General features: G+C 72.0%; 90 protein-coding genes, 1 tRNA gene, 1 other RNA gene and 1 pseudogene (2 of these 93 cut by a window edge). 42 read left to right on the forward strand and 51 right to left on the reverse strand.

Annotated features, from left to right (window positions below):
• Positions 1 to 652, forward strand: partial view of a LysR family transcriptional regulator gene (locus FF100_RS18330; RefSeq protein WP_139037127.1) — the 3' portion only. Its footprint begins 278 nt before the window's first position; 652 of the gene's 930 nt are visible here — the last part of the coding sequence; its start codon lies off the left edge, out of view; its stop codon occupies positions 650 to 652.
• Positions 653 to 679: 27 nt separating this feature from the next.
• Here the strand turns inward: FF100_RS18330 and FF100_RS18335 are convergent, their stop codons facing one another.
• From FF100_RS18335 to FF100_RS18355, 5 genes are read right to left on the reverse strand one after another with little or no spacing between them, the layout of a single operon-like run.
• The gene (locus FF100_RS18335; RefSeq protein ID WP_139037128.1) at positions 680 to 1705 is read right to left on the reverse strand and encodes an ABC transporter substrate-binding protein; all 1026 of its coding nucleotides are present in this window, start codon (positions 1703 to 1705) and stop codon (positions 680 to 682) included.
• Positions 1706 to 1715: 10 nt separating this feature from the next.
• Positions 1716 to 2522, reverse strand: a complete 807-nt coding sequence (locus tag FF100_RS18340; protein ID WP_139037129.1) for an ABC transporter permease — start codon at positions 2520 to 2522, stop codon at positions 1716 to 1718.
• Positions 2522 to 3307, reverse strand: a complete 786-nt coding sequence (locus FF100_RS18345; RefSeq protein ID WP_139037130.1) for an ABC transporter ATP-binding protein — start codon at positions 3305 to 3307, stop codon at positions 2522 to 2524. Before FF100_RS18345 ends, FF100_RS18340 begins: the two co-directional genes overlap by 1 nt.
• Positions 3304 to 3687: a cupin domain-containing protein gene (locus tag FF100_RS18350; protein WP_139037131.1), complete on the reverse strand. Its 384-nt coding sequence runs from the start codon at positions 3685 to 3687 to the stop codon at positions 3304 to 3306. The genes FF100_RS18345 and FF100_RS18350 overlap by 4 nt, the downstream gene beginning before the upstream one ends.
• The gene (locus FF100_RS18355; protein WP_139037132.1) at positions 3677 to 5050 is read right to left on the reverse strand and encodes an MmgE/PrpD family protein; all 1374 of its coding nucleotides are present in this window, start codon (positions 5048 to 5050) and stop codon (positions 3677 to 3679) included. The genes FF100_RS18350 and FF100_RS18355 overlap by 11 nt, the downstream gene beginning before the upstream one ends.
• A gap of 222 nt (positions 5051 to 5272) precedes the next feature.
• Here FF100_RS18355 and FF100_RS18360 point away from each other — a divergent pair, with 222 nt between their 5' ends.
• Positions 5273 to 6325: an AbrB family transcriptional regulator gene (locus FF100_RS18360; RefSeq protein WP_171070235.1), complete on the forward strand. Its 1053-nt coding sequence runs from the start codon at positions 5273 to 5275 to the stop codon at positions 6323 to 6325.
• 438 nt (positions 6326 to 6763) lie between these two features.
• Here the strand turns inward: FF100_RS18360 and FF100_RS18365 are convergent, their stop codons facing one another.
• The 7 genes from FF100_RS18365 to FF100_RS18395 form a co-directional block, all read right to left on the reverse strand.
• Positions 6764 to 7171, reverse strand: coding sequence for a Zn-ribbon domain-containing OB-fold protein (locus FF100_RS18365; RefSeq protein ID WP_139037134.1), 408 nt, complete (start codon positions 7169 to 7171; stop codon positions 6764 to 6766).
• A gap of 3 nt (positions 7172 to 7174) precedes the next feature.
• Positions 7175 to 8341, reverse strand: a complete 1167-nt coding sequence (locus FF100_RS18370; protein ID WP_139037135.1) for a thiolase domain-containing protein — start codon at positions 8339 to 8341, stop codon at positions 7175 to 7177.
• 2 nt (positions 8342 to 8343) lie between these two features.
• Positions 8344 to 9252, reverse strand: coding sequence for an SDR family NAD(P)-dependent oxidoreductase (locus tag FF100_RS18375; RefSeq protein WP_246102154.1), 909 nt, complete (start codon positions 9250 to 9252; stop codon positions 8344 to 8346).
• Positions 9253 to 9337: 85 nt separating this feature from the next.
• Complete coding sequence (locus tag FF100_RS18380) at positions 9338 to 10117, reverse strand: enoyl-CoA hydratase-related protein (RefSeq protein ID WP_139037137.1); 780 nt, start codon at positions 10115 to 10117, stop codon at positions 9338 to 9340.
• Entirely contained in the window at positions 10117 to 11640 is a 1524-nt protein-coding gene (locus tag FF100_RS18385) for an acetyl-CoA acetyltransferase (RefSeq protein ID WP_139037138.1), read from the reverse strand. The genes FF100_RS18380 and FF100_RS18385 overlap by 1 nt, the downstream gene beginning before the upstream one ends.
• On the reverse strand, positions 11637 to 13778 hold the full coding sequence (locus FF100_RS18390; RefSeq protein WP_139037139.1) for an acetate--CoA ligase family protein: 2142 nt from the start codon (positions 13776 to 13778) through the stop codon (positions 11637 to 11639). Before FF100_RS18390 ends, FF100_RS18385 begins: the two co-directional genes overlap by 4 nt.
• Positions 13765 to 14949: an ABC transporter substrate-binding protein gene (locus FF100_RS18395; protein ID WP_139037140.1), complete on the reverse strand. Its 1185-nt coding sequence runs from the start codon at positions 14947 to 14949 to the stop codon at positions 13765 to 13767. The genes FF100_RS18390 and FF100_RS18395 overlap by 14 nt, the downstream gene beginning before the upstream one ends.
• 314 nt (positions 14950 to 15263) lie before the next feature.
• Between FF100_RS18395 and FF100_RS18400 the strand changes: the two genes are divergently transcribed.
• The 5 genes from FF100_RS18400 (at position 15264) to FF100_RS18420 (ending at position 20604) form a co-directional block, all read left to right on the forward strand.
• The gene (locus tag FF100_RS18400) at positions 15264 to 16094 is read left to right on the forward strand and encodes an IclR family transcriptional regulator (protein ID WP_139037141.1); all 831 of its coding nucleotides are present in this window, start codon (positions 15264 to 15266) and stop codon (positions 16092 to 16094) included.
• Complete coding sequence (locus FF100_RS18405; RefSeq protein WP_139037142.1) at positions 16091 to 16954, forward strand: FAS1-like dehydratase domain-containing protein; 864 nt, start codon at positions 16091 to 16093, stop codon at positions 16952 to 16954. The genes FF100_RS18400 and FF100_RS18405 overlap by 4 nt, the downstream gene beginning before the upstream one ends.
• Positions 16951 to 18198, forward strand: coding sequence for a CaiB/BaiF CoA transferase family protein (locus tag FF100_RS18410; protein ID WP_139037143.1), 1248 nt, complete (start codon positions 16951 to 16953; stop codon positions 18196 to 18198). The genes FF100_RS18405 and FF100_RS18410 overlap by 4 nt, the downstream gene beginning before the upstream one ends.
• A gap of 64 nt (positions 18199 to 18262) precedes the next feature.
• Complete coding sequence (locus FF100_RS18415; RefSeq protein WP_139037144.1) at positions 18263 to 19486, forward strand: ABC transporter substrate-binding protein; 1224 nt, start codon at positions 18263 to 18265, stop codon at positions 19484 to 19486.
• 56 nt (positions 19487 to 19542) lie between these two features.
• Positions 19543 to 20604, forward strand: coding sequence for an alcohol dehydrogenase (locus tag FF100_RS18420; protein WP_139037145.1), 1062 nt, complete (start codon positions 19543 to 19545; stop codon positions 20602 to 20604).
• A gap of 33 nt (positions 20605 to 20637) precedes the next feature.
• Here FF100_RS18420 and FF100_RS18425 read toward each other — a convergent pair whose 3' ends face one another.
• On the reverse strand, positions 20638 to 21426 hold the full coding sequence (locus tag FF100_RS18425; protein WP_171070236.1) for an IclR family transcriptional regulator domain-containing protein: 789 nt from the start codon (positions 21424 to 21426) through the stop codon (positions 20638 to 20640).
• A gap of 189 nt (positions 21427 to 21615) precedes the next feature.
• Between FF100_RS18425 and FF100_RS18430 the strand changes: the two genes are divergently transcribed.
• The 5 genes from FF100_RS18430 to FF100_RS18450 all read left to right on the forward strand — a co-directional run bounded on the left by FF100_RS18430 (position 21616) and on the right by FF100_RS18450 (position 26856).
• Positions 21616 to 22842, forward strand: a complete 1227-nt coding sequence (locus FF100_RS18430) for a CaiB/BaiF CoA transferase family protein (protein ID WP_171070237.1) — start codon at positions 21616 to 21618, stop codon at positions 22840 to 22842.
• Between the two features lie 116 nt (positions 22843 to 22958).
• Complete coding sequence (locus FF100_RS18435) at positions 22959 to 23744, forward strand: enoyl-CoA hydratase/isomerase family protein (protein WP_139037147.1); 786 nt, start codon at positions 22959 to 22961, stop codon at positions 23742 to 23744.
• A 1-nt stretch (position 23745) separates the two neighbouring features.
• Positions 23746 to 24822 carry an acyl-CoA dehydrogenase family protein gene (locus FF100_RS18440; RefSeq protein WP_139037148.1) on the forward strand — a complete coding sequence of 359 codons (1077 nt, stop codon included), beginning with the start codon at positions 23746 to 23748 and terminating at the stop codon, positions 24820 to 24822.
• 11 nt (positions 24823 to 24833) lie between these two features.
• Entirely contained in the window at positions 24834 to 25985 is a 1152-nt protein-coding gene (locus FF100_RS18445; RefSeq protein WP_139037149.1) for an acyl-CoA dehydrogenase family protein, read from the forward strand.
• Between the two features lie 13 nt (positions 25986 to 25998).
• Complete coding sequence (locus FF100_RS18450) at positions 25999 to 26856, forward strand: enoyl-CoA hydratase-related protein (RefSeq protein WP_205824955.1); 858 nt, start codon at positions 25999 to 26001, stop codon at positions 26854 to 26856.
• Between the two features lie 1338 nt (positions 26857 to 28194).
• Here FF100_RS18450 and FF100_RS18455 read toward each other — a convergent pair.
• From FF100_RS18455 to FF100_RS18465, 3 genes are all read right to left on the reverse strand, one after another.
• Positions 28195 to 28268 (reverse strand) — tRNA-Gly (locus FF100_RS18455).
• A gap of 86 nt (positions 28269 to 28354) precedes the next feature.
• Complete coding sequence (locus tag FF100_RS18460) at positions 28355 to 29875, reverse strand: M48 family metalloprotease (protein WP_139037150.1); 1521 nt, start codon at positions 29873 to 29875, stop codon at positions 28355 to 28357.
• A gap of 5 nt (positions 29876 to 29880) precedes the next feature.
• Positions 29881 to 30678: a thermonuclease family protein gene (locus tag FF100_RS18465; RefSeq protein WP_171070238.1), complete on the reverse strand. Its 798-nt coding sequence runs from the start codon at positions 30676 to 30678 to the stop codon at positions 29881 to 29883.
• Between the two features lie 744 nt (positions 30679 to 31422).
• Between FF100_RS18465 and FF100_RS18470 the strand changes: the two genes are divergently transcribed.
• Positions 31423 to 31656 carry a hypothetical protein gene (locus tag FF100_RS18470; protein ID WP_139037151.1) on the forward strand — a complete coding sequence of 78 codons (234 nt, stop codon included), beginning with the start codon at positions 31423 to 31425 and terminating at the stop codon, positions 31654 to 31656.
• A 415-nt stretch (positions 31657 to 32071) separates the two neighbouring features.
• Here the strand turns inward: FF100_RS18470 and FF100_RS18475 are convergent, their stop codons facing one another.
• From FF100_RS18475 to FF100_RS38380, 3 genes and pseudogenes are all read right to left on the reverse strand, one after another.
• Complete coding sequence (locus tag FF100_RS18475; protein ID WP_139037152.1) at positions 32072 to 32452, reverse strand: hypothetical protein; 381 nt, start codon at positions 32450 to 32452, stop codon at positions 32072 to 32074.
• Between the two features lie 628 nt (positions 32453 to 33080).
• Positions 33081 to 33389, reverse strand: a pseudogene (locus FF100_RS38650) (hemerythrin domain-containing protein); the annotation flags it as partial.
• Between the two features lie 353 nt (positions 33390 to 33742).
• Positions 33743 to 33868 (reverse strand): hypothetical protein, encoded by a 126-nt coding sequence (locus tag FF100_RS38380; protein ID WP_281287299.1) that lies wholly within the window; start codon positions 33866 to 33868, stop codon positions 33743 to 33745.
• Positions 33869 to 34298: 430 nt separating this feature from the next.
• On the opposite strand from FF100_RS38380, the gene FF100_RS37150 reads away from it, so the two are divergent.
• The 7 genes from FF100_RS37150 to FF100_RS18510 all read left to right on the forward strand — a co-directional run bounded on the left by FF100_RS37150 (position 34299) and on the right by FF100_RS18510 (position 40372).
• Positions 34299 to 34559 carry a hypothetical protein gene (locus tag FF100_RS37150; protein ID WP_171070239.1) on the forward strand — a complete coding sequence of 87 codons (261 nt, stop codon included), beginning with the start codon at positions 34299 to 34301 and terminating at the stop codon, positions 34557 to 34559.
• 119 nt (positions 34560 to 34678) lie between these two features.
• A complete protein-coding gene (locus tag FF100_RS37155; RefSeq protein ID WP_171070240.1) occupies positions 34679 to 34921 on the forward strand; it encodes a DUF6894 family protein in 243 nt (80 codons plus the stop codon).
• 604 nt (positions 34922 to 35525) lie between these two features.
• The gene (locus FF100_RS18490) at positions 35526 to 35975 is read left to right on the forward strand and encodes a helix-turn-helix domain-containing protein (RefSeq protein WP_139037155.1); all 450 of its coding nucleotides are present in this window, start codon (positions 35526 to 35528) and stop codon (positions 35973 to 35975) included.
• A gap of 100 nt (positions 35976 to 36075) precedes the next feature.
• Entirely contained in the window at positions 36076 to 37254 is a 1179-nt protein-coding gene (metK, locus tag FF100_RS18495; RefSeq protein WP_139037156.1) for a methionine adenosyltransferase, read from the forward strand.
• Between the two features lie 55 nt (positions 37255 to 37309).
• A complete protein-coding gene (trmB, locus tag FF100_RS18500) occupies positions 37310 to 38011 on the forward strand; it encodes a tRNA (guanine(46)-N(7))-methyltransferase TrmB (RefSeq protein WP_139037157.1) in 702 nt (233 codons plus the stop codon).
• Positions 38008 to 38391, forward strand: coding sequence for a hypothetical protein (locus FF100_RS18505; RefSeq protein WP_139037158.1), 384 nt, complete (start codon positions 38008 to 38010; stop codon positions 38389 to 38391). The genes trmB and FF100_RS18505 overlap by 4 nt, the downstream gene beginning before the upstream one ends.
• Before the next feature lie 196 nt (positions 38392 to 38587).
• The gene (locus FF100_RS18510) at positions 38588 to 40372 is read left to right on the forward strand and encodes a sensor histidine kinase (protein WP_139037159.1); all 1785 of its coding nucleotides are present in this window, start codon (positions 38588 to 38590) and stop codon (positions 40370 to 40372) included.
• Between the two features lie 15 nt (positions 40373 to 40387).
• On the opposite strand, the gene FF100_RS18515 is transcribed toward FF100_RS18510, so the two are convergent.
• Positions 40388 to 41350 (reverse strand): hypothetical protein, encoded by a 963-nt coding sequence (locus FF100_RS18515; RefSeq protein WP_171070241.1) that lies wholly within the window; start codon positions 41348 to 41350, stop codon positions 40388 to 40390.
• A 300-nt stretch (positions 41351 to 41650) separates the two neighbouring features.
• Between FF100_RS18515 and FF100_RS18520 the strand changes: the two genes are divergently transcribed.
• Positions 41651 to 42250 carry a superoxide dismutase gene (locus tag FF100_RS18520; RefSeq protein WP_048429540.1) on the forward strand — a complete coding sequence of 200 codons (600 nt, stop codon included), beginning with the start codon at positions 41651 to 41653 and terminating at the stop codon, positions 42248 to 42250.
• 200 nt (positions 42251 to 42450) lie between these two features.
• Here FF100_RS18520 and FF100_RS18525 read toward each other — a convergent pair whose 3' ends face one another.
• Positions 42451 to 43311 carry a ChbG/HpnK family deacetylase gene (locus FF100_RS18525; protein ID WP_139037160.1) on the reverse strand — a complete coding sequence of 287 codons (861 nt, stop codon included), beginning with the start codon at positions 43309 to 43311 and terminating at the stop codon, positions 42451 to 42453.
• Between the two features lie 102 nt (positions 43312 to 43413).
• On the opposite strand from FF100_RS18525, the gene FF100_RS18530 reads away from it, so the two are divergent.
• From FF100_RS18530 to FF100_RS18540, 3 genes are all read left to right on the forward strand, one after another.
• A complete protein-coding gene (locus tag FF100_RS18530; RefSeq protein ID WP_139037161.1) occupies positions 43414 to 44439 on the forward strand; it encodes a glycosyltransferase family 2 protein in 1026 nt (341 codons plus the stop codon).
• A gap of 72 nt (positions 44440 to 44511) precedes the next feature.
• Positions 44512 to 46041, forward strand: coding sequence for a murein biosynthesis integral membrane protein MurJ (gene murJ / locus FF100_RS18535; RefSeq protein WP_139037162.1), 1530 nt, complete (start codon positions 44512 to 44514; stop codon positions 46039 to 46041).
• Positions 46042 to 46229: 188 nt separating this feature from the next.
• A complete protein-coding gene (locus tag FF100_RS18540) occupies positions 46230 to 46907 on the forward strand; it encodes a haloacid dehalogenase type II (RefSeq protein ID WP_139037163.1) in 678 nt (225 codons plus the stop codon).
• 63 nt (positions 46908 to 46970) lie between these two features.
• On the opposite strand, the gene tcuC is transcribed toward FF100_RS18540, so the two are convergent.
• Positions 46971 to 48290: an MFS transporter gene (gene tcuC, locus FF100_RS18545; protein WP_139037164.1), complete on the reverse strand. Its 1320-nt coding sequence runs from the start codon at positions 48288 to 48290 to the stop codon at positions 46971 to 46973.
• 189 nt (positions 48291 to 48479) lie between these two features.
• On the opposite strand from tcuC, the gene FF100_RS18550 reads away from it, so the two are divergent.
• Both FF100_RS18550 and FF100_RS18555 read left to right on the forward strand, forming a co-directional pair.
• Positions 48480 to 49283 carry a molybdate ABC transporter substrate-binding protein gene (locus FF100_RS18550; RefSeq protein WP_139037165.1) on the forward strand — a complete coding sequence of 268 codons (804 nt, stop codon included), beginning with the start codon at positions 48480 to 48482 and terminating at the stop codon, positions 49281 to 49283.
• 133 nt (positions 49284 to 49416) lie between these two features.
• Positions 49417 to 49611: a hypothetical protein gene (locus FF100_RS18555; protein WP_139037166.1), complete on the forward strand. Its 195-nt coding sequence runs from the start codon at positions 49417 to 49419 to the stop codon at positions 49609 to 49611.
• 106 nt (positions 49612 to 49717) lie between these two features.
• Here the strand turns inward: FF100_RS18555 and FF100_RS18560 are convergent, their stop codons facing one another.
• Entirely contained in the window at positions 49718 to 50062 is a 345-nt protein-coding gene (locus FF100_RS18560) for a hypothetical protein (protein WP_139037167.1), read from the reverse strand.
• A gap of 549 nt (positions 50063 to 50611) precedes the next feature.
• On the opposite strand from FF100_RS18560, the gene FF100_RS18565 reads away from it, so the two are divergent.
• From FF100_RS18565 to FF100_RS18575, 3 genes are all read left to right on the forward strand, one after another.
• On the forward strand, positions 50612 to 51958 hold the full coding sequence (locus FF100_RS18565) for a TAXI family TRAP transporter solute-binding subunit (protein WP_139037168.1): 1347 nt from the start codon (positions 50612 to 50614) through the stop codon (positions 51956 to 51958).
• A gap of 156 nt (positions 51959 to 52114) precedes the next feature.
• Positions 52115 to 53941: a translational GTPase TypA gene (typA, locus tag FF100_RS18570; protein WP_139037169.1), complete on the forward strand. Its 1827-nt coding sequence runs from the start codon at positions 52115 to 52117 to the stop codon at positions 53939 to 53941.
• 157 nt (positions 53942 to 54098) lie between these two features.
• Positions 54099 to 55535: a phospholipase D-like domain-containing protein gene (locus tag FF100_RS18575; RefSeq protein WP_171070242.1), complete on the forward strand. Its 1437-nt coding sequence runs from the start codon at positions 54099 to 54101 to the stop codon at positions 55533 to 55535.
• On the opposite strand, the gene FF100_RS18580 is transcribed toward FF100_RS18575, so the two are convergent.
• From FF100_RS18580 to rnpB, 9 genes are all read right to left on the reverse strand, one after another.
• Positions 55468 to 56283, reverse strand: a complete 816-nt coding sequence (locus FF100_RS18580; protein ID WP_139037171.1) for an endonuclease/exonuclease/phosphatase family protein — start codon at positions 56281 to 56283, stop codon at positions 55468 to 55470. The genes FF100_RS18575 and FF100_RS18580 overlap by 68 nt on opposite strands.
• A gap of 105 nt (positions 56284 to 56388) precedes the next feature.
• Positions 56389 to 57792 (reverse strand): UDP-N-acetylmuramoyl-L-alanine--D-glutamate ligase, encoded by a 1404-nt coding sequence (gene murD, locus FF100_RS18585; protein WP_139037172.1) that lies wholly within the window; start codon positions 57790 to 57792, stop codon positions 56389 to 56391.
• Between the two features lie 252 nt (positions 57793 to 58044).
• On the reverse strand, positions 58045 to 59130 hold the full coding sequence (gene mraY / locus FF100_RS18590) for a phospho-N-acetylmuramoyl-pentapeptide-transferase (RefSeq protein ID WP_139037173.1): 1086 nt from the start codon (positions 59128 to 59130) through the stop codon (positions 58045 to 58047).
• Between the two features lie 81 nt (positions 59131 to 59211).
• Positions 59212 to 60672 (reverse strand): UDP-N-acetylmuramoylalanyl-D-glutamyl-2,6-diaminopimelate--D-alanyl-D-alanine ligase, encoded by a 1461-nt coding sequence (locus FF100_RS18595; RefSeq protein WP_139037174.1) that lies wholly within the window; start codon positions 60670 to 60672, stop codon positions 59212 to 59214.
• Entirely contained in the window at positions 60669 to 62126 is a 1458-nt protein-coding gene (locus tag FF100_RS18600; RefSeq protein ID WP_139037175.1) for a UDP-N-acetylmuramoyl-L-alanyl-D-glutamate--2,6-diaminopimelate ligase, read from the reverse strand. Before FF100_RS18600 ends, FF100_RS18595 begins: the two co-directional genes overlap by 4 nt.
• Positions 62123 to 63853 carry a peptidoglycan D,D-transpeptidase FtsI family protein gene (locus tag FF100_RS18605; RefSeq protein ID WP_139037285.1) on the reverse strand — a complete coding sequence of 577 codons (1731 nt, stop codon included), beginning with the start codon at positions 63851 to 63853 and terminating at the stop codon, positions 62123 to 62125. The genes FF100_RS18600 and FF100_RS18605 overlap by 4 nt, the downstream gene beginning before the upstream one ends.
• Before the next feature lie 122 nt (positions 63854 to 63975).
• Entirely contained in the window at positions 63976 to 64425 is a 450-nt protein-coding gene (ftsL, locus tag FF100_RS18610) for a cell division protein FtsL (RefSeq protein WP_139037176.1), read from the reverse strand.
• The gene (gene rsmH, locus FF100_RS18615) at positions 64422 to 65441 is read right to left on the reverse strand and encodes a 16S rRNA (cytosine(1402)-N(4))-methyltransferase RsmH (protein WP_139037177.1); all 1020 of its coding nucleotides are present in this window, start codon (positions 65439 to 65441) and stop codon (positions 64422 to 64424) included. Before rsmH ends, ftsL begins: the two co-directional genes overlap by 4 nt.
• A 515-nt stretch (positions 65442 to 65956) precedes the next feature.
• An RNA gene (gene rnpB, locus FF100_RS18620) (RNase P RNA component class A) lies at positions 65957 to 66388 on the reverse strand.
• A gap of 166 nt (positions 66389 to 66554) precedes the next feature.
• On the opposite strand from rnpB, the gene FF100_RS37165 reads away from it, so the two are divergent.
• Positions 66555 to 66725: a hypothetical protein gene (locus FF100_RS37165; RefSeq protein WP_171070243.1), complete on the forward strand. Its 171-nt coding sequence runs from the start codon at positions 66555 to 66557 to the stop codon at positions 66723 to 66725.
• Between the two features lie 45 nt (positions 66726 to 66770).
• Here FF100_RS37165 and gloA read toward each other — a convergent pair whose 3' ends face one another.
• A complete protein-coding gene (gene gloA, locus FF100_RS18625; RefSeq protein WP_139037178.1) occupies positions 66771 to 67211 on the reverse strand; it encodes a lactoylglutathione lyase in 441 nt (146 codons plus the stop codon).
• A 169-nt stretch (positions 67212 to 67380) separates the two neighbouring features.
• Between gloA and pepN the strand changes: the two genes are divergently transcribed.
• A complete protein-coding gene (gene pepN / locus FF100_RS18630; protein ID WP_139037179.1) occupies positions 67381 to 70083 on the forward strand; it encodes an aminopeptidase N in 2703 nt (900 codons plus the stop codon).
• A 211-nt stretch (positions 70084 to 70294) separates the two neighbouring features.
• The gene (locus FF100_RS18635) at positions 70295 to 72637 is read left to right on the forward strand and encodes a PAS domain-containing sensor histidine kinase (protein ID WP_139037180.1); all 2343 of its coding nucleotides are present in this window, start codon (positions 70295 to 70297) and stop codon (positions 72635 to 72637) included.
• A 243-nt stretch (positions 72638 to 72880) separates the two neighbouring features.
• Here FF100_RS18635 and FF100_RS18640 read toward each other — a convergent pair whose 3' ends face one another.
• The 7 genes from FF100_RS18640 to FF100_RS18670 form a co-directional block, all read right to left on the reverse strand.
• Entirely contained in the window at positions 72881 to 74470 is a 1590-nt protein-coding gene (locus FF100_RS18640) for a methyl-accepting chemotaxis protein (protein WP_139037286.1), read from the reverse strand.
• Positions 74471 to 75082: 612 nt separating this feature from the next.
• Positions 75083 to 78013, reverse strand: coding sequence for a bifunctional [glutamine synthetase] adenylyltransferase/[glutamine synthetase]-adenylyl-L-tyrosine phosphorylase (locus FF100_RS18645; RefSeq protein ID WP_139037181.1), 2931 nt, complete (start codon positions 78011 to 78013; stop codon positions 75083 to 75085).
• The gene (locus FF100_RS18650) at positions 78010 to 79434 is read right to left on the reverse strand and encodes a sensor histidine kinase (RefSeq protein ID WP_246102170.1); all 1425 of its coding nucleotides are present in this window, start codon (positions 79432 to 79434) and stop codon (positions 78010 to 78012) included. The genes FF100_RS18645 and FF100_RS18650 overlap by 4 nt, the downstream gene beginning before the upstream one ends.
• Before the next feature lie 77 nt (positions 79435 to 79511).
• Positions 79512 to 80201: a response regulator transcription factor gene (locus FF100_RS18655; RefSeq protein ID WP_139037183.1), complete on the reverse strand. Its 690-nt coding sequence runs from the start codon at positions 80199 to 80201 to the stop codon at positions 79512 to 79514.
• A gap of 435 nt (positions 80202 to 80636) precedes the next feature.
• Entirely contained in the window at positions 80637 to 81380 is a 744-nt protein-coding gene (locus FF100_RS18660; RefSeq protein ID WP_139037184.1) for a YoaK family protein, read from the reverse strand.
• A gap of 165 nt (positions 81381 to 81545) precedes the next feature.
• A complete protein-coding gene (locus FF100_RS18665) occupies positions 81546 to 81917 on the reverse strand; it encodes a response regulator (protein ID WP_139037185.1) in 372 nt (123 codons plus the stop codon).
• Positions 81918 to 82055: 138 nt separating this feature from the next.
• The gene (locus tag FF100_RS18670; protein WP_139037186.1) at positions 82056 to 82667 is read right to left on the reverse strand and encodes a pyridoxamine 5'-phosphate oxidase family protein; all 612 of its coding nucleotides are present in this window, start codon (positions 82665 to 82667) and stop codon (positions 82056 to 82058) included.
• A gap of 112 nt (positions 82668 to 82779) precedes the next feature.
• Between FF100_RS18670 and FF100_RS18675 the strand changes: the two genes are divergently transcribed.
• Together FF100_RS18675 and FF100_RS18680 are read left to right on the forward strand one after the other, a co-directional pair.
• Entirely contained in the window at positions 82780 to 83625 is an 846-nt protein-coding gene (locus tag FF100_RS18675) for a thioredoxin domain-containing protein (protein ID WP_246102156.1), read from the forward strand.
• A 112-nt stretch (positions 83626 to 83737) separates the two neighbouring features.
• Entirely contained in the window at positions 83738 to 84571 is an 834-nt protein-coding gene (locus FF100_RS18680) for a beta-keto acid cleavage family enzyme (protein WP_139037187.1), read from the forward strand.
• 150 nt (positions 84572 to 84721) lie between these two features.
• Here the strand turns inward: FF100_RS18680 and FF100_RS18685 are convergent, their stop codons facing one another.
• The 3 genes from FF100_RS18685 to FF100_RS18695 form a co-directional block, all read right to left on the reverse strand.
• Positions 84722 to 85852, reverse strand: a complete 1131-nt coding sequence (locus tag FF100_RS18685) for a lytic transglycosylase domain-containing protein (protein WP_139037188.1) — start codon at positions 85850 to 85852, stop codon at positions 84722 to 84724.
• Positions 85853 to 86087: 235 nt separating this feature from the next.
• On the reverse strand, positions 86088 to 87455 hold the full coding sequence (locus FF100_RS18690) for a DUF5666 domain-containing protein (RefSeq protein WP_210241276.1): 1368 nt from the start codon (positions 87453 to 87455) through the stop codon (positions 86088 to 86090).
• Positions 87452 to 88357, reverse strand: a complete 906-nt coding sequence (locus FF100_RS18695; protein ID WP_246102157.1) for a DUF6502 family protein — start codon at positions 88355 to 88357, stop codon at positions 87452 to 87454. Before FF100_RS18695 ends, FF100_RS18690 begins: the two co-directional genes overlap by 4 nt.
• Positions 88358 to 88519: 162 nt before the next feature.
• Between FF100_RS18695 and FF100_RS18700 the strand changes: the two genes are divergently transcribed.
• The 3 genes from FF100_RS18700 (at position 88520) to FF100_RS18710 (ending at position 89843) form a co-directional block, all read left to right on the forward strand.
• The gene (locus FF100_RS18700; protein WP_139037189.1) at positions 88520 to 88723 is read left to right on the forward strand and encodes a hypothetical protein; all 204 of its coding nucleotides are present in this window, start codon (positions 88520 to 88522) and stop codon (positions 88721 to 88723) included.
• Positions 88724 to 88740: 17 nt separating this feature from the next.
• The gene (locus FF100_RS18705) at positions 88741 to 88956 is read left to right on the forward strand and encodes a hypothetical protein (RefSeq protein ID WP_139037190.1); all 216 of its coding nucleotides are present in this window, start codon (positions 88741 to 88743) and stop codon (positions 88954 to 88956) included.
• A 107-nt stretch (positions 88957 to 89063) separates the two neighbouring features.
• Complete coding sequence (locus FF100_RS18710; protein WP_139037191.1) at positions 89064 to 89843, forward strand: outer membrane protein; 780 nt, start codon at positions 89064 to 89066, stop codon at positions 89841 to 89843.
• 664 nt (positions 89844 to 90507) lie between these two features.
• On the opposite strand, the gene FF100_RS18715 is transcribed toward FF100_RS18710, so the two are convergent.
• From FF100_RS18715 to FF100_RS18725, 3 genes are all read right to left on the reverse strand, one after another.
• Positions 90508 to 94443 (reverse strand): ATP-binding protein, encoded by a 3936-nt coding sequence (locus FF100_RS18715; RefSeq protein WP_205824958.1) that lies wholly within the window; start codon positions 94441 to 94443, stop codon positions 90508 to 90510.
• A gap of 108 nt (positions 94444 to 94551) precedes the next feature.
• The gene (locus tag FF100_RS18720; RefSeq protein WP_246102158.1) at positions 94552 to 96900 is read right to left on the reverse strand and encodes a hybrid sensor histidine kinase/response regulator; all 2349 of its coding nucleotides are present in this window, start codon (positions 96898 to 96900) and stop codon (positions 94552 to 94554) included.
• Positions 96901 to 97106: 206 nt separating this feature from the next.
• The gene (locus FF100_RS18725; RefSeq protein WP_139037193.1) at positions 97107 to 98627 is read right to left on the reverse strand and encodes a GGDEF domain-containing protein; all 1521 of its coding nucleotides are present in this window, start codon (positions 98625 to 98627) and stop codon (positions 97107 to 97109) included.
• A 325-nt stretch (positions 98628 to 98952) separates the two neighbouring features.
• On the opposite strand from FF100_RS18725, the gene FF100_RS18730 reads away from it, so the two are divergent.
• The gene (locus FF100_RS18730; protein WP_091885023.1) at positions 98953 to 99198 is read left to right on the forward strand and encodes a hypothetical protein; all 246 of its coding nucleotides are present in this window, start codon (positions 98953 to 98955) and stop codon (positions 99196 to 99198) included.
• 193 nt (positions 99199 to 99391) lie between these two features.
• On the opposite strand, the gene FF100_RS18735 is transcribed toward FF100_RS18730, so the two are convergent.
• Positions 99392 to 101854 (reverse strand): hybrid sensor histidine kinase/response regulator, encoded by a 2463-nt coding sequence (locus FF100_RS18735; protein WP_139037194.1) that lies wholly within the window; start codon positions 101852 to 101854, stop codon positions 99392 to 99394.
• Positions 101855 to 102191: 337 nt separating this feature from the next.
• Here FF100_RS18735 and FF100_RS18740 point away from each other — a divergent pair, with 337 nt between their 5' ends.
• The 3 genes from FF100_RS18740 (at position 102192) to FF100_RS18750 (ending at position 109510) form a co-directional block, all read left to right on the forward strand.
• On the forward strand, positions 102192 to 103367 hold the full coding sequence (locus FF100_RS18740) for a YihY/virulence factor BrkB family protein (protein ID WP_139037195.1): 1176 nt from the start codon (positions 102192 to 102194) through the stop codon (positions 103365 to 103367).
• Between the two features lie 158 nt (positions 103368 to 103525).
• On the forward strand, positions 103526 to 107497 hold the full coding sequence (locus FF100_RS18745) for a PAS domain S-box protein (protein WP_246102159.1): 3972 nt from the start codon (positions 103526 to 103528) through the stop codon (positions 107495 to 107497).
• Positions 107498 to 107764: 267 nt separating this feature from the next.
• On the forward strand, positions 107765 to 109510 hold the full coding sequence (locus FF100_RS18750) for a sensor histidine kinase (RefSeq protein ID WP_246102160.1): 1746 nt from the start codon (positions 107765 to 107767) through the stop codon (positions 109508 to 109510).
• A gap of 199 nt (positions 109511 to 109709) precedes the next feature.
• Here FF100_RS18750 and FF100_RS18755 read toward each other — a convergent pair whose 3' ends face one another.
• The 4 genes from FF100_RS18755 to FF100_RS18765 all read right to left on the reverse strand — a co-directional run bounded on the left by FF100_RS18755 (position 109710) and on the right by FF100_RS18765 (position 114878).
• The gene (locus FF100_RS18755; protein ID WP_139037197.1) at positions 109710 to 111935 is read right to left on the reverse strand and encodes a CHASE3 domain-containing protein; all 2226 of its coding nucleotides are present in this window, start codon (positions 111933 to 111935) and stop codon (positions 109710 to 109712) included.
• 152 nt (positions 111936 to 112087) lie between these two features.
• Positions 112088 to 113923, reverse strand: coding sequence for a cation:proton antiporter (locus FF100_RS18760; protein ID WP_139037198.1), 1836 nt, complete (start codon positions 113921 to 113923; stop codon positions 112088 to 112090).
• 274 nt (positions 113924 to 114197) lie between these two features.
• Positions 114198 to 114335 (reverse strand): hypothetical protein, encoded by a 138-nt coding sequence (locus tag FF100_RS37170; protein ID WP_171070245.1) that lies wholly within the window; start codon positions 114333 to 114335, stop codon positions 114198 to 114200.
• A 72-nt stretch (positions 114336 to 114407) separates the two neighbouring features.
• Positions 114408 to 114878, reverse strand: a complete 471-nt coding sequence (locus FF100_RS18765; protein ID WP_139037199.1) for a DUF3597 domain-containing protein — start codon at positions 114876 to 114878, stop codon at positions 114408 to 114410.
• A 254-nt stretch (positions 114879 to 115132) separates the two neighbouring features.
• Between FF100_RS18765 and FF100_RS18770 the strand changes: the two genes are divergently transcribed.
• Positions 115133 to 115343, forward strand: the 5' portion of a protein-coding gene (locus FF100_RS18770) for an HWE histidine kinase domain-containing protein (protein ID WP_246102161.1). Its footprint extends 806 nt past the window's final position; only the first 211 of its 1017 coding nucleotides appear in the window; its start codon is at positions 115133 to 115135; its stop codon lies off the right edge, out of view.

Below are 115343 nucleotides of genomic sequence, written 5' to 3' on the forward strand. Positions count from 1 at the left end.
GTCGCTCGGGGTGCTGCCCTCGCTCAGCACGGCCCTGCTGGAGCCCCTGGTGGTGCGGCTGCATGAGCGCCATCCCGGCATCCGCCTGAACGTCCGCGAGGCGATGAGCGGCACGATGATGAACCTCCTCCAGGACGGCAAGGTCGACATCGCGGTCGTCTACGAGGGCCGGATGCCGAGCTCGATCGTCGCCGAACACCTGCTCGCCGACGCGGTCTGCCTGGTGCGCCGACCGCGACAGGATGGCATCGCATCGGTCTCGGGCGCGATGCTGGAGCGCCTGCCGCTCGTCATGCCGTGCCGCAACCACGGCATCCGGCAGCTCGCCGAAACGCAGCTGACCGCCCGCAACCTGCGTCTCGACGTCCGCTTCGAGATCGACTCGGTCCCGACGATGAAGCGCCTCGTCGCGACGACCGACCTCGCGACGCTCCTCACCTACGGTGCGGTCGCCGAGGAGGTCCGCACCGGCGAGCTCGAGGCGCTGCCGCTCGTCGAACCGGCACTCGAGCGCCGCCTGGCGCTGGCCACCTCCGGCGTGCGGATCGATGCGGCGAACCGCATCGTCGTGCGGGCGGTGCAGTCGGTCGTGCACGAGATCGCGCAGAGCCAGCACTGGACGGCGCCGGCGCGGTTCGCCCGCGCCTTCTGAGGCGCGGCGGGCGCCGGTGCGTCGGCCTCAATTGCCCAGCGCCACCGCCGCCGGCCGGACCTCCCGCATCAGCTCCGGCATGATCATCTCCGCCGGCTGCACGGGTTTGGTCAGCTTGCCGGCGCCCTTGAGGTGATCGATGGCGACCGCGATGTTGGCGAGCGTGCCGCCCGACAGGTTCATCGTGTAGTCGACCTTGGGCATCAGCTCGCCGACGAGCGCGGGCGGCTGCTTGAGGAACTTCGCCACCATCGCGACGGAAGCCCCCGGGTCGGCCTTGATGCGGTCCGCCGCCTCGACCAGCGAGGTGACGAAGCGGCGCGAGGCGTCCGGGTTCTTGGTCGCCCAGCCGCGGTTCATGTAGACGAAGTTGCGGACGTTGATGATGCCCTCGTTGGTCAGCAGGACCTTCGCGCCCTTGACGGCGCCGATGGCGCGCGTCGGCCAGGGCTCCCAGACCGCGAAGGCGTCGATGTTGCCGCGCTCGAGCGCCGCCACCATCTCGGGCGCCTCGACGTTGACGACCCGGTAATCGGCCGGGTCGAGCCCCTTGGCCTTGATCGCCGCGAGCCAGAAGGTCTCGCTGCCGGTGCCCCGCGCGATGCCGATCGTCTTGCCCTTCAGGGCCGCCAGGTCCGGGACCGCGGCAGAGCCGACGATCGAGATCCAGCGCTTCAGCTCGGTGCCGTCCGCCACCACCACGACGTTGTCGTCGACCGCGTGGGCCGAGACGCCCGCCTGCTCGGCCCCGTACGCGGCATTGATCTGGTTGCCGATCAGGAACGCGACCATGGCCGATCCCGACGGGCCGGTATTGACCTGCACGTCGAGCCCGTTGCGGCTGAAGATGCCGGCCTCCTTCGCCACGTAGAACGGTGCGAAGGACGGGTCGACGCCGGTCGCGATCGTCATCTTCGCGGGGGCCTGCTGCGCGCGGGCCGCGCCCGCCGCGAGCAGGGCCGGCGCGATCAGGATCGACACCGACGCGATCAGCGTCGACACCGACGCGATCAGCGTCGGCACGAGGGCGGCCCGGCGGATCGGTCTCTTCATGGCTCGTCCCCTACATCACGGGTGAGAAGCGCCGGGCGAAGCGCAGGATGGCCCAGCGGAACAGGCGGTCGGCCGAGAAGCCGAGGAAGCCGAGGCAGATCAGCGCGACGAAGATGTCGTCGACCAGCATGAACAGCCGGGCATCCCACAGCATCTTGCCGAGGCCGTCATTGGCGGCGACGAGCTCGGCCGCGACGATCGTCGTGAAGGAATTCGCCATCGCGATCCGCATCCCCGTCAGCACGTAGGGGGTCGCGGCCGGCAGGAGCACGTGGACGAACAGCTGCGGCCGCGTCGCGCCGAGGCAGAGCGCCGCCCGCACCTTGTTGCGGTTGATGCTCGCCACCCCCGCCGCCGTGTTGATGATGACGATGAACACGGTGGTGTAGGCGATGAGGAAGATCTTCGAGCTCTCGCCGATGCCGAACCAGATCACCGCGACGGTGATCAAGGCCGTCGCCGGGATGAAGCGCAGGAACTCGGTATAGGGCTCGAGGACGCGCCGGGCCGGCGCCACGGCGCCGAGGACGAAGCCGATCACCACCCCGCAGGCCGAGCCGATCGCGAAGCCGGCGAGGATCCGGCCGAGGCTGACCGAGACGTTGTCGAGGAGCGAGCCGTCGCGGGCGAGCTCGATTCCCCGGGCGAGCACGCGCAGGGGCGGCGGGAACAGCGCCGAGCCGACGAGGTAGACGGACGCGAGGTGCCAGAGCACGAACAGGCTGGCGAAGCCCGCGAGGGTGGCGGCGGCGCCCGTAAGCGTGCTCCTCCAGGCGGAAACGGCGGCGGGCGCGGCGCGCAAGGCCAGGGTCGCCATCAATGGGCCTGCAGGGCGGCGAGGGTGACCTCGTCGCTCAGGAGCGCGTGGACCCGGCGGTAGACCGCCATGAAGCGCTCGCTCGTGCGCACCCGGTCCTCCGGGGCGAGATCGACGTCGATGACCGCCTTGAGCGTGGAGGCGGGGCCGGCCCGCATCACGCCGATGCGGGTGGCGAGGGTCACGGCCTCGTCGATGTCGTGGGTGATGAACAGCACGCAGTTGCGCGTCGCCTGCCAGATCCGCAGGAGCTCGGCCTGGAGCGTCGTGCGGGTCTGGGCGTCGAGGGCGCCGAAGGGCTCGTCCATCAGCAGGATGTCGGGATCGTTGGCGAGCGCACGGGCGATCTGGATGCGCTGCTGCATGCCGCCCGAGAGCTCGCTCGGATACTTGCCGCCCTGCTGGGCGAGCCCGACGAGCGACAGGTAGTGGTTCGCCCGCTCGCGGCGTTCCGCCGCCGGCAGGCCGCTGAGCCGGGGGCCCAGTGCGATGTTCTCGAGCGCGGTGAGCCAGTCGTAGAGGGAATCGTTGCCCTGGAAGACGACGCCGCGGTCCCGACCCGGGCCGCGCACCGGCCGGCCCCGCACGGTCATGGTGCCGCCGGACGGGTGCTCGAACCCCGCCAGCATGTTGAGCACCGTGGTCTTGCCGCAGCCGCTGGTGCCGAGGAGGCAGAAGAACTCGCCCGCCGCGAGATCGAGGTCGAAGCCGCGGATCGCCGTGTAGGGCCGCCCGCTGCGGCTCGCATACGTCTTCTCGACGTCGCGGAACGCCACCAGGCTCATGCCGCGTCTCCCGAATAGTACTGGACTTCGAGGAACAGGCAGCCGGCCTCCGACCGGAACGGGCCGTGCGGCGTGCCGGGCGGGCGGCAGGCGTAGCTCGCGGGCCCGAACGTCTCCATGGTGGTCCCGTCCTCGCCGACGCCGATCGCGAGGCGGCCGTCGAGGATGTAGACCTCCTCCCAGTAATCGTGGACGAAGCGAGCCGGGACCGTCTGGCCGGGCGGGAAGCGGATGAGCCGCGTGCGGCAGCCGACCTTGGCGTCCTCGTCGAGCCAGTTCGACAGCATCTTCTGTTGCAGGCCGGGGGCGCCGCCCGGCACCGGCTCCCAGCCCGAGTCGAGGCCGACGGCGTGGAGGTCCCGGCGAAGGTCAGGCTGCATGATCGATCCGTCCATCGTTCGAGGGTAAGTCGTCGGCCCGAAGGGCCCGTCCGAAGGCGCGGACGGGCAGGCCGCCCGGCAAGGCCGCCGCCGCCGCGACGGCGCCCCCGGCCGCCTCCGGCGTGAGCGCCCCCGAGAGGAGGCCCCTCGCCTTCTCGCGGATCTCGTCGGCGCTCATCGGGTTCTCGGGGTCGCCCCTGGCGCTCTCGACCGCGGCCGTGAGCACGGTGCCGTCGGCCCGGGTGATCGCGAGCCCGGCACTGAACCGGCCCGGATAGCGCGCGGTCCGATCCGGATCCTCGGCGAGCGCCACGCGGTGGCGCAAGGCGCCGAGGTGCGGGCAGGCCAGCGCCTCCGGCGCGCTGTGGGCCAGCGTCACCGGCCCGTCGAGGAGGGCCGCCGCCACGCAGTGCTGCAGGCTGAAGCGGGCCTCGTGCGGCGTCGTCGGGTCCGGCCGGTCGGCGAAGGCGAGGGCGTCGCGATAGGTCGCGACCCGGACCGCCGCGATCTCCCCCGGGGCCACCCGGTCGCGCAAAGCCAAGGCCGCCTCGATCGCCGGATGGACGTGCCGGCAAGCCGGCCAGGGCTTGAACGAGACCTCGTGGATCAGCCACGGCCCGACCGGCGCGGTGATGGCTTCGGGACGCGGCGTCGGGCAGGTCGCCGCGAAGAAGCCGAGCGCGCCCTCCAGGATCCGGTGCGGCCCCCGGGCCCCTGCCCCGGCGTAGCGCGCCGCCATCACCCCGGCCTGGGCCGCGTGGGCGGTGGCGAGCTGCTTGGACGCGGTCGGCTCCTCGCGGCACTGCCACAGGCCGGAGGCCATCATGCCGGCGTGTCCCAGCGCGTCGACGACCCGCTCCGGCGCGAGGCCGAGGAGCCGGGCGATCGCGGCGGCCGTGCCGAAGGTGCCGCAGGTCGCGGTGGTGTACCAGAGCCGGTAATGGCCGGTGCCGGCGGCGAGCCCGAGCCGGATCGCCACCTCGTAGCCGGTGATCACGGCGTCGAGCAGGGCCTCGCCCGGCAGGTCGGCGGCTTCGGCGACCGCGAGGCAGGCCGGGACGATCGTGTCGCCCGGATGCACGATCGCCCCGCGATGCACGTCGTCCATCTCCAGAACGTTGCCGAGGCCGGCATTGACCAGCACCGCCGCCGTCGCGTCGGCGCTGCCGCCCGCCACGAGCGAGCAGGGTCCCGCCCGCCCGCCCTCCGCCAGCGCCGGCAGGAAGGCCGCGACGGGCTCGCGCGCGCCGGCCGCCGCGCAGGCCGCCCAGTCGAGCACGTGCAGGCTCGCCCGCTCGCGGTCCGCCGCCGCGATCGGCCGCGACAGGCTCGCGACGAGGTGCTCCGTCAGGCTTCCGGCCATGCTCGCTCGCGTCGCTCGATGAAGTCGTGCCGTCAGTCAGCGACACATCGCCGGATCAGGCAAGATCTCGGACGCTGTCGAAACCAGAACAGCAGATATCCCAAATCGCTATAGGGCCCGGGCGGCGGCAGCCGGTTATGGACGCGGGACACTGGGCGAGCCCGCGAGCGGTCCGCATGACCGTCGAAGCGCCGCAGGGGCCGTCGAATGCCGGAGACCATCATGTCGATGCCTGCCGGGGCCACGCGCGCAGCCGCCACCTTCGCCATCGGGATCGCGGGGGGCGCCCTGTTCCACCTCGCCGGAATCCCCCTCGCCTGGATGCTGGGGGCGCTGGTGGCGGTGGCCCTGGCGGGCCTCGCCTGGTGCCCGACCGGCGTGCCGTCGCAGAGCCGGCAGTTCGGCCAGATCATCGCCGGCACGGCGCTCGGCCTCGCCTTCACGCCGGCCTTCGTCGCCGGGCTCCTGCACAGCCTGGGCCTGATGGCGGCGGCGGCCCTTCTGTCGATCGGCGCGGGAATCGGCGTCTCGGTCCTCGTCGCCCGGCTCGCCGGCATCGACCGGACGACCGCCTACTTCGCCAGCCTGCCGGGCGGCGTCGCCGAGATGGCGGTGCTCGCCGACCGCTTCGGCGGCGACACGGCGCTGGTCGCGCTGTCGCAATCCTTCCGGATCGTCGTGGTGGTGCTGACGGTCCCGGTGGCGATCTCGTGGCTCGGCCGGCCCGGGACCTTCGACGCCGCGCTCCATCAAGGCGAGAGCAGCCTGCCCGTGCTCTGCGCCATGCTGGCCGCCGGCAGCGCGCTGGCCGCCGCGCTCGGTCGCCTCAAGGTCACGAACAACTGGCTCCTCGGGGGCCTCCTGATCGGGGCCGGTACGGCGTTCCTTGAGGTGCCGCGGGCCGGGGTGCCGTTCCCGGCCCTGGGGCTGAGCCAGCTCCTGATCGGCTGCGCCCTCGGCACCCGCATCACCCGCAAATCGGTCTCGACGGCACGGCGCTTCCTGCCGGTGGCGATCGGCGGCACCCTCACCCTGCTCGTCTGGACCGTTCTCCTGTCGCTCGCTCTCAGCCAGGTGTCGTCGATCGGCTTCGAGGCCCTGGTGCTCGGCACCGCGCCGGGCGGCGCTGCGGAGACCGGCCTCACGGCACGCGCGCTGCACCTCAATGTCGGCGACGTCACCGCCTTCCACCTCGTGCGGATCCTGTTCATCGTGCTCTTGAGCGCGCCGCTCTACCGGCTCGCCGTCCGGCGCGGGCAGGATCGTCCCCGGTGATGTGCGGGAGCGACAGCCGCTGCTGCGCCCCCTCCCGTCCGGGCGGCGGCGCCGCGGAACTGGCCGGGCTTCGCGCCAGGAGCTGACCGTCCGTGCCGCACGACGTGCAACGGCGCCGTTCAGGATGTCGTCGATTGCCGCCGGCCCGGGGGTCCGGCGCGGATGGTTCCGCCGGTTGCCCCGGTGGAGCCGAGCAATGTGCGGTAAAGGTCATCGTGCTCGGCACAGCCTCCAGCAGGCCGATGCCGAGCCGCCGGTACAGGGCGACCGGGGGCGACGGCCTGCGGCCCACGGCCGACGGAGGCGGTGGTCAAGAACGGCCGTCGGGCGTGAGCCAGCGCGATCGCAGTCTCACCCGCGGCTCGCCCACTCACCGCCGCCGGCTCGATCGCCCGCCGGTAGCCGTGGGCAGCGCTCGCGACGGGAGACGAACCGGAATCAGCCCCCCGCGGCAGGCCGGAAGCACGGGACGGGCATCCCGTTCTGCGAGCGCTCGAACACCAGGGTCACGGCCTGACCGATCGCCAGGGAACTTGCATCGCAGGAGACGAGGCTCGTGAGCATGATCGGCCCCTCCTCAAGGGCAACATACGCCAATGCGCGCGGGGGAGCCTCGCGGGCGAGCACCGTGTAGCTGTACACCGTGCCACGCCCGGAGGCCTCCTCCCAGCCGGTCTCGCCGAGGCAGAAGGGGCAGCGTGCGCGCGGATACCAGTGCGCCTTGCCGCAAGCGAGGCAGCGTCGCAGCAGAAAGCGGCCCTCGCGCGCCGCCGCCACGAAGGCGGCGCTCTCCGGGCTCTCGGGCGGATCCGGCCAGAGCCCGTCGCGGCTGTCGATCCTCACCATCGCTCACTCCCTCCCGAGCACCAGGGTCGCGGCGCCGTGGCGGCTGCCGAGCAGCCCACCGATCCCGGTCGCGACGGCGAGGTCGCAATTGCCGACCTGCACGGCCGGATGCGCCTCGCCGCGCAACTGGCGCACCGCCTCGATCACCTTGGTCATCCCGCCCCGATTGGCCGGGTGGTTGTTGCACAGCCCGCCTCCGTCGGTGTTGAACGGCAGCCGCCCGCTCCCCGCGATGAGGTTGCCGTCGGCGACGAAGCGGCCGCCCTGCCCCTTCTCGCAGAAGCCCAGATCTTCGAGCTGCATCAGCACCGTGATGGTGAAGCTGTCGTAGATCGAGGCGTACTTGATGTCGGCAGGCGTCACTCCCGCCTCGGCGAAGGCGGCCGGACCGGAGCGGCGCGCCGCCGACCACGTCAGGTCGACCTCGCCGCCGCGCTGCCCCTTGGCGGCCTCTCCCGCGCCCATGACCCGCACCAGCGGGCGTTTCAGGCTGCGGGCGATCTCGGGCCGCACCACCACCAGGGCGCCGCCGCCGTCGCTGACCACGCAGCAATCGAGGCGGTGGAGCGGATCGGCGATGACCGGCGAGGCCAGCACGTCGTCCACGCTCACCACGTCGCGCAGCATGGCGTGCGGGTTGTGCTGGGCGTGGTGCGAGGCCGCGACCTTGATCCAGGCGAGCTGCTCGGGCGTGGTGCCGAACTCGTGCATGTGTCGGCGGGCGCAGAGCGCGTAGAGGTTCACCGTGGTCGGGCCGAAGGGCGCCTCCCAGGGGCTGTCGGGTGCGTCCGCGATGACGGGCCGCGCCGCCGTGCCGGAGTGACCGGCGCTGCGCGGCCGTCCCGCCAGCGTGATCAGGGCGACGTTGCAGTGGCCCATGGCGATCGCCTGGGCGGCGTGCGCCACGTGGGCGAGATAGGAGGCGCCGCCCAGATCGGTGCTGTCGAGGTGGCGCAGGTCGAGGTTGAGGTAATCGGCCATCGCCAGCGGGCCGAGGCCGGGCGCGTCCCCGGCGCAGAAGTAGCCGTCGACGTCGTCCTTGGTGAGCCCCGCGTCGGTGAGTGCGCCGACGGCGACCTCCGCGTGGAGCTGGGCCACGGACTTGTCCGGGGCCTTGCGGGTCGGGTGCTCGTAGGCCCCGGCGATGTAGGCGCGTCCGTTGATGCTCATGGTCAGACCGGGTCCCAGGAGAACACGTCGGGGCTGCGGTCGAGGGGTGCGAGGTGACCGCGCAGGGCCGGCAGGGCGTGCTCGGCGATCGTCTCCGGCGTCCAGCCCTCGGCCCGGTGCACGCCGCGCACCGGGCGTGGGTGGTTGAAGACGAACAGTTCGTTGTGCCGGGAGGCGAAGATCTGTCCGGTGATGTCCCGCGCCGCCTCGGAGGCGAGGAAGACCGCGAGCGGCGCGTTCTTCTCCGGTCCCATCGCCTGGAGCTTGGCGACCCGGGCCTTCTGCTCGTCCGTCCCGGCGGGGATCGCGCTCGTCATCCGGCTCCAGGCGAAGGGAGCGATGCAGTTCGAGCGCACGCCGAAGCGTCCCATGTCGAGGGCGATCGACTTCGACAGGGCGGCGATGCCGAGCTTGGCCGCCGCGTAGTTCGCCTGGCCGGTATTGCCGATCAGCCCGGAGGTCGAGGTCATGTGGACGTAGGCGCCGGATTCCTGGCGCCGGAAATGCTCGGCCGCCGCCCGCGCGACGAAGAAGCTACCGTTGAGGTGGACGTTGATCACCGAGAGCCATTCCTCCGGCGACATCTTGTGGAAGATCTGGTCGCGCAGGATCCCGGCGTTGTTCACCACGACGTCGATGCGCCCGAAGGCGTCGAGGGCGGTGGCGACGATGCGCTGGGCCGCCGCCCACTCCGCCACCGTCTCGGTGCTGAGGACGGCCTCGCCCCCGCGCTGCTCGATGATCCGGCAGGTCTGCTCGCCGGGCGTGGCGGAGGTCTCGCCGAGCCCGCTCAGGCTCGCCCCGACGTCGTTGACGATCACCCGGGCGCCGGCGAGCGCCATGGCCAGCGCGATCTCCCGCCCGATGCCGCCGCCCGCCCCGGTGACGAGCGCGACCTTTCCCTCCAGCATCCCCATCGGGTTCCTCCCTGCCCTGGAGCATTTTCCGACGAAGTGGATACCGGTTCGTCAAAGAAAATGCGGCAAAATCAAAGACCTAGCGCCCCGTCCAGCGCGGCGGGCGCTTCTCCACGAAGGCCCGGGGTCCCTCGCGGTAATCCTCGGATTGCTGGATCCGCGCGCGCGCCGCGGCGCTCGCCGCCCTCAGCACGGCCTCGTCCGCGTCGGAGGCGAGGCGGGCGACCGCGAGGCTCTCCCGCACCGCGAGCGGCGCATTCGCGGCAATGGCCAGCGCCAGCGCGACCGCCTCCTCCCGCGCCCGGCCCTCTGGCACCACCCGGCTGACGAGGCCGAGCGCGTGGGCACGCGGCGCGTCGAGGGTGGCACCGGTCAGGATCATCTCCAGGGCGACGGCGCGCGGGAGCGCCCGCGGCAGCCGGTAGAGGCCGCCCGCCGCCGCGATCAGCCCGCGCCGCACCTCCGGCAGGCCGAGGCCGCTCCCCTCAGCCGCGACGATCAGGTCGCAGGCCAGGGCGATCTCGCAGCCCCCCGCGAGGGCCGGGCCGTCCAAAGCGGCGATCCAGGGCTTTGCCCGCCGGGCATGCACGAAGCCGGCAAAGCCGCCCTCCGGCGTCCAGAGGTCGTCCGCCCGCCCCGCCGCCACGACCTTGAGGTCGGCGCCGGCGCAGAAGACCCCGCAGGGCGCGCCGGCGAGCACCACCGCGCGGATCGCCGCGTCGGCCTCCATGCGGGCCAGGGCCGAGGCGAGGCCGCGGGCCAGGGCCGGATCGACGGCGTTGCGGGCCCGCGGCCGGTTCAGGGTGACGACCGCGACGTGATCGCCGACGCGCTCGGTCAGGACGGGGGCCTCATCCATCAGGCGATCCTCCACTCGGCGAGTCCGTCCGGCGCCGGGCGCAGCGTTCCGGCGAGGCCGACGGGGGAGCGGTCGAGGTCGGTGAGCGCCGCGAGCGTGGCGTGATCGGCGGCCGGCACCCGCGCCAGGAGCCGCGCGCCGCCCTGGCGCAGCACCACCACCCCCTTCTGGGGGGCGCCCTCGCGGTCGAACAGCACGGTGTGGGTCTCGATCACCGCACGACCCGCCTGCGTCTCGGCGATTGGCGGGACGGCACCGCGTCGCCGATCCGCCTCGCCCTGGACGGAAGCGGGCTCGATGCAGGCGGGCAGCGGTCGGCTCGCGAGCACGAGGGCGTGGTGCTTGGTGACGAACTCGCCCTGGCCGTAGAGCAGCCCGGCCCCGCCCGGCGCCTCGCGCAGGAGACGGACCATCGCGCAGGCCGCATGCGCCATGTAGCCGTTGAGCGGTGCGCCGAAGAAGGTCAGCCCGCCCGCGACGGTCGGCACGGTCTCCGGCGGCAGGCCGAGAGTGCGCCGCGCCATCTTGGGCACGCAGGGGAAGCAGCTGTAGAGTTCGATCGCCGCGAGGTCCGCGGGCGCGAGGCCGGCCCGGCCGAGCGCCCCGGCAAGCACCGCATCCTGGGCCGGGGCGTGGTCGAAGGCGTCGCGGGCGAGCCAGTCCCGCGGCTCGCTCGCCGCGGCGCCGGGACCGATATGGATCAGGCGGTGCTCGGGCAGACCGGCCGCGCGGGCGCGGGCGAGACTCGCGACGATCACGGCCGCGCCCTGGTTCACCACCGGGTTCGCCACCATCAGCTTTTGGTACGGCCAGGCGATCGGCCGGTTGCCGGGCGAGGATTCGGCGATCTCCTCCGGGGCGGTCGGGCGGCGCAGCCAGGCGCTGGGGTTCCGGGCCGCGACCCGGGACATCGCGGCCCACAGGGCGGCGGATTCTGCGCGCCCCTCCCGCGGGGTCTGGCCCCAGGCGGCCTGGCAGGCGGTCTCGTAGAGCGGGTAGACGAAGACCGGCTGCGACAGGCCGTGGCGCAGGGCCTGGGGGTGCAGGTAGTCGCGCACCCGCGGGTTGGTCCAGGCCGGGTCCGGCGGGGTCCAGGGCGGGAGAGCGTCGCGGTCGGGCCGGAGGCCGGTGCGGCGCGCGGCGGCGGCGCTGTGCTCCGCTTCGCCGCTGCAGAACGCCGCGACCTCGGCCTCACCCCGGGCGATCCGCTGCGCGGCCTCGTGCAGGAAGCGCACGGGGGTCTCGCCGCCGACCGGGCCGTAGGCGAGGCGGGTGGGGCGGTGGCCGATCAGGTCGGCGACGCGGCCCGGCAGGTCGGCGTAGGGCCAGGACACCGCGTTGACCACGTCGAGGGAAGCGAGGCGCCCGAGGAAGCGGCCGCCCGCATCCGCATCGGCGCGGCGCAGGGCCTCCGCCATCAGGGCGGCGGGCTCGGGACCGAGCGGCCCCCGGCCCGGCGCGTCCGGCCGGTCCGCGACCTCCCCGATGCCGACGATGACCGGGATGCGCGCGGGGTCGCTCACGGCGCGGCTCCGATCTCGATCACCGCGTCGGCCGCGTAGGCGCCGTCCGGCAGCGCGAGGACCGGGTTGAGGTCGATCGCGGCCAGGTCCGGCCCGGCCTGCACGGCGAGGACCGAGAGCCGCGCCAGCATCCGGGCCAGCGCCGCCACGTCGCAGGGCGGGCGGCCGCGGGCCCCCAGCAGCAGCGGCGCCGCCCGGATCGAGCGGATCATCGCCTCGGCCACGTCCTCGCCGAAGGGGCAGCGCCGGAACACCACGTCGCGCATCACCTCGACGAAGACGCCGCCGAGGCCGACCATCGCCACGGGGCCGAAGACCGGGTCGCGCTGGATGCCCATGATGCATTCGACCGCGCCCTTGATCTGGCGCGCCACCAGCACGCCCTCGATCCGGGCCGACGGAGCATGGCGGGCGGCGCGCTCCAGGAGCGTGGCGTAGCCGCTCCGGACCGCCCCGGCATCGGCGACGTCGAGGAGCACGCCGCCGATCTCGGTCTTGTGCAGGATGTCCGGCGACAGGATCTTCATCACCACCGGGAATCCGAGGGCCTCGGCCGCCGCGACCGCCGCCTCGGCGTCGGGGCACGCCGCCTCCGGCACCGTCGCGATGCCGGCCGCCGCGAGGAGGCGCTTGGCCTCCGCCTCGCTCGGCGTCGTCTCCGGCAGCGCGACCGCCGCCATCGTCCCTGGCGCGGCGGGCTCGGCTTCCGAAAAGCTCGCGCCGAGGCGGCCCATCGCGTCGAGGGCGACCACCGCCCGGGCCGGGTCCTCGTAGAGCAGGTAGCCGTCGGCCTCGTATTCGCGGTTTCGCTCCTCAGAGGCGAGGACCGACAGGGCGTAGAGCCGGTCCGGATGGCGCGCCTTGACGGCGTTGAGCTGGGCGCGGATCGCCGGCGCCATGCTGGGGGCGCCGCCGATCTGGGTGAAGAAGGCCAGAATGGACGAGTAGCCACCCTCGGCGATCATCGATTCGGTGAAGCGGCCGATCAGCGACAGGTCGTTGAAGGCCTGGGCGGTGCAATCGACCGGGTTGCGCGGCGAGGCGATCGGCAGGATCGCCTTGAGACGCGCCTGCGCGTCCTCCGGCATCGGCGGCATCGGCAGGCCCACACCCTCGGCGGCATCCGAGATCAGCACGCCGGCTCCGCCCGAGATGGTGATGACCCCCAGCGTGTTCGGGACCGGGTAGATCCGCCGCGTCGCCGCATAGGCGATGTCGATCAGCTCCTCCGTCGAGCGGGCCCGGATCGCGCCGTGCTCGGCCACAACCGCGGAGAAAATCGCGTCGTTGCCGGCGATCGAGGCGGTGTGCGACTGCGCCGCCGCGCTGCCGACCGCGCTGCGGCCGACCTTCATCAGGATGACGGGCTTTCGCGCCCGCCGCGCGTCGGCGAGCGCGGCGGCGAAGGCCGGCCCGTCCTGCACGCCCTCGACGTAGGCCATGATGACATCGAGGCCGTCGTCCCGGGTCATCCAGCCGATCGCGTCGGCGACCGACAGGTCGGCCTCGTTGCCGGTGGTGATCAGCATCCCGGTGCCGATGCCCCGGGCCCGGCAGGCGGCGAAGAGGTGCGTCCCGTAGGCCCCCGACTGGCTGGCGATGCCGATCCGCCCCGGCAGCGGCAGGCCGCCCTCGAGCGAGGCGGTGAAGATCGGGTAGAAGCCGGCGGCCGCGTTGAACAGGCCGAGGCAGTTGGGGCCGAGCAGCCGCATCCCGTGCCGCCGCGCCGCCGCGAGGAGGGCTTCCTGCGCCGCCACCTCCCCGACCTCGGCGTAGCCCGCCGTGAACATCACGGCGAAGCGCGTGCCGCGTGCGCCGAGCTCCTCCACCGCCTGGAGCGCCGCCGCGCCCGGCACCGCCACCACGGCGACGTCCGGCACCTGCGGCAGGGCCGCGACGGACGGGTAGCTGGCGAGCCCCTGCACCTCGGCGCGGTTGGGGTTCACCGGCAGGATCGCGCCCTGGAAGCCGGCGCGCAGCATGTAGGCGATCGGCCGGCCGCCGATGCGGGTCGGGTCGGCGGACGCGCCGATGATCGCGACCGCACCGGGCCGGACCAGGGGAGCCAAGTCGGCAGTCTTCACGTCGGCAGTCTTCACGCCGGTACTCTTCACGTCGGCGGGCTCAGTTCTGGACATGGGGGCATCCGCCTTCGCTGAGCGGCCGGAACGCCTCGTCGCCCGGGACCGTGGCGACGAGTTCGTAGAGGTCCCACTTGCCCTTCGACTGGGACGGCTTCTTGAAGCGCATCAGGTACATGTCGTGGACCATGCGGCCGTCGGCCCGGACCTTGCCGCCCTGCGCGAAGAAGTCGTTGACCGGCATCGCGCGCATCTTCGCCATGACGGCGGCCGACTCGGTGGTGCCGGCGGCCTGCACCGCCTTGAGGTAATGGGTGAGCGCCGAGGTCACGCCGGCCTGGTAGGCGGTCGGCATCGCCTTGCGGCGGGCGTAGAACCGCTCGGCATAGGCCCGGGTCTCCGGCGTGCGGTCCCAGTAGAAGCTGTCGGTGAACAGCGCGCCCTGCACCACCTCGAGGCCGAGGGAGGCGGAATCGGTCAGCGTCACCTGCAAGGCCGCCATGATCTTGTCCGACTGGGACAGACCGAATTCATGCGCCTGCTTGATCGCGTTGGCGAAGTCGCTGCCCGCATTGGCAAGGGCGATCACCTGCGCGGGCGAGGCCTGCGCCTGAAGCAGGAAGGACGAGAAGTCGGGATTGCTGAACGGGTGGCGGACCTTGCCGACGATCTTGCCACCCGCGGCCTCGACCGCCCGGGTCGCGTCGCGCTCCAGCGCGTGGCCGAAGGCGTAATCGGCGGTGAGGAAGTACCAGGCCTTCGCCCCGCGGGCGACCAGCGCCTTGGCGGTGGAATTCGACGAGGCGTAGGTGTCGTAGGTCCACTGCACGCTGGTCGGCGAGCACGACTTGCCGGTGAGATCGGACGAACCGGCACCCGAGATCAGGAAGATCCTGTTGCGCTCGCGGGTCACCGCCTGGACCGCCAGGGCGACCGCGGAGTTCACGCCCTCCGCCACCACGTCGACGCCCTTCGTGTCGATCCAGTTGCGCACGATGGTGGAGGCGATGTCGGGCTTGTTCTGGTGGTCGGCCGAGATGATCTCGATGCGCTTACCCAGCACCGTCGGGCCGAAATCCTCGACCGCGATCTGGGCGGCGGCGACCGAGCCCTCGCCGTTGCCCTCGCTGTACTGGCCGCTCATGTCGGTGATGATGCCGATCCGCAGCACGTCGGTGTCGGCACGGGCCGCGGTGGCGGCGCCGAGGCCGGCCAGCACGGGCAGCATCCAGCTCAGGATGAGACGGGGGACGACGATCGATCGTCGCGTCCGCCCCTCCCCTGTTCCGAGCGCATGCGGCGCCGGCGCAAAGCGCCCCGGAAACCAGCCCAACCGAGTGCCGATGAGCAACCGCCCGGTGCGCCGCGAGGCGCACCCCCACCGCATGCCTGCCATCTCGTTCCCTCCCGCCGCATCCGGGCCCGTTTGACCGGACCCTTGCGAACTGCCGCTTTTATTTCACCGGCTGAATGCTATTGTGATCCGTAAACGCTCTGCAGTGCAAGGGGCGAGATCGGGACGAGACGCGAGGATGGGCTAAGATGAGCCAGGCCGGGGAGGGAGCGGCGGTGATGGAGGTCGGCCGCGAGGTAGGGGCGGTGACCCAGGCCGTGGCGATCCTGCGGGCGGTCGCAACCGCCCGCGAGGCGCTCGGGGTCACGGCGATCGCCCGCGCCGCGGGGGTGAGCCCCTCCACCACGCTCAACATCCTGCGCACGCTGGTGGGCGAGGGGTTCGTCACGGTGGCGCTGGACACCAAGACCTACCGCCTCGGGCTGGGTCTCCTCGAAGTGGCACGCCCGCTTCTCAACCGCTCGGACCTCGAACTGCTTCAGCCCGGGCTGCAGCAGATCGCGACGGAGTTCGAGGCGACGGCGAGCGTCTGGCAGGTCGCCCCGGACGACAAGGCGCTGCTCCTCGGGCGCATCGTGCCGGCGAACGGCATTCACATCGAGTTCCGGCTCGCCACCCGCATCCCGGCCTATGCGGGGGCGATCGGCCGGGCGGTGGCGGCGGCCGGTCACACGCCGCGCGCCAGCATCCAGGCGCGCTACGGGGCGATCCGCTGGCACGTGCCGGTCCCCTTCGAGACCTTCCTGGAGGATGTCGAGGCGTGCGCGGCGCGCGGCTACGCCGTCGATATCGGGCGGCTGATCCGGGGCGTGACCTCGGTCGCCTCCGCGCTCTGCGACGGCGCCGGACGCCCGCGCCTCGTGGTGGCGGCGCACCTGTTCCAGGGCCAGCTCGGCGGAGAAGGGCTCGACGGCCTGGGCCACGCCCTCGCGGCGCTGGTGCGCGATGCGCAGCCCGCCCTGTTCGGCACCACGCGCGCCCCCGCCGCCGAGGCGCCGCGCCGCAGGAGCGCGCGATGAGCGCGACCGGAACCGCCTCCGCGCCGCCCGAGGCGTGGACGGACGACATCGCCACGCCGGGCTTGCTGCGCCGGATGGCGGCCCTGCTCGGCCGGGACTGGCGAACCGGCGCGCAGGGCACCGTGATCCCCCGTGGCTGGCATGTCGGCCTGTTTCCCACCGCCCTGCCGCAAGCGGAATTGCGGCCGGATGGCTATGCCGGGCCTGGCATCGCGCTGCCGGATCTCGGTCTGCCCCGGGTGATGCTGGGCGGACGACGCGCCACCTACGCGGGCGACATCCCGCTCGGCGCGACGGTGCGGCGGCATACCACGATCGAGCGCGTGGCGGAGAAGACCGGCCGCAGCGGCCGGATCGCGGTGGTGACGGTGTGCAGCACCCTCGCCATCGACGGTGAGACCGTGGTGACCGAGCACGAGAATTACGTGCTGCGCGAGGCGGCCACCACCACGCCCGACGCCACCGCGCCCGCGCCCGCACCCGCGCAGGCTCGGCCCGCACAGATCGCGCGCACGCTCACGCCGGACGAGACGCTGTTGTTCCGGTTCTGCGCCGTCACCTACAACGCTCACCGCATTCACTACGACGCGCCCTACGCGACCGGTCGCGAGGGCTATCCGGCCCTGGTGGTCAATGGCCCCCTGACCGCCCTCCTCGCCCTGGAGCTCGCCCGGGAGGCCGCCGGCCGGGAACCGGCCGCCTTCGGCTATCGCCTGCTGCACCCGCTCTCTTGCGGGCGCCCGATGCACCTGAAGGCGCGCGAGGAGGCGGGCGAAGAGGGGGGCGAAGAGCTGGGCACATGGCGGGTCTGGGCCGAGGACGATGCCGGGCGGGTCGCCCTCGACGCCACCTTCCGATGAGCGCGCCAGCCCCCTCCCCCTGCCCCTCGCCCGCCCCCCGGCCGCTCGCCGGCATCCGGGTCGTCGATCTCACGAGCGTGGTGGTCGGCCCGGCCTGCACCTTGCGGCTGGCCGATTTCGGCGCGGAGGTGATCAAGGTCGAGCCGCCCGCCGGCGACGTATTGCGCTCACTAGGCGGTCCGTCGCCGGGCGGCCGCCACGCCGGCTCCTACCTGCACCTGAACCGGGGCAAGCAGGCGCTCGGCCTCGACCTCAAGACGCCCGCCGCGCGGGCGGTGCTGGAGCGGCTGATCGCGTCGAGCGACGTCGTCGTCGCCAACATGCGCCCGGAGGCGCTGGCCCGGCTCGGCCTCGACGCGGACAGCCTGCGGGACAGGCAACCGCGCCTCGTCCACTGTACGATCACGGGCTTCGGCCCCGGCGGGCCCTACCGGGGCCGCCCGGCCTATGACAGCGTGGTCCAGGGCGTGTCCGGCATCGCCGGGCTGGCGGAGCGCCGCGACGGCCGCCCGCACTACGTGCCGCTGCTCCTCGCGGACCACGTCACCGGCGAGATCGCCGCCTCGGCGATCCTGGCCGCCCTCCTCGCCCGGGAACGCACCGGGCTCGGCGCGACGCTCGAGGTGCCGATGCACGAGACCATGGCGGCCTTCGTGCTGCAGGAGCATCTCGGCCCCCGCAGCTTCGACCCGCCGCTCGGGCCGGCGGGCGATGCCCGCGTGCTCAACCCGGACAACCGGCCCCTCGCCACGGCGGATGGCTGGATCAGCCTGACGGCCAACACCGACGCGCAGGTGCACGCCTTCCTGCGGGCGGTCGAGCGCGCGGACCTGATCGACGAGCCGCGGCTGCGCACCGTCGCCGACCGGTTCCGGCACGTCGACCTGTGGTTTCGCGTCCGCGCGGAGGCATTGGCGAGCCGGACCACCGCGGCGTGGCTCGCGATCTTCGCCGCGGCGGACGTCCCGGCGATGCCGTGCCACACCCTCGAGACCCTGGAGCGGGACCCGCACCTCGCCGCCGTCGGGCTGCTCGGCACGGACCTGCACCCGACCGAGGGCCGGGTTCGCACCATCCGGCCGACGATCCTGCAGGACGGCGCGCCGGCCCCCGCCGGACGCCCGGCCCCACCGCCCGGCTTCGATACCCGGACCGTGCTGCGCGGCCTCGGCCTCGACGAGGCCGAGTGCGACGCGCTGATCGCGTCCGGCGCCGCCTTCGCGCCCGGCGCCGACACGGGCTGAAGGACGCTCCGGCCCGACGGCGAAGACGCCGCGGGCCGCCCCATCGCACCAGGGAGGAGATGGAATGGCAAAGCAGGGAACCGGAGCCCGGGGATGGTCCGGGCGTGTCGCGGCGGCGTGGCTCGCGGCCTGCCTCGGTCTGCCGGCGGCGCATGCTGCCGACGAGGGGCCGGTCCGCATCGGGGTCCTCGTCGACCTCGAAGGCACCTACGCGGATATCGGCGGCCTTGGCGCCGTCGAGGCCGTGCGGATGGCGGTCGAGGATGCGGGCGGCAGCGTGCTCGGCAAGCCGATCGAGGTCGTCTCGGCGGGCGGGCAGAACAAGGCCGACGTCGCCGCCAACATCGCCCGGCAGTGGTACGACTCGGGCGTCGACGTGATCACCGACCTGCCCTCCTCCGCCATGGCCCTCGCGGTCATCAACCTCGCCAACGAGAAGAAGAAGCTCGCCCTCGTCACCAGCGCCGGGTCGTCCGACATCACCGGCAGGTTCTGCTCGCCCTACGCGGCGCACTGGACCTGGGACACCTACGCCATGGCCAAGGGCACCGGCGCCGGCGTGGTCAAGCAGGGCGGCACCGACTGGTACTTCCTCACCGCCGACTACGTGTTCGGGCAGGCGCTCGAGCGGGACACCGCCGCGGTGGTCAAGGCGAATGGCGGGCGCGTCCTCGGCGCGGTCCGCCATCCTCTCAACACGCAGGATTTCTCGTCCTTCCTGCTCCAGGCACAGAGTTCGAAGGCCAAGATCCTCGGCCTCGCCAACGGCGGCACCGACACCATCAACGCGATCAAGCAGGCGCGGGAATTCGGCCTCACCGACAGCATGCAGCTGGTGGCGCTCATCGCCTTCCTCAGCGACGTCCACTCCCTCGGCCTGACGGTGGCGCAGGGCCTCCTGCTGACGGAGGCCTTCTACTGGGACCAGGACGAGGAGACCCGGGCGTGGTCGCGCCGGTTCTTCGCGCGCATGAAGCGCATGCCGAGCATGACCCAGGCCGGCGCCTATAGCGGCACGCTCCATTACCTGAAGGCAGTGAAGGCGGTCGGCAGCAAGAACCCCGAGGCGGTGATGGCGCAGATGCGTCGCACGCCGATCAACGACTTCATGACCCGTGACGGCGTGCTGCGGCCGGACGGGCGGGTGGTTCGGGACATGTACCTGTTCCAGGCCAAGACCCCGGCGGAATCGACCGGCGAGTGGGACCTCTACAAGCTCGTGCGCCGCATCCCGGGCAACGAGGCGTTCCGCCCGCTCGGCGAGGGCGGCTGCCCGCTGGTGCCATGACGCACCCTGCCCGTCACGAGCCCGCCCTCGACCATCCTGCCCCCGGAGCTTGTTCCATGAGACGCTACGCCGTCACCGAGTTCAGCCGCCCGCTCTGTAGGGTGGTGGAGGAGGATCCCGTCCCGCAGGGCACCGAGGTGGTGCTCGACCTGCAGCGCTGCGGCGTCTGCCACACCGACCTCCACCTGCGGGAGGGCCATTACGACCTCGGCGGCGGCAAACGCCTGAGCCTCGCCGAGCGCGGGGTCGGGCTGCCGGTCACCCTCGGACACGAGATCCTCGGGCGCATCGCGGCCGTGGGGCCTGAGGCGGGCGAGATCGCCGGCTCGATCGGCCGCAGCGTGCTCGCCTATCCGTGGATCGGCTGCGGCGCCTGCCATCGCTGCCTGTCCGGCGAGGAGAATCTCTGCGCGGCGGGGCGCTGCCTCGGCGTGCACCGGCCCGGGGGCTACGCCGAGAAGGTGGTCGTGCCCCATCCCCGCTACCTGATCGATGGGGAAGGCCTCGACCCCTCGGCAGCCGCGACGCTCGCCTGCTCGGGCCTCACCGCCTACTCGGCCCTGCGCAAGATCGGGGGCGACCCGGCCCGGGACTGGCTCCTGCTGGTCGGGGCGGGCGGCCTCGGGCAGAGCGCGCTGCGCCTCGCGCGGGCCCTCGGCCATGCCCGCGTCGCGGTCGCCGACACGGCGCCGGCCAAGCGCGAGCGGGCCCTCGCGCTCGGCGCCGACCGGGTGCTCGATCCGGCCGATCCGGGCGCCCGGGCGGAGCTCCTGGCCCTCGAGACCGGGCTCGCGGCGGCGATCGACTTCGTCGGCACCACCGAGACGGCGCGCTTCGCCCTCGACGGCCTGCGGCGCGGCGGCCACTACGTCGTGGTCGGCATGTTCGGCGGCGAGGTCACCCTCTCGCTGCCGCTCCTGCCGCTCCGCGCCCTCACGCTCACGGGCTCGTATGTCGGCAATCTCGGCGAGTTGCGTGACCTCGTCGATCTCGTGCGCCGGCACGGCTTGACCCTCGTCGAGACCGAGACGGTGCCCCTCGACCAGGCGGAGGCGGCGATGCGGCGGCTCGAAGCCGGCGCGGTCGCCGGACGGATCGTCCTGTCGCACCGGGCGTGAGCCCCGCTCCCGCCGGACGTCGCACCCCGACCGTCACCCGCCGCGCATCGTCGAGAGCGCGGCGGCGATCTCGGCCGCCGCCGCCCGCAAGGGGGCGACGAAGCGGGCGACCACGTCGGCCTCGTCGAGGGCGTGGCGCAGGTACATGAGGTTGAGGCTCCCGACCGCGACCCCGCCGATCAGCACCGGCACGCCGATCGCCGAGGCGACGCCGTTGTAGGACGTGCGCGAGTAGTCCGGGTTCATGCTGGCGTATCCGTTCGCCCGCACCGTCGCGAGCTGCCCCTCGAGCCTCTCGGGATCGTGGACGACGGCATTCCACGGGTCGTCCGACGCGGCGAGCGCGGAGAGCGCCCGGGCGCGGGTCGTCGGGTCGCAGAACGCCAGGAAGGCCATGCCGAGGGACGTGCCGAGCAGCGGCGCCCGGTAGCCGGGCCGGCGGTTGAAGTGCAGCCCCCCCTCGCCGCGGCTGGTGCGCGCCACCACCATCGCGTCGCCGTCGAAGACCGAGACGTCGGAGGGCCATTGCAGCGCAGTGTGCAGCCGCGCGAGGATCGGGGCGGCGGCGAGCGCCATCTCCTCGTGCTTCCGGTAGCCGCTGCTGAGTTCGAGCGTGCGCCCGGTGGTGACGTAGACCGGCCGCGACGGGTGGCGCGCCACCAGCCCGGCATGGATCAGCGTCTCGAGCATCCTGACGATCGTCGGCCGGTTGAGCCCGGTCTCGCGGAAGAGATCGCCGACGCTCGCCTCCTTGAGACGGTTGAGCGCGAACAGGACCTCCAGCACCCGCAGGGCCGCGGTGACGGGCTCGAAGGACGGCATAGAAACTCTCTCGGTCGACGCATCGGGAATCGACGTCGGCATTGCATCCGCCGCCGATCGGTCTAAGCTGTTTTGAACAAGCATTTCAACTGATGAAATGAACAAGAACGGGACCGGAGGAACGCGGCTTTGGCGGGCGCGGATCAGACGCGAGCGGCGGCAGGACCGGAGGCGGCGCCTCCGAGCGCCGTGCCGGGCCCGTTGCAGGGACTGACAGTCCTCGACCTCTCCCGCGTGCTCGCAGGGCCCTGGGCCTCGCAGATTCTCGGCGACCTCGGGGCCGAGGTCTGGAAGATCGAGCGGCCTGAGACGGGCGACGACACACGGCTGTGGGGCCCGCCCTTCGTGCAGGGGCCGGACGGACCGTCGGACGCCGCCTACTATCTCTGTGCCAACCGCAACAAGCGCAGCGTCGCCATCGATTTCGGCACGCCCGAGGGCGCCGCCCTGGTGCGGCGGCTGGCCGAGCGGGCCGACATCGTGGTCGAGAACTTCAAGACCGGGGCGCTCGCCCGCTACGGCCTCGATTATGCCTCGCTGTCGGCGGTCAATCCCGGCGTGATCTACTGCTCGGTGACCGGGTTCGGCCAGACCGGCCCCTACGCCGCACGGGGCGGCTACGACTTTCTCATCCAGGGCATGAGCGGCCTGATGAGCGTCACCGGCCGCCCCGACGACGAGCCCGGCGCCGGTCCGATCAAGGTCGGGCTGCCGGTGAGCGACCTCTTCACCGGCCTCTACGCCGCGACCTCGATCCTCGCGGCGCTCCACCACCGGACCGCCACCGGCGAGGGCCAGCACATCGATTGCGCCCTCCTCGACAGCCAGGTCGCGGTGCTGGTCAACCAGGGCATGAACCATATCGTCGGCGGCCTGACCCCCGGCCGGCTCGGCAATTCGCACCCGAACGTGGTGCCCTATCGCGAGTTCCAGACGGCGGACGGCCACGTGCTCGTCGCCTGCGGCAATGACGGGCAGTTCCGCAGCCTGTGCGCGCTCCTGAACCTGCCCGAACTCGCGGCCGATCCGCGCTTTCGCGACAATGTCGGACGCCTGCGCGACCGGAAGGAGCTCGAGGCGAGCCTGGGCGCCGCGATCCGCCCATGGACCTCCGCCGACGTCTTCGCCGCCATGGAGGCGGGCGGGGTGCCCGGCGGTCCCATCAACCGTATCGACCAGATCCTCGCCGACCCGCAGGTCGCGGCCCGCGGCCTGCTCAAGCGGATGGAGCGCTCGGACGGCACGCCCGTCACGGTGATCGGCTATCCGAGCCAGCTGTCGCGCACCCCCGCCACCTACCGGATCGCCCCGCAGACCCTCGGCGAGGCCACCGCCGACGTGCTGGCCTCGCTCGGAATCGACGAGGCGGAGCGTGCGGCGCTGCGGGAGAAGGGGATCATCCGTGACGGACGCTGATCCCCTCGGAGATCTGGCGCGACGGCGCGTTCCCGGCAGCCCGTCCCAGAGGGTGACATCGTGGTGATCGACAACGGGCGCGCCGTGTTCGCGGGCGCCGAGAACGGAGTGGCGCGATGAGCGGGACATCCCTGTCCGACGAGGCCGTGCTCCTTGAGCGCCGTGACGGCGCGGTCGCGATCCTGACGCTCAACGAGCCGGGGAAGCGCAATGCCCTGACGCCGGCGATCCGGGTGGCGCTCGCCGAGGCGATCGACCGCATCGAGCGCGACGCCGCCATCCGGGCGGTCGTGATCACCGGCGGGCCGCAGGTGTTCAGCGCCGGCGGCGACCTCACGGCGATGAAGGCCGACGGGCTCGCCGGCGGGCGCGACCGCTTCCGGCTGCTCCACGCCATTGTCCGGGCGATCGTGAAGTCGGGCAAGCCCTACCTCGCCGCCGTCGAGGGCTGGGCCGCCGGCGCCGGCTTCAGCGTCGCGCTCCTGTGCGACACGATCGTGGCCGCCGAGGGCGCGCGCTTCGTCGCCTCGTTCCCGAAGGTCGGGCTCGTCGCCGATGCCGGCCTGCTCCACACCCTGCCGGCCCGGGTCGGCCAGGGCCGTGCCCGCCAGATCCTGCTCCAGGCGAACCCCATCGGCGCCCGCACCGGCTTCGAGATCGGCCTCGTCGACGAAGTCGTGCCGGACGGGACCGCGCTCGATCGGGCGGTCGCGCTCGCCCGCGCCTATGACGGGCTGGCACCGCTCCCGACCGCGATGGCCAAGGAGTGGCTGGCCCGCGGGATCGACGAGGTCCTCGACTGGGAGCGCAGCGCCCAGGCCGCCCTGTTCCAGACCGCCGACCACCACGAGGGCAAGACTGCGTTCCTGGAGAAGCGCCGGCCCGCCTTCCAGGGACGCTGACATGATGGATTCTCCCTCCGGGTTCCAGGCGGACGAGGCCGGCGCGATGCTGCGCGAGACCGCCGACCGCCTGCTCGCCGACCGCCTCACCCCGCAGGCCCGCGCTCAGGCGGCCGAGGGCGAATGGCCCGACGACGTGTGGGCGGCCCTCGACGAGGTCGGCCTGCCGGCCGCGATCCTGCCGGAGGAGGCCGGCGGCTTCGGGGTGCCGGTCGCCGACGCCCTGTCGTTGCTGACGGTCGCGGGACGCCACGCCCTGCCGCTGCCGCTGGCCGACACGATGCTCGCCGGCCTCCTTCTGGCTCGCGCCGGGATCCAGGTTCCGGCCGGGCCCCTCGCTGTCGCGCAAGGGTCGGATGTCAGGCTCGATCGCGCCGGCCGCGCGACCGGCCAGGCCTGGGGCGTGCCGTGGGGCCGGCACGCCCGGGCGGTCGTGGTCCTGGCGGACAGCCCCGGCGGGCCGGTCCTGATCGCTCTGCCGCAGGCCGCGCTCACGGTCGAGCCGGGCACCGACATCGCCGGCGATCCGAGCGATGCCGTGCGCTTCGAGGCCGTGTCTGCCGAGGGCGCCCCGGCTCCCTTCGGTGCAGCCGACCTGCGGGCCGCGGGCGCCGCCACCCGCGCCCTGATGATCGCCGGCGCGCTCGGTGCCGTCGGCACCATGACGGTGGGTTATGCCGGTGAGCGCCGGCAGTTCGGCCGCGCCATCGGCCAGTTCCAGGCGGTGCAGCAGAGCCTCGCCGTTCTCGCTGGTCAGGCGGCCTCGGCCGCCGCCGCGGCCGACCTGGCGGCGGAGGCGGTGGCGGCCTGGGCGGCATCGCCGGGGCCGGGGCTGCTGCCGGCGGTCGCCGCCGCCAAGATCCGCACCGGCGAGGCGGCGGGCCAGGCGGTGGCCATCGCCCATCAGGTCCACGGCGCGATCGGCTTCACGGAGGAGCACCGGCTGCACCACTACACCGGTCGCCTCCGGGCCTGGCGCGACGCGTTCGGGCGCGAGTCCGAGTGGGCGCAGGTGCTCGGCCGCCACCTGATCGCCGCCGGCCCCGAAGGGCTGTGGCCCGCGATCACGGCCGTCTGAGGATGATTGCCATGTCGCGTTTCACCTTTCCGCCGCCGCCCCCGTCCCCCGAGGCGGACATCCTCCGGGCCGAGATCCGGGCCTTCCTGGCGAACGAGCTGAACCATCGCGCGCCACTCGACCGGGCGCAGAGCTGGAACGGCCTCGATCCCGCCTTCTCGCGCAAGCTCGGGCAGCGGGGCTGGCTCGGGCTCACGTGGCCGAAGGCCTATGGCGGGCAGGAGCGCTCAGGCCTCGAGCGCTACGTGCTGCTCGAGGAACTGCTCGCCGCCGGGGCGCCGGTGGGGGCGCACTGGATCGCCGAGCGCCAGAGCGGCCCGAGCCTGCTCCGTTACGGCACCGAGGCGCAAAAAAGCGCGATCCTGCCCCGGATCGCCGCCGGCGAATGCTTCTTCTGCATCGGCATGAGCGAGCCGGATTCCGGCTCGGACCTCGCCTCGGTCCGCACCAAGGCGGTGCGCGACGGCGATGGCTGGCGGGTCAACGGCACCAAGCTGTGGACCACCAACGCCACCCACTGCCACTTCATGATCCTGTTCTGCCGCACCGGGCCACCCGACCGCGAGCACCGGCATGCCGGCACGAGCCAGTTCATCGTCGATTTGAGCCTGCCCGGGATCACCATCCGGCCGGTCCGCAACCTTCTCGGCGAGCATCACTTCAACGAGGTGGTGTTCGAGGACGCGACGCTGCCCGAGGACGCGCTCCTCGGGCGCGAAGGCGAGGGCTGGGCCCAGGTCACCGGCGAGCTCGCCTACGAGCGCAGCGGGCCGGAGCGCTTCCTGTCGTCGTTCTGGCTCCTCGTCGAGCTGGTGCGGGCCTTGCAGCCGGCGGCCGATGCGCGGGCCGAGATCGCGCTGGGCCGGCTGGGCGCGCAGCTCATCACACTGCGACGGATGTCGCGCTCGGTCGCGGGCCTGCTCCAGGCCGGCGCCGATCCGGCGCTGGAGGCCGCGATGGTCAAGGATCTCGGCGCCCTCGTCGAGCAGGAGATCCCCGAGATCGCCCGCGACCTCCTGGCCGAAGGTCCGCCGACGCTGCAGAGCCGGACCTTCGCGCAGGTGCTGGCCTACACGGCGCTGCACGCGCCGTCCTTCTCGTTGCGCGGCGGCACCCGCGAGATCCTGCGCGGCATCATCGCCCGCGGCCTCGGGCTCAGATGATCGGAGACCAACCATGACCGACGCGGTGCTCTACGAGCAGGAGGGCGGGATCGTCACCCTGACGCTCAACCGGCCGGAGACGCGCAACCCGATCTCCGAGCGCGACGTGGTCGACGGCCTCGTCGCAGCGCTCGGTCGGGTCGGCGCCGACCCCTCCGTGCGGGTGGCGATCCTGACGGGGGCCGGCTCGGCCTTCTCGTCGGGCGGGGACCTGCGGGCGATGCAGGACGCGCTGGAGGAGCGCGCCCAGGATCCCAGTTCCACCGTGGCCTACTACACGCAGGGCATCCAGCGCATCCCGCTCGCCTTCGAGGCCCTCGACGTGCCGGTGATCGCCGCCGTCAACGGCCCGGCGATCGGCGCGGGCACCGACCTCGCCTGCATGTGCGACCTGCGCATCGCCGCCGATACGGCGCGCTTCGCCGAGAGCTTCGTCAAGATCGGCATCATTCCGGGTGACGGCGGCGCCTGGCTGCTGCCGCGGGTCGTCGGCTGGTCGAAGGCCTGCGAGATGGCGCTCACCGGCGACCTCGTCTCGGCCGAGGAGGCTCTGGCCTGCGGGCTCGTCTCGCAGGTGGTGCCGGCGGGCGAGCTGAGGGCGGCTCGCCGAGCGGATCGCCGTCAACCCGCCCCAGGCGGTCCGGGCGACGAAGCGCCTGCTGCGCGAGGGACGTTTCGCGACCCTTCCCTCGCTCCTGCAGCTCTCGGCCGCGGCGCAGGCGATCGCGCATACCACCGCAGAGCACCGGGAGGCGCTCGCCCGGGCACTCGCGCGGACGTCGACGCGGTAGTGCATCCTCCTGCCGCGCTGTTCGCTCTCTTTCCCGGATCTTGTTCCGCTATCGCCAGAGTCGTCCGGGAAAGAGCGTGACTCACAAGGCGGCTTCAGGTCGTGAGGTGCAACCGCATCGGTGTGCTGTGCATGGTGATCGCAACGATATCGTCTCGCGCTGTCGGTCGGAAGCAGAACCGGCCGTGACCGACCTGCTCTCGCATGGCAGGGCCCTGCGCTCCGCTTCACCTCCGGAACTGACTGCCGATGATCGATCTCGCCGTGCGCGCCATGCCGGACACATCATACCGTCGCGCCTTCGCTTCGAGGTGTCGATGCGAAGGCAGCCGGCGCATCAGCGTCGACGCCCGTTCGGGCTCAGCCAGCGCCTTGGAACGAGTTCGTTCGAAGGTACTACGGTATCAATCCTGACATTCCGATGATTTTCATCAAGCACAGGCGCCACCGACGACCACGAAAAACCCATGCGACGCCGGTTCCCGCATCGCGACGCGATCAATCAGAAGCCGTATGACATCTACCCTCCTCCCACCGACGCATCTCGACTTGCCCAGAACGTGACTGCCGCTCACAAGTCCGCTTCTCCTATCGAGCAGACGTCTGGGTTGGCGGGCCGGAAGGTCTGCACAGGGTCAGCAGCCCTGCAAGGACCCGGTTTCGCCCATGTAGGCAGCGACGGCTTGGGTTAGGATCCCGCGGAAATCCCAGCGCGGCTCGTAGTGCGTCTCCTCGACGATGAGGGCGAGTACCTCCAGGCGCTCGCGGAGAGCCTGCGCGCAAGGACGGGCGGCTGCCCGAGCTTGAGCGTCACCCACGCGACGTCGGGCTCCCGCATGGCCGCGGCCACGCCCCCCCTTGGTAGATTCCCGAAGCGGTCGCGCAGGGCCGCCGGTCCCGGCACGAGGGGGCCGAGCCGCGTCGCGCTCGTGTCCCCGGCGCGCCGGGTGCCGCTGGTGACTTCGACGTCGAGGTAGGCAGCCGCCTCGTCCGTGACGAACACCAGCGCGGAGGGCGTCCCCCCGTCCGAGCGGCGGGTGGCCTTGAACATGCGGACGCTGCCGGGGACGAAGGGCACAGGCTCATCGAGGGCGCCCGGCATGGAGGCCACGAGGGCGCGCTGAGCCGCCTCGGCGGCCGCAGTGAGGACCCCGATCGTGCCGTCCGTGAAGCGGGTGGCTGGCTCAGGCCATGGTGCGTTTCCGTTTGAGGTGGGGCATGGCGAGCGATTCCCGATGAGGGCGCAGGATTCGCGATCGCCGACACGCGCGCAAGGGGTGATTCGGGGCTTGGTTAGGGCTTCCCTGGCCCCGGATACAACGCCCTGGAGGGGTCATCCGTTGTATCCCTGCCCGTGCCGAGCCTCACCCCAACGTGACGGCATGCCCGTAAGTCATTGTCGGGTCACAGGAAAGGGAGTGGAGCGGGTGAAGGGAATCGAACCCTCGTATTCAGCTTGGAAGGCTGCTGCTCTACCATTGAGCTACACCCGCGGCCGCCGTCCAGATAGCATGGCCGGTCGGGGTTGAGAAGCGGGGCGGTCCGGAGAATTCCACCCGGCCGGCCCTCGCCTCCTCCCCTACTCGACGACCAGCTTGTAGGGCAGGCCGGCGCGCACCGGCACGCCCTTGTCGAGGCCGTTGAGGACCTGGAAGCGCTCGAGCGGCCGGTCGACGGCCGTCATGCGGTGGGCCAGGCTCTCGGCGGTGTCGCCGGGGGCGGCCGTCACGACCTGGATGCGCAGGGGCTTGAGGCTGCGGGCCTCCTCCTGCGTCACCAGGGCGACGCTCGACAGCCAGCGGCCGAAGGCGGGCTCTGGATCGGTCGTGCCCTTGGCCGCCATGATCATCCGGAAGGTGTTGGTCCCGACCCTGACGGCGGCGAGGCGGAAGAACCACTCCTTGCCCTTCGAGACCGCCGTGACCGCCGGGAAGCCGTTCAGCATCCGGTTCTCGAAGCTGCCGGTCTCGATCGCGTCGTTCCAGGTCGCCTTCAGCACCTCCTCGAGACCCTGGCCGGCATTGGTCTCGACTGCATCGAACAGCAGGCGGCGGCTGCCATCCGGAGTGGTGCCGAGCACCGCCCGGGCGGTGTTGTCGAGCCCGAAGCCCTCCGGCGCCTCGAAGGCGACGCCGAGGCGCGGATGGATGAAGCGGCGGCCGCGAATCAGCCCGTCGGCGGGGTTGTCGCCATAGGCGATGCCGTCGATCGCCGCGAGGTAGCGGGTGCGGTCGTCGGTGCCGAGGCCGGGAGCGCCGATGCGGCGGGCGGCCTGCGTCACCTGGGTGATGCGCTCCGGCGTGCTCGGGTGGGTCGCCAGCATGTCGGGCTCGGCATTCAGCCCGGACCCGGCCCGCAGAGCGGTGGTGCGGTTGAGCGCGGTGAGGAAGCGGGCGGCGCCGAACGGGTCGTAGCCGGCCCGCGCCAGGGTGCGCACCCCGGTCTGATCGGCCTCGAATTCCTGCGTGCGCGAGAACCGGGCGAGGACGAAGCGGGATTGGTCCTGCAGCAGGGCGCCGGTCGCCGGGTCGTTGAGGACGTCGGCCACAACCTTGCTGACGAGCTCGGAGCGAAGCGCCATCTCGGTCCGCGCGCTGGCATGACGCAAGGTCACGTGGGCGATCTCGTGCGCGAGCACCGCGGCGAGCTCCGACGTGTCGTCGGCGAGCGCCAGGAGGCCGCGGGTGACGTAGATCCGGCCGGTCGGCAGCGCGAAGGCGTTCACCACCGGCGAATCGAGCAGGGTCACCGCATAGGTCTCGTCCGGCCGCTCGGTCGCCTTGACCAGGCGGTCGGTCACGTCGCTGACCAGGCGGAAGGCCGCCGGCGCCCTGTACTCACCGCCGAACGAGGCCACGAGCTTGGCGTGATCGGCGTCGTTGGCCGGCCGGTCGCGCCCGGTGGTGCGCGGCGCCTCCGGCGGCACGACGGCCGCCACCGGCGCCAGCGCGCCGGTCTGGTCGGCGGTGCAGGCGGCGACGAGCAGGCTCAAGCCCGCCGCGGACAGCAGAGAGAAGGCCGCCGCAGGCCATACGACCGCGGCAGGCAAGAGGGCCGCCGCGCGGCCGGCAGGCTGAGTTCGCGTGAAAGGCCACCCCATCGCGTTCAGCGCCGCTGCGCCTGCTCCTCGTCCAGCATCTCGATCATCTCGGCCGCGCCGACATCCAGGGTCGGCCCGCGCCACAGCTCGACGATGCCGCGAGCCCGCACGCGCCGCCCCCGAAGCGCGACACCAGAGAAACCACGTTCAAGCATGATCCGCCAAGTGCGTTTCGACACCGTGACCGTAACACCTTCCGCGCCGAAAGGGGCGAAGTTCAGATAGGTGCGGCGCTCGCGCTCGCCGACGCTGCGCACCCGCCCTTCCACCACCGCGAAGCGCCCCCGAAGCGCGGCGAGCCGCGCGACCTCCTCCGTCGGCACCGGCGAGGCCCCGGCCCAGATTCCGCGCCCGGCGCGGCGCGCCGCCTCCTCCAGCGCCAGCAGCCCCGGCCGGCACAGGCTGTCGCTCTCCCCGGCATCGACCACGACGAGCCCGGCCGCGACGAGCCCGCCGGCGAGGTCCAGCGGCTCGCTCTCCTGCGTCGCGGCATCCAGGGTGATTCGGCCCCAGCGGTCCGGCTCCGGTGCCTCGCGGGTGGCGAGCGCCCGCCCGGCGAGGGCCATGAGCCAGGTCCGCGCGGCGTCCGCCGCCACCGGATCGTCGGGCCAGCGCAGGCCGTCGAGCCGGGCCCGCCGCCCGGAGGCGAGGACCAGCTCACCCCGTGCAGCAACCGCGTCGAGCCGGTCCCGGCCGGCGACGCGGCCGCGGCAGGCCGGCGGCTCGCGGCCGCGCGGGCTCGCCGCCTCCGCCGCGCCGGCGAGGAGCGCGAGGCCGAGCCCCGCCGCCAATCGTCCCCTCACGCGCCCTCCTTCAAGACGTTCGACGCGAGGTTGGCGGAAGCGGGCCGAGATGGTAAGAGGCTCGCCGTGGGTCTCCGTAGCTCAGCTGGACAGAGCACAGGTTTCCTAAACCGAATTGGGCGTCGCGCCGGGAAACCGCGCGGCGGATCCGCTCAAAGTCGGGGAAAGCGTCGAGCCGACAGGTCTCACGCCGATCCCGAGCCAAGCCCGGTCGCCAGGCCGGGAAGGTGTAGAGACTAGACGGGCGGCACCTAAGGGCCTTCTGAAGGCTACGGTGAAGGGATAGTCCAGACCACGAACGCCTCGCGGCGGCGGCGAAAGCCGAAGTGGTATGAAACCTGGGGTCGCAGGTTCGAGCCCTGCCGGGGACGCCACACTCGTCCGACGATCGTGCCGGGAGCGATCCGCGGCGCGGCGGACGCCGTGACGAACATTTCTCTCGCACGGATCGGATTCGCATCGTCGTGTCCTCGGGGCGCTTCTCCCAGCGTGCTGCGCCCCGAACATGGAGCCGGTCGGCGCCCGGGACGGGATTGCGCGGATCGTAGGCCTGGCGACCGGACCAGCCTCTCACCCTCCCGTCATGCACAAGTCGATCGCCCTCTCCGAAGCGATCACGCCACACGCCGGCCAGCCCGGCGCGACCTCGACGACAAGACCGATCGAGGCGTGTCATATGTGAAGGCAAGGACGGCCCGCGTCACATCACTCTCTCTTCCCTGCCGGCAGAGGAAGATTGCACGGGTGAACCACGTCCCCGCGACGGACAGGAAGCAGCAAAAGGCCCGCGCAACCTTGCAGCGAGTCGCCGACGCGCTCGGCTATTCGCCCGACATGCTCATCGAGTCGGCGCACGCGCCGGGCTTTCCGGACGAGATCGGCGAGTTGCTGCGCCTGTGGGCGAGGATCGGGGATCCGGCCGGGCGGCGCCGCGCCCTCGCGGCGATCCGGGCCCTCGCCGAGGCGGACGAGCCGTGACGAAGCCCGGCGCGAATCCTGTCCAACGGAGTGGAGACCGGTTCGTCGACGGCCCAACGGCCGCATCGGAGGCCGCGGGCACCGTCCCGCCCTCGACGCCGGCGCCCGGCGAAGCATCCACAGGCGATTCGGCTTGCCCGTGGCCTTTGAACCTCACTCCCGCCTTGATTGCGGTGCTGTCTGCCCGGCGACACGGTCGCGACGCGGCCCGACGCCCTTCCAGCGAGGCAGTACCATGCGGTTCATCGGCATCTTCGGGGCGCTCCTCTCGGTCGCCCTCGTCCTCACGCTCGGCGCCCTGTTCACCCTCGTGACGGCACCGTTCCGCGCCGCGCTGGCGCTCCGGCGGGCCTGAGCCCCCCGGCCATGCGACGCAGACCCGAGGCGCGAGCCGGCGCCTCGGAGAGACGACCGCTTACACGACAGCCCTGACGAACCAGACCGCCGCGGACAGGCCGATGCCCGCGGCGCCGATGAAGCCGATATAGAGGGCGAGCGTCGGGTCGGCGCGGTCATGCGCGATGCCCGGCTTGCGCGGGGAGAGGCGCCACCGCTCCTTGATCTCGGCGAGCCGGGCCCTGGCGATGTCCTTCGGCGACAACGCGTTGCCCCCGGCCTCCTCGCAGGTCCCGAGCATCGCCATGCCGGGATCGAACACCTCGACCTTGTCGCCGCTGCGGCCGGAATCGATGTCGCCCTTCAGCATCGCCGTGTTGGGCATCGGGGCGTCGATGGGGGCCGGGGTGCTGGCGCGCTGCGCCGACAGGTGGGGCGGAACGTCGGTCTCGTAGCTCATGATGCGGCTCTCGGTCTCGACGCGGCTCTCGCCGCTTGTGTGTCAGGGCGATCGGCAGGCAGGCGATCCTCCAAGATGACGCGCCGCACGACCCGAAGTTCGGCGCGGCCGGCGCCCTGCGGCACGACGCCTCCTACCGGGTGATCCGGCTCGGCGAGATCGGGTCGCTCGCCGGGAACGTCTCCTCGACCGCCTCATCCAGCAGACGCTCCTGCCGGGCGCGCAGATCCTCGCCGGGTCTCCGCTCGCCGGGTGCCGCCGCGGCGGCGAGGTCCGCCCGGGGCTGGCCGCGGCGAAGGCCATCCTCCTCGCCTCGGCCGCGCGTCGAGGGTTTCGGCGCAGGCGTCTGCGTGAGCTTGGGTTTGGGCGCACCCCGCCACTGGCCGAGGCGCCAGGCCAGCAGGGCCGCACCGGCCGCCGCCAGGCCCAGGCTCGCCGCGAGGGCGAGACCGCCCGACCCTGCCGCCGCCTGCGGCCGGCGCGACCCCGACTGGAGCACGCGGCTGCGCGCCCGGACAAACGCCGTCCCCGCCGCACGGATCTCGTCCTCCGAGAGGAGCCGGCGGGCCAGCGGCAGGAGTTCGTGGCCGTGCCGGTGGAGATGCCGGTCGACCCCGTAGGTCATGTCCTCGAAGGCGTTGAGCCAGCCGGAGGCGGGCGCGTGACGGCCCCGGGCGAGGGAATCGAGCTGCGCCATGACCTGCCGGTGCTCGCGCCGCAGGTCGTCGACCATCGCGCGCGCCTCGCCGCGCCGGTCGAGCATCGTCAACAGGCCGGCATCGACCGCAACGGCATGGGCGTGAAGCTCGTCGAGAAGATCGGCCAGCAATCTCTCCCGGCTCCGAACGACCCCCGGACCGTTGAGTGCGTTCGGGATCTCGCGGATGAGCTGTGCGATGTTCGCGTGATCGCGGTCGATCAATCGCCAGATGTCCATGCGTCGTCTGTCCCGTTGCTGTGCTTCATTGATGCCAGCCAACTCCGAAAGCCTTGACCCGTTCCCGTTTCCGACGCACCTGCCCGAGATCGGGCGCGCCGCCGGCAGGGGACGTCATGCCTCGCCGGTCCCACGCCTCATCGGACTTGGACATGGATTCCTCCGGCACCCTGGAGGTGGCGCCGCGGTCCGGCGCGACCGCGGCTCCGGGCGGCAGCGGCCCGATGGCGGTGGGATCGGTCGCGGGCAGGGTCGCGGGCTTTTGGCGGGCCGGGGATCCGCGGATGAGGCTTCGTGCGTCGCGGGACGTCGTCATCTGCGCCGCAGGCAGGTCGCGAAGGGAGCCGTCCGGATCACCGGGGGCCGACCAGGACCGCGTAGGCGATCAGGGCGATCACCAGCGCGATGAGCACCACGCCCAGCAGGGCGGGCCGCAGGCGGTTGGTGGTACGTTCGGGCTTGTGGCTCGGTGGGGCCATGACGGCGCTCCGTGACAACTCTCCATGGATCGTCACCGCCCAACGCCTCATACTCCCTATGAGTCCTTCCGGCCCATGTGTTCTTGGAACCCATGAGGTCTCGCTCCCGACGATGATCGTCGCGGGTTCTGGCGAGGGATCCGGCGATGGCTCGGGCGGGTTGGAACGATGCGCTGCAACACGAGTTGTTGCAATGCAGCATCGCGGCTCGGTCGCCGTGCTGCAGCCCTCCTAGGGCGTTTCCTCCCTGACTGAAGCCGCCCGCGAGGGCGGCTTCCTTTTGCTTCGGGGAAGGTTCCTGCGTCAGGTTCCGTGGGTCTCCACTGTCCCTCTGCGAGATTCGCAGTGTCCCCCCTCGCGTTTTCGCGCTATGGGCTGCGATGCTCGGCCGGTTACGGTCGGACCTCTCACGACGATCGATCCCGACATCATGGCGCAAGACGGAACCCCACTTCAGGTCGGCCTGGAGGAAGTCGCGCCGGGCGAATTCATCATCTCGGTCGTCTGGCGCGAGAAGACGCTCGGCTCGCTGTATCTCCGGGGCGACCGCGACGAGGCGGCCGCCTTCCTCGACGTCGCCCGCCAGCGCATCGTGGTCGCGATCACCGGCGACGTGCCGGACGACGTCGACGGGCAGGTGCAGCGCGAGCTGATCGATCTCAGCCGCAACCTCCATCGGCCAGGGGGCTGATCGCGGCGCAGCGCGTCCCCCAGCGTCGGACCGGCGCCGACGCGGTCACCGGCCCGCGAGGGAACCTTTGCGCGAGCGGCCGGTCATTCACCCGGTCCCGATCCCGGAAAGATGACGCAATGCCCCGCTACTACATCGACACGTTCGATGGCACCGCAACCCTCGACGACGTGGGCACCGAACTCGCCGACCTGAACGCCGCGCGCGACCATGTTCGGCATGTCCTTACAAAAATGATGCGCGAGGAAGCCGGTGGCGACGGACGGGCCCGTTGCCGCGCCCAGGTGCGCGATACCTCCGGGCGGCGCGTACTAGAAGCGTCTCTCGTCCTGACCCTCGATCCCGGGACGACGCGCCCCTGATCCCGGTCGGCCTCACCGGCCGCTGCGCGCCGGCCGCGCCCTTTCGGTTCCGCAGCCTCGCGTCGCGGGCCCCGCCGATCACGCCGCCGACCGGTGCGGCTGCAAGGGGCTCGCCGAGGACGCACACGGTGCCGAGGGTGGCGGCTATTCCAGATCGCCGCGGCGGCGCTGCGGCCGCGCCCGGCTCCCCTCGCCTCTCACGGTCACGCCGGCGCTCGCGGTCGCCGATCCCGGCGATCGTGCACGCGATCGCCCCGGCCGTCGCGTCGCCGGATGCGCCGGATCCGGCGAGCGGCGCCAGGGCGGCGCCGAGCCGCAGGCCGATATCGGCAGTCGAGAGCAACGGCCCATCCTCCTCCTTCGCCGCGGCAGGCAGAGGGGCCGCGGCGATCAGCCGGCCTCATCCCGCCCCCTCGCGGCACCGCGTTCACGCGGGGTGAAGGCCGGCCTCCCGGTCCGATGTCCGCGCCGTCATCCGCTATGCCGAATGAAGCGTTCGCTCAAACCGCGGGCATTTACGCGATTGCAACCGTTGGGAATCAACAATCAACCCGTCGTCTTCCATGCCGCGACGCGACGCGCGGGCAGCCCTGCGAGCCGAGAGATGGCCGGGAAACCTGCTGACCACCGCGACGTCCATATCGGCGGCGTCATCGAGGAACGGCGCCTGCGCGCCGGCCTCAGCCGCGAGGCCCTGGCCGGCCCGCTCGAGGTGTCGCTGTCCCAGCTCGGCAAATACCTGAAGGGTGCCAACCGCCTGAGTGCCACCGACCTCGACACGCTGGCGCGGGTGCTCGGCGTGCCCGTGAGCTTCTTCTTCGACGGCATGCCGGGACGCGATTCGTCTCAGCCCGGCCTCAGCGACCGGCCGCAGGCGCAGCTCGAGACGCTGGCGGGCTGGACCGGCTTCGCCGAGGCGGTGGCGCGCGCCGCCGACGCCCATCTCGACCAGGACCGCCGACAGGCGCTGAGCAGCCTGGTGCGGGCCGTCGACCATGCGCTCTCTGGGCAACAAGCGTTCGATAAAGCGAACAACTCCGGTCCGTCGGATTGACGTTCGGGATTCCGGCTGCCAGAACCGCCCACAATCGAAGTGTCGGGCTCGAATCGGTCAACGCGCCGCTCCCGACGTGACCCTGGGGGCTTCGCGAATCATGCCGCGTTCAAACTACCTGTTCACCAGCGAGTCGGTCTCCGAGGGCCATCCGGACAAGGTCTGCGACCGGATCTCCGACACCGTGGTCGATGCCTACCTGGCGGTGATGCCGGAAGCCCGTCTCGGCGTCGAGACCCTGGCGACCACCAACCGCATCGTCATCGCCGGCGAGGTGCGCGGCCCCGACTCGGTCACCTTCAAGGATCTGGAGGAACTGACCCGCGAAGCCGTCAAGGACATCGGCTACGAGCAGAGCGGCTTCCACTGGAAGAACAACGACGTCGCCATCCACCTGCACGCCCAGTCGGCCGACATCGCCGTCGGCGTCGACGCCGCGGGCAACAAGGACGAGGGCGCGGGCGACCAGGGCATCATGTTCGGCTACGCGTCCGACGAGACGCCCGCCCTGATGCCGGCGCCGATCTACTACGCCCACAAGATCCTCAAGGATCTGGCCGATGCCCGCAAGGGCAAGCAGGGCGCGGCGGCCAAGCTCGGGCCGGACGCCAAGAGCCAGGTCACCGTCCGCTACGCCGACGGCCGGCCGGTGGCGGCGACCCAGATCGTGCTCTCGACCCAGCACCTCGACGAGTCGCTCGACTCGGCGGCCGTGCGCGAGATCGTCGAGCCCTACATCCGGGCCGCCCTGCCCGAGAGCTGGGTGACCGACGAGACGGTGTGGCACGTCAACCCGACCGGCAAGTTCGTGATCGGCGGCCCCGACGGCGATTGCGGCCTCACCGGCCGCAAGATCATCGTCGATACCTACGGCGGCGCGGCGCCCCACGGCGGCGGCGCCTTCTCGGGCAAGGACCCGACCAAGGTCGACCGCTCGGCGGCCTACGCGGCCCGCTACCTCGCCAAGAACGTCGTCGCCGCAGGCCTCGCCCGCAAGGCCACGATCCAGCTCGCCTATGCCATCGGCGTCGCCAAGCCGCTGTCGATCTACGTCGACCTGCACGGCACCGGCGAGGTCGACGAGGCGAAGCTCGAGGCGGTCCTGGGCCAGCTCGTCGACCTGTCGCCCCGCGGCATCCGCACCCATCTCGGCCTCAACAAGCCGATCTACGCCCGCACCTCGGCCTACGGCCATTTCGGCCGCGAGCCGGATGCCGATGGCGGCTTCTCGTGGGAGCGCACCGACCTCGTCGGCCAGCTCAAGAGCGCCCTGGCCTGATCCGGCGCCCCGGTGCTAACGGGGCGTCTCCACGCCCCTTCGGCACTGGGACACCATGGACGACCACGACACCGACGCGAGCCCTGAGCGGGCCCGCGCCTTTTACGGCCGGCGCAAGGGCAAGCGCCTGCGCCCCGGCCAGGAGGAGCGGCTCGCCGACCTGCTGCCGCGCCTGCGCCTGCCCGAGACCGGCCGCCTCGACCCTGCCGCCCTGTTTCCCCGCCCGGTCGCCGCGACCTGGCTCGAGATCGGCTTCGGCGGCGGCGAGCACCTGGCGGCCCAGGCCCGGCTCAACCCCGAGACCGGGATCATCGGCTGCGAGCCCTTCGTCAACGGCGTGGTCAAGCTGCTGCGCACCGTCGACGACGAGGAGATCGACACCGTCCGGTTCTGGGACCGCGACGCGATGGAGCTGCTGCCGCGCCTGCCCGATGCCAGCATCGGCCGCGTGTTCCTGCTCTACCCCGATCCGTGGCCGAAGCGCCGGCAGCGCAAGCGCCGCTTCGTCTCGGACGACTCGTTGAGCGAGATCGCCCGGGTGCTTCAGCCCGGCGGCGAGTTCCGCTTCGCCTCCGACATCGACGATTACGTCGGCTGGACCCTGGTCCGCGCCGCCCGCTGCCCCGCCCTGCGCTGGACGGCAGCCCGCGCCGCCGACTGGACCACGCCCTGGCCGGAATGGCCCGGCACGCGCTACGAGGCCAAGACCACGGCGGAGGGGCGACGGCCCACCTACCTGACCTTCCGGCGGGTGTGAGCGCAGGGGGTCGGGACGCCGGCTCCTGTCGCGTCATCCGGGCCCGTGCTCGACTCGGGCCCATCACCACCCTCGTCTTCGACACCCCGGAACGCGCCCGCACCCCGAGGGAGCGGGCGCGCCTCGCCGCAGAGCAGGCGGAGGGGACGGTCCGAGGTGTTCGCGGCGTCGGCCCAGGGCGGCCTGCCGATCCGCGGAGCCGCGCAGGCTCGATCAAGGCGGAGTTCGCGGGGCTCCGGTCGGAGATCGCCGCCTTCCAGGTCGAGACGCGCGACGAGCTCGCGGCCGTCCGCGCGGAGAGGAAGCTCCTCGCGCAGCGGATGACGATCGAGCGCGGCGCCATCCTGATCGCGGCGATCCGCCAGATGCCGGTCCGCTGACGGCCCGGGGCGTGTCCCCGCGCACCGCGTCCCGAGCCCCGGCAGGCGACCTTATCATCGCGACCTTGCCGCCGAACGCGCGGAAGGGCATGGTTTTTCCCCGGCAGAGCAGCCAAGCCGGGCGGCGCCCGTCGGTGGGAGACAGGACTCGCGCCTTCCGCCGATCCGCCCGCCGATCACCAGGATTGAGCCGCATTTGGACCAGAGGCCCGACGCCGCCCCCGACCTGCCGGACGATCCCCTCTCCCGCTTCGCCTTCGAGGGCGCGCCGGTCGCCCTCGCTTGCCTGACCGGGGCGGACCGGCGCATCGCCGCCGCCAACCCGGCGCTCGGCGCCCTCCTGGGCCTCGCGCCCGAGGCGCTGGTCGGGCGCCCCCTCGCCGATCTCGACCATCCGCACGGACGCGAGAGCGGCCCGGACCTCGCGGGCGAGGCGTACTGGCGTCGGGCCGACGGGTCGCCGCTCCGGGTGCGGCTCCGGACCGGGCCGGAGCGGGACGGCCTGCGGGTCGTCGCGGTCGAGCCGGAGGTTGACGGGGCCGCGGCCGCCCGGGCGGAGCATACCCACCTCGCCCTCGCCTCGGCCGGCCTCGGCGAATGGAGCTGGAACCCGGCCGACGGCCGCGTGGCCCTGTCCGACCGGGCCGCCGCGATCCTGGGCCATCCGGCCGGCGCGACCCCGGCCTGGGCCGATCTCCGGGACGCGGTCGGGCGCGACGACCTCGAGCGGTTGCGGGCGACCGTGCAGGACGCCGTCGCCAAGGGTCTCCCCTACGCCGTCGAGATGCGGTTCCGCCGGTCCTCGGACGGCCAGGAGGCCTGGATCTCCGCCCGGGGCCAGGCGTTGCGCGCCCCCGACGGGACGCTCACCGGCATGATCGGCGTGCTCCAGGACGTCACCGCCCGCGAGGAATCCCGCCGCGCCCTGCACGACCGCGAGCAACGCCTGCGGGTGGCGACCACGGTGGCGGCCCTCGGCATCTTCGAGTGGCACGTGCTCGACGACCAGTCGCTCTGGGAGAACGAGCGCATGTGGGAGATCTTCGACCGGCGGCCGCAGGACGGCACCATCAGCATGCGCGAGTTCTTCCGCCGCGTGGTCCACCCGGAGGACAAGGCGGGGTTCCGGGCGGCCGTGGCCGCGGCGCTCCACAGCGACGGGGTGCTGCACGCGACGGCACGCATCCGCCGCGCCGGCGACGGGATGGCGGCGCAGGACTGGCGCACGATCGAGATGGCCGGGCGCTTCGAGCGCGACGGGGCGGCGGGCCTGCCGCGGCGGCTGATCGGCGTCGTCGCCGACATCACCGACCGGCGGCTCGCCGAGGAGCGCCAATCGCTGCTGATCCGCGAGCTGCATCACCGGGTGAAGAACACGCTGGCGACGGTGCAGGCCATCGTCGGCTCGACGGCCAGGACCGCGTCGAGCATCGAGAGCTTCTACGAGGCCTTCGTCGGCCGCATCATGTCGCTCGCCCACACCCATTCGGTGCTGACCGAGGACGTGTGGCAGACCGCCTCCCTGCGCAGCCTGCTGGAGAACGAGCTGCGCCCCTATGCCGACGGCACGATGCAAGCCGGGAGCGGCGGGCGGATCGAGCTCGACGGGCCGGCGGTCGACCTGCCCTCCGAGATCGCGGTACCGATCGGGATGGCGATCCACGAGCTGACCACCAACGCCGCCAAGTACGGCGCGCTGTCGAACCGCAGCGGCCGGGTGCGGATCCGCTGGAGCGTCGAGACACGGGTCGAGACAGAGGCGGACCGGCCGCGCCTGCGCTTCCATTGGCAGGAATCCGGCGGTCCCCCGGTGGCGCCGCCGACCCGCCAGGGCTTCGGCTCGCGCCTGCTGCAACGGGTGCTGACGACCCAGGTCCAGGCCGAGGTCGCCACCGACTACGCCCCCGACGGCCTGACGCTCACCATGCTGGCGCCGCTGCCGGCCCGCAACGCCGCGCTCAACCCACTGGCGACGCTGTGAGCGGCGGCTGACCCGTCAGGCGGAGCGGGCCGCCCCCTCGCCGCCGGCGCTGCGGAACGCCTTCAGCTCCTCGATCGACGCGAAGTGGAAGCGCCCGGCCGGCGTCTCGGCGTCGATCGTGCCGTCGGCATACATCGTGTAGGTGTTGCCGCCGGAATCGTAGGTGCCAATCACCGTCTTGCCCGGCGGCTCGTCGGGGAGGAACTCCTCCTCCGCCGGAGGGGGCGGGGGAGCGGGGTCCGCCGGCGGCGGGGGCGGCGGGGGCGGCTCCGCGGCCTGGAGGACGTGCGGCGGCGGGGACGCCGGCTCGTCATGCGACGCGCCCATCTCGAACCGGGGCTCCTCCACGGGAGGATAGGGCTCGCGATGCGCAAGGTCGTGCGGCGCAAGCTCTGGATGCGCGAGCTCTCGGGGCGTCATCGCACCATGCGTCGGTTCCGGCGGCTCCGCCGGCGGGTCGGTGTCCTCGGCCCGGGTCAGGCGCAGCTCGCTCGCCGCGAGGCCGACCGCCAGACCGGCGCCGGCCGCCAGCGCCGCCCCGCCGTCGTGGCCCGTCGGCTCGGCCGGGCGCGGCTCGGGCGCGGGCGGGGTCACGGCCGGGAACGGGATCGGCGGCAGAACCGGCGGCAGGGCCGGCTCGCCGCGCAAGGCCCGGATCGGCGCGGCGCCGGTCTCCGATGCCGCAGGCGCCGTGAAAGCCGGGACCGGCGCGGCGCGCTCGGGGATGGGATGCTCGGGGATCGGGCGCGCGGGGACAGGATGGTCGGCGCCCCGTCCGGCCAGGGCGCGCTCGATGCGCCCGAGCCGCGCCACCACGGCGGTGATCCCGAGCAGCACGGCGCCGGCGCTCGCCCCGACGGTGCCGGCGATCACCATGGTCCAGCCGACCTCGAGCCGCACGAACGGAATGCCCTGCACCATCGCGGCGAGACCGCCGATCAGCATCAGGAGGGCGAGCACGAACAACGCAACGATCATCGGACTCTCGGGCTTGCGGCCGGAATTGCACCGCGTGGCGGACGGTTCGGGCACGGCTGGGACAGCCGAACGGGCGGTCCGGGGCCGCCGCCCCGCCCGCCCGTGACGGCCCAGACTTAACGAGGCCGGCCGCTTTTGCAAAATCGCCGCGCTCGACCGGCGACCAAAGTCCGGGATCCAGGCATCCGGAAGGGTCGGCGGCGTTGCCGCCGGCCCGGGGCCGACTTAGGTAGACGCGGGTGCCGCGGCGGTGCCCGTCAGGAACTGCCGCGTCGAACCCATGCGATCCGGAGACACGCCATGGCCTTCACGCTGCCCGAACTCCCCTACGCCTACGACGCGCTGCAGCCCTACATGTCGAAGGAGACCCTGGAGTTCCACCACGACAAGCACCACAAGGCGTATGTCGACACCGGCAACAAGCTCCTCGAGGGTTCCGAACTCGCCGGCAAGAGCGTCGAGGAGGTGGTGAAGGCCTCCTACGGCCAGAACCAGCCGCTGTTCAACAACGCCGGCCAGCACTACAACCACATCCACTTCTGGCAGTGGATGAAGCCGAACGGCGGCGGCGCGATCCCGGGGGCGCTCGAAAAGAAGATCGCCGAGGACCTCGGCGGCACCGACAAGTTCAAGGCCGATTTCATCCAGGCCGGCGTATCGCAGTTCGGCTCCGGCTGGGCCTGGCTCGCCGTCAAGAACGGCAAGCTCGAGATCATGAAGACCCCGAACGGCGAGAACCCGCTGGTCCACGGCGCCAAGCCGATCCTCGGCGTCGACGTGTGGGAGCACTCCTACTACATCGACTACCGCAACCGTCGTCCCGACTACCTCAAGGCGTTCATCGAGAACCTGGTGAACTGGGAGCACGTCGAGAAGATGTACGGCGAGGCGATCGCCTGATCGGCGCCGGATAGCGGCCCATCGAGAGCCCCCTCCCCGCCCGGGCGAGGGGGTTTTCTCGTTGAATGGCCCGGTTCTTGGCGCGCATGCGTGACGCGGCCGGAGGATCCGCCACGCTCTTGCTCATTCCGGGGCCGCGCAGCGGAGCCCGGAACGACCCCGTGAGGTCGGAGCGCGGGCGCATGTCCTTGTCGCCCCGATCAGGCAGACTGCTCCCGCGGTGCAAGGGGCCTCGGCACGAGCCGGATCCCCTCCCGCTCCAAGAACGCCGCGAAGCGGTCCGATCCGAGATAGGCGCGTTCCAGCGGCCGGCTCGCGACCACCGGGTCGAGGGCGCGCAACGCCTCATCGATCTCGCCCGGATGGCACATCACCAGGGGCGCCGGCCCCAGCGCCTGGAGGCTCCGCTCGAAGGCGTCCGCAAACCCCTCCCCGTCCGCGAAATCCGAGAAGCCGGAGAAACCCCGGTTGGTGGAGAAGCCCGCCCGCTCGGCCGCCCGCCGGAAGCCGAGCCCCAGACCCGCCACGACGGCCGCCTTGCGCCCCTGCGGTCGGGCCCGGATCGCGCGCAGGCGGTCGCCCGGATCGCGCAGCCAGCCCCGCCAGCCCCGGGCCGAGAGCGCCGCGAGCAGCGCCCCCCGCACCCCGGGCAGGACATGGACGTGCTGGTGCCCGTCGACGAAATCTGGCAGCCGGCCCATCGCCGCCGCGAAGGCGTCGAGCTGGCGCTCGATCTCGGGACGGATCTCCGCGGCGGACAGGCGCCCCGTCAGGCTGAGCGACAGGAGCCGTCCGAGGGGCGGCAGGCGCCCGTCCGGCGCGAGGCGCGGCAGGGGGCCGAGGGCTTCGCCCGTCGTCAGGGTGAGGTGGAGGCCCAGGCCCACCGTGCCGCGGAGTTCCCGCAGGGCCGGCGCCGCCGCCGTGAAGGCCGGGATGTTGGTCATCGACCCGGTGGCTGATATGCGCTGCCTGTGCGCCAGGTCGAGGATGCCCCGGCTGACGCCCGGGCTCAGGCCGTAATCGTCGGCGCAGAGCACGACCGGGCGCCGTTCAGGAAGCATCGCGTATCTCGCGCTTAGAGCCGCCGGTGAGCGCACCGGCCTCGACGACCGCCCCCGCCGGCTCCCCGCCGGCGCCAGACACCGAAAACGAGGGACAGCGCCGTGGAGCTGTTCAGACACCCCGAACCGGTCGACCTGAGCGTCGTCATACCGGTCTTCAACGAGAGCGCCAACGTCGCCCCGCTGCTGGCGCGGCTGATCCCGGTGCTGGAGCGCCTGACCCCGGCCTGGGAGGTGGTGTTCGTCGACGACGGCAGCCACGACGACACCGCCGCGGTGGTGGCCGCCCAGCACGCCGCCGAGCCCCGCATCGGCGCGGTCTCGTTCAGCCGCAACTTCGGCAAGGAGATCGCCATCGCGGCCGGGCTCGACCATGCCGAGGGCCGCGCCGTCGTCCTCATGGATGCCGACCTGCAGCACCCGCCCGAGCTGATCGCGACCTTCTGGGAGCGCTGGCGCGAGGGCAACGTGATGGTCTACGCCCAGCGCACCGACCGCGACGACGAGAGCGCGATGCGGCGCGGCTTCGCCCGGCTGTTCTACCGCCTGTTCGCCCGCTTCGGCGAGATGCCGCTGCCCGAGGGGGCCGGCGATTTCCGCCTGATCGACCGCAAGGGCGTCGAGGTCCTGCGCTCGCTGCCCGAGCGCGCCCGGTTCTCGAAGGGCCTGTATTCCTGGATCGGCTTCCGCTCGGTCGGCGTGCCCTACCAGGTCGAGGAGCGCCAGCACGGCAGCTCGAAATGGAGCTTCCGCAAGCTGTTCCGCTTCGCCTTCGACGGCATCACCTCGTTCTCGACCGTGCCGCTGCGGGTCTGGACCTATCTCGGCGGCGCCATCGCCGGCATCGCCTTCCTGACCGCGCTCTACTTCATCGCCGACACGCTTTTGCGCGGCCCCGACGTGCCGGGCTACGCCTCGCTGATCGTCTCGGTGATGTTCTTCTCCGGCGTGCAGCTGATGTCGCTCGGCATCATCGGCGAGTATATCGGCCGCATCTTCGCCGAGGTGAAGCGCCGGCCGCTCTACGTCGTCGCCGAGCGGATCGGCCCGGCGGCGGCGGGCCACGACCGCCTGGTGCGGGACGACCGGCGCAGCGAGCGGCGTGCGCGCTATTCCGGCGCCGCGTGACGGCGCGATTCGGCGCCGCGTGAGGCTTGTGCATCCCGCTCACGGCCTCACGCCTGTGCTATCGACGGCGCCATGATTCGCAGCATCCTCTCGGTCGGCGGCTGGACGCTGGTCTCCCGCGCCACCGGCTTCCTGCGCGACGTGGTCATGGCCGCCGTGATGGGCGCCGGCCCGATCGCCGACGCCTTCGTGGTGGCCTTCCGGCTGCCGAACCACTTCCGCGCCATCTTCGGCGAGGGCGCGTTCAACGTCGCCTTCGTGCCGACCTACGCCTCCCTCGACGGCGGCGGCGAGGCCGGTGCGGCCCGGGCCTTCGCCGACCGGGTCTTCACCCTGATGCTGCTGGTGCAGGTGGCGCTGCTGGCAGTGGCCCTGCCGCTGATGCCGCTGATCGTGCGGGCGCTCGCCCCCGGCTTCGCCGACGAGCCGGAGAAATTCGCGCTCGCCGTGGCCCTGACCCGCATCACCTTCCCGTACCTGCTGTTCATCACCCAGGTGACGCTGCTGTCGGGCATCCTCAACGCCCGGCGGCGCTTCGCGGCCGCCGCCGCCGCCCCCGTCCTCCTCAACGTCTCGCTGCTGGCCGCGCTCGCCCTGGCGTTCCTGTTCCCGAATGCCGGATACGCCGCCGCCTGGGGCGTCGCGGTCTCCGGCGTGCTGCAATTCCTCCTGGTCTGGGCCGATGCCCGCCGGGCCGGCCTCGCGCCATCGCTGGTGCGCCCGACCCTGAACGATGCCGGCATGCGCCGGTTCTTCCGGATGCTCGGGCCGGCGGTGATCGGCTCGGCCGGCGTGCAGATCGCGATGTTCGCCGACACGATCATCGCGTCGTTCCTGCCGACCGGCGCGGTCTCGGCGCTCTACTACGCCGACCGGCTCTACCAGCTGCCCTTCGGGGTCATCGGCATCGCCGCCGGCACCGTCCTGCTGCCGGAGATGAGCCGGCGCATCGCCGCGAACGACGCCGACGGGGCCCACGCGGCGCAGAACCGCGCCACCGGCTTCTCGCTCGCCCTGTCGGCGCCGTTCGCGGTCGCCTTCCTGCTGGTGCCGGACCTGATCATGACGGCCCTGTTCCAGCGCGGCGCCTTCGACGCCGAGGCGGCGGCGCGCTCCGGCGCGGTGCTGGCGGCCTACGGCCTGGCGCTGCCGGCGGCGGTGCTGATCCGCAGCATCGTGGCAAGCTTCTACGCCCGCCACGACACCCGCACGCCGGTGGTCGCCTCGCTCACCGCGGTCGCGGTCAATGTCGGGCTCAAGGTCGTGCTCACCGGCCCGCTCGGGGTGATGGGTCTCGCGCTCGCCACCGCCGCCGGGGTCTGGGTCAACGTGCTGATCCTGTTCTGCCTCGCCTATGGCCGCGGCTGGACCGCGCCGAGCCGCACCCTGATCGTCACCGCCGGCGGGGTGCTCGCCGCCTGCTGCGTGCTCGCCGCCTGCACGCTCGGCGGCCTGCCGCTGATCGAGCGCCTGATGCCGTCCCTGCCACGGTTCCGCGAGCTCGCGGTGCTGACGGCGCTGGGGGTGGCCGGGCTCGTCGCCTATGCGGCGACGCTCTTGGTGGCGTTGCGGCTGTTCGGGGTGCGGCTGCGGCGGGTGTGACGCCAGTCCGGGTCCCTCGACAATCCTGACACCCTCCGGGTCGTCCTGGGGCCACGGCAGCGGAGCCCCGGGATCACGCAGGGAACGGCAGGTCTGCCCAGGCAAGTCCGAACAGGGTCCGATTCTGAAGCCGGGGCGCCCCTCATGCGTTAACGGGTCCGATCCGCCCACGACGCACGAGGCCCCGCATGCCCCTCCCCGCCCCGCTCGACCGCGCCGACGCCGTCGTCTTCGATGCCTACGGCACCTTGCTGGACGTCCATTCCGCCGTGCAGCGCCATGCCGGCGCGGTCGGCCCGGAGGCTCAAGGCCTCTCCGACACCTGGCGGCAGAAGCAGCTCGAATATTCCTGGGTGCTGGCGCTCGCCGGCCGCTACGCGCCGTTCTGGACGCTGACCGAGCGCGCCCTCGATTTCGCCCTCGCCAAGCATCCGAAGGTCGACCCGGGCGTGCGGGCGGACCTGCTCGAGGCCTACAAGGCCCTCGACGCCTATGAGGAGGTGCCTGCCACGCTGCGGCACCTGCGCGGCGCCGGCCTCAAGACCGCGATCCTGTCGAACGGCGACACCGCGATGCTCGACGCGGCGGTGACGGCGGCGGATCTCGGCGGCCTTCTCGACGCGGTGCTGTCGGTCGATCCCGCCGGCACCTTCAAGACCGCGCCCGCCGCCTACGACCTGGCGCCGGCGCGCCTCGGCGTCGCGCGGGAGCGGATCGTGTTCCTGTCCTCGAACCGCTGGGACATCGCCGGGGCGGCGGCCTATGGCTTCACCCCGGTCTGGGTCAACCGGACGGGCCAGCCCGACGAGTACCCGGACCTCGCCCCGGTCCGGGTGATCCGCTCCCTCGACGGGCTCCTGGCCTGAAAGGCTCCTGGCCCCTGAAAGGCAGCTGGCCTGTGAGGCACCTGGCCTAAAGGCCCGAGCCCCTTACTCGCCCGCCACGGGGCGGGCGCTGCCGGGAACCCCGGCCGTCGCCGCCGCGCCGCGACGGTAGATCAGCAGGGTCGCGACGAGGCCGCAGGCGCCGGCAAACGCCATCCACAGGCCCGGCGCCGCCTTGTTGCCGAGCGCCTCGATCAGCCAGGTCGAGACGACCGGGGTGAAGCCGCCAAACAACGCGGTGGCGAGCGAGTAGGCGAGCGAGAAGCCGGTGGTGCGGACGTTGGCCGGGACGATCTCGGTCAGCGCCACCACCATCGCGCCGTTGTAGCTGCCGTACAGGAAGGACAGCCACAGCAGCGTGATCAGCATGTTGGTGAACGAGATGTTGGAGGTGAGCCAGGCCAGCGCCGGATAGGCGGTGAGCAGGGTGAGCGCCGAGAAGGCCAGCAGGATCGGCTTGCGGCCGATCTTGTCCGAGAGCGCGCCCATCACCGGCAGCCAGAACAGGTTCGACAGGGCGGTGAGGAAGGTGACGATCAGGCTGTCGGTCTCGGACAGCTTCAGCACGCTCTTGCCGAAGGTCGGGGTATAGACCGTGATGGTGTAGAACGACACCGTGGTCATCACCACCAAGAGCATGCCGAGGAGCACGATCTTCCAGTTCTCGCCGAGCGACTTGAACACCTCGGGCAGCGACGGGCGGTGCTTGCGGTGCAGGAATTCCTGGGTCTCCTCCAGCGAGCGCCGGATGTAGAACAGGAACGGGACGATCAGGCAGCCGATGAAGAACGGGATGCGCCAGCCCCACTCGGACATCTGGGCCGGCATCAGGGCGCGGCTCAAGCCGAAGCCGATCAGCGCCGCCACCATCACGGCGACCTGCTGGCTGCCGGACTGCCAGGAGACGTAGAAGCCCTTGCGGCCGGGCGTCGCCATCTCGGCGAGGTAGACCGACACGCCGCCGAGCTCGACGCCGGCCGAGAAACCCTGGAGCAGGCGGCCGATCAGCACCAGGAACGGCGCCGCGAGGCCGATGGTCTGGTAGGACGGCACGAAGGCGATCAGCACCGTGCCGGCGGCCATGATGCCGAGGGTCACGATGAGGCCCTGGCGCCGGCCGATCCGGTCGACATAGGCGCCGAGGAAGATCGCCCCGAGGGGACGCATCAGGAAGCCGGCGCCGAACGCCATGAACGTGAACATCAGCGAGGCGAACTCGTTCTCGGCCGGGAAGAAGGCCTTCGAGATGTGGCTCGCGTAGATGCCGAACAGGAAGAAGTCGAACATTTCCAGGAAGTTGCCGCTCGTGACGCGCAACACCGTGGCGACCTTCGACCCCTGCGGACCATGGACCGGACCTGCCATGCTCATTCCCCTGCCTTGGGCTCCCTCGACTGGGCTCTCTCTACAGCCATCCCCGACACGTTTGATACAGAAATTTCATCCCGCCGGAATCAGTGGAGGTTGCCAGGGAGTCGATTTACCAACAGGGAGGTGCCGAGAAGGAGCACCCCGACAGTCTCTCCGGGAGGAAGCATGATCAAGCCAGGTCCCATGACGACATCGCGCGCCGATGGCGGTCGCCGCCGCCTCACCCGGATCGCCGCCGGCCTGCTGGCGGGGCTCGTTCTCGCCGCCCCGGCCCGGGCCGCCGAGGTTCGGGTGATGATCTCCGGCGGCTTCACCGCCGCCTATCAGGCCCTGGTGCCGGGCTTCGAGGCGAAGACCGGCGACAAGGTTGAGACCGCCTACGGCCCGTCGATGGGCACGGCGCCGGAGGCGATCCCCGTGCGCCTCGCCCGCGGCGAGCCGGCCGACGTGGTGATCATGGTCGGCTACGCCCTCGACGCCCTCGACACGGCGGGCAAGATCGAGCCGGGCACCAAAGTGGCCCTGGCCGATTCCCGCATCGCGCTGGCGGTGAAGGCCGGGGCCAAGGTGCCGGAGATCGGCACCCTCGACACCTTCAAGACGGCGCTGCTCGGCGCCACCTCGATCGCCTATTCGGACAGCGCCAGCGGCGTCTACATCGAGAAGGAGATGTACAAGACGCTCGGTCTCGAGGCGGAGCTGGCGCGAAAGAGCAAGATGATCGTCGCCGAGCGCGTCGGCAACGTCGTCGCCCGCGGCGACGCCGAGTTCGGCTTCCAGCAGATCGCCGAGCTGAAGCCGGTCAAGGGCATCACCATCGTCGGGCCGATCCCGCCGGAGGTGCAGAAGGTGACGGTGTTCTCCGCCGGCATCCCGAAGGGCGCCAAGCACCCGGAGGCGGCCCGCGCGCTCATCGCCTGGCTCTCCTCCCCCGAGCACGCCGCGACGGTCGCCGAGACCGGCCTCGATCCGATCAAGGCGCGCTAACTCCCGATTCACGACGAGGACAATCCGAACGATCGGATTCACCGCCTCTTCACGCCGTCCGGCGCCTGATGGGTCCCACACAACAGGTCTCGCGCCGCCCGAGAGGGTGGCACAAGCGGGCGGGGACGGCATCATGGAACAGGGTCGGACGCCCGGAGCGGCGGCGCGCATGAACGCGCCGCTGCTCCGGCAGGAGAATCACGCGCATCAGCGTTACCTCGCAGCCCCCGGCTACCATCCCGGAGCGCGGGTGATCGCGGCCCTGGGGCCGGCGCTCGGCACGGCGATCGTCGCGGTGGTCGCGCTGGGATGGCGGATGTCGCTCTAAGCAGACTTGCGTTGGGCAGACTTGCGTTGGCGTGCCGCACAGGGACACGGCGGAGGCTGGTGCGGAGCCGATGGTCCGGGATCACGGATCCCGAACGCAACCCCGGTCAGCGGCGGCCCGATCGGCGACAGAGGCCGCTCGCAGCCGTCACGGCGGGTCGGCGCGGAAGCGGTCCGACCGCCCGGGAACGGAGTTCCGCTCGACGCCTCGCCTTCCGGGCGACGGCCTTCATCGTGGGCACGAGGAAATTCAAGAGCACGACGTTGATCAGGATCGCGCACGCCAGGACGAAAATCGGCGTTTCGATCACGATCGCGATGGCCAGCCGGATCGATGCCTCGATCATCGTCCCCGCATGCGCCAGCACATGGTACGACCTCACGGCAAGGTACGACACCGCGGCGGCTTTCGTGATGGTCTCCCGGACCGGAAATGCACTGCCCGCGCTCACTGCATGCTCCCCCTCGTAGCTCTCTCGGACAAGGAGCGGGACGTCCGGTCCCGGCACCATGCTCTCCCTGGCTCGCAATCTAGCCGGGTCGTTCCGCAGTTGTGATCCCTCAATTTAGGGGAAACACTACGTAAGCAGCAAGAGATTTCGGAAGCGTCCGGCGCTCGATCGGCCGCACGGCGATATCGTCATGAATTTTTCCAATCCGTTTCTGCGATGTAAGGACCGCGATTCGCCCCGTCCGCCGCAGAATGATTGAGATATAACAGAACATCTGTGCAGATCGCGCCAGACGCCAGCCGCATTCTCCGGCGGCGCGCCGGAACCGTGCTCGTTCCCACGTCCGGGCCTCGTCCCCTGCGCGGCCCGATGTGCTGGACATCTCCCTTTCCGAGGCGATCGCGTCACGCGATCCGCAGTGCCGGATCCACGCGCACGGCCCAAGCCCCTTCGCCGGCGCATGGCGCCCTGCCGCGGCCCCGGCGGCGATCGCCCGCGCCAATCGGCCGGATTGCCGGACCGTGCGTCCACGCCCACTCTGCCGCCGTCATGCGGCGCCACCTTCCCCTCGTCCTCGCGGCCCTCCTCGCCCTCGTGGCGACGGCGCTGCTCGCCTATCAGTGGCTCGGGCAGCCGACGACGCTGCGCGTGGCCGTCGGGCCAGCGGGGGGCGAGGATGCACGCCTGGTCGCGGCGGTGGCGCAGAGCCTCGCCCGCAGCCACGAGGAGGTGCGCCTGCGCCCCGTGGCGACGAGCGGCGTCGCCGAGAGCGCCGCGGCGGCCGAGCAGGCCAAGGCCGACCTCGCGGTGGTACGCTCCGATGTCGGCATCCCGGCGAGCACCCAGACGGTGGCGATCCTTCACCGCGACGCGGTGCTGCTGCTGGCGACCGACCCCGCCCTTGCCGCGGTACCGGACCTGCGGGGGAAGCGGATCGGGATCGTGCGCAACCCGGCCGGCAACGCCCGGCTGCTCGCCAGCATCCTGGAGCATTACGACGTCCCGGCCGAGGCCGTCACGACCGTGCCCCTCGGCGACGGGCGCGAGGCCGGCGAGGCCCTGCGGGCGGGCCGGGTCGACGCCGTGATGGTGGTGAGCCCGCTCACCGGCCGCACCGCCGGCGACGTGGTGGCGAGCATCGCGAAGGCCGGCGGCACCCCGAGCTTCATCCCGATCGGCGAGGCGGCGGTGCTGGCGCGGCGCTGGCCGGCGCTGGAGAGCCTCGAGGTCGCCCGCGGCACCTTCGGCGGCACCCCACCGCGCCCGGCCGAGACCGTGACCACGGTCGGGGTCAGCCACCGGCTGGTCGCGCAGGCGCGCCTGCCCGACTCGACCGTCTCGGAGCTGACGCGGCTGCTCTTCGTCAACCGGCCCGGCCTCGCCGTCGAGGTGCCGCTCGCCAACCAGATCGAGGCGCCCGACACCTCGAAGAGCGCGTCGCTGCCGGTGCATCCCGGGGCGCAGGCCTATTACGAGGGCGAGGTCGAGAGCTTCTTCGAGCGCTACGGCGACTGGTTCTACCTTCTGGTGATGTGCGTCTCGATCCTCGGCTCGGCCGCCGCCACCCTGGTGTCGCGCGCGGCTAACCGGTCGCGGGCCCGCGACATGGCGCTGCTGCGCCAGCTGCTCGCCATCGTGCGGGCGAGCCGCGACGTCGAGGACGAGCTGGAGCTCGCCGATCTCGAGCGGCAGGCCGACGAGATCCTGGCCGCGGCGCTCGCCCGGGCCGGGACGGGGGCCATCGACAATGCCGGCGTCGCGGCCTTCACCCTCGGCCTCGACCAGGCGCGGCGGGCGATCGCGGAGCGCCGGGGTCTCCTGGTCGAGCGGCAGGCGTTGCTCGACCGCCAGGGCCTCGATCGCGAGCCGGATCCACTCTCCGCCGCGGCGGAGTGACGCGGTCCGGGACGCGAGGCCGCTTGCCGAGGGGGCCTCTTGCGAACCGGCCTCACACCTTATATTGCGACGCAACAGTTTTCCCCCGGCTCGATGCGTCCGGCTGCCATCCTGGCGGCCCGCGGCGTGCCGGGCTTTGTTTGCTTCGGATATCCCATGAAGCTGCGCAATATCGCCATCATCGCCCACGTCGACCACGGCAAGACGACCCTCGTCGACAAGCTGCTCCAGCAATCCGGCTCGTTCCGCGAGAACCAGCGGGTCGAGGAGCGCGCGATGGACTCGAACGACCTCGAGAAGGAGCGCGGCATCACCATCCTGGCCAAGGCCACCTCGGTGGTCTGGAAGGACACCCGCATCAACATCGTCGACACCCCCGGCCACGCCGATTTCGGCGGCGAGGTCGAGCGCATCCTCTCGATGGTCGACGGCGTGATCGTGCTCGTCGACGCCGCCGAGGGCCCGATGCCGCAGACCAAGTTCGTGGTCTCGAAGGCGCTCAAGATCGGCCTGCGCCCGATCGTGGCGGTCAACAAGGTCGACCGGCCCGACGCCCGCATCACCGAGGTGGTGAACGAGGTGTTCGACCTGTTCGCGGCGCTCGACGCCACCGACGAGCAGCTCGACTTCCCGATCCTGTACGGGTCGGGCCGCAACGGCTGGATGGCGACCTCGCCGGAGGGCGACCAGTCCGACGGCCTCGCCCCCCTGTTCGACCTCGTGCTCGAGCACGTGCCCCAGGCCAAGACCGAGGACGGCCCGTTCCGGATGCTCGGCACGCTCCTCGAGGCCAACCCGTTCCTCGGCCGCATCATCACCGGCCGCATCGCCTCCGGCACGGTGAAGCCGAACCAGCAGATCAAGGTCCTCGACCGCGAGGGCAAGGTCGTGGAGACCGGCCGCGTCTCGAAGATCCTGGCCTTCCGCGGCCTGGAGCGCCAGCCGATCGAGGTCGGCGAGGCGGGCGACATCGTGTCGATCGCCGGTCTGGTGAAGGGCACCGTCGCCGACACCTTCTGCGACCCGCAGGTCGAGACCCCGATCCAGGCCCAGCCGATCGACCCGCCGACCGTGACGATGTCGTTCATCGTCAACGACAGCCCGCTCGCCGGCACCGAGGGCGACAAGGTCACGAGCCGCATGATCCGCGACCGCCTGTTCAAGGAGGCCGAGGGCAACGTCACGCTCAAGATCGAGGAAGCCGCCGACAAGGACTCGTTCTACGTCTCCGGCCGCGGTGAGCTGCAGCTCGCCATCCTGATCGAGACCATGCGCCGCGAGGGCTTCGAGATCGCGGTGTCGCGGCCCCGCGTCGTGTTCGAGAAGGACGAGGCCGGCGAGACGATGGAGCCGGTCGAGGAGGTCGTGATCGACGTCGACGAGGAGTATTCCGGCGTCGTCGTCCAGAAGATGTCGGAGCGCAAGGCCGACATGATCGAGATGCGCCCGTCGGGCGGCAACCGCCTGCGCCTGGTGTTCCATGCTCCGACCCGCGGCCTGATCGGCTACCAGGGCGAGCTGATGACCGACACCCGCGGCACCGCGATCATGAACCGGCTGTTCAAGGCCTACGAGCCCTACAAGGGCGAGATCGCCGGCCGCCGCAACGGCGTGCTGATGTCCAACGACCAGGGCGAGGCCGTGGCCTACGCGCTGTGGAACCTCGAGGATCGCGGCCCGATGATGATCGAGCCGGGCTGGAAGGTCTACCAGGGCATGATCATCGGCGAGCACAACCGCGAGAACGACCTCGAGGTGAACGTGCTCAAGGGCAAGAAGCTCACCAACATCCGCACCACCTCGAAGGACGAGGCGGTCCGCCTGACCCCGCCGATCCGCATGACCCTCGAGCGCTCGCTCGCCTGGATCCAGGACGACGAGCTGGTCGAGGTGACCCCGAAGTCGATCCGCCTGCGCAAGGCCGTGCTCGACCCGAACGACCGCAAGCGGGCGGAGCGGGCCAAGGAAGCCCTGAGCGCCTGATCGGCCGTAGGACGGTCTGACGTGTCATCCCTCGCCCCTTCGGGGCGGGGGATTTTTTATGGCGGTCGTGGACGGCGGGCGGCCCGAGTGGATTCCCGGTCCGTCCTCCCGTATCCCCGCCGTGAGGGCGGCGCGGGCGCGGCCGCAGGAGACCCGTGTGGAACACGAGATCTACCGCTGGATCGGAATCCTGACCTCGATCCGGTCGGACGTGCTGGCGCCTTTGGGGCTCGCGCTCGCGCTCATCGTCACCGTGCACGTGCTGATGAACAAGCGCGAGGTCGGCGCCGCGATCGGCTGGATCGGCCTGGCCTGGCTCTCGCCGCTGCTCGGCAGCACGCTCTACGTGATGTTCGGCATCAACCGGGTGAGCCGGCGCGCCCGCCGCCTGCCGGTGCTGCCGGGACCGCGGCCCGGGGCGCCGCCGCCGCCGGTGGCCGAGGTGCCCGGCGCGTTCCAGCCCCTGAAGCAGGCGGTCGAGCGGATCAGCGGCCTGCCGCTCGTCGCCGGCAACCGCATCGAGCGCTACCGCCATGGCGACGAGGCCTATCCGGCGATGCTGGCGGCGATCGGCGAGGCGCAGACCAGCGTCGCCCTGTCGAGCTACATCATGCGCGACGACGACAGCGGCCAGGCCTTCGCGGCGGCGCTTCGCGCCGCGCAGGCCCGGGGCGTCGCGGTCTGCGTGCTGATCGACGGCATCGGCAGCGGCTACTTCTTCCCGGCGATGTACCGGCGCCTGCGGCGCCTCGGGATCCCCGCCGGCCTGTTCATGCACTCGGCGCTGCCGTGGCGGATGCCGTTCCTGAACCTGCGCACCCACAAGAAGCTGCTCCTGATCGACGGCCGGACCGGCTTCGTCGGCGGGGTCAACATCGCCGACGAGAACGTCATGGCGAAGAACCCGCCCGAGCCGGTGCGCGACAGCCATTTCCGCATCGACGGCCCGGTGGTCGGCCAGCTCGCCCAGGCGTTCTGGCGCGACTGGGCGTTCGTGAAGGCCGAGGACCTGGAGGGACCGGCCTGGTTCCCGGAGATCCCGCCGGCCGGCGCCTCGCTCGCGCGGGTCGTCACCTCGGGGCCGGACGCCGACATCGAGAAGATCGAGTTCGTGGTGCTGGAGGCGGTCGCGACCGCCCGGCGCTCGGTGCGCTTCGCCACGCCCTACTTCCTGCCGAGCGAGATGCTGCTGACGGCGCTCGGCCTCGCGGCGATGCGGGGCGTCACCGTCGACGTCATCATCCCGCAGGCGAGCAACCACCGGGTGGTCGACTGGGCGACCCGGGCCCATGTCGGGCCGCTGCTGGAGGCGGGCGTCAGGATCTGGCTCGACCGGCCGCCCTTCGACCACTCGAAGCTGATGGTGGTCGACGACGCCTGGTGCTTCGTCGGCAGCGCCAACTGGGACAGCCGCAGCTTCCGGCTCAACTTCGAGCTCAACGTCGAGGTCTACGATCCCGACTTCGCGGCCGATCTCGACGGGCTGATGCGGGCCAAGATGGAGCAGCCCTTGACGATGGCCGACCTCAACTCTCGCGGGATGGCCGTGCGCCTGCGCGACGCCGGCGTGCGATTGCTGCTGCCATATCTTTGAGCGGCACCCGCTTGCGGAGATCCTCGGCCCGGTCGCGGAACGCCTCGATCCGGTTCCGCAGGGCCTCGCGCCGGGGCTCGCGGTGGCCGGGCTCGAGATGGACGACGATCGGCCGGTGGTCGGAGGCGCCCCGCGGCAGCACCGCCTGGCCGCGGCAGGTCAGCCCCCGCACCAGGCAGCGGTCGAGCCGCAGGGGCACGAGCTCGACCATGGCGTGGGTCGGGTGGCGCGGGCCGACGTCCTGGAAGCCGGGCAGCAGGGCCGGCCCGACGATGTTGTAGTCGCCGAGCACCGCGGCCCGTACCGGCAGGTGCTGGGCGATGCGGCGCAGCTGGCGCCGGTTCAGCACCTGCCCGTGCGACAGGTGGACGTTGGCGACCCCGAAGGCGCCGAGATCGACGATCTGGCACACCCGGTCGATCAGGGCGCCGGAGGGCAGGGTGATGACCCGGGGCGGGGTCGCCCACGGGGTCGGGCTCCACATCGCCAGGCCGTGGATGCGCTTGGGCAGCGGCGCCCAGGCGTAGTGCCCCCCGGCGCGGGCCTGAAGCTCGGTGATGTCGACGGTCGCCTCCTGCATCAGCAGCAGGTCGGGCTTCTCCTGCGCGATCAGCGCCTCGAGGGCGTCGACGGTCGCGCCGGTCCGCCGCAGCAGGTTCCAGCTGATGATCTTGCGCGGGCCGGCGCGATGCGGGGCGGGCGCGGCGGCCGGGGCGTCGGCGGGCAGGAGGTGTTGGGGGGGCTGCATGGCACCGCTGGGGAAGCGCATGATTGGGCCGGTACGATGGCGCGGGACGCCTCGGGCCGTTGCGGGACGCGGCATACGCCGATTTGCCCCATCGGCGATAGGGCGTCAGGCGCCGGGCGGCCGCAATCCGGGCAGTGCTTGGACCAATGTCCGGAACTGGTCGCCGCGATCCTCGAAGCTGCGGAACTGGTCGTAAGACGCACAGGCCGGCGAGAGCAGCACCACCGGATCGGCCTTGGCATCCGTCGCCGCCGCCGCGGCGGCCTCCGCGACGGCGGCGGCCAGCGTTCCGCAGCGGCTGAACGGCACATGCCCGTCGAGGGCGGCGGCGAAGTCCTCGGTCGCGGCGCCGATCAGGTAGGCGTGGGCGACGCGGGGGAAGTACGGCGCGAGGCTCGCGATCCCGCCCTCCTTCGGCTTGCCGCCGAGGATCCAGTGCACGTGCTGGAAGGCCGAGAGCGCCTTCTCGGTCGAATCGGCGTTGGTGGCCTTCGAATCGTTGATGAACAGGACGGGGCCGCGGCGCCCGACCTCCTCCATCCGGTGCGGCAGGCCCGGGAAGCTCGCGAGGGCCGCCGCGAAGGCGTCGGGCGAGACGCCGAGTGCGCTCGCGACCGCGTAGGCGATGGCCGCGTTCTGCCAGTTATGGGCACCGCGCAGGGACCCGATGCCGAAGAGGTCCGCCACCGGCTCAGGCGGCGCGCGCCGCCCGTCGATCACGACGCCGTTGCGGGCGAGGATGCCCGGCCCCTCCCCCGCCTCGCCGCCATGACCTCGGGAGACGTGGACCCGGGTCAGCGGCCCCGCGCGGCGATCCGCGATCGCCCGGCAGAATTCGTCGTCCACGCCGACGATCGCGTGGGCGGCACCGGTCACCAGCCGCTCCTTGATGGCGGCGTAATGCGCCATGTCGCCGTGGCGGTCGAGGTGGTCGGGGGTGAGGTTGAGAAGCACGCCGAGGGTGGGGCTAAGCGACGGCGTCAGGTCGATCTGGAACGAGGACAGCTCGATCACGTGGACCCGGTCGGGCGAAGGCGGCGCCAGCGACAGGATCGCCGTGCCGATATTGCCGCCCATCTGCACGTCGCGGCCGGCGCTCGCCAGGACGTGGGCGATCAGCGCCGTGGTGGTCGACTTGCCGTTGGTGCCGGTGATGGCGACGAAGGGCGCATCGGGGCTGGTCGCGGCCCGTTCGCGGCAGAACAGCTCGATGTCGCCGATCACCGGCACGTCGGCGCCCCTCGCGAGGTCCACGGTCCAGTGCGGCGCCGGATGGGTGAGCGGCACGCCGGGGGCGAGGATCAGGGCGGCGAAGTCGTTCCACTCGGCTTGGCGCAGGTCGCCGGTCTCGATGCCCTGCTGGCGCGCCGCCTCCATCCGCGCCGGGTTGTCGTCGCAGGCGATCACCCGGGCGCCGCCGGCCTTGAGGCTGAGCGCGGTGGCGAGACCCGAGCCGCCGAGACCGAACAGGGCGACCGTCCGGTCGGCGAAGGTGGTGGAGGGTGTCATGCGGTGTCCGCCGGGTCCATTGGAATGGCGCGGGATCCCTTCTCCCGAGTGGGAGACGGGTAGGGGTGAGGGTGACACGCTTCAGTGTAAAGCTGTGCCCGTCGTGCTGGCAGCGTAACGCTCAGAGCTAGACTCAGAGCCGTAGCACCCTCACCCCTGACCCCTCTCCCACACGGGCGAGGGGGACGTGCCTTCCTTTCAAGCGTTGGCGGAGATTGCAATATCTGAACCGCGAATGAGGGCGTTGCTCCCCTACCGCAGCTTCAGCGTCGCCAGCCCGAGCAGCGCCAGCACCACCGCGATGATCCAGAACCGGATCACCACCTGCGGCTCCTTCCAGCCCTTCTGCTCGAAATGGTGGTGGATCGGCGCCATGCGGAAGACGCGCTTGCCGGTGAGCTTGAACGAGGCGACCTGGATGATGACCGACAGGATCTCCAGCACGAACAGGCCGCCGACGATGCCGAGCACGATCTCGTGCTTGGTCGCCACCGCCACGGTGCCGAGCAGCCCGCCGAGCGCCAGGGAGCCGGTATCGCCCATGAAGATCTGGGCCGGCGGCGCGTTGAACCACAGGAAGCCGAGGCCCGCCCCAATCAGGGCGCCGCAGACCACCGCCAGTTCGCCGGTGCCCGGGACGTAGTTCACCTGCAGGTACGAGGCGTAGATCACGTTGCCGACGAGGTAGGCGATGATCCCGAAGGTCGCCGCCGCGATCATCACCGGCACGATGGCCAGCCCGTCGAGGCCGTCGGTGATGTTGACCGCGTTGCCCGCGCCGACGATCACGAAGCCCGCGAAGGCGACGTAGAACAGGCCGAGATTGATGATCGCGTCCTTGAAGACCGGGAAGGCGAGCCGGTAGGCGAGGCCCGGCGCGGAGTATTCCGCCACCGCGACGCAGGCCGCGATCGCGATCAGCGCTTCGAGACCGAGGCGGAACTTGCCCGAGAAGCCCTTGTGGCTCTGCTTCGTGACCTTCAGGTAATCGTCGTAGAAGCCGATCGCGCCGAAGCCCAGCGTCACCATCATGACGATCCAGACGTAGTGGTTGCGCGGGTTGGCCCAGAGGATCACCGCCACCATCACGCCGGCCAGGATCATCAGCCCGCCCATGGTCGGCGTGCCGCGCTTGGTCAGCAGGTGCGATTGCGGCCCGTCCTCGCGGATCGGCTGGCCCTTGCCCTGGCGCAGGCGCAGGAGCGAGATGATCCACGGCCCGAACCAGAACACGAAGAAGCCCGCCGTGAACAGCGCGCCTCCGGTCCGGAAGGTGATGTAGCGGAAGACGTTGAGCGGCGAGAACACGCCGCTCAGCTCGGAGAGGAGGTAGAGCATCCCGGGGGCATCCGATCGTGGGCGAGCGGCGGCGCCGGGCTCACACCCGCGCCAGCGCGTCAGAAGTCCTTCGAAGGTGGCTCAGCCGGAGCGGCCGACGGCGAGATCCTGCTCCGCGCCGACCCCGTAGCGGGCTTTGAGCGCCTCGACAATCCGGCCCATGCGGGTGCTGTTCGAGCCCTTGACCATCACGGCGTCGCCGGGGCGCAGGGCCTCGATCACCGGATCGACCAGCTCGGCGGAGCTTTGCCGGGCGCCGGCGCGGCGGGAGGCGGGCAGCGCCTCGAACAGTTCCTGCATCAGGGGGCCGGCGGTGAAGACGAGGTCGATCCCGTGCTCCTCGACGGCCTCGGCCAGCCCGCGGTGCAGGGCGGGCGCGTCGGCGCCGAGCTCCATCATGTCGCCGAGAACGGCGATGCGCCGACCGGCGGTCTCGACGCCGGCCAGCGTGCTGAGCGCCGCCCGCACCGAGGCCGGGTTGGCGTTGTAGCTCTCGTCGACGAGGAGCGCTTCGCCGCCCGCGACCGGGAGGACGTGGCGGGCGCCGCGGCCGGCCGGCGGGCGCAGCTGCGCCAGCGACAGGGCGGCGAGCGCGAGGTCGGCGCCGAGCGCCTGCACGGCGGCGATGACGGCGAGCGAATTCAGCGCCGTGTGCCGGCCCGGCGTGCCGAGCTGGTAGGTGACGGGCAGACCCATCGCCCGCACGTCGACGATCGACAGGTCCGGGCGCATCACGATGCGCTCGGCCCGCACGTCGGCCTCGCGGTGCTCGCCGAAGCTCACCACCCGGCCGGCGTTGGAGGCGAGGGCGTGGGCCTTCAGCCGCTCGAAATTCGGGTTGTCGCGGTTGATGATCGCGACGCCGCCGGGCTCCAGGCCGCAGAAGATCTCGCCCTTGGCGTCGGCGATGCCCGACAGCGAGCGGAAATGCTCGATATGGACCGGCTCGACCGTGGTGACGATCGCGATCTCGGGCCGCACCAGGCGGGTCAGGGGGGCGATCTCGCCGGCATGGTTCATGCCGACCTCGAACACCCCGAACGCGCTCGACGCCGGCATCCGGCCGAGCGTCAGGGGCACGCCCCAGTGGTTGTTGTAGGAGGCGACCGAGGCGTGGGTGGTGCCTTGCGCGGCGAGCACGTGGCGCAGGGCCTCCTTGGTACCGGTCTTGCCGACCGAGCCGGTGACGGCGAGCACCCGCGCAGCCGTTCGCGCCCGGGCCGCGACCGCGAGGCCGCGCATCGCCGCCAGGACCCCGTCATCGTCACGGGAGGGAACTGCGATCAGCGGTCCGGCCTCGCCGAGGTCGGCGGCGCGCTCCTCGGCCACCACCGCGGCGCCGGCGCCGCGGGCGAGCGCGTCGCGCACGAAGTCGTGGCCGTCGCGGGCCTCGCCCTTGATGGCGAAGAACAGGTCCCCGACCTTCAGGGTGCGGGTATCGATCGAGAGGCCGGACAGGGCCTGGGGAGCGGACGCATCCGCGGCGGCGCGGCCGCCCATGGCGGCGGCGGCGGCGTCCAGGGTCCAGAGGGGCTCGGTCATGCGCGGGTCTCCTCGATCGCGCTCAGGACCGCGTCGCGGTCGGAAAAGGGCAGCGTCCGGTCGCCGATGATCTGGCCCGTTTCATGACCTTTGCCAGCGACCAGCAGCACGTCGCCGGCGCGCAGGTCTCGCACCGCGGCCCAGATCGCCTCCGCGCGGTCGCCGATCTCCTCGGCGCCCGGTGCCGCCGCCAGGATCGCCGCGCGGATCGTCGCGGGGTCCTCGCTGCGGGGATTGTCGTCGGTGACGATGACCCGGTCGGCCTTGTCGGTGGCGATGCGGCCCATCAGCGGGCGCTTAGCCCTGTCGCGGTCGCCGCCGCAGCCGACGACGCAGACGAGCCGCCCGGTGGTGAAGGCACGCAGCGCGTCGAGGACATTGGCGAGCGCGTCGGGCTTGTGGGCATAGTCGACGATGCAGAGCGCGTCGCGCACGGTGCCGACCCGCTCCAGCCGACCCGGCACCCCGGCGAGATGCGAAAGCGCCGCGATCACCTCCGCCTCGCGCACGGCCCCGGCCGGGGTCGCGAGCACCAACCCGGCGGCGACGAGGGCGTTCTCGACCTGGAACGCCCCGACGAGGGGGAGATCGACGGTGTGGGTCACCCCCGCGACCGCGATCGCGAGGCGCTGGGCGAAGCCCTCGGTGCGGGCGGAGACGAGGCGGATCCCCTCCCCGGCCCGGCCGGTGGTGACGAGCCGCAGGCCGCGTTCCCGCACGGCCGCGATCACCGCCCCGCTCCGCGGACCGTCGGCATTGACGACCGCGGTGCCGTCCGCCCGCAGCAGGGTCGTGAACAGCCGGAGCTTGGCCTGGAGATAGGCTTCCGGCGTGAGGTGGTAGTCGAGGTGGTCGTGGCCGAGATTGGTGAAGCCGGCGGCCGTCAGGCGGACCCCATCGAGGCGGCTCTGCTCGATCCCGTGCGAGGAGGCTTCCATCGCGAGTTCGGTGACGCCGTCGGCGCTCAGCCGGTCGAGGGTCCGGTGCAGGGTGATCGGGTCGGGGGTGGTGAGCGAGCCGTAGGCGGCGCCGGACGTGGTGATCACCCCGAGCGTCCCGAGGCTCGCCGCCTCCCGGCCGAGGCGGCCGAAGATCTGGCGCACGAAATCGGCGACCGAGCTCTTGCCGCTGGTGCCGGTGACCGCGACGACGGTCTCGGGCTGGCGCGGATGCAGCCGGGCCGAGGCCGAGGCCAGAGCCGCGCGGGCATCGGGCACGGAGAGGTAGGCGACGCCCTCCGGCAGATCGGCCGGGCGCTCGCCCTGCGCCACCATCGCGACAGCGCCGGCCGCTGCCGCCTTGGCGGCGAAGAGCCGGCCGTCGGCCGCCGTGCCGGGCACCGCCAGGAACACGAAGCCGGGCGCGACCTTGCGGCTGTCGGCGGTGAGGCCGGTGACGGAAAGACCGGCCGCTTGGCCGGCCTCCGGGAACAGATCGCCGAGGGTGAGGCTCATCGTCCGTCCAGCTGGTTCACGTGATAGGCGCCGAGCTTGACCATCAGCGGGAACGGCTTCGCCGGCGGCTCGAATTGCGGCGGCAGGCCGAGGATCGGGGCGACCCGGGCGATCACCCGGCCGGTGACGACGCCCGAGTTCCAGGCCGCCGTCGCATAGGTGCCGGATTCCGCCGCCACCGCCTGCGGTTCGTCCATGATGGTGACGAACAGATACTTGGGCTTGTCCATCGGCGCGGCGGCCATGAAGGTCGTGAACAGCCGGTTCTTGACGTAGCGGCCGCGGATCACCTTCTCGGCGGTGCCGGTCTTGCCGCCGACGTAGTAGTACGGAATCGCCGCCTTCTTGGCCGATCCCTCGGTGGCGTTGAGGCGCATGATGAAGCGCATCGCCTCGCTGGTCTGGGGCGAGAGCACCTGCGTCGCCTTCTCGCGCGCCTCGGCCTCGCTGCGCTTGAGGAAGGTCGGCGTCATCAGGAAGCCGCCATTGGCGATCGCCGCCACCGCCGCCGAGGCCTGGAGCGGCGCCACCGCGAGGCCGTGGCCGAACGCGATGGTGATGGTGTTGATCTCGGTCCAGCGCGGCGGGATGATCGGTTCGGCGCTCTCCGGCAATTCGGTGCGCAGGCGGTCGAGCAGGCCCATCTTCTTCAGGAAGGCCTTGTGGCCGGGCACGCCGATGCCGAGCGCCATCTTGGCTGAGCCGATGTTGGAGGAGTGGGTGAACACCTCCGGCATCGTGATGACCCGGTTGGTGCCGTGATACTCGTGGATCTTCTGCCGGCCCCAATGCAGCACGCCGCCGCGGGTGTCGAAGGTCGAGTTGACGGTGAACTTGCCGGAATCGAGCGCCATGGCGAGGGTCATCGCCTTGAAGGTCGAGCCCATCTCGTAGACGCCGACATTCATCCGGTTGATCCGGTCGGGGTCCAGCGCGTCCTTCGGCTCGTTCGGGTCGAAATCCGGCAGGGAGGCGAGCGCGATCACCTCGCCGGTGGTCACGTCGAGGATCAGGCCGGCCGCCGCCTTGGCGCGGTAATGCTCCATGCCCCAGGCCAGCTCGTCGCGCACCGCGTGCTGGGCGCGCAGGTCGATCGATAGCTGGACCGGCGCCATGTCGGCCGACTTCTCGACGAAGCCGAGGCTGGTGAGGTCGCGCAGGCCCTGGCGGTCGATGTACTTCTCGATGCCGGCGATGCCGACATTGTCGAGGTTGGTCACGCCGAGGATGTGGGCGGCCGCCGTGCCGTTCGGATAGACCCGCTTGTGGTCGGGCAGGAAGCCGACGCCCGGGATGCCGAGGCGGTGCACCTCGACCTGCTGGCGCGGGGTGATCTCGCGCTTGACCCAGACGAAGCCCTTCTTCGACGACAGCTTCTCGCGCAGGTCGCGGGCGTTGATCTCCGGCAGGACGGCGGTGAGCAGCTCGACCGCCTCGTCCTTGTCGTAGATGTTCTTCGGCTCGGCGAAGACCGAGACCGTGCGGATGTCGGTCGCCAGGATCTCGCCGTTGCGGTCGATGATGTCGGGCCGCACCTGGGTCGTGCCGCCGGCCTCGGCCCGGCGCGCCGAGGCGGTGACCGGGTCGTCGGGGAACAGCGCGAAGCTGACGAGGCGGCCCATCAGGGTCAGGAACACCGCGCCGAAGACGAGGCTGACGAGCCCGACGCGGGCGGCGCTGCGCTCGACCGAGAGGCGGAACATCGCCGTGACGCCGCTGCGCAGCATCGCCGCGATGTCGCGCCGCGGCTGGGCCGGGGCGGTCTCCTGGCCATCCCCGCTGGCCCCGGCGCCGGGCTGGGTCGGCGGGGCGTCGTGATCCTGGAAGTCCTGGTCCTGGCTCACGGCGCCTACCTCTTGGCGGTCGGGGTGCGGGTGGAGGTGGAGCCGGTGGTGCGGGGCTCCTCGGATCGGCCGGTGGTCGCGGCCGCGGTCGTGGCGGCCGGGCGCTGCTCCTTGGCCGGGGTCGCGGTGGCGCCGAGGCCGAGCGCCTCGAGCTTGCGGGCGATCTCGTCGCCGCGGTCGGCCTTGGCCGGCAGGTCGGCCAGCCGTCCGAGATGGCTCGTGCCGATCGGCTCGAGCGTGAGGTACTTGTCGACCGCGCCCTGGAGCCGGTCGGGTCGGGTCAGCAGCTGCCACTCCGCGCGCAGCACCGCGATCGCGTCGCGCTCCTTGCGCAGGCGGGTCTTCAGCTTGGCGACCTGCTCGGCCTGGTAGAGCGTGTCGTACTTGATCGAGTAGGCGTAGATGGCCGAGGCGATCAGCCCGGCGATCGCCGCGAGGTGCAGGAGGCGGATCACCGGCGCCCTCCCCTTGTCTGGGTCTCGGGCAGGGAGGCCAGGGCCTCCAGCACCGTCAGCGGCGGCGGTGCCGGCGCCTCGGTGCGCTCGCCGGCCCGCAGCTTGGCCGAGCGGGCGCGGGGATTGGCGTAGGCTTCGGCCTCGCCGGCGGCGACCGGGCCCTTGGTGGCGAGGGTGAAGCTGCGGGGAGCCGGCTGCGAGGCCATCGGCAGGTGGCGCGAGGCCGCCACCGCCCGGCCGCTGCGGGCCGAGAAGAACTGCTTCACGATGCGGTCCTCGAGCGAGTGGAAGGTCACCACCGCGAGGCGCCCGCCCGGACGCAGGGTGCGCTCGGCGGCGTGGAGCGCCCGCTGCAACTCCCCGAGCTCGTCGTTCACCGCGATGCGGAGGGCCTGGAAGGTCCGGGTCGCCGGGTGGATGCCGCTGCCGGGCTCCGCCCGCACGACGCCGGCGACGATCTCCGCCAAGGCCGCCGTGGTCTCGATGCGGCCGCGCCGGCGTGCCTCGATCAGCGCGCGGGCGACAGCCCGGGCCCGGCGCTCCTCGCCGTAATGGTAGATCACGTCGGCGAGCGCGGCCTCGGAGGCGTCGTTGACGAGATCGGCGGCGCTCTCGCCGGCCCGTTCCATCCGCATGTCGAGGGGGCCGTCGAACCGGAACGAGAAGCCGCGCTCCGCCTGGTCGAGCTGCATCGACGACACGCCGATATCGAGGACGACGCCGTCGGCTTGCGCGAAGCCGTGGTCGCGGGCGATCGCGTCGAGGTCGCCGAAGCGGCCCTGGACCAGCACGAGGCGCCCGGCCTCCCGCTCGACCAGCGCCTGGCCGGCGGCGATCGCCGTCGGGTCGCGGTCGATGGCGAGCACGCGGTTGCCCGGATTTGCCGCCAGGATCGCCTTGGTGTAGCCGCCGGCTCCGAAGGTGCCGTCGATCACCGCCGCCGGAGCCTCGCCGGGGCGAAGGGCCTGCAGGACCTCGGCGAGCAGGACCGGGATGTGGGGGGCGGCCTCGGTCACGACAGGCACCCCGACACGGACTTGCACCCCGACACGAACTTGCACCCCGACAAGGACTTGGCCGCGCGGCCCGGCGAGACGGCGGCAACGCTCGCGCGGCGGGCGCGCAGTGACGCGTGACGATCCATGGTGCTCCGCTGTCCGCACGAGCCGGGCCGAGGCCGGCCGGGATCGGCGCCAGGGCGCCGCGATGCCCACGCCAGGCATCGACGCGCGACCATCACGCCTGCTCTCGCGGGCTGCGGCCGCCGATGCTGGAATCGCCGTGGACGGGATGGCTCGGGGTATCATGGGGCTCTGGGGTCGTCAACGCGAGGGCACACGCGGCGGGCAGCACCCGTCCGTGTGGCATCAGAGACCAGCAAGGTTAACGAAGGCTTGTGCCGTGCACGGGCGCCATCGAAAAGTCGAGGCGGGCGCGGCTGTTCGGCCGCGGGCGCAGGCTCACCATGGCCGTTGCCTCGCGCCCGCGCCGACTCAGCTGGGCGTGCTCTCACGCCCCGTCATCGGAATTGGGTATCAGCCGGCCTGTAAGCCGGGTTCTGTATGGCCCGAGGGATCCGCGAGGATCCCCCTGACGTGGCGGCCATTCCTCTGGGACGGCCGTTGCCGGCCGCCTCGAGCAACCAACCCGGGCGACGGGCCTGAAGAAGCCCTGCGCGATCGCTCGCGCGTGCCGCCCCTATTCGGTTTTGCTCCCGGTGGGGTTTGCCGTGCCGTCCGCGTTGCCGCGTCCGCGGTGCGCTCTTACCGCACCCTTTCACCCTGGCCGGCACGGGTCCGCGAGGACCCGCCCGGTGGTCTGCTCTCTGTGGCACTGTCCCTGGGGTCGCCCCCGCCGGACGTTATCCGGCACCGTCTCTTCATGGAGCCCGGACTTTCCTCCCCGATCCCGCGAAAGCAGGCGAACCCGCTGACGGGACCGGAGCGGCCGCCCGGCCGGCTGACGGCGCCGATGTGCGACGCCCGGGGCAGCACGTCAAGGCGGGTGCTTCCACAGGGTGCGTCCGGCGCGCGTCGCGACGACCGGGTTGCCCGGCCACAGATACTCCCTACCTGCACACGTCCAAGGCCGCCGCGAGGCGCGGCCGCGACGAACAGGAGGCGACCCGGATGAGCGAGACCATCGAGGCGGGCTGGACCCTGGAGACCGTGCAGCAGCTCAAGGCCATGGCGCAGGAGGGCATCCCGCCCTCGGTGATGAGCCTGAAGCTCAAGCGCCCGGTCACGGCGATCCACGCCAAGCTCGCCGAGCTCGGCATCACGCCGGCGGCCGGGGCATAACGATCATGACAGGGGCGGGCCTGGATCGGGCCCGCCCGCCGGTCGCTACCAGCTGCCGGTGTTCTGCATCGAGGCCCAGGGCTCCTGCGGCGGCTTGGGCCCGCCCTTCTGCAGGATCTCGATCGAGATGCCGTCCGGCGAGCGCACGAAGGCCATGTGGCCGTCCCGCGGCGGGCGGTTGATCGTCACGCCGGCCTCCTGCAGCTTCTGGCAGGTCGCGTAGATGTCGTCGACCTGATACGCCAGGTGGCCGAAGTTGCGCCCGCCGGTATACTCCTCCGGATCCCAGTTGTAGGTCAGCTCGAGCAGCGGCGACTTGGTGTCCTTGGCCCGCGCGGCGTCGCCCGGGGCGGCCAGGAACACCAGGGTGAAGCGGCCCTTCTCGCTCTCGGTGCGGCGCACCTCCTGGAGCCCGAACTTGTTGCAGTAGAAGTCGAGCGCCCGGTCGAGATCGGCGACGCGGACCATCGTGTGCAGGTATTCCATGGCACTCCATCCTTGCGTGTCGGGGCGCGCGTGTCGGGCGCCGGATCCGGCGTCGTAGCTAGGGCGCGGCCCGACCGGCGGGGAGCCCCGATCCCGCGTTGCGCTGGGGCCGGCGACGGTGCAAAGGCTCGAAGGCCCCGCCGCCCGCGCGACCGCCGAGGACCCCGCCATGCCGTCGATCGTTCGTCTCGCCGATTACCGCCCGAGCGACTACCTGATCGACCGCGTCGCGCTCGACGTGCGCCTGCATCCGACCGAGACCCGGATCACCGCGACCCTGGCGCTCCGCCCGAACCCCGCCGGCGAGCCCGGCGCGCCGCTGATCCTCGACGGCGACGAGCTGACCCTGCTGGCGATCGCGCTGGACGGCCAGCCGACCGGCCCCGGCGCGATCGAGGTCACGCCCCGCAGCCTCACCCTGCACCAGCCGCCGCAGCGCCCCTTCGTGCTCGAGATCGCCACGCAGGTGAACCCGAGCGCCAACACCAAGCTCATGGGGCTCTACCGCTCGAACGGCGTCTACTGCACCCAGTGCGAGGCCGACGGGTTCCGGCGCATCACCTACTTCCTCGACCGGCCGGACGTGATGGCGGTCTACACCACCCGGATCGAGGCCGAGCGGAGCGAGGCGCCGGTGCTGCTCGGCAACGGCAACCCGGTCGAGCACGGGGTAGCCGGCCTGACCCGCCACTACGCGGTCTGGCACGATCCCCACCCGAAGCCCGCCTACCTGTTCGCCCTCGTCGGCGGCCATCTCGGCCGGGTGGCCTCGCGCTTCACCACCATGGAGGGCCGGGACGTCGAGATCGCGGTCTATGTCGAGCCCGGCAAGGAGGACCGTGCCGGTTTCGCCCTCGACGCGGTCGCCCGCTCGATGGCCTGGGACGAGCGCAGCTTCGGCCGCGCCTACGACCTCGACGTCTTCAACGTCGTCGCCGTCTCCGACTTCAACATGGGCGCGATGGAGAACAAGGGCCTCAACATCTTCAACGACAAGTACGTGCTGGCGAGCCCCGACACCGCAACCGACGCGGACTACGCCAACATCGAGGCGATCATCGCCCACGAGTACTTCCACAACTGGTCCGGGAACCGGGTGACCTGCCGCGACTGGTTCCAGCTCTGCCTCAAGGAAGGCCTGACGGTCTTCCGCGATCAGGAATTCTCCTCCGACGAGCGCTCGCGCCCGGTCCACCGCATCGCCGAGGTGCGCACCCTCCGCGCCCGCCAGTTCCCCGAGGATGCGGGGCCGCTGGCCCATCCGGTCCGGCCGCAGGCCTATCGCGAGATCAACAACTTCTACACCGCGACGGTCTACGAGAAGGGCGCCGAGATCGTCCGGATGCTGCGCACCCTGCTGGGCCCCGAGACCTTCCGGCGCGGCATGGACCGCTACTTTGCCACCTGCGACGGCACCGCCGCGACGGTCGAGGACTTCCTTGCCGCCTTCGCGGCCGAGAGCGGGCGCGACCTGACCGCCTTTGCCCGCTGGTACGCCCAGGCCGGCACGCCGACCGTATCGGTGACGGGCACCCACGACCCGGCGGCGCAGACCTACACCCTGGCCTTCCGCCAGGGCCTGCCGCGCGTCGCGACCGAGGCGACCGCCGGGGCCGCCCGCGAGCCCCTGGTGATCCCGGTTGCCCTGGGCCTCGTCGCCCAGGGCGGCGGCCAAGGCGGTGGTGGACAAGGCGGTGATGGACGAGGCAGCGGTGGACACGTCGCGGGCGCGAGCGAGCGGGTGCGCGACGGCGTGTTCGTCCTCGAGGCGGCAGAGGACAGCCTCGTCTTCACCGGCGTCGCGGCGGCGCCGGTGCCGTCGCTGTTTCGGGGGTTCTCGGCCCCGGTGAAGGTCGAGCACGCCCTGACCCGGGACGAGCGCCTGACCCTGCTGGCGCACGATGCCGACGCCTTCAACCGCTGGCAGGCGGCCCAGAGCCTCGCCATGGAGGTGCTGGCCGGCCGCGCCCGCGCCGGGGCCCCGCTCGCCGACGAGGCAGGGCCGGACGGGACGGCGCTCACGGCGGCGCTGGCGACCTTCCTCGACGCCGAGGCGCTCGCCGATCCGGCCTTCGCCGCCCTGGTCCTGACCCTGCCGGGCGAGCAGGAGGTGGCGCAGACGATCGCCGCCGAGGTCGATCCGGACGCGATCTGGCGGGCGCGCCAGACCCTGCGGCGGCAGCTCGGCCGCGATCTCGGCCCCCGGCTGCTCGCGTTGCGCGACGCCCTGGCCGAGCCGCCCGGCGCGCCCTTCAGCCCGGACGCGGCCAGCGCCGGCCGCCGCGCCCTGCGCAACGCCGCCCTCGACCTCGTCGCGGCGGCCGATCCGGAGCAGGGCACCGCCCTCGCGCTGACCCAGCTCGACGCGGCCACGACCATGACCGACCGGCTCGCGGCGCTCGCGAGCGTGAGCCTGGTGCCGGGCGCGGCCCGGGAGGCGGCGCTCGCCCGCTTCGCCGAGACCTATCGCCACGAGCCCCTGGTGCTCGACAAGTGGTTCGCCCTCCAGGCGATGATCCCCGAGGCCGGCACCCTGGACCGGGTCCGCGGCCTGATGCGCCATCCCGCCTTCTCGCTCGGCAACCCGAACCGGGTCCGTTCGCTGGTCGCGAGTTTCAGCCTCAACAATCCGACACAGTTCCACCGGCCGGACGGGGCCGGCTACGACCTGACCGCGGAGGTGGTCCTGGCCCTCGACGGAAAAAATCCCCAAGTCGCGGCGCGGCTGCTAACTGCCTTCAATACTTGGCGGATGGTCGAGGGCGGACGCCGCCGGAAGGCCGAGGAGGCCCTCTCCCGCGTGGCCACGGCGCCGGGCCTCTCCCCCGACGTCAGCGACATCGCCGGGCGCTCGCTCGCGCCGGTGGAATAATTCTCGAACCTCTTCCCAAACGCCTGTCGCAGAAAGCGAAATCGCGCTGCGTGCAGAATCGTCCACCACTCGGATCACTGGTTAACACTTCATTTCCACGGCGCGAGGCGCTGGACAAAATGCTTGTGGAAATGCCAGATTAAGGCTCGATTCGGGGGCCTGCCGGGAACCTCCGCGGCATCTGATTTTCTGTTCCGTTGGGGGTTTGGGTATGCTGGAGGCGGATCCCGCCCCCTTCTCTGCGCGTGCCGCGACGATTCTCGGGATCAGCCGGGTTTCGAAGGCCGCGCACCAACGCCTCGCCCATGCGGAATCCTGGCTCCGGTTCGCCGTTCCGGCGATGCTGGCGGCGTTCCTGATCTGCCTCGGTACCGTCACGGCCCTGCAGCTCTCCGGCCACCGCGAGGAGGTGGTCGCCGATGCCCGTCGCGACATCGACCTGGTGGCCCGGCTGATGGCCGGGACCTTGCCGGCCTCCCTCGGCCGCTCGTTCGGCTCGGAGCCGGTGAGCGCGGCCTCCTTGCGCGAGCGGCTGGTGCGCCTGCTGCCCCCCGGCGGCCTGCCGGCCGGCCGCAGCCTCCTGCTCGTCGGCGCCGACGACGCGATCCTGGCGGTCCTGCCGGAGCAGGCCGGCCTGCCCCGCAACTTCAGCGAGTTCGTCGGCGAGGTCCAGGTGCTCGGCATCATGGGCGAGCGCGCCGGCGTGCTCCCGGTGGTGCTCGGCAACGGGGAGCGGGCCCTGGCGACGGTGCGGGCGGTCCCGGGCGGGGGACAGGTCGTGCAGGTCGCGGTGGTCCAGACCCTCGATTCGGTCACTGCCCTGTGGGCCGGGCGGGCGCGCATCGCCGCGGTGCTGGTCGGCGCCGTGACGCTGGTGGTGGTCTGCACCGGGCTCGCCTACGCGCTCCAGGCCGACCGGGCGCGCGCCGTCGACCGGGTCTGCGAGCAGGTGCGCCAGCGCCTTGACACCGCGCTCGGCCGCGGCCGCTGCGGCCTGTGGGACTGGGACATCCCGCGCGGCCGGATCTACTGGTCGGATTCGATGTACCAGCTCCTCGGCTACGTCCGGGAGCAGGAATTTCTCTCCTTTGGCGACGTGAACGGCCTCGTCCACCCGGACGATACCGATCTCTACGGCCTCGCCCGCCAGCTCGCCGCCCGCGACACCACCGTCGACCACGAGTTCCGCATCCGCGGCGCCGGCGGCGAGTGGGTCTGGCTCAAGGCCCGGGCCGAGATCGTGCAGGACCTGGAGGACAATGGCCGCCACCTCGTCGGCATCGTCATCGACATCTCGGAGCAGCGCCGCCTCGCCGAATCGACCGCCACCGCCGACATGCGCCTGCGCGACGCCGTCGAGGCGGTGTCCGAGGCCTTCGTGCTGTGGGACGCGCAGAACCGCCTGGTCCTGTGCAACTCGAAGTTCCGGCGCCTGCACGCCCTGACCTCCGACGAGGCCCAGCCCGGCCGCCGCTACGACGCCATCATGGGACGCGCCGCCCTGCCGACCGTGCGGCGCGAGATTCCCGCCGGCGAGTTCCCGGAGGCGGGAGCCCGCACCTTCGAGGCCGAGCTCGCCGACGGGCGCTGGCTGCAGATCAGCGAGCGCCGCACCAAGGACGGCGGCTACGTCTCGGTCGGCACCGACATCACGGCCCTGAAGCGGCACCAGGAGCGGCTCGTGGAATCGGAACGCCAGCTCATCGCCACCATCGCGGACCTCAAGCGCTCGCGCCGGACCCTCGAGATCCAGACCCAGCAGCTCGCGGATCTCGCCGAGCGCTACCTCGACCAGAAGGCCCAGGCCGAGAGCGCCAACCGCTCCAAATCCGAGTTCCTGGCCAATATGAGCCACGAGCTGCGCACCCCCCTCAACGCCATCCTGGGCTTCGCCGAGGTGATGGAGAGCGAGGTGTTCGGGGCGCTCGGCTCCGAGAAGTACCGCGAATATTGCCGCGACATCCGTTCGAGCGGGCATTACCTGCTGTCCGTCATCGACGACATTCTCGACATGTCGCGGATCGACGCCCGCCGGGTGAAGCTCGCCAAGCAGCCGGTGGCCGTGAGCGAGGCGCTGGAGCGCGCCCTGAAGCTGATCGCCGAGCCGGCCCGGGCCAAGGGCCTCACCGTCAGCGTCGAGATGAGCACCGACACCCTGGTGATGGCCGACGAGCGCGCCCTGCACCAGATCCTGGTCAACCTGCTGCAGAACGCCGTGAAGTTCACCCCCGAGGCCGGTCGGGTCGCGGTGCGGACGAGGCGCGCCATCGATGCGGTGCACATCTTCGTCGAGGATAGCGGCATCGGCATCCCCAAGACGGCTCTGCCGAAGCTCGGCTATCCGTTCGAGCAGGTCGAGACCAATTTCGCCCGCAGCTACAAGGGCTCGGGCCTCGGCCTCGCCATCGCCCGCTCGCTCGCCGAGCTGCATGGCGGCGGCCTGCGCATCCGCTCCGAAGAGGGCACCGGCACGATCGTCCTGGTCCGCCTGCCCCGTCCGGGCCTGAACGATGCGGCCCAGGCGCAGGAGGTGGCGGCCGAGGTCGAGGCGTAACAGCCTCCGGTTGATCGTCCCGCCCGAACCGACATTCCTCCCGGTCATTCCGGAGCCGCGACAGCGGAGCCCCGAAATCCGGACGCGCGAGTCGTTCCGAGGGAGGCGGACGGCGTTCCGCGCCCGTCTGAGCGACCTGCGCTTCTGGATCCCGGGCTCCGCCTTCGCGGTCCCGGGACCGACCTGGGAAGGCGCGTCCTCCGCCGGACGGGCTGGTCCGGGAGAGGCGCCGAGGGAAGCGGCCTACGCCGCCCGCACCGTCGTCAGGAACCGCGCCACCTCCGCCCCGAGATGCTCGGACTGGCGCGACAGCTCGGTCGCCGAGGCGAGGACGTGGGTCGCGGCGGCGCCAGTCTCCTCGGCGGCGCCGGCGACGCCCACGATGGTGCCGGTGACCTCGCCGGTGCCGGTCGCGGCCTGGGAAACGTTGCGCACGATCTCCTGGGTGGCGACGCCCTGCTCCTCGACCGCCGCGGCGATCGCCACCGTCACCGCATCGATCTCGCGGATCCGCGCCGTGATCGCGGCGATCGCCGAGACCGTCTCGCCGGTGGCGCCCTGCACCGCCGCGATCTGCTGGCCGATCTCCTCGGTCGCCCGCGCGGTCTGGGCCGCGAGTTCCTTGACCTCGGCCGCCACCACCGCGAAGCCCCGTCCGGCGGCGCCGGCCCGGGCCGCCTCGATCGTGGCGTTGAGCGCCAAAAGGTTGGTCTGGCTGGCGATCGACGAGATCAGCCCGGCGACGTCGCCGATCGTGCCGACGATGCGGCTCAGCTCGCGCACCCGGGCGCCGGTCTGGTCGGCCTCGGCCACCGCCGCCTGGGCGAGGCGGGCCGAGCCGTCGATCTGTCGGCCGATCTCCTGGACCGAGGCGCCGAGCTCCTCGGCCGCCGCCGCCACGGTGCCGACATTCGAGGCCGCCTGCTCGGCCGCGGCCGCCACCGTGGCCGATTGGGCCGCCGTCTCGGTCGCCGTCGCGGTCATCTGCCCGGCGGTCGCCTGCAGCTCGGTGGCCGAGGCCGAGACCCCGCCGACGATGCCGCCCACCGCCCGCTCGAAGCCGTCGGCCAGCGCCAGCATGGTGCGCCGGCGCTCCTCGTCCGCCGCCGCGTCGGCGATCCGCTTGATCTCGGCCTGCTCGGCCGCCTTCTGGGCCACCATCGCCTTGATCGCATCGACCGCGCGGCCGATGGCGCCGATCTCGTCGCCGCGGCGCGCCTCGGGAATCTCCGCCTCGATCTCGCCCCGGGCCATGCGCTGAAGGACGCTGACCAAGCGGCCGATCGGCCGGGTGACGCCGAGAACCGTCACGAGGCCGACCGCGAGGAGCCCGAGGATCATGCCGAGGGCGCTCAGCGCGAGCAGCTGGTGGCGGGTGGCGTTGGTCTGGTCGGTCAGGTCGTCCGAGCTCGTGGCGACGTAAGCCTCGATATCGACGGCGATCTGGTTCGATTCCCGCAGCAACTCGGGCAGGATCGGGTCGACCGTGCGGCGAAACAGCTGGAGGGCGTCCGCGTTCTTCTCCGCCACGGCCAGCTTGCGCACGGCGTCGAGCTTCGCCGTCAGCCCGTCGAGGCCGGCCGCGAGGGTGTCGATCCGCGCGAGGAACGTCGGCGCGTTGGTGCGCATGTCGGCGAGGGTGACCGGCAGGTCGCGACGCGCCTCGTCGAAGGCGGCATTCGTGCGGCGCATCATCTCCGGCTCGCTCTCCGCGATGATCCGGAACACGGCGTAGTTCAGCGTATACGTGATGCGGTTGAGGCGCCGCGCCATCGCCGGCACCCGGGCCTCGCGGACGATGAACCGGCTGTAGGCGTCGTCGATCGCACTCATGCGCCCCTGGGCGTACCAGACGCAGCCGCCGACGATGGCGGCGATCAGCGCGATCGCGGCGGTGAGCTTGTGAAGGATCTTGAGATTGGCGAGCACCGGCCAGGTCCCTTGAGGAGGCTGCTCGCGCCAGAAAGCAAGAGAATTTTTAATGCACCGTAAATCGCACCAAGGAAGGCGATAAAACCGTGCATCTCACCGAGAGGTCGCCGGGGTGATGCGGCGTTATACGAAGCACATTATTCGGTTGAGCCGTGGCGACGGGCATTGAAATCGCTGGGTCACTGGCGATCAACCGTCGTATAGCGACCGGGAACGATCAGCCACGCGCACGGCGCGGCGTGCGGCCCGCCGCTGCGATACGCCCGTGCCGCCACGTCAATGCCCGGCCGCGCCGGATGTTCCATGATCAGCAACGGTTCCGGGCGGCCTCGCCGAAGACGCGGCCGCACGCATCCACCGGCTCGTTCGCGATGCGCGCGATCCGTGCGAGCCAGGACGGCCGGCTTCTCCCGCCCCCACTCGCCAGGCTGTCCCGAAAGGGATCCCGCATCTTGCCGATGCCGGTCGGGGGGAGATCGGCTGCGCGCAAGGCCCCCTCCCGCCGGAGCGGGCTCAGCCCAGGATCGTCTCGAAGGCCTCCCGCACCCCGGCCCGGGTCTCGGCGAGCTGTGCCGCCAGCGCCGCCTCGTCGGGCTGGCCAAGGGCGGCGGCGAGGCGGGCGCGGGCGGCCGGGGGGGCGGTACGGCCGAAATCGCCCTCGACCATGAGGCGCTGCCAGTGATGGGCGTCGTCGAGGAGCCGGTAGGCGGTGACGAGGCGTCCGGCCTGGGCCCCGTCGACAAGGCCGTGGGCGCCGGCGCGCTCCAGCACGTCGGGGGCGTCGCACCCGACGAGGTCGGCATGGGTGCCGGCATGAGACAGGACCAGGGCTTGGCCCAGGAAGTCGAGGTCGAGGAGCCCGCCCGGGGCGAGCTTGAGGTCGAGGGGGCCGTGGTCGCCCTTCTCGCGCGCGACGAGCGCCCGCATCGCCCGCACCTCGCGAGCGACGGCGCTCGCGTCGCGCGGCTGGCGCAGGACCGCCGCGGCGGTCGCGTCGGCCTCCTGCCTCAGGCTCGCGTCGCCCGCGATGGCCCGGGCCCGGGTGAGCGCCATGTGCTCCCACAGGGCGGCCTCCTCGCGCCAATAGGCGGCGAAGCGGTGCCACTGATTGGCGATCGGCCCCTGGCCGCCGCTCGGGCGCAGGCGCAGGTCCACCTCGTAGAGCCGGCCGCGCCGCGTCGGCACGGTGAGCGCGCCGACGAGGCGCTGGGTCAGGCGGTTGTAGTAGACCGCCGCATCGAGGCGGCGGCGTCCGTCGCTCTCGCGATTGTCCTGGTCGAAATCGTACAGGACCACGAGGTCGAGGTCGGAATCGGCGGTGAGCTGGCGCGAGCCGAGGCGCCCGAGGCCCAGAACGGCGAACCGGCCGGCCGGCACCCGGCCGTGCTCCTCGGCGAAGGCGGCCTCGACCGCCTGGAGCGTTGCCGCGATGGCGGCCTCGGCGATGCCCGCATAGGCCCGGCCGGCGCCCGCGGGCGGCAGGATGCCGGAGAGGAGCCGGGCCCCGTTGACGAAGCGCAACTGCCGGGCGGCGTCGCGGCTGCGATCGAGAAAATCCTCGAGGTCGCGGGGCTGGCCGAGGCCCTGGCGGAACTGGACGGCCAGGGCTTCGGCCTCGGTCACCGGCGCCACGAAGGCGGGGTCGATCACCGCGTCGAGGACGTGCGGGCTGAACCCGACCGTGTCGGCGAGCCGCGGCACGGTGCCGAGGAGATCGGCGAAGAGCAGCCGCAGCCGCTCGTGCGAGCGCAGGATGGTCAGGAGCTCGACCGCCGCCGGCATCCGCCCGAAGGCGCGGTCGAGGGCGGCGAGGGCCCCGTCCGGATCGGCGGTGCCGGCGAGCGCCTGGATCAGCGCCGGCACCAGCTCGGTCAGCACCTCGCGGGCGCGCGGGCTCGTCACCGCCGGGCGGCGGCCGAAATGCCAGCCCCGCACCGTCTCGGTCGCCTGCTTGGGCTCGCGGAAGCCGAGGCGGCTCAGGGTCGCGAGCGTCGCGGGGTCGTCCTCGACGCCGGTGAAGACGAGGTCGCCGACCTCCGCCGCGAGGTCCGGCTCGGCCTCGAAGAGGAGCGCGTAATGGCCCTGGACCCGCCGCGCCTCGGCGGTCAGCGCCGCGCCGAAGGCGGCCTCGTCCGGATAGCCGAGGAAGCGAGCGAAGCGCGCCAGCTTTCCCGCCTCGTCGGGCAGGCGCTGGGTCTGCTCGTCGGCCACCATCTGCAGCCGGTGCTCGACGGTGCGCAGGAAGCGGTAGGCGTCGGAGAGCTCGTCGCGGGCCTGCGGCGTGATCCAGCCCTCGTCGTGCAGGACAGCCAGCATCTCCAGGGTGCGCCGGCCGCGCAAGGAGGGGCGCCGGCCGCCGAAGACGAGCTGCTGGGTCTGGACGAAGAACTCGACCTCGCGGATGCCGCCGCGCCCGAGCTTGATGTCGTGGCCGGCCACCGCGATGGCGCCGTGGCCGCGCACCGCGTGGATCTGCCGCTTCATCGCATGGACGTCGGCGATCGAGGCGAAATCGAAGTACTTGCGCCAGATGAACGGCCGCAGCTCGGCCAGGAACGTGTCCGCCAGCGCGAGGTCGCCGGCGACCGGCCGCGCCTTGATGAAGGCGGCGCGCTCCCAGTTCTGCCCGACCGTCTCGTAGTAGGTGTAGGCGGAGGGCAGCGACAGGGCGGTCGGGGTCGAGCCGGGATCGGGCCGCAGGCGGTAATCGACCCGGTGGACGTAGCCGTCGGCGGTGCGCTCCTGCAGCAGCTTGGCGACGGCTTGCGCGATCCGGCTGAAGAACGGCGTCGCCTCGACGCCCTCGCGCAGGGGCGCGGCGTCGGGATCGAACAGCACGATCAGGTCGACGTCGCTCGAATAGTTGAGCTCGCCGGCCCCGAGCTTGCCCATCCCGAGCACGATGAGGCCGGATCCGTCCTGGGGCCGCGCCGGATCGGCGGGGCGGAAGCGGCCGGTGCCGGCGGCCTGGACGAGGGCCGCGTCGACGGCCGCGCTCACCGATGCGTCGGCGAAATCGGAGAGCGCCGCCGTCACCTGCTCCAGCGGCCAGACGCCGCCGATATCGGCGAGCGCCACCAGGAGCGCATGGGCGGCGCGGTTGCGGCGAAGCCGCCCGGCGACGTCGCCGCCGGCAAGCCCCGCAGGGCCAGCAAGCCCCGCAGGGCCAGCAAGCCCCGCTCCCCGCTGATCGGCGAGGATCGCGGCGTTCGCCTCCTCCGGGGGGCGTTCCAGCAGGCCGGCGAGCCGGGCGGGATCGCGGGCGGCGAGCCCCCACAGGAACGGCGAGTGATCGGCGAGGCCGAGGAGGAGATCGCGGGCGGGCTCCAGCCGCGGGGCCAGATCGGGGCTCGCGGCGAGGAGCTCGTCGAGGCGGGCTTTCGCCCGCTCCGGCTCGGCCAGGCGGGGCGCCCGGGTCAGGCGCGCGGCCAACGATCCGGTCATGCCGACATCTCCCCTCCCGGGGTCTCCTTCGCGGCCGGCTCCCGGATCGCCGGCAGCCGCAGGGTCGCGCGCAGGCCGGGGGCATGGTCCTCCAGGAGGAAGCGGCCCTGGTGCAGGCGGGCGACGGCATTGACGAGGCTGAGCCCCAAGCCGAAGCCCGGCCGCGTGCGGGCGGTCTCCAGCCGCACGAACCGCTCCAGCACCCGGCCGCGCTCCGCCTCCGGTACGCCCTCGCCGCGATCGGCGACCGACAGCACGATCTCGCCGTCCTCGCGCCGGGCGGCGACGCTGACCACCGGCTCGGTCGCGCCCGCCCCGTATTTCAGGGCGTTGTCGATCAGGTTCGCCATCGCCTGTCCGATCAGCTCGCGGCTGCCGTGCAGCACCAGGCCGTCCTCGACCTCGGCCGTCACGGCGATCCCGCGCTCCTCCGCCACCGCTTCGTACAGCTCCGCGACCTCGAGGGCGACCGCCCCGGCGTCGAATTCCGCCAATCCCTCGCGCGCGTTGCCGGCCTCCAGGCGGGCGATCATCAGCAGGGCGTTGAACACCCGGATGAGGTTGTCGCTCTCCTCGATATTGGCCTCGAGCGCCGCCCGCAGGGCATCGGGGTCGCGCCCCTCGCGGAGCGCCGCGTCGGCCTTGTTGCGCAGGCGGGTGAGCGGGGTCTTGAGGTCGTGGGCGATGTTGTCGGAGACCTCGCGCATGCCGCGCATCAGCTCGCCGATGCGGTCGAGCATCGCGTTGAGGTTGCTGGCCAGCCGGTCCAGCTCGTCGCCGGTGCCGGCGAGCGTCAGCCGCCCGTCGAGGTCGCCCGCCATGATGCCGCGGGTGATCTCGGTCATGTGGTCGACACGCTTGAGCACGCGCTGGGCGATGAACCAGCTGCCGAGGAACCCGAGGCCCACCACCAGCATCAGCGACCAGGCGAAGGCGCGGCCGATCACCGCCCGCAGGCGGTCGCGCTCCTCGACGTCGCGGCCCACCAGCAGGCGGAAGCCCCCCGGCAGGGTGAAGATGCGGACGATCGCCCGGTGGTCGAGGCGGTCGCCGTCGCCGACGCGGCTATAGGCGGTCTCGGTCTGGCCGGGCTCGGCGAGGGTGCCGGCGGGCAGCGACTCGACGTTGCCGACGACGTGCTCGCCGGCCGGGGTGGTGACGAGGTAGAGCGAGGCGCCGGGCTCGCGCGAGCGGCGCTCGACCACGCTGACGAGGCGGCGGATGCCGCCGGAGGCGTACTGGTCGGACAGGCCGTTGATCTCGGCCTCGATGGTCGAGACGATCTGGTCGTCGAGGACGCGCCGGGCGTTCCAGGCGACGTAGCCGAGCGCGAAGAATGCGAAGGCGGCGAAGACCAGGAGATAGGCGAGCGACAGCTTGAACGCGGTGGTGCGGAACAGGGCGCCGAGGCGCGCCAGCAGGCCGTCGGGCGTGACGGTCGCGGGCGCGAAGCCGGCGGGCTCCGCCGCCGCCGGCCCGGTGGTGGCGTGCGGCGCGCTCACGCCTCGCCGCCGGCGCGGACCATGTAGCCGGCGCCCCGCACGGTGTGGATCATCGGGCGCTCGAAGCCCTTGTCGACCTTGGCGCGCAGGCGCGAGACGTGGACGTCGATGACGTTGGTCTGCGGGTCGAAATGGTAGTCCCAGACATGCTCGAGCAGCATCGTGCGGGTGACGACCTGGCCGGCATGGCGCATCAGGTATTCGAGCAGGCGGAACTCCCGCGGCTGGAGCGGGATCTCCTGGCCGGCCCGGCTGACCCGGTGCGACAGCCGGTCGAGCTCGAGGTCGCCGACGCGGTAGCTCGTCGTCTCGGCCCCGCCCCCGCCGCCGCGGCGGCGGGCCAGCACCTCGATCCGGGCCATCAGCTCGGAGAAGGCGTAGGGCTTCGGCAGGTAATCGTCGCCGCCGGCCTTCAGGCCCTTGACCCGGTCGTCGACCTGGCCGAGCGCCGAGAGGATCAGGACCGGCGTCTCGACGCCCTGCTCGCGCAACGACCGGATCAGCGACAGGCCGTCGAGCTTGGGCAGCATCCGGTCGACGACGAGGACGTCGTAGGCGCCCTCGCGGGCGAGCGCGTAGCCGTCGAGCCCGTCATCGGCGGTGTCGGCGACGTGGCCGGCCTCGCGAAAGGCCTTGGAGAGATAGGCGGACGCCTCGCGGTCGTCCTCGATGATCAGGAGGCGCATGTCGGGCATTCTAGGGCAGATCCTCGGCGCTCGGGAGATCTCCGACGCCGGGCTTCGTCTCCGACCGGGACGTCTCGACCGGGACGTGTCCAACCGGGATCCTGGCGCCTCGGGGGTCGGCCCCGCCCGGCGTGCCGCGGATTGGGAGGGGAATCGCGGCACGCCGGGCATCGCCGCCGGGAGTCGGCAGGCCGAGCCCGGGGGGACTCGACCTGCCGTGGCGCGGAGCACCGGGTCGTCTGGGGGGCGACGATGATGACCCGGCGCCGCGGCCCTCGGGGCCTGTGGCGCGGCGCCGCCCCGGGGGGTGTGAGGGCGGCGTCGCGTCCGGCGACTATGCCGTTATGACGGGTCCTGGCTTACGCCGTCGTCTCCGCCCGATGAACTCGGCGTAATCTTTGCCGGAGCGGGCGGACCCGCTCCGGGCCGTGGCCGCTACACCACCGGCGGCGCCGTGGCGGCGGCGTCCGGGGCCGGCGACTTGGTGCCGGAGACCAGCGGCCCGTCGCCGTGGACCAGGGTCATCACCAGGGCGGTCACCGCTAGGATCGCCGCGACCACCGCCGGCACCAGGAAGGCGCGCTCGCCGAAGGCGCCGTGCAGCAAGCCGCCGACGATCGCCCCGAGCGTCAGGGCGGCCCAGAGCGGCGCCTGGATCCAGAACGACGGCGAGGGATGGCCGAGCAGCAGGTTGGCCAGCCCGGTGCCGAAGCGCACCACCGCGCCGGTGACGTAGGTGAGCGCCAGGCTGCGGCCTTCCTCGTCCTGGAGGACGGCGTTCTGCATGCCGAGCGCCAGGACGATCGGGTAGGCATGGAGCGGAAACTCGAACGGGCCGCGCGGCATCACCAGGCCGACGCAGAGAAGGAGCGCCTGCAGGCCGAGCAGCACCGCGAGCCGCCAGTAGCCGACGGCGGCGGCGATCAGGGTGCCGAGGAACGCCCCGAAGCAGAACAGCGCGATGGTGCTGCCGACCCGGGTGACGTTGCCCCACTCGCCGAGGCTCACCGCCGCACCGAGGCGGGTGGTGTTGCCGCTCATGAACGACATGAACAGCTGCGAGAATTCGAGGAACCCGATCGCGTCCGCGCAGCCGGCCAGGGCCGACAAGGCCAGCGCGAACGGAACCCGCGTGCTCGCGGCGGCCGGAAAGGCCTTGGTTTCCTTCTCTGCTGCCATGCGGTCTCTCACTCCTGTGCTGCCCTCAGGGCAGATGCGGCTCGTAAGGCAGAACCGGGAGAGAGCGTGACGGTTCCGCTGCGCCGCATCATGCGCGCTCCGGTCGATCGCCCGGCGATGGCCGTCGCGAGGCGGAAACCGGCTTCGCTCAGGCGGCGAGCGGGATCACGGACGGCGCAGGCCGGGCAGCAGGCCGGCCAGGACCTCGTAGTCGAAGGGCTTCGACCAGGCGGGGATCGCGCCGTAATCGGACGGGATCGCGGCGGTGTCGTAGCCGGTGGCGAAGACCACCGGCACGCCGCGCCGGTCGAGCTCGGCGACGAGCGGATAGACGAGCTCGCCGCGCAGGTTGATGTCCAGAACCGCGAGGTCGAGCGGGTGCGCCACCAGGAGCCGGCGCGCCTCCTCGACCGTCGGCACCGGGCCGACCACCTCGGCGCCGTGCCGGACCAGGGCGCGGGAAATGTCGTCGGCGATGAAGTACTCGTCCTCGACCACGAGAACCCGAAGCGGGTCGGGCGTCTCCTGTCCTGTCATCGCGCGATCCTCGCCACCTCCGGCGCCGCCTCCGCACGGGCGCCGTCGCCGGGGCACGATAGCACGATGGAGCCGCCCGCGTCGCGCGTGCAACCTCCGGACCGCAGAACGGCGGGGACAATCAGGAAGCGAGACGCCTCAATAGAGCCGGGTCCGGTAGGATTCGTCCATCAGCTGCTCGGCTTCCGCGACGGCCAGCGCGCCGGTCTGCTCGGCGAGCACCCGGCCGAGGCTCGGGAACGTGTCGCGCGGCACCTGCGCCGCCGGGTCCCACAGCCGCGAGCGCATCACCGCCTTGCCGCAATGGAAGAACGCCTCGCGCACCGTGACGAGGAGCCCGGTCGTCGGCACCTTGCCCTGCGCGACGAGGGGCGCGAGCAGGGCCGGATCGGTGCTGATGCGGGCGGTGCCGTTGACCCGAAGGGTCTCGGTGATGCCCGGCACCAGGAAGATCAGGCCGATGCCCGGCGCGGCGAGGAGGTTGCCGAAACTGTCGGCCCGGTTGTTGCCGCGCCGGTCCGGGATCAGCAGGGTGGCCTCGTCGAGAACCTGGACGAAGCCCGGCGCGTCGCCCCGCGGGCTCGCATCGGCCCGGCCCTCGGCATCGGCGGTGGCGGCGACCAGGAACGGCGAGAGCGCGATGAAGGCGCGGGCATGCGCGTCGAGCCGTGCCAGCACCTTGCCCTCGGCCAGACGGCTGACCGGGCCCATATGGTCGCGCAGATCGGCCGCGTCGCGAATCTCGTCCATCCGACCCCCTTCGCTGCGGCCCGTTGTCCGTCGCGTGCCCGGCGCCGGCGGCCGCCCGATTCCGCGCCCTATCTCGTGTCAGGGTGCGGGCTCAGTGCGTTTGAAGCAAGCGATGATCTCTCGAGGCAATCCGTCTTCCGGCGTCCCGCGGATCCGGCCCGCTCGCCGCCTCGGCCCGGCGGCCCGGCCGTCGGTCGTCGCGGGGGCCGTCCTCCTCGGTCTCGCCGGGCCGGCCGCGGCGGGGCTGACGCCGAGGGACCTCTCGGGCGTCGGGCTCGCGCCGCCGCCCGGCGCCCGGGCGCCCCTCGAGGCCGCCTTCACCGATACGGCCGGCCGCCGCCTGAGCCTCGGCCAGGCCCTCGACGGGCGGCCCGCCCTGCTGATGCCCCTCGACTATGCCTGCCGCAACGTCTGCGACCCGATGCTCGCGGTCGCCGGCACGGCGCTCGCCGCGACCGGCCTGACGCCGGGGACCGATTACCGGCTGGTGACCCTCGGCATCAACCCGCGCGCCGATGCCGGCACCGCCCGCACGATGGTGGCCGGGCAGCTCGGGCCCGGGCCGCTGCTCGACAGCGCCACGGTTCTCACCGGGGCGCCGGGGACGGTCGAGGCCGTGACGCGGGCGGTCGGCTACGCCTACGCCTACGACCGGGACACCGAGTCCTATGCCCACCCGGCCGGAGCCCTCGTGCTCACCGGCGACGGGCGGGTCGCCCGCGCCCTGTCGCCCCTCGCGATGACCGCCCGCGACCTGCGCCTCGCCCTGGTCGAGGCCGGCGAGGGGCGGGTCGGGGCGCTCTCGGACCGGCTGCTGCTGCTCTGCTACGGCTACGACCCGCAGACCGGAATCTACACCCCGCTGATCCGCCGGATCCTGACGGCGTCGGGCCTCGCCACGGTGCTGGCCATCGCCGGGCTGGTGCTGTGGCTGCACCGGCGCTCGCGGCCGGCGTGACCGCGGCGATGGCCACCCACGATCACCCCTCTCTGCCCTTGGGCGGCGGGACGAAGGCGGTGCACAGTGCCGCGTCGTCGTCCCGGCGCTCGCCGAACGGAACCGAGACAAGATGGCCCTTCCCCTCGTCATCACGGTGGCGCCGAACGGCGCCCGCCGCACCAAGGCCGATCACCCCGCCCTGCCGATCGACCCGCGGGAGATCGGCCTGGAGGCCGCCCGCTGCCGCGAGGCCGGAGCCGCGATGATCCATCTCCACGTGCGCGATGCGGAAGCCCGCCACACCCTCGACCTCGACCGCTACCGGGCGGCTTTGGCCGCCGTGCGGCGGGAGGCCGGGCCGGAGATGATCTGCCAGGTCACCACCGAGGCGGTCGGCCTCTACGCCCCGGCCGAGCAGATGGCGGCGATGCGGGCGTTGAAGCCCGAGGCGTTCTCGGTGGCCCTGCGCGAGCTGTTCGCCGAGCCGGAGGACGAGGCCGCCGCCGGCGCCTTCCTCGCCGAGCAGGCCCGGGCCGGGGTGCTAGTGCAGCACATCCTCTACGATGCCGGCGACGTCACGCGCTTCCAGGGCCTGGTGGCGCGGGGGCTGATCCCGCTCGAGCGGGCGAGCGTGCTGTTCGTGCTCGGCCGCTACGCCGTCGGCCAGCGCTCGGACCCGGCCGACCTGCTGCCGTTCCTGACCGCCTGGAATTCCGAGCACCATCTCGACCTGCCCTGGGCGCTCTGCGCCTTCGGGGCCCGGGAGGCGGCCTGCCTCGTCACCGCGGCGGCGCTCGGCGGCCATGCCCGGGTCGGGTTCGAGAACAACCTGTGGCGGCCGGACGGGAGCCTGGCGCCCGGCAACGCCGCCCAGGTCGCGAGCCTTGCCGCCCTTGCCCGGTCGATCGGGATCGGGGTGGCGACGCCGGCGCAGGCGCGATCGCTGTTCGTCGGGGAGGAATGAGGCGGCGAGGCCTGCCGGCCGGGAAGCCTGACTCCGAAGCCTGACTCCTGGCGTCATCCCGGGCTCCGCTGCGCGGCCCCGGGGCGATGGCGGGCCGCGGAAACGTGGTTCGCCGGTCTCTCCGCCGGTCGGGATGGACCCGAGCAGATCCTACTGGCTGACCGCGGCCGCCGCTGGCTCGGGGGTCGCCGCGGCGGTCTGCGGCACCGCCGGGGCGGGTTTCCGCACGACGAAGTGCCGGAACTCGACCGGGCGCCGCGGCGGCATCGGCATCTTGGGGCCGGTCTCGGCCTCGACCGGGGCGGCAGCGGCGGGCGTCAGGGCGGCGACCGTGGTCGTGGCGGCGGGCGGAACGGGCGCGGCCGTCGGCGGGACCGGGGCGGCGGGCGTCGCCGCGAGGCTGACCGTCTGGCCGGCGGTCGGGAACGGCAGGCCGGCGGCGGCGGAGTTGTCGGCATAGGCGAGCGCCGGACCGGCGGCGGGCGTCGGGGCGGCGTGGAAGGCCAGGGAAGCGGGGCGGACCGGCGGCAGCGGGACGGTGACCGTCGGCTCGGCGGCGGCGATCTGGGCCGGAGCCGCCTGGGCCGGAGCCGCCTGGGCAGCGGCGATCTGGGCGGAGGCCATCTGGGCCGGAGCCGCCTGGGCGGGCGCCTGGGCCGCCGTGACCGGCTGCGGGGCGGCCGGGGTGGGCAGGGCGTAGGGCTGGGCGGCGGCCTGCTGGGCGTAGGCACCCGCGAGGGCGGCCACCGACGGATCGGCGGAGGCGGTGGCGGTCGCGGCGGCCGGCCGGCCGCCGAAGACGTTGGTGAAGAACTTGCCGAGCGGGTTGGCGGGGGCCTCCCGCACCGGCGGCGCCTCCAGCTCGGCGACATCGGTCCGAACACCGGCCCGCTTGGCGGCGTAGTAGTAGCCGCGGGCGTAGTAGCTGTAGGCCTGGGCCTCGTTGCCGTGGGCGGTCTTGTAGGCACCGGCGAGATACGCGACGCCGTAGGTCAGGTTGATCCGGGCGTCGAGCAGGCCGGCAGCCGGGCCGCTATAGCCGAGCGCCCGGGCGGTGCCGTGCTTGATCTGCATCAGGCCCATCGCGCCGCCGCGGCCGACCGCGCGGGGATTGTAGCCGCTCTCGCGCTTCACCACCCGGTGGATGAAGCTGGCCGGGACGCCGTTGGCCTTGGCATGCGCCTCGATCAGCGCGTCGATGTTGTCGCGAACGGGGCTCACCTGGGCCGAGGCCGGGAGCGGCGCCGCGACGGCGACGGCGATGAGGAGGCGCTTGCGCATGCAACAACCTGCTGGAGGGAGCCGGTGCGCTGCCGCGCCGACGGGAAGGCCCATCCTGCTCCGTTTCAAATGCGGCGGGAAAGAGACTTGGCCGTTCGGCAGCCGAACTTGGCCGTTAACTCAACCGGAAAACGGTCAGGTTTCGCACTGCGGTGTGGCCCCGTGGGCACAGGCGAGGGCCGGCGAGAGGCGCATCCACCGGTTTCCGGGCATCCCCCGAGGCTCCCGATGCGAATCAGCGCCGGCCGCCGCCTCCGAACCCGCCCCCTCCCCCGCCGAAGCCGCCGCCGGGGCTGCCGAACCCGCCTTCGCCCCCGGGCCGGCCGAACCCGCCCGGCCCGCCGAAGCCGCCCGGGCTGCCGAACCGGCCCGTCCCCTCGCCGCCCGGCATGCGCGGATCGATCTCGCCGCGGCCCGGCCCGCCGAAGCGCCCGCCCTCGGCGCCGCCGAACGGCCCCTCGCCGACCGGTCCCGAGCGGCCGGACGGGCCGGGGCGCCCGCCCGGTCCGCCGAGAGACCCACCATGCGACCCGCCCTGCGGCCCACCCTGCGATCCGCCATGCGGCCCGGTGCGGGGGCCGCCCGGCCCGCCCTGACCGGGGCCGCCGCGGCCCGGGTTTCCGGAGCCGACCGCATCCCGCCCCCCCTCGCGCCCGGCCGGGTCGGGCCGCAGGCGCAACCCGTCGAGGTCGAGCCGGCCGCCGCGACCGGCGTTGCCGTCGAGGATCGCGAGACCGCCGCCCGCCGGGACGAGACCGCCCCGCCCGACGACGGCATAGCCGGCGCCGGTGCGGAGCACGCCGCCCTCCCGGGTCACGTAGGCCTCGATCGACAGGCGCCGTGCTTCGCCACCGAACGGCTCGGCCGCCGAGACCGCCCGCGTGACCGCGAGCCGCGAGCCGCTGAGGCTCCCCTCCGCCACCGCCCGTCCGCCGGCGAGCGCCGGATCGAGGCCGGCGAGCGGCAGGTTGCCGATGCGGAGCGCCCCGCCCGGCCCCCGCCGCACCGGGCCGGCGACGAGGTCGGGCGCGGATCCGGCCGGATCGATCCGGCTCGCCGCGATGCTGCCGTCGGGCCGGCGCAGGCCGCTGACCGCGACCCGCTCGCCGAGCCGCGGCCGCGGCATCTCGGGCGGCATTCCCGCCGTGGCGACCGCCTGGCCGAGCACCGTCAGCCGGTCGGCCCCGACGCGCTGCACCGGGCCGACCACCTCGTGAATCACCGCGATGCCGGCGGTGGACAGCCCGCCCCCGCCCGGCTGCGCCAGGGCGCGCACCACTTGGCCCACGCGCAGGTCCTCGACCCGTGCCGCCCGGCCGTCGATCGTCACCGGCACCTCGGGCGGGTAGGCGATACGCAAATCATTGACGATGATGCTGCCGAAGCCCCGGATGGTGCCGACGACGCCGGTGCCGCCGATGCCGCGGTCGCCCTCGTCGTCGGGCCCCGGACGGATGCCGGTGCCGCCGATCCCCTGGTCGAGGATCTTGTCGCCGGCCGCGCCGGCGGGACCGGCGACCGCGAGCCAGCTCGCGCCGGAGAGGAGGCGCAGCAGGCCGCGCCGGGTCACGGAGGGCGTATGCTGCACGGAGAGCGCCCTCACGCCGTCGGCTCGGGCCGGGGTGCGGCCTCGTTGCCGGCAGCCGGCAAGCTCTCGTGCTGGGCTCGCGGCGAGTTCTGTTGTTGGGCTCGCGGCGCGTCCTCGTTGTAGATGTAGATGCCGAAGTTCCAGCGCGCCTCGCCGCCCGGGTCGGTCTCGCAGGCCGCGTGCGCCTCGCGGTTGGCCTGCTGCAGCGCGTCCATGGCGATCTCCCGCGCCCGCGCCTCGAGCCGCCGGGCCAGTTCGGGCGACAGCCCGTCGTAATGCACCGCGCGCTCGAAGAAGCGCGGCTTCTCCTCCAGGATGTTGGTGACGGCGGCGGCGATGTGGTCGTGCAGGTTGCGGCCGAAATAATAGAGCTGCTGGCCGCCCCCGCCGCTCGGCACGAAGGCCGCCTCCGCCAGCACGATCCGCTCCTGCGCATCGAGGGTGACGAGGCCGCGGTCGAGCCACTCGTCGAGCACCGCCCGCGGGCGCAGGTCGCGGGTCACCGAGGCGACCAGGCTCTCGAAGGACGGCCCGGTCTCGGCGGCGCGCGGCAGGGCCTTCGGCCGCCCGTCGGCCTCGGTGAAGTCGGGCGCAGCGACCCAGCGGGCGATGATGCGGCTGGTGCGCGAGACCGCGGCCGGTACCGCGCTCACCGGGGCGCCGGCGCCGCGCAGGCGGCGCACCTCCTTGCGATGGATGCCGGTGAGCAGGCTCACGCGGCTGTCGGTCTGGTCCTTGCCGGGCAGGGCGAAGTCGTACTCGGCGACGTTCACGTAGAGCTCACGCAGCAAGTCGGTGAGCGCCGGGAAGGTGATCCCGCTGCGCACGAACAGGCGCACCAGCGGACGCAGCAGCCGGGCGAGGGGGGCCTGCAGGGCGCCCGCGTCGGGGGCCAGTCTCGGGGTCGGCTCGGACATCACGGTCGTTGTAGCGAAGGTGCCGTGGGACACAATCCCACAAAAGCGCGACACAGGGCGTTTTCCGATTGACGTGGGAAATTTGCCCACATAAATCGTCGGTCGTGGTCGGATTTCCCACGCCGGAGCCACCGCACCGGAACAGCCGCAGGACCCCCGCCGATGGCCAGCCCCCTCCCCCTGACGTGCCGCATCCAAGGCTCTGAGCCGCTGCGACTCGCTCCCGCCACGCTGCGCCGGCCCGTGCTCAGGGTGCCCGTCGCGATGCTGATGCGCAGCCTCGCGGTCATCGCGGCTCTGAGCCTGCCGGTGGCCGCCGCGACGCTCGCCGACCGCGCCCACCCGGCGCCCGCTGCGGCGCGCTGACGAAGGAGTTTGTCGCGATGCTCGAAGCCCTGCGCAGCGACCGCCCGCACCCGGCGCCCCTCGGCCGCGCCTTCCCGGCGCCCGAACTCGAGGCGTTCCGCCCCGCCCTCCGCTCGCGGCGCGAGCCGGCCGATGGCGGCGAAGCGCTGATCCTCGCCGCCCTGTGCCTCGTCATCGGCGGCGCGATCCTGCTGGTCGCCCTCCAGGCGATCTGCATCGTCCAGAACCTCTGACCCCGGTTCGGACGCCGCCGGCCCCCGATCACTCGGCCGGTCCCCAAAGGCCGGGGCGGCGTCCCGCCCCGGCCCCCTCCCGAAGAACCGCACACACGGCATCCCCGATGACCCAATTGACAAGAGCGCTCGGCACCGCCGGCGCGCTCGCCCTGGCGGCCGCCCTCGTGACCCCGTTGCCGGCGGCCTCTCCGGCCGCCGCCGCCGACCTGCCGCGCCGGGTCGCCCCGCCGCCGGCCTTCACCCCCGTTCCGGTCTTCACCTGGACGGGGTTCTACGCCGGCGTGAATGCCGGCGCCGGCTTCGGCGGCGGCGGCGGCAGCTTCACCGACGCCACCTACGGCACCGTGACCCCAGGCCGCCGCGACGCCGCCTTCGTCGGCGGCGGGCAGATCGGCTACAATTACCAGCTCACGCCGGGCTCCGGCTTCGTGATCGGCGCCGAGGCCGACATCCAGGGCACCACCTTCGGGCGGCCCGGCAGCGGGCTCGTCGGCACCGCGACGTTCCATGATGTCGGCCCCAGCCTCGACTGGTTCGGCACCGTGCGCGGCCGGCTCGGCTACGCCTTCGACCGCTTCCTGGTCTACGGCACCGGCGGCTTCGCCTATGGCGGCGGCAGCACCGCGTCGACCGCGTCCGCTTACACCGGCACCCTGCCGGGAACCTTCCGCACCGGTTGGACCGCCGGCGGCGGCGTCGAATACGCCTTCACCGAGCGGCTGAGCGCCCGGATCGAGGCGCTCTACGTCAGCCTCGACCGCAACGGCGGCAGCGGCGGCCTCGTCTACGACACCGCCACCAGCGCCTATTACGGCCTCGGCAAGGCCAAGACCGATTTCGGCGTGGTCCGCGCCGGCCTGAACTATCGGTTCTCGACGGACTGATTTCCCCCAGCATCAGTCCGTTCGAGAGGTGAACTAGGACCCAAAGTTCCGATTTCGGAACCAAAGTCCCGTTCAAAGACAAATGCTCTTAGGGGATATTCCATCTAGGTATCGAAGGGATCGCTTCGTCAGTGAAGCGGTCCTTTCGACGGTGTCGTAAGCCTGGGAGACCAGCTCGCCCCGAACGTATGCGTTGATCGACGAGGGGATCCGAGGGGACCTGGGCCGGAGGGATTGGTTCCTGGAACCCGTCCTGGATCGGGGGGGATCGGTCGCGGAGGCGAGATAGGAGCATAAGGATAACGACGTGGCGTCCATGCCCGCCCGGCGCATCCGATGCGAACCTCGACACACTCAATCCTGGATAGGATGCGCACGTCGCGATCTGACGTTCTCCGGCTAGCCGAGTTCGGATCACCTTCTCTCCATCGATTGCCACGGGACGGCCGCATCGCGTCAGGCGCAGGTTCAGGAGTGAGGGGCGGTGGCCGGAAGCCAGCCGCCAACTTGATATGGGGCAGCCGCGCCGGCAGGGTCGGCTCGACCACGCAGGGGACGATGACGGACGAGGCCGGCGCATCGGCACGGCGGTGCACGTCGCCGCCCGAGGACGGGACGCCGGTGAACGTTCAGGCCGAGCCAGCCTGAAGAAGCCCCCACCTGGCTAGCCTCGCCCGATCAGGTCCTTGATGCGCATCGCTAGCGCCTCCATCGCGAAGGGCTTGGTCAGCACCTGCATGCCGGGCTCAAGGTGACCGTGGCCGAGCACAGCGTTTTCCGCGTAGCCGGTGATGAAGAGCACCTTCAGGTCGGGTCGGGTCACGCGCGCCGCGTCGGCCACCTGCCGCCCGTTCATGCCGCCCGGCAGGCCGACGTCGGTGACGAGGAGGTCGACGCGCGCGTCCGACCGCAGCACCTTCAGGCCCGCCGCCCCGTCAGCCGCCTCGATGGCCGTGTAGCCCAAATCCTCCAGGACCTCGGTGACGAGCAGGCGCACCGTCGGCTCGTCGTCGACGATGAGCACCGTCTCGCCTTGCTCCGCCCGCGGCGCGTGCGCCAGGTCCGGGGCCGCGTCCGCGTTCTCCGCCTCGCCGTAGTGCCGCGGCAGGTACAGGCACATGGTCGTGCCCTGCCCCACCTCCGAGTAGACCCGGACCTGCCCGCCCGACTGGCGCACGAAGCCGTGGATCATGGACAGGCCCAAGCCGGTACCCTGCCCGATGGGCTTCGTCGTGAAGAACGGGTCGAACACCTTCCCGACGACGTCTGGCGCCATGCCGGTGCCAGTATCCGTGACGCAGATCGAGACGTACTGCACCGGCTCCAGGTCGCGCTCGCGCGCGGCGCGCTCGTCGAGCCACTTGTTGGCGGTCTCGACCGTGATGCGGCCCCCGTCCGGCATCGCGTCGCGGGCGTTGATGCACAGGTTCAGCAACGCGTTCTCAAGCTGCGGCGGGTCGACGAGGGTCGCCCACAGGCCGCCGGCGGCGACGACCTCCAGGTGGATGGCCGGGCCGATGGTCCGGCGGACGAGCTCCTCCATCCCGGCGATCAGCCGGTTGGCGTCGGTCGGCTTCGGGTCGAGCGTTTGCCGGCGGGAGAAGGCGAGCAGCCTGTGGGTCAGGGCGGCCGCCCGCTTCGAGGCCCCCTGCGCCGCCGCAATGTAGCGGGGCACGTCGGTGTAGCGCCCCTGCCCGATGCGGCTCTCCAGAAGCTCCAGGGCGCCCGAGATGCCGGTCAGCAGGTTGTTGAAATCGTGCGCCAGGCCGCCGGTGAGCTGGCCGACCGCCTCCATCTTCTGCGACTGCCGGAGCTGCTCCTCGGCGCGGTGCTGGTCGGTGAGGTCGCGGCCGACGATGTGGAACAGCGCGGTCCCGGGGTCCGGCACTGCCGTCCACATCACCGTGCGGCCGGCTCCGGACTTGGTCAGGATGCGGTCGACGAAGCCCGAGACGCTCTCCCCGCGGGCGAGCCGGGCGACCACGTCGGCGGTCGCGGCGTGGTCGCCCGGCTCGATGAAATCGACGAAGGGTCTCCCCAGCAACTCCGCCTCGTCCCAGCCGAGCACCGCCGTCCAGGCCGGGTTCACGACCTTCAGGAAGCCGTCGAGGCGGGCCGTGCCCATCAGGTCGTTCGTGGTCTCCCAGAGCCGGTTGCGCTCCGAGGTCCGCCTGGCGACCTCGGCCTCCAGCCCCTCGTTGGCGTGCCGGAGCGCCTCGGCGGCCTCGCGCCGGACGCGCGCCAGCTGGAGGTTCGTGCCGACCCGGGCGAGGAGTTCGCGGGCCGAGAAAGGCTTCGTCAGGTAGTCGTCCGCGCCCGCGCCGAGTCCCTCCACCTTGGCCTCGTCGCCGGCCCTGGCCGAGAGCATGATGACGGGCAGGTCGCGCAGCCCCTCGTCGCCCCGGACGGCGGCGAGCAGGCCGAAACCGTCGAGACGGGGCATCATCACGTCGGTCAGGAGCAGGTCGGGCCGCCGCGCCCGGGCCGCGGCCAGCGCGGCCTCGCCCTCGGGGGCGGTCTCGACCGTGTAGCCGCGCTCGGCTAGGAGCCGGCGGACGTGGTCGCGCATGTCGGCGTTGTCGTCGGCGAGCAGGATGCGCCCGACCGCCGGGACCGACGACGCCTCGTCGGGCGTCGCGGCGATGTCGAGGGCCGCACCCGCCTCCGTCTCGCCCGACATCCAGCGGCGGGCCTCGGCGACGAACGCCTCGGCGCGCACCGCGGTCGAAACCTGCGACGGACCTTCGACGGGCGGCGACGGCGCGTCGGCCTGCCGGAACGGGAGCGAGACGTGGAAGGCGCTGCCGCGGCCCGGCTCGCTCTCGACGCGGATCGAGCCGTGGTGAAGCCTGACCAGCTCCTGAACCAGCGCCAAGCCGATGCCGCTGCCCTCGAAGGTGCGTCCGCGCGCGCCCTCGACGCGGTGGAAGCGCTCGAACAGGCGCGGCAGCTCTTCGGCCGGAATCCCGGTTCCCGTATCGGCCACGGTGAGGACGGCGCAATCGTCCTCCCGGCGGACCGTCACCGTGATGCGGCCCTCAAAGGTGAACTTGAAGGCGTTGGAGAGGAGGTTAAGCACCACCTTCTCCCACATGTCAGGGTCGAGCGGCACCAGGTCGTCCAGCGGCGGGCAGTCGACTACCAGGTCGAGCCCGGCCTGCTCGCACAGCGAACGGAAGTTGCCGGCAAGCTCGGCGGTGAGGCGCGGCAGGTCGGTCGGCCGGAACGCGGCACGGGTGCGGCCTGCCTCGACGCGGGAGAAGTCCAGCAGGCCGTTGACGAGACGCAGCAGCCGCAGCCCGTTGCGGTGCGCGACCGTTGCGAGCGCTCGGTCGTCCGGCGGAACCTGCCCCTCGGGCTTGGCGAGGATCTCCTCCAGCGGGCTGAGCATCAGCGTCAGCGGCGTGCGGAACTCGTGGCTGACGTTGGAGAAGAACAGGGTCTTGGCGCGGTCGAGCTCAGCCAGGCGCTCGGCGCGGGCGCGCTCCTCCTGGTAGGTGAGCGCGTTCGTCACGGCCGCGCTGAGATTGGAGGCGACCTGCTCGCAGAACGCTTGGTAGCGCTCGTCGAAGCGCAGGCGCGGGCTCACCCCGAGAACGGCGATCCCGCTCGTGCGCCCGCCCTTGCCGGCGGTGACCGGTACGACCCGGGCCTGGGTGACCGACTCGGGCCAGGCCCCCCCCGGCAGGCCGGGCATCCGGGTGTCAAGCCCTTCGAGCAGGACGGGCGTCCCGGTCTCCGCGACCCGGCGCAGGCCCCACGGGTCGTCCGCCGCGTCGCCGGCGAGGGCGACGCGGTCTGCGGCCCCCGGCATGGTGGCCTGGCCCGCCAGCGTCAGGCCGGTGCCGTCCGCGTCCAGGGTGTAGAGCAGGGCGAAGGGCACGTCGTGTGGGTCGCCGGCCAGCACCTCGGCGGCGATGGCGTAGGCCTCCGCAGTCGACTTCGCCTCGATGGACCGGGCCGCGAGGTCGCGCAGGAGCCGCGTGCGCCGGTCGGCGAGCACCCGCTGGGTGGTCTCGGCCACCGCCGTGAAGATCCCCTCGACCCGACCCAGCTCGCCGCGGATCGGGCTGTACGAGTAGTAGAAGTAGCATTCCTCGACGTAGCCGAAGCGGTTGAGCGGCAGGAGCTGGTCGTCCGACCACGTCGCCTCGCCCGTCTCGAACACCGTGTCGAACATCGGGCCGATGATGTCCCAGATCTCGGCCCAGACCTCAGTGCCGGCCCGTCCGAACGACCACGGGTGCTTGTCGCCGACCACCGGCCGCCAGGCGTCGTTGTAGATCAGGGCGCGCTCCGGCCCGTAGTAGAGCACGACGGGGAAGCGGGTGGTCAGGCAGATGCTGACCGCCGAGCGCAGGGCCTGGGACCAGCCGGAAACGGGGCCGAAGGCGGTCGCGGACCAGTCCATGGAGCGCATGAGCGCGCCCATCTCGCCGCCGCCGGCCATGAAGCCGATGTCCGCCTCCGGCTCCCCGGCCTCGCCGAGGCCGTGGCGGGAGACGATGCCGCGCAGCCGCGCGATCTCGTCCAGGAGTTCCGCGCGGCTGCTCTCGGCGTTCACGGCGGCAGGCGTCGGGAGGGTCGCGTGGGTGGTCACTGGCTGGATCGCAGGGGCAGGTGCGGAGGGAATGGGAACGTTACGTACGTCATGCCCGGCGCCGGCCGCGATGCAAGGCGTCAAAGCGCGCGTCCATCCGGAAGCCGCTCATCGCGGCACCTGCGCCAGGGCCCGCTGCAGGACGCGGGAGAGCTGCTCCGTCGAGTATGGCTTGTGCAGGAGCTCGAAGCCGTGGCTGCCTTCCCGGGCGAGCACGTGGCTGTAGCCGGAGGCAAGGACCACCGGCAGGTCTGGGTGCCTCCGCTGGACCTCGCGCGCGAGGTCAACCCCGTTCATGCCCGGCATCACCACGTCCGAGAACACCGCGTCGAACCCACCGCAATCCTCCCCGAGCCGCTCCAGCGCCTCCGCGGCGTTGGCGGCCCAGGTCGTCCGGTAGCCGAGATCCTCCAGGATGCGGGTGGCGAAGCGGCCCACCTCGACGTTGTCCTCCACCACCAGCACCCGCTGGCCCGCACCGCCCGTGGCCGTCTCGACCTCGGCGGGGCCGGGCTCCTCGCCCACGCCGGGCGCGACCTCCGGCAGGTAGAGGGTGAACGTGGTGCCGCGCCCGGGTGTGCTGGCGACGTCAACGTCGCCGCCCGACTGCTTGGCGAACCCGAACACCTGGCTCAGCCCCAGACCAGTACCCTTGCCGACCTCCTTGGTGGTGAAGAACGGCTCGAAGATGCGCGCGAGCGCCTCCGGCGGGATGCCGCAGCCGGTGTCGGAAAGCGAGATGGCGGCGAAAGGGCCCCGGGCCTGCGCGTGGCCGCGGATGGCCGGCTTGTCGAGCCCGCAGGCGAGCCGCAGGGTCAGCGTGCCCTCGCCGTCCATGGCGTCGCGGGCGTTCACCGCCATGTTCACGAGCGCCGTCTCGAACTGGCTCACGTCCGCCTGGACGAAGCAGGCCGCCTCGGGCATCTCGGCGACGATGCGGATACGGGCGCCGGTGACCGAATCCAGCATCTCGACCACGCCCCGCAGGCGCTCGATGACGTCGAAGGTTTCCGGCCGGAGCGCCTGCCGGCGCGCGAAGGAGAGCAATTGTCCGGTGAGCTTCGCGGCCCGGGCGACGGTGTCGGAGACGGCGTCGAGGTAGCGGGCCTTGCGCGCCTCGGGAAGGTCCGGCCGTCGCAGGAAGTCGACCGAGGAGCGGATGATGGTCAGCAGGTTGTTGAAATCGTGCGCCACGCCGCCCGTCAACTGCCCGATGGCCTCCATCTTCTGGGATTGCCGCAGCGCCTCTTCCGCCTCGGCCAGCGCCGCCGCGCGTTCCTTCTCGGCGGTGACGTCTCGCCCGTAGGCGTAGACGATGTCACCCTCGGCCGCCGTGTGCCAGGAGATCCAGCGCGGCGTGCCGTCCCGGTGCGCATAGCGGTTCTCGAAGGCCGTGAGGTCGTCCGCCGCGGAGGCGTATGACAGGGCCGTACGCGTGACGACGCCATCCTCGGGCCAGATGAACTCCTGGAAGCTTCGCCCCACCACCTCGGCCGGGTCGTGGCCCAGGATGGCCTTCCAGGCCGGGTTCACCGCACGGAAGATGCCGTCGACGCCCACCACCACCAGCAGGTCGCGCGAGTTGCGCCAGACCCGGTCGTGCTCGGCCGTGCTCTCCGCAATGCGCCGCTCCAGCGCCTCCTCCCGGGCGTGTTCCGCGGTGACGTCCTGCGCGATGCCGCCGAGGCGCCGCAGGCGGCCTTCCGCGTCGCGGATCGGGAAGCCGGTGTCGCGGATGTGCCGCACGGTCCCGTCGTCCGGTCGCTCGATGCGGTACTCAACGGTGTTGGTTTCGCCGGAGAGCAGGCGCGGCATGGCCGCATAGGCACGCTCCCGGTCCTCCGGGTGGACGAGCGATGCCCAGCGACCGAGGTCGCCCATCACCAATTCGCGCCGGTCGCCCCAGACACGCTCGTAGGCCGGGCTCAGGTACTCAAGCCGGCCTCCATCCGGGTTCGCGATCCACAGCACGTCGGCCGAGTTCTCCGCGAAGCTGCGGAACCGCTCCTCGCTCTCGACCAAGCCGGAGGCGGCGCGCACGCGCCCCGTCGTCTCGTGCGCAACGTTCAGGACACCGGTGACCCGGCCCTCCGCGTCGGGGATCGGATTGAGGCCGTAGGTGAACCAGGTGTCCTCAGTCGTGCCGCTCCGGTCGAGGACGAGCCGCTGGTCCTGCACCTCCACGGCTTCGCCGCCGTCGAGCACCCGGGCGAACATCGGCCCGAGTTCGTGCCAAGCCTCGGGGAAGACGTTACGCGCCGGTTGGCCCAGGGCGCCGGGATGCTTGCCGCCGACGAGCGCCGACCAAGCATCGTTGTAGAGGATGAGGAGGTCCGGTCCCCAGTAGACCGCCATCGGGGTGGCGGCCCGGAGCATCGTACGAACCGTGACGGCCAGCTCCGCCGGCCACGCGGCGACGGGACCAAGTGCGCTCGCGTCCCAGTCGAACTCCCGCATCCTAACGGCCATCGCGCCGCCGCCGGGAAATGGGTTCGGGGAGGTCGCGGGCAGGCCTTGCATCCGGCGGGCGGGTCCTTGCGGGATCGGAATCGCTTATGTGCTTGAACCAGCGCGTCCGGCACAAGTACGGCGGAGAAAGCTTACGCCAGCCGTCCTTCGTCCGGCGGCCCTCGCATGCGATTGCGGGATCATTGGGCCCGGTATCAAGCCGCCTCGCCGAGGCGGCGTGGCGCACAGCCCCGATCGGCGACGCAGGTCCTGTTCCGGCCAGCGGCCTTCGCTTGGTAGAGCGCCGCGTCCGCGGCCTCGTACTGCGCCCCGGCGCGCTGCCATGCTCCGCCCCTCTCCGTCGCGAGACCGATGCTGACCGTCACCGTACCGGAGTCGATGCGGGCGGCTTCGACCGATAGGGATGCCACGGCGGCGTGCACCTTGTCGGCGACACGCATGGCACCGGCCTCGTCGGTGTCGGGCAGCAGCACCACGAACTCCTCACCGCCGACCCTCGCCACGAGGTCGTCGGGCCGATGCACGCTCGCCGACAGGCAGCGCGCCAGCCCCTTCAGCACCGCGTCGCCCACGGCATGGCCGTACCGGTCGTTGTAGCGCTTGAAGTGGTCGGCATCGACGATGAGGAGCGACAACGGCTTGCCCGTGCGGCGGGCGCTCTTCCAGGCGTGCTCGAAGGTCCCTTCGAAACGCCGGCGGTTGGGCAGCCCGGTCAAGGCATCGGTGAGCGACAGCCGGGCGAGCTCGGCCTGCATCTCGGCGCGGCGGCGGAGCTCCCGCCCGAACAGGAGCGACAGGCAAGCGGTCAGGCCGCAGAGGACTACGACCACCGCGGTGATGACGGCGGCCTTGGCGCGCCATCCGGCCTCGATGTCGGCGGTCGCCAGGGCGACGTTGAGCACCAACGGCAGGTCGCCGACCTGAGTGAAGGCGAAGTGCCGCTCGACGCCGTCGCGCACCGAGGTCGCCACGAAGCTCCCGCGGACCTCGCGCACGAAGCGCACGAAGGTCGGCGCCCCCGCGATGTTCACGCCGATGTCGGCCTCGTCGTACGGGTGGCGCATCAGCCGCGTACCGTCGCGCAGGTAGAGGTTTATGGCGCCGCCCTGCCCGAGGCCGATCCGGTCGAAGAGCCTGCTGAAGTAGCTGAGCTTCAACGTGGCCAGGGCGATGCCGCCGAAGCTGCCGTCCGCCTTGTCGATGCGTCGGCTCAGGACGATGGTGCGGTCCCCGGTCAGTCGCGAGACGAGCGGCTGGCTGATGTGGAGACCGAGGTCGGGACGTGCCTTGTGCGCCTTGAAGTATGCCCGGTCGGCGTAGTTCACCGGCCGCGAGGGGACCTGAGCGGCGTCGATGATACCCTCCCCGTTCTCGTCGAGCACGAACATCGCGCCCATGTCGCGCGCGGTCGCGGCCCGGTCGAACAGGACGAGCTGGCGCATCTCCGGGCTCAGCGCCTCGACGCCCGGGACCCGCAGGTTGTCGACCACAGCCCGAAGGGAGAGGTCGATGACCTCGACGTTGCGGGCGATGTCGCGCTCGATGACCTGCAGCAGGTTCTGCGAGGTCTGCTCGGCCTTGTCCCAGGCGTCCCGCCTGAGATCGAGCAGCATCAGCGCGGAGACCAGGAGCATGCCCACGGGCGCGAGCACGCCCATCGCGATCCAGGTGCGGGTGGAGCCGAGCCGGCGCGCGATGCGGGGCGGCAGGACCATCGTCGGACACTCCCAGGCAGACTTGTCGTTGCCCGGTTTATGTCACGCCAAACCTTACCGCAGCTTTCGAAGGAAGTCGTCCCTGGCTTCTTAACCGTTTGGTGGCAAACTTGCGGTTAAAGCGACTCCGACAGTCAGTGGGGCCTCGAATCGAAGGATCAGGCGTCCGAGGAAGGCAGTGACATCCGAAGCGAGCGTCATCCCGCCTGCGGTGTGCACCGGGACGCAACCTGCACGAAGGGACGCTTCGGCCTGTGTAGCCTTAGGCCGGCAACACGGTGCCGCTCCTCACGTTATAGGACCAACGACCCTCGTGGGAGCTTCCATGTCGAACCCGTTCTGTGCCGCGTTCCTGCTTGCCTTGGAAGCTCAGAAGGTCATCGAGCTGCGTTTGGTGCGCATCGCCTGGGGCGGGGCCGAGGCACAGGCCGAGATGGTCTCGATGGTCGGCGAGAAGGTGGTGGCCGCGATGGAGGCCGCCAACACCCTGATGACCGGTGGATCCCACGATGACGTCATCACCCGCTACCGAGATCTGGTCGCCGCCAACGTCCGACGCCTGACGGCCTGAGCCTGCTGACGCGAAAGGGCTTTTGCGGCACCGGCTCGCCGTTGACCGGGTCGCTGCCGCATTCCCGTTGTATCGGACCAGTTCCCGACGCTGGCTCAAGAGCTTCAGCCAGCGGCATGGTGCAGGCTGCCGGCACGAATTGGCGTAGCGTCCGTAAGGCCACTTCGTGCCCTCGTCGTCTCGACGCATGGCCTCAGGCCGGTGTCCGCTTCCGTTGACGAGCCAGGACACCGCGCAGCGCCCGCGCGACCTGCTCGGCCGAGTAGGGCTTGCGCACGAGCTCGAAGCCGTGCGCGTCGTCCCGGGCCAGCACGTCGCTGTAACCGGTGGTCAGGATCACCGGCAGGTCCGGGTGGCTGACCCGCAGCCGCCGCGCGAGCTCGACACCCCCGATGCCGGGCATCACCACGTCCGAGAACACGGCATCGAACCGCGACGGCATCCTTCCCATCTCGTCGAGCGCGGCTTCCGCGTTGTGCGCCCACACCGTCGTGTGCCCGAGATCCTCCAGGAGCTGCGTGCAGAAGCGCCCGACGTCGAGGTTGTCCTCCACCACCAGCACGGACAGGGCCCGTCCCGCGTCCTGCTCGCCGGCTTTCTCGTCGCCGTCCTCCTCGCTTTCCACGGGTGGGCCGACATGGGGTAGGTACAGCGTGAAGGTCGTCCCGCGCCCCACCTTGCTCGCCACGTCGACGTCGCCGCCCGACTGCTTGGCGAAGCCGATGACCTGGCTCAAGCCCAACCCGGTTCCCTTCCCCACTTCCTTGGTGGTGAAGAACGGCTCGAAGATGCGCGCGAGGAACTCCGGCGCGATCCCGGCACCCTCGTCCGAGACCCGTACGACGGCGAAGGGGCCGGGCGCGCCCGCGTGCCCGCGGATAGAGGGCAGCGCCTCGCCGCAGGTGAGCCGGAGCGTCAGCGTGCCCTCGCCATCCATGGCGTCGCGAGCGTTCACGGCGAGGTTCACCAACGCGGTCTCGAACTGGCTCGTATCGGCCCGAACGTGGCAGGGTCCGTCGGGCACCTCCGTCGCGATGCGGATGCGCGCACCGGTCACCGCGTTCAGCATCTCCGCGGTGGCCCGCACGCGTTCGCCGATTTCGAACACCTCCGGCTTGAGGGCCTGGCGGCGGGCGAAGGCGAGGAGCTGGCTCGTCAGCTTGGCGGCCCGGTCGACCGTGTCGGCCACGGCCTCCAGGTAGCGGGCGCGGCGCTCCTCCGGCAGGGTCGGCCGGCGCAGGAACTCGACCGACGAGCGGATGATGGTCAGCAGGTTGTTGAAATCATGCGCAACGCCGCCGGTGAGCTGGCCCACCGCCTCCATCTTCTGGGCATGGCGCAACGCCTCTTCGGCCCGGGCGAGCTGCTCCTGCCCTCGTACCCGTTCGGTGGCGTCGACGGCGTACTGGAAGGCACCGATCCGCCGTCCCTGCGCGTCCCGCAGCGTCGTGAACCGCATCTCGTAGAAGGACCGCGACCGCCCTGAGCCGCCGAACTCCTCGACGGTCACGAACTCCTCGCCGGCGAGCGCCCGTTCCCAGACCGTGCGTACCAGCTCCCGCTGCTCGGGAACGCCCTCCAGGAGGCCCAGGAGATCGTCGCCGACCTTGGGCCGGGCACCGTACATGGCCTCGAAGCCGTCGGCGAAGGCGCGATTCAAGGCCAGCACGCGGTAATCGGGGTCGAGTGCCGCGACCAGGGCGTCGGTCGCCTCGAACAAGTCGGCCCAGAGCTTGCGCTGCGCGAGCGCATCCTCGACCCGGCGTTCGAGCGTCGCGTTCATTTCGCGCAGCCGCTCCTCTGCGACCTTACGGTCGTGGACGTCCTCGACCACGCCGTACCAGCGAACGATGTCGCCGCCCTCGTTCCGGCGCGGCCGCGCCCGGGCGCGCATCCAGCGGTACTCCCCGGTTCCAGCGACGCGGATGCGGTAATCGACGTCCACCGGTTCGCCGGAGCTCAGCGAGGCCGCGAAAGCGGTCATGGTCCCCGGCAGGTCATCGGGGTGCAGCGCCTTGGCCCAGCCCGCCCCGTCCGGTTCGCCGGCGGCTTGCCCGGTGAGTTCGAGCCAGCGGTTCGAGTACGAGGTGATGTTGCCGTGCGGGTCGCAAGTCCAGGGCACCTGCGGGTTGAGCTCGACCGTGTGCCGGAAGTGGTCCTCGCTCTCGCGCAAGGCGGCCTCGGCGAGCACGCTGTCCGTGGTCTCGGCGGTGACGCAGAACAGGCCGTTGACGGCGCCGGCATCGTCGAGGACCGGCGAGTAGGTGAAGGACCACCAGCTCCGCTCGGGTACTCCCTCGCGCGAGAGGTCGAGCATGACGTTCGTCAGCTTCTGGCTCTCGCCGGCCATCGTGGCGTCGACCAGAGGCTCGATCTCGCCCCAGATGCTCGCCCAGACCTCGCGGAAAGGCCTGCCGAGGGCGGTGTGCAGTCGATAGCCGAGGATTGGCCGGTAAGCGTCGTTGTAGAAGCAGAGCAGGTCCGGTCCCCAGGCGAGGAACATCGCCGTGGGACAGGACAGCATCAGCGACAGGGTGGAGCGCAAGGCCGTCGGCCAGGCTTCCGGCGGTCCGAGGGGTGTCGCCGACCAGTCGCGGGCGCGGATCTCGGCCCCGGTCACGCCCCCGGGCGGCAGGAACGGGAACGCGTCAGGCATGTCGCCCGCAACCCTTCGCCGCGTCGCTCGTGGCCCTCAGACGGCCCCGGCCCGCCGGGGATGTCGCGCAACGGGAAGTCCTGCATGGCATGGCTGTCGCGTCACCTGTCGCTTCGGCGTGGCGGAGCGCCCTGGCCCGCGACGCTCGGTCGGTCCGGGCCCTAGATAGTGCAGGTTGGCGCGCACGACCGCTCCCTTGGAGACTGCGTCGTCGCGGCAGCCTGAACGTCGAACGGCCGGCGAGCACGATATCGCCGGTCCGTCGGCACCAAAGCGTGTCCGTTGCCGTTGTTCAGATGCCCCAGGGCCGACCGTGAGCCCTGCGCCCCGGTGAGCCATGACGGATCAGCCTACCTCGACGCCTCCTTCCGCTCGCCCAGAGCGGACCTCGCCGACCTTGTGGACCGCGTTCCTGGGCGTGGCCCTCGTCGGCTTGGTCGCCTTGCCGAAACGGCGAGGAGGCTCCTTGCCGGCCGCGTCGAGCCGTCCCGCGAAGGAGGACAGGAAGCTCGGCACCGAGGATGGGCCCGTCTCGCACGAGGGCGCCGCGGCCGAGCGCCTGGCGGAGGCCGAACCGGAGCGCGGGCGCAAGGCGGACACGCCTTCCGAGATCCCCGCCAAGGGCTGGAAGGACATCGCGCTCCGCCTCTACCAGGAGTTTTCCAACGACCGCATCCTGCTGGTCGCGGCGGGCGTGACCTTCTATGCCATCCTGGCGTTGTTCCCGGCCATCGCGGCGCTCGTCTCCATCTACGGCGCGGTGGCTGACCCAAGCACCATCAACCATCACCTGAACGACCTGCGCGGCATCTTGCCGGACGGGGCCATCGACATCGTAGGCGGGCAGGTGAAGCGTCTGGTCGACAAGGGCGACAAGGCGCTGGGCCTGACTGCCATCGTCAGCATCCTGATCTCGCTCTGGAGCGCCAACGGCGGGATGAAGGCAGTCTTCGACGCGCTGAACATCGCCTACGAGGAGGAGGAGAAGCGCTCGTTCGTGATGCTCAACCTGCAGTCGCTCGCCTTCACGGCCGGGGCGCTGCTGTTCGTGGTGCTGGCGCTCACCGGCATCGTGGTCGTGCCGGCCGCGTTGCAGGTGCTCGGGCTCGACCAGAAGGCCTGGTACATCGCCCTGCTCCGGTTCCCTGCCCTGCTCGTCCTCGTCGTCGCCAGCCTGGCGGTGTTGTACCGCTTCGGCCCGAGCCGCCGGAAGCCCCGATGGCGTTGGGTGACCTGGGGCAGCGCGGTGGCCGGCACCCTGTGGCTGGTCGCGTCGGGGCTGTTCTCCTGGTACGTGGCGAACTTCGGCAGCTACAACGAGACCTACGGCTCGCTCGGCGCAGCCATCGGCTTCATGACCTGGATCTGGCTGTCCACGACGGTGGTGCTGCTCGGGGCCGAGCTCAACGCCGAGATGGAGCACCAGACCGCCCGCGACACGACGGTCGGCGGCGACAAGCCTCTGGGCGCGCGTCAGGCCCGCATGGCCGACACCGTCGCGGCATCCAGCTGACCGCCGGCGACAGGAACGCCCGCGTGCGACGCGGCCTGGTGGGCGCAGGTTGCGTAAGCCTCTTGGGTCGGCCTACGCCTCGCCTCAAATGACGGGCAATCAGCTCCCACCTTCGTCGGGCGCCCGCCTCCTCCTCGAACACTCCGCGTAACCCTGCCTTGAACGCCTCCTCTCCGCGCATGCCCTGCGAGCCGACCCCGGCCTTCTGCCGGGCAATCTTCGACAGCGCCATCGACTTCGCCATCATCACCACCGACCACGAAGGGCGCGTCACCGCCTGGAACCCGGGCGCCGAGCGCATCCTGGGCTGGTCGGCCGGGGAGATGGTCGGGCAGCCGGCCGCGACCTTCTTCACCCCCGAGGACCGGGCCGCGGGCCGGCCGCGGACGGAGATGCGGTGCACCTCCGAGACGGGACGCGCGGCGGATGAGCGCTGGCACCTGCGCAAGGACGGCTCGCGGTTCTGGGCGAGCGGCGAGATGATGCCCCTGCGCTCGCCGGACGGCGCAGATCTGGGTTTCCTCAAGATCCTGCGCGACCGGACCGAGGCGACGGTCGCGGAGGGCGAGACACGCCGCGTCCGCGACGAGCTGCAGGTCGTCACCGACGCGCTGCCGGTGCTCATCAGCCTCATCGACCAGGACCACGTCTACCGGTTCGTGAACCGGCACTACGAAGCCTGGTTCGGACGGTCCGCGAGCGAGATCCTGGACCGGCCGGTGCGCGAGGTCGTCGGCGAGGCGCTCTACCTGGCTCGGCTACCCTTCATGTCGCGTGCGCTCGCCGGCGAGGACGTCACCTTCGACGCGTTGATGCCGTACCGGGACGGCATCCCCCGGCAATCGGAGATCCGCTACATCCCTCGCCGGACCGCGAGCGGTGTCGTCGACGGCATCTTCGTCATGGTCACCGACATCGCCGAGCGGCACCGCGCCAGGGCCGACCTGCAGGAGGCGAAGGACCGGCTCAGGCTGGCCCTGGAGGGGGCCGGGACCGGCATCTACGACTACGACCTCGTCACCGGCGCGCTCACCTGGGACGCGCGCACCCGCGCCTTGTTCGGCCTGTCGGCCGACGACCCCGTCTCCTACGAAGGAGCCTTCCTGCCGGGCGTTCACCCCGACGACCGGGAGCGGGCCGACCGCGCGGTCCAGGCCGCCATCGGCGCGCGCGAGGGCTTCGAGCTGGAATACCGCGTCGTCGGGCGGCACGACGGCGCCGAGCGCGTGCTGGCCGCGCGCGGCAACACCGTCTACCGGGACGACCGGCCCGTACGCTTCGTCGGCACGGTCCGCGACATCACCGAGGCCCGGGCCGCCGAGGCGCGGGCGCGCCGGCTCGCGGCCCTCGTCGAGCAATCGAGCGACTTCATCGGCCTCGCGGACCTCCACGGGAAGGTCGAGTTCGTGAACGAGGCGGGGCGCAGGCTCGTTGGCCTCGCGAGCCTGGAGGAAGCCCGCCGCTACGACGTGGCTGACTACTTCGAGCCCGACGACAGGACCAGGGTACTGGATGAGGCGCTCCCGGCCGCGCGCGAGAGCGGCTTCTGGGAAGGCGACCTCGCGTTCCGCAACTTCTCGACCGGCGCCGCCGTCCCGGTTCACTACACCATCTTCCCGGTCCGCGACGCGGAGGGTGCGGTCACCGGCTATGGTACCGTCACCCGCGACCTCGCGGAACGACGCAGGCTGGAGTCCTTCCGGGACGCCTTGATCGCCATCGGCGACCGCCTCCAGGAATGCCGCGGCACCGCCGAGATGGCGGCCGCCGGCGCCGAGATCATGGCCCGCACGCTAGGTCTTGACCGGGCCGGGTACGGCACGGTCGACGAGGCGCTGGAGCACGTCGATATCGAGCGGGACTGGACGGCCCCGGGCGTGGTCAGCCTCGCCGGGCGGCACCGCTTCGCCGATTACGGCGAGGTCCGCTCCGGCCTGGCGGAAGGCCGCGAGGTCGTCATCCCGGACGTGACGGTCGATCCGCGCACCGCGGGCAACCCGGGACCGCTCCTGGCCATAGGCGTACGCGCCTTGATCAACGTGCCGGTGATGGAGCACGGGCGCATCGTGGCGCTCTTCTTCCTGCACGACCGGCAGCCGCGCGACTGGCGCACCGATAAGCTCGCCTTCGTGCGCGACGTCGCCGAGCGCACCCGGGCTGCCATCGAGCGCTTCCGCGCCGAGGCGAGCCGGCGCGAGAGCGAGGAGCAGTTCCGGGTCTTCGCGCAGGCCATGCCGAACCACGTCTGGGCCGCCGACGCGAACGGTGACCTCTACTGGTTCAACGAGCAGGTCCACGCTTACGCCGGCACCGTGCCGGGCGAGCTCGACGGGACGGCATGGGCGTCCATCGTACACCCGGATGACGTCGAGGCCGCAGGCCGGGCCTGGGCGGCGGCGCTCGCCGACGGCACCCTCTACGAGACTGAATTCCGCATCCGTCGCGCCGACGCGACCTATCGTTGGTTCCTCGTTCGGGCCGAGCCGATCCGCGATCCGGGCGGCGCGGTAGTCCGGTGGATCGGCACGAACACCGACATCGAGGACCGCAAACGTGCCACGGCCCAGCTGGAGTGCCTCAACGCGACCCTGGAGCAGCAGGTCGAGGAGCGCACGCGCGACCGCGATCGCATGTGGCGCCTCTCGACCGACGTGATGCTGGTGGCGCGCTTCGACGCCACCATCGTGGCAGTCAACCCGGCCTGGACCGCGCTGTTCGGCTGGAGCGGGGACGAGCTCGTCGGGCGCTCCTTCATGGACCTCGTCCACCCGGACGACGCGGCCTCGACCGCCGCGGCCGCCGGCGACCTTTCGGCCGGCTCGGTCATTCCCCGCTTCGAGAACCGCTACCGGCACAAGGACGGCTCCTACCGGTGGCTTTCCTGGACGGCGGTGCCGGACGCGGACTTCATCCACGCTGTCGGCCGGGACGTCACGGCCGAGAAGGAGGCCGCGCAGGCGCTCGCGCGGACCGAGGAGGCGCTGCGCCAATCGCAGAAGATGGAAGCGGTCGGGCAGCTCACCGGCGGCCTGGCGCACGATTTCAACAACCTGCTCACCGGCATTTCCGGCAGCCTGGAGCTCCTCCAGACCCGGATGAGCCAGGGCAGGCTGACCGACCTCGACCGCTACATCAACGCAGCCCAGGGAGCCTCGAAGCGAGCGGCGGCCCTCACCCACCGCCTGCTCGCCTTCTCGCGGCGCCAGACCCTCGACCCGAAGCCCACCGACGTGAACGCCCTCATCCACGGCATGGAAGACCTGATCCGCCGAACCGTGGGACCGGCCATCCACATCGAGGTGGTCGGGGCCGCCGGCTTATGGCCGGCGCTGGTCGATCCGCCGCAGCTTGAGAACGCGCTGCTGAACCTCTGCATCAACGCGCGCGACGCCATGCCGGAGGGCGGCCGGATCACCATCGAGACCGCCAACAAATGGCTCGACGAGCGCGCCGCCAAGGAGCGGGACCTGCCACCGGGCCAGTACCTGTCCTTGTGCGTGACCGACACCGGCACCGGTATGCCGCCCGACGTCGTGGCCCGCGCCTTCGACCCGTTCTTCACCACGAAGCCGATGGGCCAGGGCACCGGGCTCGGCCTGTCCATGATCTACGGGTTCGCGCGCCAGTCCGGCGGGCAGGTGCGCATCTACTCGGAGATGGGTCAGGGCACGACCATGTGCATCTACCTGCCGCGCCATTACGGCGAGGCGGAGGGCGCCGACAGCATGCCGGACCTCGCCTCGGCCCCGCGCGCCGAGCAAGGCGAGACGGTGCTCATCGTCGACGACGAGCCGACGGTGCGCCTGCTCGTGACCGAGGTCCTGGAGGACCTGGGCTACACCGCCATCGAGGCAGCGGATGCGGCCGCCGGATTGAAGGTGCTTCAATCGGACGTGCGCATCGACCTGCTCGTCACCGACGTCGGCTTGCCGGGCGGCATGAACGGACGCCAGATGGCCGATGCCGGCCGCGTGAGCCGACCGGACTTGAAGGTGCTGTTCATCACCGGCTACGCCGAGAACGCCGTGGTCGGGAACGGCCACCTGGAGCCGGGCATGCAGGTGCTGACCAAGCCCTTCGTGATGGAGGCGCTGGCCTCGCGCATCAAGGAGCTCATCGCGGCGCCTTGATGATGGGTTGCCTGACGCAACGCCAGAATCGCATTCGGCAGCCTTGAGCGCCCTAGGAAGCGCATGTCCGCACATGTGCGGTTCAAGGAGACCATTCCTCCTCGGGAGCGTTCACCCAAGTCGGGAAAGGGCTGCCGACGGGATACTGCCCGGTGACCTCCAGCCGCGGCATCGGAGCGACCTCGCGAACGTAAGCACGACCGTGACGGGGCTGCCGGCATGTCTCTCCCAGTTCCAATCCGAGCAGGTCCGGAGCCTCACCGTCGCGTGTCACTCACCACCCGAACCCTCCTCCTGGTCCTCCTCGCCCTCGTGCCCGCCTTGGCGATCCAGGGCTACAACGAGTACGCCCTGCGCGGCACCCGCGACGAAGCGGTCCGCGCGGACGCGCTCGCCACGGCAAGGGTCGTCGCGCTGAACTTGCGCCACCTCGCCGGCGGCATCGAGCAGGCGCTCGATCTCGTGGCCGAGGATCCGACCGTGCGCACGCGCGACCACGAGGCGTGCACGGCATACCTCAAGCGGGCCGTGGCCAGGATCCCCCACCTCCTGCTGCTCGCGCTGGCGCGACCCGACGGACCCGTCATCTGCAACAGCCTGGGCTCCGCACCCGGCTCGTACACGAACGGGGAGCGCGACTACCATCGCCGCGCCCTCGCCGAGGGCGGCTTCGTCGTCGGCACCTACGCGCGCGGCTCCGCCACGGGAAAGGCCTCGGTCCACTTCGCACGGCCGCTGCTGGCGGAGGACGGGACGGCCCTCGGCGTCCTGACGGCCGCCATCGACCTCGGCTGGCTCGCCGATTACCTGCAGCCGGCCTTACGGATGGAGAGCACCGCCACCACCCTGACCGGACGGGACGGCCTGATCCTGGTGCGCCGGCCCGACGACGCCGGCTGGGTCGGCCGACCCATCGCTTCGGAGAGTTTGGCGAAGCTCGATGCCCAGGGCGAGGGCGTGCGCATCGACGACGCCTACGACGGCCGGGAGCGCGTCATCGCACAGGTGCTCCCGGACGGCGTGCTCCAGGGCATGCGCGTCATCGTCGGGCGCGACCGGGACCTCGCCTTCGCCGACGTGGACCAAGCTACCCGGCGCGGGCTCATCTTGATCGCGCTCGGCGCCGCGCTGGCGGTCGCCGCAGCCCTGGTGGCCGGGCGCGCCTTCATCCGGCGGCCGTTCGAGCGGCTCGACCGGGCGGCCGCCGCCTGGAACGTGGGCGAGCTCGACGTGCGCACCGGCCTGCGCGGTTCGAGCGAGTTCGGGCGACTGGGGGCACGGCTCGACGCCATGGCCGCCGCGCTCCAGCGGCACGATGCCAACCTGCGCGAGGAGATCGAGCGCGGACGCGAGATGCAGGCACGCCAGGTGACGATGCTGCACGAGTTGAACCATCGGGTGAAGAACACCCTGGCCACGGTGCAATCGCTCATCCGGCAATCGGCTCGGGAGGGGACCGGGCGCGCCGAGGAGCTGGAGGCGCGCATCCTCGCCCTATCCAAGACCCACGACCTCCTCACCCGCGACGACTGGAACGGCGCACCCTTGCGCGAGGTGCTGGGGAACGAGATCGGCGCCTACCGGACCGCGGGCGAGCGGTTCGTCGTCGGCGGCCCCGATGTCGAGTTGCCGCCGCGGCACGTGCTGGCCCTGGGAATGGCGCTTCACGAACTCGCCACGAACGCGGCGAAGTACGGGGCGCTGTCGAAGCCGGCCGGCCAAGTCCGGGTCGGGTGGGAGGTCGTCCTCGGCGAGAGCGGCACGAGCCACCTCCGCCTCGACTGGGTCGAGGCAGGCGGTCCGCCGGTCGTCGTGCCGAAGCACCGGGGCTTCGGCACGCGCCTGATCTCGATGTGCATCGGGCGCGAGCTTGGCGGCGTGGCGCACATCGACTTCGCTCCGGAAGGGCTACGCTGCACCATCGAGGTGCCGATGGACGACACCGCCGGCATCATGCTCAGCCCGCACCTCGTCCAGGGTCGGGCAGTCCCGGCCCCCAGGGCGGCGGACTGACCGGGAGCTGCGGACGTCGCGGGCGAAGGTCGGCGCTCGGAACCATCCCGCCTCGACCAAGGCCTGGCCTGTACCGCCGGTCGCATGGCGCCCGGATGTGCTCGTTCGTCCAGCTGACGTAAGGGCAGACATTGTCCTCACCGGTTCCAGGCCTGAGGAACGGTGGCGAGCCCCGCGCTCGCAGGAATGCGAACCAGCTTCAGGTGTCCCGCCTCGGCCTGAGCTCCACCACCTTGCCGACGCCTTCCGGAGCGGTCGGTGGACCACCGAGAACCTCCGCGACCTTGCGGGCGAGCTGCTCGCGCTTGAACGGCTTGCCGATGAGCTGGACGCCGTCGTCGAGCCGCCCATGGTGCACGATGGAGTTCTCGGTGTAGCCCGACATGAAGAGCACCTTCACCTCGGGGCGTAGCATTCGGACGCGCTCCGAAAGCTCGCGTCCACGCACCTTGCCTGGCAGCACCACGTCGGTGAGCAGCAGGTCGACGGAAGCCGTATTGGCCCCGAACACCCGCAACGCCTCCTCGCCATCGGGCGCCTCCAGCACCCGATAGCCGAGGTCGGCGAGGATCGCGCAGGCGATCTCACGCACCGCCGCCTCGTCCTCGACGACCAGGACCGTGGCCGAGCCGCGCGGCAGCTCCACCGGCGCGCCGGTACGCTGGACCGCGGCGACCGCCCCGACGGCGCGGGGCAGGTAGATCTTCACCGTCGTGCCCTCGGCGGGCTCCGAGTAGATCTTCACGTGCCCGCCCGACTGCTTGACGAAGCCGAACACCATGGCGAGGCCGAGCCCCGTGCCCTTGCCGTCGGGCTTGGTCGTAAAGAACGGCTCGAAGACGCGCGCGAGGACTTCCGGCGTCATGCCATGGCCAGTGTCGGAGACCGCCACCAGGGCGTAGTCGCCGGGAACGACCTCGGCGTGGTCACGCGCGTACTCCTCGCCCAGGACCACGTTGCCGAGCTCGATGGTCAGCCGCCCGCCGCCCGGCATGGCGTCGCGTGCATTGAGCGCGAGGTTCAGGACCGCTGCCTCCAGCTGCGCCGGGTCGGCCATCGCCGGCCATAGGCCGGCGGTCTCGACGTAGCGTACCTCGATGTGCTCGCCGAGGGTCCGGCGCAACAGCGGGATCAGGTCCGGCATGGTCGCAGCGAGGTCGATGGCGGCGGGCGCCAGCGGCTGCTTGCGCGCGAAGGCGAGGAGCTGCCCGGTCAGGGTCGCGCCGCGCTGGGCCGCCCAGGATGCCCGCTCGATCCGCTGCTGCAGCTTGGCGTCGGCGTCGAGCTTGGCCCGGACGAACTCCAGGTTACCAAGGATGACCTGAAGCAGGTTGTTGAAGTCGTGCGCGATGCCGCCGGTCAGCTGCCCGATGGCCTGCATCTTCTGGGCCTCGCGCAGCACGCCCTCGGCCTGGGCGCGCTTCGTCATGTCCGAGACGGTGAGCACGAAGCCGCCGTCGGGCATCGGTGTGCGCCGGATCTCCAGGTGGTGCCCGTCGGCGCGCTCGCGTTCGTAGGTGACGGCCTCGCGCGGGTTTCGGCTCCCGTGCCGGATCTGGTCCTCGGTCTCCAGCGCTGGACGCCCGGGCTCCGCGGTGTGCTCGACGAAGGCTGCATAGGGGGCATCTGGGCGCACCATCGCCTTGGGCAGGTCGAGCAGGACCACGAAGCACTCGTTCCAGCTCGCGAGAGCGCGGTCGCGCCCGAACACCGCGACGCCCTGGCTAAGGCTGTCGAGGGTGGCGCGCAGGCGCAGGGCGAGCGCCCGTTGCTCGGCCTCGGTCCTGTAGGAGCGCGACCACGCCTGGTTCAGGAGCCGGGTGGCCCATAGCAGGGTCAGGACGGCGAGCGCCGAGCCGGCACCGACCAACCAACGGGTCCAGGCGGCGCGGGCGTCGTTCTGGGCGAGGCGCTCGTCGAGAAGACGCTGCTCGTCCCCGAGCAGGGCGGCGAGGACGGTTTCCGCCGCGCGCATGTGGCCGCGCCCCTCGTCCGTGTTGACGATGCGCAGGGCGGCCTCAAGGCCGCCGTCCCGGCGCGCCTGCACGGTCTGGGCGAGTTCCTCAAGCTTGTGCTGGACGGCGGGCGCGAGGGCGCGCAGCCGTTCCTGCTGGGCGGGGTTGTCGGCGGTCAGCTTCTGGAGCTCGCCCTGCAGGAGGCCGAGACGGTCGCGGGCGACGTGGTAGGGACCGAGGTACTCGTCGCGGCCGGTCAGCAGGTAGCCGCGCTGGCCGCGCTCCGCGTCGCGCAGCGCGATGGCGAGGTCCTTCATCGTGGAGAGCACGGCATAGCTGTGCTGCGACCACGCGCGGGCGTCGCGCGAGGCGTTGAGCCGCTCCCAACCGAAGACCCCGATCACGCTCAGGAAGACCAGCGGGACGACGAGGACGAGGACGTTGGCGCGCCTGACGAGGTAATGGCTCATGCTCACCGTGCCCTTGCCGTACCCACCTGCGGCCGTGGCGGCGGCGCCGGTGCACCTGGCTTCGGGGATTCGGTCGCGGCGGCCAAGTGGATGGGCGCGGTCGATGCGGCAGGATTGCGGGTGAATTGCGGACGTCGAGCGTGCCGGTCCGCCTAGCCGGTGGCTGCATCGGCGTTGGAGCGGGCATCGGTCTCCGGCCGGGCGCCCCTGCGAGGCGCCGCGAGCAGGACCAACCTGTCACCCTGCTCCGGAGCCCCGAGTTCGTGCTCGGGCGAAGGGAAGTCGAGACGGCCGTCGGGGCGGATGACCAGCAGGCACGGGGTGGCCGCAACGTCCGCGGCACCGGCGGGCGCCATCGAGAAGCGCCAGCCGGCGCCGTACCGCTCGGCCAGTGTCTCGAAGTCCAGGCCCCCGTCCGCGAGCACCTTGCCGCGCAGATCCCGGCTCACGCCGGTCTCGGCGTGCAGCAGGTGGTCGGCCGAGGGCGCCAGCTGGTAGACCCGCTCCCGCCCGAGCTCGGGGCCGAGCCGGGTGCAGACCAGGGCGTTGTAGAGCTCGTCCCGGGTCGCCGCGAGCAGGTAGTCCGGCGGCTGGTCTGCCAAGCCCTCTTCCGCATGGCGCGAGAGGAGCTCGGCCTGCAACGTCGGCACGCCCGCCGACCGGGCCGCGCGCAGGGCCCCGGGGTAGGTGTCGATCAGCAGGACCGGAACGCCGGCCTTGTGGAGCGTCACGGCGAGGTCGCTCGACCACGGCGAGGCCCCGACGATGGCCAGGCGCTCCGCGTCGGCCGCGACCGAGAGCCCGAGGCGTCGCGCCAGCGGCCCGAGCGAGAAGCCGTGCGCAAACACCGTCGCGACGATGACCGCGAACACCGTCGGCTGGATCAGGTCGCCGCCGGCGTAGCCCGCCTCGCTCAGCCTCGGGCCGGCCAATCCGGCGACCGCTGCCGCCACGATGCCGCGCGGGCCGATCCATCCGACGAACAGGCGCTCGCGCCACGTCAGGTCGCTGCGCCACGTGGCCAGCCAGATCGCCGCTGGTCGCACCACGAACAACGTCGCGGCCGTCAACGCCAGGATGGGCAGGGACAGCTTGCCCAGGACGGCGAGGTCGAGGTCGGCCGTGAGGACGACGAAGAGGCAGGAGACCAGGAGGACGACGAGCGCCTCCTTGAAGCGGCGGAGCTCCGCGATGCCGGACACGTGAAGGTTGGCGAGCGCGATGCCGAACACGGTCGCGCCGATCAGCCCGGCCTCGTGCATCAGGAGGTTGGGCACGGCGTAGGCGACGAACGCCAGCGCGAGCAGCAGCGGCGTCTTGAGGGTCTCGGGCACGAGATCCCGCCGGAACGCCCACGCCACGAGGAAGGCGGAGCCGACGCCGAGGACCGCGGCGGCCCCCGCGCCCTCGGCGAGATGCAGCGCGAGGTCGGTCACGGCCTCCCCGCCCGACCGGTGGCCCGAGCCGACCAGAATCTCGATTACGATGGCCGTCAGGATCGCCCCTACGGGATCGTTGACGATGGCCTCCCACTTCAGGAACGAGGCCGAGCGGCGCTCCAGCCGGGCGTGGCGCAGGAGCGGCAAGATGACCGTCGGACCGGTGACGACCAGGATCGCGCCGAACACGGCCGCCGGGCCCCACAGCATGCCGCCGATGAGGTGGGCGGCGAGCGTGCCCAGCACGAAGTTGATGGGCAGCGCGATGGCCGTGAGCCGCAGCACGCCTCCGCCGGCGGCTCTCAGCTCGCGGAAGTCGAGGGCGAGGCCGCCCTCGAACACCACGACCGCGACGGCGAGGCCGATCAAGGGGCGGAGGTTCGGCCCGAAAGCCTCGGAGGGATGCAGGAGGCCGAGCACGGGGCCGACGAGGAAGCCCAGTCCGAGCAGGAGGACGATGGCCGGGACGCGGAGCCGGGCGGCGAGGACCTGGGCGGCGACCCCGCCGGCGACGATGCACAGGACCGCCGCCGCCACACCATGTTCCATACGCAACGCTCCGGGAATGCGCCGGCCGAGGCCGCCCCGGGACAACGCTCCCGGACGGCAAGGGTCCCTTGCTTCGTAGGCCGGGAGCCGCCCCTTCGGGGTAGGCGCCACAGCGGGATCGGGGATCAGGGGCGAGGGGTTGCGAGGCCGGTACGGCGGTCTTTCAGGAAGTGCGCCGAGGCGTGGCGGACGACATGCGCGGCAACCTGGGCGATCCGTCGGGGACGACGTGGTGGCTGGCGAGCCGGTGGGGCCTTGACGGCACGTGAGGCGCTTACTTGCTCTTGCCGCCCTTCTTGCCCAGTTCGGCCTGGGCAGAGGACGAGGTCCGCGGGTTCGACTTGCCCTCGTGGCTCGCCTTGGCGTTGGCCTTCTTGGCCGTGTCGCTGCCGTGGCCCTTCTTCTCGGTCATGCTCGTCTCCCTCGGTTGGCGACCGGGAAGCCCCCGGTCACCCCATGGTCTCGATGGCAGCTTCCGAGCCGGTCACGCGTGCTTGAGGTCGTCCGGCACCTTGCCGCCGTTCTCGGCGAGCTTCTGGACCACCTGCTCGTGCAGCCAGACGTTCATGGTGGCCGAGTCCTCCTTGTCGCCCGTGTAATTCAGCTCGTCGGCGAGCTGCTTGCGGGCCTGCAGGCTGCTGTCGAGGTCGAGGAGCTTCATCAGGTCGACGATGGAGCGCTTGTAGTCGAGCTGCTGCCCTTTCCTGGAGGCGAGGTCGGCGAGGACCTGGCCGACATCGACGTTCGCGTGGCCCGCCCCGGACGGTCCGGCCGCGACCGGCGACGGCGCCCCGCTCATCGAGGGGACGGCGGCGCTGCTGGCCGAACCGGTCGGACCGTCCTGGCCCTGCGCTGCGGCCGAGACGCTCGGCGTTTCCGAGGCGTGCGGGGCCGCGGCCTGGGCGCTCGCGGCGCCACCGAAGATCTTCGACATGATCGACCCGAAGATGCTCATGGGTTCCTCCGTATTCCTGGGCCCCCGCCCGGGGCGAGCGCTCGACAACGGGGATGGCCGCGGGGCGTTCCGGTCGAGGTGGCCTGCGGCTCGGCGGCTCGCACTCGCCGACGCAAGGGTTGCGGCGACGAGGCGCGGGTCGAGCGGCCGGCGTCGAGGCCCGGGTCTGCAACCGGCGCCACTGTCCCAGGTTAATCCCGAACCTCGTCGGACCGGGAACCGGTCGGGGATTAGCCTCGGAGGGGCGGGACGACGTGACAGGGGTGCTGCCGGACCTGGAGGTGTTCAAGGCCGTCGTAGAGGCGTCCGGCGAGGCCATCCTCATCACCTCCGCCGAGCTCGACGAGCCGGGCCCCCGCATCGAGTACGCCAATCCCGCCTTCACGCGGATGACCGGTTACGAGGCGCACGAGATCCTGGGCCGCTCGCCCCGGTTCCTGCAGGGTCCCCGGACGGATCGCGCCT

It is taken from the genome of Methylobacterium terricola, from assembly GCF_006151805.1.
GTDB lineage: Bacteria > Pseudomonadota > Alphaproteobacteria > Rhizobiales > Beijerinckiaceae > Methylobacterium > Methylobacterium terricola.

Bases quoted from the DNA above. Each gene is read 5' to 3' on its own strand.
- FF100_RS18370 (WP_139037135.1), bottom strand. From the start codon at position 8,341: ATGAGCATCAACGGACGCGCCTACATCGCCGGGGCCTACGAGCACCCG.
- FF100_RS18680 (WP_139037187.1), top strand. From the start codon at position 83,738: ATGGCCCTTCCCCTCGTCATCACGGTGGCGCCGAACGGCGCCCGCCGC.
- FF100_RS18725 (WP_139037193.1), bottom strand. From the start codon at position 98,627: ATGGTCCTGCCGCCCCGCATCGCGCGCCGGCTCGGCTCCACCCGCACC.
- FF100_RS37165 (WP_171070243.1), top strand. From the start codon at position 66,555: ATGAGCGAGACCATCGAGGCGGGCTGGACCCTGGAGACCGTGCAGCAG.
- FF100_RS18345 (WP_139037130.1), bottom strand. From the start codon at position 3,307: ATGAGCCTGGTGGCGTTCCGCGACGTCGAGAAGACGTATGCGAGCCGC.
- typA (WP_139037169.1), top strand. From the start codon at position 52,115: ATGAAGCTGCGCAATATCGCCATCATCGCCCACGTCGACCACGGCAAG.
- FF100_RS18335 (WP_139037128.1), bottom strand. From the start codon at position 1,705: ATGAAGAGACCGATCCGCCGGGCCGCCCTCGTGCCGACGCTGATCGCG.
- FF100_RS18340 (WP_139037129.1), bottom strand. From the start codon at position 2,522: ATGGCGACCCTGGCCTTGCGCGCCGCGCCCGCCGCCGTTTCCGCCTGG.
- FF100_RS18555 (WP_139037166.1), top strand. From the start codon at position 49,417: ATGGAACAGGGTCGGACGCCCGGAGCGGCGGCGCGCATGAACGCGCCG.
- FF100_RS18730 (WP_091885023.1), top strand. From the start codon at position 98,953: ATGTCGAACCCGTTCTGTGCCGCGTTCCTGCTTGCCTTGGAAGCTCAG.
- FF100_RS18390 (WP_139037139.1), bottom strand. From the start codon at position 13,778: ATGTCCAGAACTGAGCCCGCCGACGTGAAGAGTACCGGCGTGAAGACT.
- FF100_RS18660 (WP_139037184.1), bottom strand. From the start codon at position 81,380: ATGGCAGCAGAGAAGGAAACCAAGGCCTTTCCGGCCGCCGCGAGCACG.
- FF100_RS18765 (WP_139037199.1), bottom strand. From the start codon at position 114,878: ATGAGCATCTTCGGGTCGATCATGTCGAAGATCTTCGGTGGCGCCGCG.
- FF100_RS18450 (WP_205824955.1), top strand. From the start codon at position 25,999: ATGACCGACGCGGTGCTCTACGAGCAGGAGGGCGGGATCGTCACCCTG.
- FF100_RS18415 (WP_139037144.1), top strand. From the start codon at position 18,263: ATGGCAAAGCAGGGAACCGGAGCCCGGGGATGGTCCGGGCGTGTCGCG.
- FF100_RS18550 (WP_139037165.1), top strand. From the start codon at position 48,480: ATGACGACATCGCGCGCCGATGGCGGTCGCCGCCGCCTCACCCGGATC.
- FF100_RS18540 (WP_139037163.1), top strand. From the start codon at position 46,230: ATGCCCCTCCCCGCCCCGCTCGACCGCGCCGACGCCGTCGTCTTCGAT.
- FF100_RS18760 (WP_139037198.1), bottom strand. From the start codon at position 113,923: ATGGAACATGGTGTGGCGGCGGCGGTCCTGTGCATCGTCGCCGGCGGG.
- FF100_RS18460 (WP_139037150.1), bottom strand. From the start codon at position 29,875: ATGGGGTGGCCTTTCACGCGAACTCAGCCTGCCGGCCGCGCGGCGGCC.
- FF100_RS18595 (WP_139037174.1), bottom strand. From the start codon at position 60,672: ATGACCGAGCCCCTCTGGACCCTGGACGCCGCCGCCGCCGCCATGGGC.
- FF100_RS18665 (WP_139037185.1), bottom strand. From the start codon at position 81,917: ATGACAGGACAGGAGACGCCCGACCCGCTTCGGGTTCTCGTGGTCGAG.
- FF100_RS18520 (WP_048429540.1), top strand. From the start codon at position 41,651: ATGGCCTTCACGCTGCCCGAACTCCCCTACGCCTACGACGCGCTGCAG.
- FF100_RS18360 (WP_171070235.1), top strand. From the start codon at position 5,273: ATGTCGATGCCTGCCGGGGCCACGCGCGCAGCCGCCACCTTCGCCATC.
- FF100_RS18410 (WP_139037143.1), top strand. From the start codon at position 16,951: ATGAGCGCGCCAGCCCCCTCCCCCTGCCCCTCGCCCGCCCCCCGGCCG.
- FF100_RS18420 (WP_139037145.1), top strand. From the start codon at position 19,543: ATGAGACGCTACGCCGTCACCGAGTTCAGCCGCCCGCTCTGTAGGGTG.
- FF100_RS18435 (WP_139037147.1), top strand. From the start codon at position 22,959: ATGAGCGGGACATCCCTGTCCGACGAGGCCGTGCTCCTTGAGCGCCGT.
- FF100_RS18490 (WP_139037155.1), top strand. From the start codon at position 35,526: ATGGCCGGGAAACCTGCTGACCACCGCGACGTCCATATCGGCGGCGTC.
- FF100_RS18425 (WP_171070236.1), bottom strand. From the start codon at position 21,426: ATGCCGTCCTTCGAGCCCGTCACCGCGGCCCTGCGGGTGCTGGAGGTC.
- FF100_RS18705 (WP_139037190.1), top strand. From the start codon at position 88,741: ATGCTCGAAGCCCTGCGCAGCGACCGCCCGCACCCGGCGCCCCTCGGC.
- gloA (WP_139037178.1), bottom strand. From the start codon at position 67,211: ATGGAATACCTGCACACGATGGTCCGCGTCGCCGATCTCGACCGGGCG.
- FF100_RS18525 (WP_139037160.1), bottom strand. From the start codon at position 43,311: ATGCTTCCTGAACGGCGCCCGGTCGTGCTCTGCGCCGACGATTACGGC.
- FF100_RS18675 (WP_246102156.1), top strand. From the start codon at position 82,780: ATGATCTCTCGAGGCAATCCGTCTTCCGGCGTCCCGCGGATCCGGCCC.
- FF100_RS18445 (WP_139037149.1), top strand. From the start codon at position 24,834: ATGTCGCGTTTCACCTTTCCGCCGCCGCCCCCGTCCCCCGAGGCGGAC.
- FF100_RS37155 (WP_171070240.1), top strand. From the start codon at position 34,679: ATGCCCCGCTACTACATCGACACGTTCGATGGCACCGCAACCCTCGAC.
- FF100_RS18635 (WP_139037180.1), top strand. From the start codon at position 70,295: ATGCTGGAGGCGGATCCCGCCCCCTTCTCTGCGCGTGCCGCGACGATT.
- pepN (WP_139037179.1), top strand. From the start codon at position 67,381: ATGCCGTCGATCGTTCGTCTCGCCGATTACCGCCCGAGCGACTACCTG.
- murD (WP_139037172.1), bottom strand. From the start codon at position 57,792: ATGACACCCTCCACCACCTTCGCCGACCGGACGGTCGCCCTGTTCGGT.
- FF100_RS18395 (WP_139037140.1), bottom strand. From the start codon at position 14,949: ATGCTGCCCGTGCTGGCCGGCCTCGGCGCCGCCACCGCGGCCCGTGCC.
- FF100_RS18720 (WP_246102158.1), bottom strand. From the start codon at position 96,900: ATGCGGGAGTTCGACTGGGACGCGAGCGCACTTGGTCCCGTCGCCGCG.
- FF100_RS18375 (WP_246102154.1), bottom strand. From the start codon at position 9,252: ATGCTGGAGGGAAAGGTCGCGCTCGTCACCGGGGCGGGCGGCGGCATC.
- FF100_RS18735 (WP_139037194.1), bottom strand. From the start codon at position 101,854: ATGCCTGACGCGTTCCCGTTCCTGCCGCCCGGGGGCGTGACCGGGGCC.
- trmB (WP_139037157.1), top strand. From the start codon at position 37,310: ATGGACGACCACGACACCGACGCGAGCCCTGAGCGGGCCCGCGCCTTT.
- FF100_RS37170 (WP_171070245.1), bottom strand. From the start codon at position 114,335: ATGACCGAGAAGAAGGGCCACGGCAGCGACACGGCCAAGAAGGCCAAC.
- FF100_RS18655 (WP_139037183.1), bottom strand. From the start codon at position 80,201: ATGCGCCTCCTGATCATCGAGGACGACCGCGAGGCGTCCGCCTATCTC.
- FF100_RS18670 (WP_139037186.1), bottom strand. From the start codon at position 82,667: ATGGACGAGATTCGCGACGCGGCCGATCTGCGCGACCATATGGGCCCG.
- FF100_RS18440 (WP_139037148.1), top strand. From the start codon at position 23,746: ATGATGGATTCTCCCTCCGGGTTCCAGGCGGACGAGGCCGGCGCGATG.
- FF100_RS38380 (WP_281287299.1), bottom strand. From the start codon at position 33,868: ATGGCCCCACCGAGCCACAAGCCCGAACGTACCACCAACCGCCTGCGG.
- FF100_RS18605 (WP_139037285.1), bottom strand. From the start codon at position 63,853: ATGCTGCGCAGCGGCGTCACGGCGATGTTCCGCCTCTCGGTCGAGCGC.
- FF100_RS18755 (WP_139037197.1), bottom strand. From the start codon at position 111,935: ATGAGCCATTACCTCGTCAGGCGCGCCAACGTCCTCGTCCTCGTCGTC.
- FF100_RS18695 (WP_246102157.1), bottom strand. From the start codon at position 88,357: ATGTCCGAGCCGACCCCGAGACTGGCCCCCGACGCGGGCGCCCTGCAG.
- FF100_RS18740 (WP_139037195.1), top strand. From the start codon at position 102,192: ATGACGGATCAGCCTACCTCGACGCCTCCTTCCGCTCGCCCAGAGCGG.
- FF100_RS37150 (WP_171070239.1), top strand. From the start codon at position 34,299: ATGGCGCAAGACGGAACCCCACTTCAGGTCGGCCTGGAGGAAGTCGCG.
- metK (WP_139037156.1), top strand. From the start codon at position 36,076: ATGCCGCGTTCAAACTACCTGTTCACCAGCGAGTCGGTCTCCGAGGGC.
- FF100_RS18710 (WP_139037191.1), top strand. From the start codon at position 89,064: ATGACCCAATTGACAAGAGCGCTCGGCACCGCCGGCGCGCTCGCCCTG.
- FF100_RS18405 (WP_139037142.1), top strand. From the start codon at position 16,091: ATGAGCGCGACCGGAACCGCCTCCGCGCCGCCCGAGGCGTGGACGGAC.
- FF100_RS18400 (WP_139037141.1), top strand. From the start codon at position 15,264: ATGAGCCAGGCCGGGGAGGGAGCGGCGGTGATGGAGGTCGGCCGCGAG.
- FF100_RS18350 (WP_139037131.1), bottom strand. From the start codon at position 3,687: ATGCAGCCTGACCTTCGCCGGGACCTCCACGCCGTCGGCCTCGACTCG.
- FF100_RS18475 (WP_139037152.1), bottom strand. From the start codon at position 32,452: ATGAGCTACGAGACCGACGTTCCGCCCCACCTGTCGGCGCAGCGCGCC.
- FF100_RS18365 (WP_139037134.1), bottom strand. From the start codon at position 7,171: ATGGTGAGGATCGACAGCCGCGACGGGCTCTGGCCGGATCCGCCCGAG.
- FF100_RS18600 (WP_139037175.1), bottom strand. From the start codon at position 62,126: ATGAGCCTCACCCTCGGCGATCTGTTCCCGGAGGCCGGCCAAGCGGCC.
- FF100_RS18380 (WP_139037137.1), bottom strand. From the start codon at position 10,117: ATGGATGAGGCCCCCGTCCTGACCGAGCGCGTCGGCGATCACGTCGCG.
- FF100_RS18640 (WP_139037286.1), bottom strand. From the start codon at position 74,470: ATGAGTGCGATCGACGACGCCTACAGCCGGTTCATCGTCCGCGAGGCC.
- murJ (WP_139037162.1), top strand. From the start codon at position 44,512: ATGATTCGCAGCATCCTCTCGGTCGGCGGCTGGACGCTGGTCTCCCGC.
- FF100_RS18700 (WP_139037189.1), top strand. From the start codon at position 88,520: ATGGCCAGCCCCCTCCCCCTGACGTGCCGCATCCAAGGCTCTGAGCCG.
- mraY (WP_139037173.1), bottom strand. From the start codon at position 59,130: ATGCTCTACCTCCTCTCCGAGCTGAGCGGCGTGTTCTCGCCGCTCAAC.
- tcuC (WP_139037164.1), bottom strand. From the start codon at position 48,290: ATGGCAGGTCCGGTCCATGGTCCGCAGGGGTCGAAGGTCGCCACGGTG.
- FF100_RS18515 (WP_171070241.1), bottom strand. From the start codon at position 41,350: ATGATCGTTGCGTTGTTCGTGCTCGCCCTCCTGATGCTGATCGGCGGT.
- FF100_RS18355 (WP_139037132.1), bottom strand. From the start codon at position 5,050: ATGGCCGGAAGCCTGACGGAGCACCTCGTCGCGAGCCTGTCGCGGCCG.
- FF100_RS18565 (WP_139037168.1), top strand. From the start codon at position 50,612: ATGCGGCGCCACCTTCCCCTCGTCCTCGCGGCCCTCCTCGCCCTCGTG.
- FF100_RS18580 (WP_139037171.1), bottom strand. From the start codon at position 56,283: ATGCAGCCCCCCCAACACCTCCTGCCCGCCGACGCCCCGGCCGCCGCG.
- FF100_RS18645 (WP_139037181.1), bottom strand. From the start codon at position 78,013: ATGACCGGATCGTTGGCCGCGCGCCTGACCCGGGCGCCCCGCCTGGCC.
- FF100_RS18685 (WP_139037188.1), bottom strand. From the start codon at position 85,852: ATGCGCAAGCGCCTCCTCATCGCCGTCGCCGTCGCGGCGCCGCTCCCG.